Raw genomic sequence first — 115,343 nt, forward strand, 5'->3', positions numbered from 1 at the left:
TCTAAATCCTCTACCGTAAATAAATGTTCTATTTGTGGGGCGAGGGCTTTAATTTTTGCTTCGATTTCTTCAAATGAAGTACCTGTATTTCGGAGGCGAACGGCTTCTTCGACTAATAAGCCGAAACCTAGCGAAGCACATTTAGAATCGATAATAGCTAATTTAAGGGATGGATATTGCTCCTGTACTTGATTGCGAATCATGAGCGCAGTATTATAGGTGCCTGATAATTCCGATGAAAAGGCAATATAGATTCCTTCTTCATCATTTTTTGCTAGATTTTCGAAGTACTTGAGAAATAGCTCTGGTGATACTTGGGATGTTTTTGGGCGAGCACCTTGACGAATAGCATCGTAAATTTCTTTGGAATCAATCGTAATGACATCATCATATTCATTATTGTTCAATTGCACTCGAAGTGGAAGAAGTTCAATATTGTTTTCTTCGTAGTAGGACTTTGGTAAATCACATCCACTATCAGTAAAAATTTTCATCATTTGTCCCCCTAATTTAACATTCTTTTAACTCTATATGAGAAGTTTTCAAATACCTATACTACATAACAGGTGAACAAGTGTCGAGTGTTCACTTTCCACTCTATATTTCTCGAAATTACTTCCAAGTAAATGTTATATAGATATATTATCATATCGAGTTTCAGTATAATTGCAACCCAGGAATAGTAATGTATAACTTTATTCATGAAGTACCCATTGAAGGGCAAAGGATACTCCTAAATAAAGTTCATGGGATATTCATTTTGAACTTACTACTTAACTAGGTTAATTTCAAGCGTTCGATGAGTATTTTAGCGATGCCATCGTCATTATTGGTTGTAGTAATTTCGTTGGCAATATTTTTTAAAGAAGGAATACCATTGCCCATTGCTACACCGATGCCTGCATAATCGATCATTTCTAAATCGTTATCTTCATCACCGAATGCAATAATGCGCTCGCGTGGGATACCCAAATCTTTTGCTACATGAGCGATTCCTACTGCTTTATTTAAACCATGGCGAACAATCTCAATAATGTGAAGTGGCGCACCCCAACGACGATGTTCAATGACCTCTGCATGAACAGCCTGTAAATGATCACGAATAATCATCGAATTTACATCATTCGCTTGAATCAGTAAACTAGTTGGGTTATCAAGTAAATGGGTATAGAGATCCCCAAGAGTGATTTTTGGATTCCCCATATTAAAAATATTTAAAATCCGTTCATCCTCAGTATGCACATAAATATCGTCCTTAACTTCCGCAATAATATTTTCATATTCATAGCTATTAATGGAATCGACGACATCATGCACTACGCCTAAATCAATAGGAGTATGCATAGTTTGCCAAGCAGCATTTTTTGGATGGTGGACGTAAGCACCATTAAAATTCACGATGGGCGTTGTAAGGCCAAGCTCGTGATAGTAAATATCACTCGCACGATAAGGACGACCTGTAGCAATCATAACTTGATGGCCTTGTTCCTTTGCCTGCAATAATGTTTTTTTAGTTTTTGCTGAAATTTGTTGATGGTCCGTTAATAACGTACCATCTAAGTCCAAAACGATTAAATGCGGTTTCATAGCTTATTGCCCCTTTCCTATAATTTGAATAGTATCTCTTTGTAAACCATTCGTCAAAATTTTGTCACAGTGAGAAAAGTTTGCTAACATAAAGATGAGACAAAAATTGGGAGTGACAAAGATGATTGTTGAGAAAGAATTGTGGGGAAATATTCCTTTATTACATATACATACGGAAAATATGAATGAAGAAACCCCGGTAGTGATTTTTTTACATGGTTTCATGAGTGCAAAAGAACATAACTTACATTATGCATATCAATTAGTAGGAAGAGGGGTGCGTGTCCTATTACCAGATGCAAAATTACATGGCGACCGTAGTGAAGGTCTGTCTGAGATGCAAATGAGCTTACATTTTTGGGATATTGTTTTAAATTCTATTCATGAAGTTGAACAATTATATAATGAATTAAAGAATAAAAAATTATTAGTGAACGATAAAATTGGCATTGCTGGTACATCGATGGGTGGAATTGTAACATCAGGCTGTTTAAAGCGTTATGATTGGATCAAAACAGCAGCGGTATGTATGGGTGCACCAAGTTTTATTAAATTAGCGGAGTATCAATTACAGCAATTTGCTAAAAACGGTGTGAATCTGCCAATGTCTGAAGAAGAAGTAAAACAAACGAATGAGCTTCTAGCTAAATATGATGTCAGCCTAACACCAGACAAATTTGCAGGACGACCTGTACTATTTTGGCATGGGGAGTTAGATAAAACTGTACCTTTCAATGAAACGTATAATTTTTATTTAACTTTACGCAAATATTATGAAACAAATCCAGAAAACTTAAAATTTTTAGCTAATAAGAAAGCGGGTCATGCTGTGTCACGTGACGGTATGTTAGCAGCAACTGAATGGCTTGCACAGCATTTGGCATAATAAGATGCATCTGCTATGATTAAGTTAACACTGTGACGGAAGGAGAAATACAGATGGATCAAGATATGAAAGACAGCATGTTCGGTGCATTAGAAAATGTAATTGACCCTGAGCTTGGTATTGATATCGTCAACTTAGGTTTAGTATATGATGTAGAGTTAGATGAAGAAGGTGTAGCAACCGTTACAATGACGCTAACGTCTATGGGCTGCCCAATGGGACCTGTTATTGTTGATCAAGTGAATACAGCTTTAGGTGAGCTTCCAGAGGTAAAAAGTACAAATGTCAATATTGTATGGAATCCACCTTGGTCAAAAGATAGAATGTCACGCTATGCCAAAATGGCATTAGGTGTACGCTAAGTCCACTAAAGCACGATAAAAAATCCCCGCTTGCAACAGTAAGCGGGGATTTTTTCTGTTTTTGAAATACAAAATAGTTAAAGTAATCTTTGTGACTGTGGCGTGCTTTAAATGAGGAAGATTTCTGTTCCAAGCTACTCATCATAAAACAACAGAAGAAACTTATAATAATGACGCTATTGTACATCTGGTGTTGCTGACGCTTTACTATCTGAAATACAACAATTGTTGCTGTCGCTTCGCTTTCGCACAGACAAAACATTGTTGCTAAAGTTTTTTGTTGTATCACTATGAATTTTAGTAACATGCAAGAAGATACACGCTATGTGAAGTGGTTGATTGGAGTGGAGGCTGGGCGACTCCTCGGGGATCAGCGTCACAGATGAGACCCTGCAGCGCAGCGAAGCGGCTCATCGGACGCCCCCAGGAAAGCGCCCAGCCGGAACGGAAATCAACCTCCTCACTTTGCAAAAGGCGCCATACTTTATTTATTTACATAATAGAACACAAAATCCCCACTTATAACTCATAAGCGGGGATTTTGCATGTTGCTATTAATCAATACGACATATTTGTAACGGACAATTCTCACAGGCGATTTCATCCTTTAAAAATTGTAGATCGTGAATGGTTATATAACCTTTTTCGAAAGATATAATATTGTGCTTCTTTAAGTCATTCAGCATGCGATTAATCATCTCTCGACTCGTCGCACATAAATTAGCGATCTCTGTATTTGTTAACGGGAAGTCAATATAAATAGTGTCATTTTCTAAAGGCTTCCCATAAGTATTCGAAAGACGGATAAGCGTTGAAAATAAAGCGCCCTTTTTCCCATTTAAAATCAAATCACGCAAACGACTTTGATGCTTTAAATTTTCTGTTTGCAACCACTTCATATATTCCACCATTAAAATAGGTTGTTCCACTAGTAAAAGTTCCAATGATTCACGGCTTAGAACATATAAACTGGAGGGCTCTAATACTTTAGCGGTCATCGAATTATACGTAAGGTTACAAAATAATGAGCCTTCTCCAATGATACTATCAGGACCACAAATACGAATGGTTAATTCCTTCCCATTCTCCGTTTCCTGACTAATCGAGATAGTTCCTGTTTTTATATAATAAATTTCTTTCGCACGTTCGCCCTCTAAAAAGATTTTACTATCCTTATTTACTTTAATAAAAACACCGTGCTTTTGAAAAAGATCGTGAAATTTCTTTTGTATATTATCCATAATAGTCATATCTTCAACACATCTCTTTCTTTTTTCATAAAAATTGTTTAATTATTACAAAATAAGGTGAGTAATTTACTAAATATAAGAAATATACTTTTATTATAACGTAATTTTCCAGTTATAAGTGAAGAAATTTTAGGGCTAATTCTTTGCTATGGTTTGTCGAGTGTTGTAAAATAAAGTTAGTCAAAAAAGGTCAAACATTTTTTATGAAATAGAATGGCAAACGGAATTCCGCTTAACATTATTGAAAAGGAGTGCTAAATATGCAATTTCAACAAACAAATGACAAAAAACCATTAGAGCAATTTGGACGTAATTTAATTGAAGAAGTAAAAAACGGTAAAATGGACCCGGTTATCGGCCGTGATGAAGAAATTCGTAATGTCATTCGCATTTTAACACGCAAAACGAAAAATAACCCTGTCTTAATAGGTGAGCCGGGGGTTGGTAAAACAGCTATTGTAGAAGGATTAGCCCAACGTATAGTAAAGGGCGATGTTCCTGAAGGGTTAAAGGATTGCATACTGTATGAGTTGGATATGAGTGCCTTAATAGCAGGTGCTAGTTATCGTGGTCAATTTGAAGAGCGCTTAAAAGGTGTATTAAAAGAAGTAAAAGAATCAGAGGGGCGCATTATTTTATTTATCGATGAAATCCATACAATTGTTGGCGCAGGTAAAATGGATGGTGCAATGGACGCGGGAAATATGCTAAAGCCAATGCTTGCACGAGGTGAGTTACATTGTATCGGGGCTACAACATTAGATGAATACCGTATGTATATTGAAAAAGATCCTGCTTTAGAGCGCCGTTTCCAGCAGGTGCTTGTACGAGAGCCATCTATTGAAGATACAGTTTCCATTTTACGAGGCTTGAAAGAGCGTTTTGAGTTACATCATGCAGTACGTATTCATGACCGTGCAATCGTAGCGGCAGCGGAGCTTTCTAATCGCTATATTACAGAGCGTTTCCTGCCAGATAAGGCAATCGATTTAATCGATGAAGCATGTGCGATGATTCGAACAGAAATTGATTCCATGCCACAGGAATTGGATGCAGTAACGCGCCGTATTATGCAGCTCGAAATTGAGGAGCAAGCGTTGTGTAAGGAAAAAGACGAGGCAAGTAAAAAGCGTCTAGAGCAACTCAGCGAGGAATTAACAAAGCTTAAAGAATCCTCTGAGGGCATGCGTAAACAATGGGAAACCGAAAAAGAAGCGTTACATGGCATTCAGAAAAAACGTGAAAAACTTGATAAATACCGCCGTGACTTAGATGAAGCAGAAAGTAAATATGATTTAAATAAAGCAGCCGAACTACGTCATGGGAAAATTCCTACACTTGAAAAGGACATTCAAGAGATGGAAAAACAATTAGAGAATGGTACGGAATCACGGATTTTACGTGAAGAGGTAACAGCTGATGAAATCGCATCAATCGTTTCACGCTGGACAGGAATACCAGTGACGAAATTAGTAGAAGGTGAGCGTGAAAAATTATTGCGCTTAAAAGATACATTGCATGAGCGTGTAATCGGACAAGATAATGCTGTACAGCTTGTTACAGAAGCGGTATGGCGTGCTCGTGCAGGTATCAAAGACCCACATCGACCAATTGGTAGTTTTTTATTCCTAGGGCCAACAGGTGTTGGTAAAACAGAGCTTGCGAAGGCACTAGCGGCACAGTTGTTTGATTCTGAGGATCATTTTATTCGCATTGATATGAGTGAATATATGGAGAAACATAGCGTATCACGTCTTGTAGGGGCACCTCCAGGCTATGTTGGCTATGAGGAAGGTGGGCAATTAACAGAAGCTGTTCGCCGAAATCCGTATTCAGTTGTATTATTAGATGAAATTGAAAAGGCCCATCCTGATGTCGCGAATATTTTACTACAAATTTTAGATGATGGGCGCATTACTGATAGCCAAGGGCGTATGGTCAACTTTACGAACACGGTGGTCATTTTAACTTCTAATATTGGCTCAAGCTATTTAATGGAAGCAAAAGAAGACGATGCTGCTGTTGAGGATGTAGTGATGGCTGCACTGCGTCAACATTTTAAGCCAGAGCTGTTAAATCGTATGGATGATATTATTATGTTCCATGCACTATCAGATGAGCATTTTACAGCTATTGCATGGAAATATATCGAACAGCTTGTCAAACGAGTTGCAGAGCAAGACATTACTTTACAAGTAGAACAAAATGTAGTTGATTGGGTTGTAGAACAAGGAGCAGATGCTCAGTTTGGTGCAAGACCATTAAAACGCTTCGTGCAACGTTATATTGAAACGGCGGTTGCAAAAGAATTGCTTCGAGGTGAAGTATTACCAGGAGAAACATTGCACATTAGAATGCATGATGGCCAATGTGTTGTTGAAAAATAACAAAAAAAACCTGTTCCGCATTGAGCGAAACAGGTTTTTTCTAGTTGAATTAATGATTGTCTGCAGCTTCTGGAGTTGACTCGTTTGGAATAACTGCACCGATGATGAAAACAAGAATTGTAAATACAACTGATGTGACAACAGCAGTTTGGAAATCAAACGTTGTACCAAGTACAGAGCTTACTACGTAGTTTAACATTGTAACTAGTAGGAATGACCATATGAATGTTACGATATATTGCATTAATTTCACCTCAACCGAACTTTTTTATATCATAAAGTTTTACTACATATTCATTATCATATCATAACATAAATCGAAAAAAAAAGAACCTTTTCTGTGAAACATGGCGAATTTATCACGATACCATCAATTGAGAATATTTTAGATGGCAAAATATTCGATTGGTTCATATCTATTTTCGATTTCCTACTGTTTCCGGAAGTGTATCTTTTCTTAGCTTCTACATTAATGTGAAAACATGATTTTTTCATTATTGTTGGCAGGTATGATTATTATCATTGTTTTAATGATTGAAAAAGTTATAGAGAAAAAGAGTAAAGAAAAGGTTGAAGTATTGGATAAAAAATAGCATGGTTCATACACGCTCCAATATTATTTTATAGAGTAAAAGGGTTAACGTTTGGTTATCTATTATTCAAACCTAAGCTATTTCATACCGAGGTGGCTTATTTGGGTCATCTGTGCGTGGGTTATTTTAAATTTGAAACTTTTTTAAGTATCATTCGTAATATAACTAGACAATTCGAATTGATAGAACTGAAAAAAGGGAGAAATGAATTTTTGAACCATTGAATGAAACAATTACTTTTTGTGATTTACTTGATTACCATTGCGGATGCGTATTACTCAACGTTGTTTATTGAACCAAAAACACCACCGCAACACCAGACGATTAAAGCGTCAGCCATTACGTTGACACAACTACGGTAGCAAACCTAACAAAAAGAAAAGTACAACACGTCGTTTGAAACCTTCTGTGTTGCAACCCATCAAGCGATTTCTTCAGAGCGCTAAGTGTTACAAAGAAAACGTGGTCCTTAACGACCTATTAGAGAATAGATTGGACGTACGCAGATTCATGCGAGAGCCATCTCTCATCTTTTTACGATATCGACTTTTACGTTGTTGATAATATATGTTAGCAATTGTTAGGCTAAAGCTGCAGATCTATTTGCAGCTTTTTTTCATTAACCACCATTATTAAATTTTTCAGCCTCACTTATCCCCAAAAATACGCTTTTTCCTGCATCAACTCTAAAAGTTGTAGATGACATTTGTTAAATCTTATGCCATGTATATAAGTTGATTGGAGACCCTTGATACTACTAGTTTTAAGACGTTAAATTTAATTCATCTTGCACCTCTCCTTCATTATGAGTTATAATTATGACCAGTTACTAATAATTGATAGTAAGAAAGCAGAGGGGTTGCTAAATGAACGCTGGTATTATAGGAATTGGCAAATACGTTCCGGAGAAGGTCGTTACAAATTTTGATTTAGAAAAAATGATGGACACTTCGGATGAATGGATTCGAACACGCACGGGGATTGAAGAACGTCGTTTTGCCGCAGATGATCAGGATACGTCAGATTTAGCAGTAGCTGCTGCTAAGGAGGCTATTGCAAAAGCAGGTATTACGCCAGAGGAAATAGGATTAATCCTTGTTGCAACTGTAACACAAGATCAAAACTTTCCAAGTGTAGCATGTATGGTTCAGGAGCAAATCGGAGCAGTCAATGCAGCTGCGATGGATCAAGCTGCTGCTTGTGCAGGATTTATATATAGTTTAGTGACAGCAAAGCAATTTGTAGAATCAAATGCTTATAAATATGTCCTAGTAGTAGGTGTTGAAAAGCTGTCGAAAGTACTTGATTGGGAAGATCGCAATACTGCTGTATTATTCGGTGACGGTGCAAGTGCAGCGATTGTTGGTCCAGTATCAGAAGGTAGAGGTATTTTATCATTTGAGCTTGGAGCTGACGGTACAGGTGGTAAGAACTTGTATTTAACACAGCAAGATACAATCGCTATGAATGGCCGTGAAGTATTTAAGTTTGCCGTTCGTCAAATGGGTGAATCTGCAATAAACGTTTTAGAAAAAGCAGGTTTAACAAAAGACGACGTAGATTTTTTAGTGCCGCATCAGGCGAATATTCGAATTATGGAATCAGCTCGTGAGCGTTTAGAGCTACCACCGGAAAAAATGTCAAAAACGATTCACAAATATGGGAATACGTCTGCAGCATCTATTGGTATTTCCTTGGTAGATGAGCTTGAAGCAGGTAAGATAAAAGATGATGATTTATTAGTACTTGTTGGATTTGGCGGTGGCTTAACATGGGGCGCCGTTACAATAAGATGGGGAAAATAAAAACGAAAAATGCTTGAGGGGAGTAAGACAATGAGTAAACGACGAGTAGTAATTACAGGAATTGGCGCAGTTACACCACTAGGAAATAGCATCGAAGAAACATGGACTAACATTAAAGCTGGAAAATCTGGCGTTGGCGAGTTAACACGTTTAAATAAAGATCTTTTCGCAGCGAAAATTGCTGCTGAAGTGAAAGATTTTAATATAGAAAAGTATATTGAACGTAAAGAAGCACGTAAAATGGATCGCTTTACACAATATGCTTTAGCAGCATCCATCATGGCGATGGAAGATGCACAATTAACAATCGATGAAGAGCTAGCACCACGTGCAGGTGTCTGGATTGGCTCTGGAATCGGTGGGATGGAAACATATGAACAACAGTTTTTAACTTTCCAAGAGCGTGGAGCAAGACGTGTAAGTCCATTCTTTATTCCCATGATGATTCCGGATATGGCTTCAGGCCAAGTGTCGATTCACTTTGGGGCAAAGGGCATTAACTCTTGTTCAGTAACGGCTTGTGCTTCAGGAACAAACTCCATTGGGGATGCTTTTAAAGTAATTGAACGTGGCGATGCAGATGTTATGATTTCTGGTGGTGCTGAGTCGCCAATCGTTACGATGGCAGTAGCGGGCTTCTGTGCAAATACTGCTTTATCTTTAAGTACAGATCCAGAAACAGCTTGCCGTCCATTCGATAAAAATCGCGATGGTTTCATTATCGGTGAAGGTGCGGGTATTGTTATTTTGGAAGAGTATGAACATGCAAAAGCACGCGGTGCAAAAATCTACGCAGAAGTTCTTGGCTATGGTGCAACAGGAGATGCACATCATATTACAGCTCCAGCTCCAGAAGGAGAAGGTGCTTCTCGTGCAATGATGCAAGCTTTAACTGATGGTGGTGTAGAAGCTTCACAAGTTGACTATATTAACGCACATGGAACAAGTACACCATACAATGATTTATTTGAAACACAGGCAGTAAAAACTGTTTTTGGTGAACATGCCTATAAGCTTGCAATGAGTTCTACAAAATCAATGACAGGTCACTTATTAGGTGCAGCTGGTGGTGTTGAAGCTATTTTCACAGCGCTAGCACTGAAAGAAGGTATTTTACCACCGACAATTAATTTAACAGATCCAGATCCAGATTGTGATTTAGATTATGTACCGCATGAAGCTCGAACAGCAGATATTAAATATGCTATGAGTAATTCACTTGGGTTTGGTGGACACAACGCTAGTCTACTATTCAAAAAAATCGGGGAATAATAAAGTAAAACTTTAATCAGTGGGAGGTTCTTCAACTTCCACTGATTTTTAGTATTCACCAAGGCTCTTCTGCAAAACGAGTGGTTGATTTCCGTTCCAACTGGGCGCTTTGTAGCTGCCGCTTTGCTTTCGCTACAGAAAACATTTGTTGCTGACGCTTCGCTTTCGCACAGATAAAACATTTGTTGCTGACGCTTCGCTTTCGCACAGATAAAACATTTGTTGCTGACGCTTCGCTTTCGCGCAGAGCAGAGCTTCCTGGGGGCGTCCGATGAGCCGCTTCGCTGCAGGGTCTCGGGCCAACAGATGTTTTTTGCGCGAAAGCGTAGTGCTAACGTAGCGGCAGCAGCACCGATGTTGGTCACGAAGGCGTTATCACAGGACGTGATGGTTTTAGCCTTCGTTCCTCTATTGCTAATCCCCAAGGAGTCGCCCAGTCTCCACTCCAATCAACCATTCTACAGCAAAATGCTTTTATATAGCGGTAGTAACAATAGATGTACAATCAATTCACTGTTATAAGTCTATTCTGTTCGATTAGTCTTTCAACAACATAAAAAAACGTCAGCCCAATTTACGTGGCTGACGTCTTTTTTTATAGTTTTGTGAATAGATGATAATTAAGAAGAAATAGAAAGGATGCCCTTATCTTGTTCCGACTCTTTTTATTTTTAATGAGCTATGGCTTTTTGATTCTCTCCGTAGGGAATCTCATCTTGTATTTGAATTATCGGACACTCGGATATTCCTGGATAGTGGTTTTTAAGTTCATGGCACATACATCAGCGTTTTATATGGCTATTGGATCAGCCATTGTGTTATGCGCTGTTGTGTTCGATCTCGGTTATGATAAAACTTTAAATGAAAAAGAATAAGATGTAACTCTTAAATTACTCTCTTTTTGGCCAAGCTCTTACAATCATCTCTTCGTTATAACAAAAAGCTTTCTTTTTAGCGACGTGCACGACCAAGGCCCATTGCTTCTTCCATGCGTTTTAATGTAGCACTAGCAATAGCATTTGCCTTTTCAGCACCTTCATCTAAAATGATGTCTAATTCTGATGATTCTACCAAGTTATAGAATCTCTCTTGAATTGGTGTCAGGTGATCAATAACCGTTGCTGCAACACCTTGTTTGAAACCACCATAGCCAACGCCTTCGTATTTTTTCACAAGATCGTCAATAGATACGCCTGAAATGGCAGATTCGATTGTTAGTAAATTTGAAACACCAGGTTTATTTTCCACATCAAATGCCACAATACCATCAGAATCAGTAACAGCAGACTTAATTTTTTTCTCAATATCTTTCGCTGAATCTAAAAGCTTGATGGTCGCTTTTGTATTTGGATCAGATTTACTCATTTTCTTTGTAGGTTCTTGTAGTGATTTGATACGAGCTCCTGCTTTAGGTAATTGAATTTCAGGAATCGTTAAAACATCACCATAACGTTTGTTAAAGCGCTCTGCAAGATCACGAGTAAGCTCAATATGTTGCTTCTGATCATCACCGACAGGAACAATGTTTGTGTTATACAAAAGGATGTCTGCTGCCATCAATGGTGGATATGTTAAAAGAGCGGCAGATACGCTTTCCTTACCGTGAGACTTATCCTTAAATTGTGTCATACGTTCAAGCTCACCAATCGATGCAACACATTGTAACATCCAGCCTGCCTGTGCATGAGCTGGTACTTCTGATTGAATAAATAATGTAGATTTTTTAGGGTCGATGCCAGTAGCAATATACGTAGCTGCTAGGTTGCGAATATTTTGACGTAATTCTTTTGGATCTTGTGCCACTGTTATTGCATGCTGATCGACGATACAATAAACAGCATCTCCTTCATCTTGTAATGCAGGGAATTGCTTAAATGCACCTAAATAGTTCCCTAAAGTTACAATACCCGTTGGCTGTACGCCTGAAAAAATAGTTGTCATTGTCATTTCCTCCTTGAATTTCGTCCCAAAATAAAAAAACATCATGCGTCCTCATTAGTTTCTAATGAAGGGACGAATGATGTTTGAATCCGCGGTACCACCCAGCTTGCCTAAAACGGCCACTTTACTTCGTAACGTGAAGGGACGAGCTTTGCTAATAGACTTAAGTAAAAACTAAGTCGTTCACAAAGCTAACTCGGAAGTCCATTCCAAATGCTTACACGATCTGTTTGCAGCAACCACAGACTCTCTAAACGTGTAAAAGGCAAATGTACTACTCTTCGTCAGCGTTTTTTAGCTCAATAACTGTCTTCCATCTGTATAGATGAGGTGAATTCACCAAAGACAAAATTGATTTATTGCAAAAAATTATATTATAAAGGCACGGTGAAAAGCAAGTGTGTAAAGTCAGACTTTTGGCGGTGTTCTTTTTCGGAAAAAAATTATATGCTACTTTTGCTGCTTTTTTATTTTCGTGCAGCAACAAAAGTTTTCTGTGCGAAAGCGAAGCGACAGCAACAAAAGTTTTCTGTGCGAAAGCGAAAAGCATTGTAAGTTACGGATGACATTTGTTAAAACAGATTCCATATACATAAGTTGATTGGCGTGGAGGCTGGGCGACTCCTTGGGGCTCATCGAACGCCCCCGGAAAAGCACCCAGCCGGAACGAAAATCAACCACACGTTATGGTAACGATCTATTTATTTGGAAATGCAACCGATATTAGTAAATAAACGTCTATATTGTACACACAGAATTGACAATATTCTCGTTTAAATTTTTTAAATGAGAACAAAAATAATCAAGCAGTGGATGTTTAAAATGCTCAGCGATTGGGAATATTATTAGTAGTTCATTAGACACCCAGGAGTAACAACTTTGAAGTTTATGTGAAAAGACAGAAAATTTCGTGTGAAATGGTTATTCTTTTTTTATTGGAACTATATTCAAACATCTCAGAGTACTGTATAATGGTATGTAGATTTACATTACATTAATTCTAATTTAATACAATAGTTTATAGATAATGATTAAAAGGAAAGGATGTGTCAGTATGATAGTAACTTTATTTACATCACCAAGTTGTACGTCTTGCCGAAAAGCTAAAGCATGGTTAGAGGAGCATGAAATCCCATATACAGAACGTAATATATTTTCTGAACCATTAAGCATTAGTGAAATTAAAGAAATTTTGCGTATGACAGAGGATGGTACGGATGAAATTATTTCAACTCGATCAAAGATTTTCCAAAAATTGAATGTTGATGTTGAAAGCTTGCCATTACAACGTTTATATGAATTAATTCAAGAGTATCCAGGCTTATTACGTCGTCCCATTATTTTAGATGAGAAACGTTTACAGGTCGGCTACAACGAGGATGAAATTCGCCGTTTCCTACCACGTAAAGTTCGTGCTTATCAACTGCAAGAAGCACAGCGTATGGTGAACTAATATTGCCGTATTCATCATAGAATAAGTATTAGATGTTACATATGCAATCAGCATATTGTGACATCTATTTTTTTGTGTTTTACTTATGAAAAACCTTCTATATAAAGTATAATAAATAATAGGGGAAAGTCATATATATTCGGTAAAGTATGTTAAACTTGATTTAAGCTTAATAGTTTACTACAATTTCAATAATTCAAATATCTTCTGTGAAAACGGTGTATATCCTTTTCATTTTATGACAGAACAGCATACAATATAATTAGAGACAACTGTGGACATTAATTTTTGATTTCGGTTGCTCGATGGGTTTACTGTAGTGTGGTCAAAGGTTGAAAAACAAAAATGAAGTATGAGGTTAAAAACAATGAATAATAGCATACTAATGAAACAAAACTGTTTTTCGACAAATGACAGTGAAGGGAGATGAGGTCTAGTGGACATCGAACGTGTAAACGAAAATACACTCAAGCTCTTTATTACGTACAATGATATAGAGGATCGCGGCTATAGTCGTGAAGAAATTTGGTACAATCGAGCAAAGGGTGAACAACTTTTTTGGGATATGATTGATGAAGTAAACACAGAGGATTATTTTGATGTGGAAGGTCCGATTTGGATTCATATCAATGCGTCTGAAGTAGGCTTAGAGATCATTGTCACACGTGCACATATTTTAAAAGACGGTGAAACCTTAGATGGTTCTTCGCAATTTGGTGAACACAAAGATATGTTTGCTCCATTTGAGGACGTTGGAGAGGATCTTCTCAGTCAACTAACTCAATTTGGTGACATTGATGAGTCAGAATTATTTATGGATACAGACATTTATGTTTATAAATTTAAAGATATTGATGAGTTAATCCCTGTAGCTAAACGCATAACAGATGAATTAGTGGATTCCTCATTATTTAAATATGAAGATTGGTACTATTTGGTAGTTGACTTCGTGAACGCAGATGAAGAACTAAATCATCACGATCGAAATGCGGTTATCAAAGAATTTTTAATACCATCGAATTTCACAATCCATCGCTTAGAGGAATATGGCGAAAAAATTATGGAATTTGATTGCTTTGAAACAGTACGAAAATATTTTATTTAAAGCAATGAGTACTTGATTCAGTGTCTTAGACTGTAGACAAACTTGATGATTATCAAGTTTGTTTACAGTCTTTTTATATCAATTATTAAATTTCAAGAAAAAGCCGTTCTTTATTTGTCGCTATAAAAAGGCTCCTTTACTATTAGTCAAAAAGGAGATGATTTTATGCTTATGGCCTATAACGAGCAGCAGCAGATTTTTCTCCCATACCAATATTCAAGGGAAGCTTTACAACGATATAGACGGCAAATGAAATTTTTTTGTCCCCAATGCCAGCAGCCTGTCCAATTAAAGATAGGCCAATATAATATCCCTCATTTCGCTCATATTGCTACTAATAGCTGTGTACAGTTATTTGCAGAGGGTGAATCAAAACTTCATTTACAAGGAAAAGTCCAATTATTTGAATGGCTTAGAAAACTCGGGCATACAGTAAAGCTGGAGCCTTATTTACAGAAGCTTTCACAGCGGCCAGATATGCTTCTGATCAAGGAGCAAAAGCAAATTGCCATTGAATTTCAATGTAGTACAATTTCTCATGAAAAGTGGCTATTGCGTACATCTGGCTATGAGAAAAATGCTATACAGCCATTGTGGCTTTTTCAAACACCTCAAAGACAAACTACACAAGGTATTCAAAAAATTTCTATTTCTCCAATTATGCAAAAGGTGATAAATGCTACAGCACTAGGCTTGTCTTATTTAGTGACCTATGATGCAAACACATCGAGATTTATTTATTGGACGAATCTTCTTCATGTTCATGGGTATACTTTTATAGGTAAAGTACAAGAATTAACTATTCACAAGCAACGTTTTCCTTTTTATGAGCCTAAGTCAATTACGAAAGAGGAATTTCATCTTTATTGGCAGCTTTATAAAAAGCATTGTAAGCAATTCGTATACCAACGACTATTCCATAGTAAAAATGGGATACAAGATTCATTTTTACGAAGTAGTTATGAGTTGGGCTTTGCTTTAACGGAGATGCCTGATTACGTAGGCGTTCCGGTAAAAGGTGAAGAGGCGATACCGATGTTTTCTATAGAGTGGCAAATGATTTTACATCATTTTTGTCGTCGTTTACAATTAGAAACTCATGAACTGGACGAGGGAAATATTCGATCGTTTTTAATCCAACAAAATGTAGAGGTTACAACGCAAGCAGTACAAGCTATTAAAAATTACGGAATGGTGCTGGCGAAAAGTTATGAAAAAGATGATTGTTTTACGGATATTTGTGAGCAAGTGTACGCACATTTATTTGCAATTGCCGCAATATACTGAGAAAATATGAGAGTATAGGAAAAACTCACATATAAAGGGGGCTGGCACATGGCTAGTAATCAAGTTTTAGTAAGAAATGAAGTTCCAGAAGAATTAACTTGGCGCTTGGAGGATATATTTGCAACTGATACCCTATGGGAAGAAGAGTATAAAGAAGTTGCAGAACTTGCAAAAAAAGCGCCTAGCTATGCAGGTACTGTAAAAAATGGAGCAGATGAATTAGTAGCAGTTCTAACTTATCACGATGAAATTTATGAACGTACAATGAAGCTTTACACGTATGCTCATATGCGTAATGACCAAGATACGACAAATAGCTTCTACCAAGATATGAATAGTCGTATTCAAACATTAGCGACTAGTATTTCAGCTGCCCTATCATTTTTAACACCTGAGATTTTATCATTGAGTGAAGAAACGATAGAACGGTACTTAGCAGAAAACAAAGACTTACAATTGTATACGCAATCTTTAAAAGAAATAACGATGGCACGTCCGCACGTATTACCAGCAGAGCAGGAAGCATTACTTGCACAAATGTCTGAGGTTACAGGCACTGCTTCAAATACATTTAGTATGTTAAACAACGCTGATATTGTCTTCCCGAAAGTGAAGAATGAAGAAGGGGAAGAAGTACAGCTAACGCACGGTAACTATATTAAGTTTTTAGAAAGTAAAGATCGCACAGTTCGTGAAAATGCTTTTAAAGCAATGTACGAAACTTACGGTAACTTTAAAAATACGTTTTCCGCTACGTTAACGGGCAATGTGAAAAAGCATAATGTTAGTGCACGTATTCGTAATTATGATTCTGCACGTCACGCAGCAATGTCTAACAACTTCATTCCAGAAAGTGTTTATGATCAATTAGTAGAAACAATCCATAAGCATTTACCAGCTATGCAGCGCTATATTTCGTTACGTAAAAAGCTTTTAGGTGTAGACGAACTGCATATGTGGGATTTATTTGCTCCACTCGTTAAAGAAGTTGATATGAAAATCACTTATGACGACGCGAAGGATATTTTAGTAAAAGCTTTAGCGCCACTAGGTGAGGAATATCAAGGTATCGTTCAAGGTGGTCTGGATCATCGTTGGGTGGATGTCTTAGAAAACAAAGGGAAACGCAGTGGTGCGTACTCTTCAGGCGCCTATGGAACAAATCCATATATTTTAATGAACTGGCAAGACAATGTTAATAATCTATTTACACTAGCTCATGAATTTGGTCATAGTGTACACAGTTATTATTCACGTAAAAATCAGCCGTTTGTTTATGGTGATTATTCTATTTTTGTAGCTGAAGTAGCTTCAACATGTAATGAAGAGCTGTTAAATGATTATTTACTGAAAACAATTGAAGATCCACAACAGAAAATTTATTTATTAAATCACTGGCTAGACGGCTTCAGAAGTACTGTTTTCAGACAAACAATGTTTGCTGAATTTGAACACCTAATCCACCAAATGGATAAGAATGGTGAATCTTTAACAGCAGAGCGTTTAACAGAGGTTTACTATAATTTAAATAAACAATACTTCGGCGAGGATATTGTTGTAGATGAGGAAATCGGCTTAGAATGGGCTCGTATTCCACACTTCTACTATAATTACTATGTGTATCAATATGCTACAGGTAAATCAGCTGCAACCGCATTAAGTAAACAGATTTTAGAAGAGGGTACACCAGCTGTAGAACGTTATATTAATAACTTCTTAAAAGCAGGTTGCTCTGATTTCCCAATTGAGGTATTAAAGGCAGCGGGCGTTGATATGAACGTTGCAAAACCGATTGATGATGCATGTAAAGTATTTGAAGAACGTTTAAATGAGTTAGAAAAATTATTGTTGAATAATTAATTTGGAAGGCAGTAGGAATTTCCCTACTGCCTTTTTTCTATGATTAATTAAATAATAAAAATTTAAAGAATAATGATTTTTTTTGATTTCTAAATGTTTAAAAGTGCGTATCTTGAAAAAATACTGTTTGTAATCGCTTTCTATTTGACAAATTTGTGAATCTATCATCGGACTTGTTGCTATATTTACTATTCCATGATAAATTAATTCATGTGAAATAAATCACAAAAACAAACATACACCCCTTTGTTTGAACGTGAACATTTCTCCCATCCCCTTTGTGAAAAAGAGGCGTCACTATCTGTCGAGGATAGTGGCGCTTCTTTTATTTTTGCTATAAATCTCGATCAAACAGCGATGTATTCCGATAAAACTCAAAAACGTTCCGATAAATCACTAGAACATTCCGATAAATAAATAAAGTTGACATAATAGTTTTTCAACAACAAGAACAGGGACACAACATTAAACGTGTTGTGTCCCTGTTCTCTAGAATAATAGTATAATTGCATTATTTAATACGCCACAGTGTAGCGTGATCTGTCTGAATCCGTTCAATCTTTTGCTGTAGCATACGCTTCTTTAATTCACGTTCAGCATTTTGTTCTGTTGATGAGTAGATGAAAGCTACTTCATTTGTTGAAAGGGTATGGAATTTGGCAAATAACTCTTCCATTGTTGGTAATGGTTGACGCACAAGCTGCTCATTCATCATCTCTTGTAAAATATGTTCATAAACTTCATAGGAATAGTTACCACTAACTTTAAGACCCTCATCTTCAATACATTCATTGAAAAATACAATGCTAGGCACTTCATCAACTTCCATTTCACGTTTAATATATAAGTCGCATTGGAAGGCACGTGCTGCTTCCTTTGAACCAAAGTCTGCGGAAAATTCATTCATGTCTAATTGAACATCTTCCGCAATTTTTAACAGCGTAGCATAGGAATTGACATCTTGTTGGTTTAGTAATACATATTCTTGTAGTTTCGACAAATAGCGTGCTCCTGCACGTTTGCCCTGTAACTCTGCTGCTTTAATAGCGATAGATGGTAAAACAGGGTGATTAATGTCGAGTTCAATACCTGATACACAACCCTTTACACGCTTACTTAAACAATTCAAAGAGGCTAGCTCTGTGCTTAGTACAAAGCGCCATGTAAAGTAATGATTGTACTCTAGTTGTAACTTACGAAGAACGGCTTGCATATTATAAGCTTCTGGACAAAGTGGATCTACGAAAATATACAATTCAATAGGCTTATTAGCAGTAGAAATCTCAGGAGTTGGCTCTTGTAACATTTGAATATTATTCACGTAACAATTCCCCCTCATCGTCATTTGGTGTATTAATCATGTGATGAGCTGTTAATACTAAACGTTGATAATAAATTTCACGGAACTTACCTTCCATCCCAACTTCATCCATCGCTTCGGACATACATTCAAGCCAAGCTTGAGCACGATCAGGTGTAATCTGAAAATTCATATGACGTGCACGCATCATTGGATGACCATGCTCCTCAGTAAAAAGATTTGGTCCACCTAAATACTGTGTTTGAAATTGAATTTGCTTGCGGGCTGTCTCTGTTAAATCTTTCGGAAAGATTGGAATAAGATCAGGATGCTGAGCAACTCTTCTATAGAACGCATGGATTAGCTCTGAAAGCTTTTCAGCCCCCAGCTCCTCATAAGGAACAGTGTATTTTCGACTCATAAGTTAAATGCCCCTTTAATTCTTTATATCGTAAAGTATATTTTTATACTTAGTCATCTTTAAAAATGTGAATTTCTTGTGACTACCTTCATTCTATCAACGTCTTTTCGTTAACACAAACAAAGAGCTCTTTCGAAATGTTTTTCGCTATAAAAGCACAAATTTCACCACGCGGGTGAAATTTGCTGAAAGAAGTTAAACTGTGTAGTAATTCATCACTTTTTTAACATAATTCTGTGTTTCTTTGAAAGGAGGAACGCCACCATACTTTGTAACGCGTGAAGCTCCTGCGTTATAAGCAGCTAATGCTAATGTAGGATCATTATCAAATTTATCTAGCATTTGGCGTAAATATTTGGCTCCTGCCATAATGTTTTGCTCTGGATCAAAGGAATTTGTAACGCCTAAATATTGCGCTGTTTTCGGCATTAATTGCATTAATCCTTGTGCTCCAGCATGACTAACCACGTTTGAATTAAAATTAGACTCTTGCTTAATCACGGCAGCGATGAGCTTCTCAGGCACATTATATGTAGCTGCTGCCTTTTGAATAATCGAAGCGTACTGATTAGCACCTGCTAATGAATTGGCATAGGCAGTTGAACCAATTACATTATCCGAAACATAGGAATCGAGTTTTGTACTAGATTGTGTGTTTGCTAATGCTGCTTGTACAGATGAAGGTATAAAGACGCTATTAGAACCATTATAAAGTAATGATTGATACACATTCTTCTGCATGTTTTCAGATAACCCATTTAAACTACTAAACTGATTCATCAATGACGAAGCGCTTGAAACACCTCCGAGCAAACTAGATAATTTTGCATTGTTAGAAGTAGTTGAGTCGCCGAGCATTTCGCTAATCATGTCTGAAAACAGAGAATTGCTATCGGTAAGATTGTTCGACGATGAATTTTCTGAAGATCCTAGTGTTTGTAATGCTTGAATGTCAAGTAAAGTTCTGAGTGATTGGATATCCAAGGAGCTGTCACCCTTTCTTGTTATACTAGTTAAGCTATTTATTCATTTGTAATGCTTTCATAAAACGCGCAATTTTTTTATCTGTGGCCCGTTTTTCAATACCATATTGCTGTAGAAATTCGTCGAAGATTGCATTTCCTTTTATTGCATCTTTTGATTCATATTCTACCTCATAATCATCGCACTGCAAATAGAAAGAATGATCGAATACTAGAAGGCCATCCTTATAAGGGATTTCGACACGATCAGTTGTCAGTGAACCGAATATCTCCAATTCTTCCAAAGGAATGTTAAAGAGAGCTAGTCTTTTTGCTACTTCTTGGGCATAGAAACCTTCACCAACAAGCATTTTCTTAGCTTGCTCAGCAGTTATTTCGTCAGTCGTCTCTAAATGTGCATGCTCTGCATTTTTTTCTTTTAAAGTACATTCAAAATATTTGTCGATTTGTCTAATACGAAGCCCACTTTGGAGTTTCCGAATAGCTTGAGAAGGTGTGTCGAAATAATGATTTGTTTGACGATGAATAGCATTTTCGGAAATGTTGAATTCTTGCAATAAATGTTCGTATTGTTGTTTTGTTAAAAGATTTTTAAACTCTATTTCAAGTTGTTGTGCCATTATTCTCACCTTTTTATTTTAATTTTTTATGGGTGTTGATTAGGGGGAAGGTTCATCAGCATAGCGTGTGGTTGATTTCCGTTCCAGCTGGGCGCTTTGTTGTTGCTGTCGCTACGCTTTCGCACAGAGCAAGCTTCCTGGGGGCGTCGGGCCAATAGGATGTTAATCACGAATGCGTTATCACAGGACGTGATGCTTTTAGCCTTCGTTCCTCTATTGCTGATCCCCAAGGAGTCGCCCAGCTTCCACTCCAATCAACTAATATGCATGGCATACATTTTGACGAAATGTCATCCCTAATTTCCGATGAAGGACAAATGTTTTCTGTGCGAAAGCGTAGTGCAACGTAGCGTCAGCAACAAATGTTTTCTGTGCGAAAGCAAAGCGTCAGCAACAAATATTTTCTGTGCGAAAGCAAAGCGTCAGCAACAAATATTTTCTGTGCGAAAGCAAAGCGTCAGCAACAGCATGATGTTGGTCACTAAGGCGTTATCATAGGAAGTGATGGTTTTAGCCTTCGTTCCTCTATTACTGATCCCCCAAGGAGTCGCCCAGTCGGAACGGAAATCAACCACACACTATGATAAGAAGTTTCGTTCGTTATTTCATTGATTTAGTATTTACACACTGCAACTAATTACCCTCTATGCTAAAATAAGAAGAAGAGTAAGACGAAAAGGGGAACCGCATGTGCGTAAAATTTATACAATAGAAACATTGAATTTTGAAAACGAACAACTTCATTTTAGTTTAAACGACAATGAAGTAAATTTACAGTTAAAACCTGCTGCACAATTAATTGCAGATTCTGATGACTTTGCGTTTATTTATTTACTTGATGCAGGAGAGGATTATCATTACTTGCGTTTTCCGCCGAGTAGTTGGGAGCAGCTTGTACATATTTTACAAAAAAAGAAAAATCCAAAGCTACAACTAGGTGAAGAAGTTATTGAGCTTACAAATTTTTACGATGAATTGGAAATGCTCGTGTATAATATTGAAGGAAATTACAATTATGGGGCGGAATTTGTCCAAGCGGTGGAACAACACTTCGAGACAATTCTTGCTGAATAAAAAGACAAAACGAACAGACGGTGTTGGTTTTGTTCGATACCGAATGTCGGGAGGTTTTTGCGATGGGACAATGGGAAATATTTTTAAGTCCTTATAAACAAGCAGTAGATGAGTTAAAAGTAAAATTAAAGGGTATGCGTTCACAGTTCGGTATTGTTAATGCAAATTCACCAATTGAATTTGTGACAGGACGTGTAAAGCCTTTAGCAAGTATATATGATAAAACATTAGAAAAAGGACTTTCCTTTGAGCCCTCTAAACAGCTAGGTGACGAGCTGGGGGATATCGCAGGCTTACGTATTATGTGTCAATTTGTAGATGATATATCAACAGTTACGGAGCTAATACGGCAACGTAAAGATATGCGTGTAGTGGAAGAGCGTGACTATATTACACATAATAAGCCAAGTGGCTACCGCTCATACCATATGATTGTGGAATATCCTGTAGAGACGATACAGGGGAAGAAAGTGGTATTAGCTGAAATTCAAATAAGAACATTAGCCATGAATTTCTGGGCATCTATTGAGCATTCTTTAAATTATAAATATAAAGGCATGTTCCCCGAGGAAATTAAAAATCGCCTTCAAAGTGCAGCAGAGGCCGCTTTCCGATTGGATGAAGAAATGTCGTCCATTCGTAGTGAAATCCAAGAAGCGCAGGCCTATTTTAGTGAATATAAAGAAGCATCGAATCCTAATTTATTATCGGAGAAGGAGCGTGACTTAAAATGAAATTTTCCATTCAATCACGTAGAGATGCACAGTCGAACGAATTAATGGAGCTAGCCAGAACATATTTGCAAGATTTTGGGTTAACTTATGATGAAGAGGCTCCTGAAATCGTAATCTCTATTGGAGGAGATGGCACTTTACTACATGCCTTTCATCGATATGCTCATTTGCTAGATCAGGTTGCTTTCGTAGGTATTCATACGGGACATTTAGGATTTTATGCGGATTGGAAGCCATCTGAATTAGAAAAGCTTGTTTTATCCATTGCCAAAAAGGACTTTAACGTTGTGGAGTATCCACTACTAGAGGTAAAGGTGGAGCATCATAATGCGGAATCCAATACGTATTTAGCGCTAAATGAAGCAACTGTGAAATCACCTGATGTCACGCTTGTTATGGATGTGGAGTTAAATGGTAATCAGTTTGAACGTTTCCGTGGAGACGGTCTTTGTGTATCAACACCTTCTGGTAGTACAGCTTATAATAAAGCCCTCGGTGGAGCAATTATTCATCCGACTTTAGCGGCACTCCAAATTACTGAGATTGCATCTATCAATAACCGTGTCTTCCGTACAGTTGGCTCACCACTCATTTTACCAGCACACCATCACTGTGTTTTACGTCCAGTAAATGAACAAAACTTTAATATGACAGTCGATCATTTACAAGTCACGCAAGGCGATGTGAAGTCGATTGCATTTAATGTAGCAAATGAAAGAGTGCGTTTTGCACGTTTCCGTCCATTCCCATTCTGGGAACGAGTACATGAATCATTCGTGGCCAATGAGTAAAATGGATACAAGGTTTACACTGCATTTTATAGCAGAAAAAGAAGGCCAACTACTAAGGGAGGCCTTAGCAGAATGGCGCATCTCCAAGCGAGCTTTAACGGCTATTAAATTTGATGGAGGCTTTCTGACAGTAAATGATGTCGAACGCAATGTTCGACATCCTCTTCATGTCGGGGATCGAGTTGAAGTTACATTCCCTCCTGAAGAAAAAAGTGAGGGGCTCACTGTTGAACATGGTGAACTTTCTATTATTTACGAAGATGAAGCAATTTTAGTGCTAAGTAAGCCGGCACAACAAAGTACGATTCCTTCGCGTGAGCATCCAACAAATAGCGTAGCGAATCTAGTGTGTGGCCATTTTCAGCAGCAAGGTCTAGCATCAACAGCTCATATCGTCACGAGACTTGATCGTGATACTTCTGGCTTGCTATGCATTGCCAAACATGCTCATATTCATCATTTAACGGGACTTGCACAGCGCAGTGGAGAGATTTCTCGACAATATGAAGCGATTGTACATGGACATGTGGCACAAGATGTACAATCAATCATCGCTCCTATTGGACGCAAGGAGACGAGTATCATTGAGCGAGAGGTGCGTGAGGACGGTCAATTTGCGCATACAGATGTGACCATTTTAAGGCACTTTTATTTACAGGGTGAACCGATGACACATATACAACTAAAGTTGCACACTGGGCGAACACACCAAATTCGTGTGCATATGGCCTATATGGGACATCCGCTTGTTGGAGATGAACTTTATGGTGGAAGTCGCGAGCATATAAATAGACAAGCCTTACACTGTGTGTCCTTAAAGATGCTTCATCCTTTGACAGGCGAGAGGTTACAATTTGCAAGTAACGTAAATGAAGATATGCAGCGATTATTGAATGACTCCTTAATTTGAAGTTCGGCTATTATTTTTCAAAACCTATCTATGAAGAGTGAAAACTATTACTGAATATGTTATATATGTAAGGAGATGTTCGCACAAACGGGCATCTCTTTATCATTTTACTTTCTATAAAAGTAATAAGTTTTTCTTAACAGCACGTTAACAGAAAAGAAAGTGTTCGTAGGATATAGTTAAGTAGAGGGGTATTATCTGTGCGAAAGCGTAGCGACAGCAACAATTGTTTTATCTGTGCGAAAGCGTAGCGACAGCAACAATTGTTTTATCTGTGCGAAAGCGTAGCGACAGCAACAACAAAGCGCCCAGTCGGAACGGAAACCAACCACACGTTATGGTAACGGGTGAAAAATAGAAACGTTTACCAGCAGATTTATCCAATTAGATAGTGGTAATGATGTAGGTTGCTATGTAGTAAAAAAAGGGTTTGCAGAAAAGGTACAATACACTCTATTATATATAGGGTAGATTTACGGAATTGCCCGTATCAATGATTTAACTTATTTCAGCAAATGTTTTCTGTACAGAAAGCAAAGCGACAGGTACAAATGAATTTATTTTTCGGCGGTTGGTCAAATACCCGCTGAAATAGAGGAACTCAGTCTAAGAACGCTACGTCCTGTGGCAACGACTGAGTGACCAACTTCGGTGCTGCTGACGCTGCGTTAGCACTACGCTTTCGCGCAAAAAACATCTGTTGGCCTAAAGCCTCCGGCGGATGTCACTGAATCGGAAAGGAGTTCTTAGGGGATGTTAGCCTAAAATCATCGCATCCATGCGATAACGGCTAACTGACCTGCATTGGTAAAAACACCACATCCTGTGGCATTACCGAAATAACCGACATCGTGTCGGCCCTCGTGCAGACCTAAGTGCAAAGCCGATTCGGACGCAATTATGCCGAGGATGTATAATTGATTGCTCGGAAGGAGGGGACAAGCATGATAGAGGAAAGAAATGAAAAGGATGATGTGCAATTCGACGAGGTACGTTTGCGAGAAATGCTCGAAGCACATGATATTAACGCATTCCGCGATGAGTTTTTAGAGCTTCATCCATATGATCAGGCAACGTTTTATGAGAAGGTGGAGCCTGATATACGAAAGATCATCTATTCGTTCTTGTCTCCGACGGAAATGGCTGATATTTTTGAGGCAATCGAAATAGATGATGATGAATACACAGCGTATCTAGCTGAGATGGATCCGTCATATGGTGCTGAAATGCTTTCTCATATGTATGCAGATGATGCAGCAGACGTTTTAAATGAGTTGGATACAAAACAACGTGAAAGCTATTTAGGCATGATGGATGAGGAAACAGCTGAAGAGATTAATGAGCTATTAAGCTATGACGAAGATACAGCTGGTTCTATCATGACGACTGAATATGTAGCGATACCAGAAAATTCTACTGTTCGTTCAGCAATGGCAATATTACGGAAAGAAGCACCAGATGCCGAAACCATTTATTATATTTTTGTCGTGGATGAAACACATCGATTAACAGGTGTAATTTCGCTTCGTGATTTAATTATTGCTGATGAGGATACCCGTATACGTTCGATAATGAATGAACGTGTTGTGATGGTGCACGCAGGAGATGACCAAGAAGAGGTTGCTCAAATTATGAAGGACTATAACTTCTTAGCGACACCAGTTATTGACGATAAGGGTGAATTACTAGGGATTATTACAGTTGATGATATTATTGACGTTATTGATGAGGAAGCATCGGAGGATTACTCTAAATTAGCGGGTATTTCCGATATGGATAAATTCGATACAACCTCATTCCAAGCAGCCAAAAAACGTTTACCATGGCTTGTCATATTATTATTTTTAGGGATGTTGACAGCAAATTTGATGGGACAGTTTGAGGCAACGTTAGAACAGGTTGCGTTACTCGCGGTGTTTATCCCACTTATTTCAGGTACGTCTGGAAATAGTGGAACACAGGCACTAGCTGTTGCTATTCGAGGGATTGCGACAGGAGATGTTGAAGAACATAGCAAGCTAAAATTACTCCTACGTGAAGCAGGCACAGGCTTAATGTCTGGCATTGTTTGTGGAGTGATTGTGATCGGCATCATCTATGTTTGGAAACAAGAGCTTATTCTTGGAATGCTAGTAGGAGCGGCGCTTTGTGGTTCAATTTTGGTAGCAACGCTTGCAGGTTCTTTTATTCCACTGCTTATGCATCGCATGAAAATTGATCCAGCTGTTGCATCAGGACCATTTATTACAACGTTAAATGATATTACAAGTATTTTAATTTACTTAGGTTTGGCGACAGCATTTATAAGCAAAATAGGCTGAGAACCAATTTTCTTCCTTTCGCATATTGTAGGAAAAAAGGGAAGTGAGTAATGTGGGTCAAGAGCCACGCTTGTTTATAAAGTCACCATCCTATTTTCTAAATATTTCTAAGGTGCTCCATGAACTTGAATTGGATGAAAGTACGTCAGTGTATAGTAAGAACGGCTATTTCGATGAACAAATGATTGAAGAAAAAGAAGTGGTTGAAGAAGTACAAATAGATCCGTATTTACTAAAGCAACTTCAATTTTTAGAAAAGCCGTTTCGGCAAAAAGCCTATCAACCGTTAATCATATGTTTAAAGGATGGTAGAAATTTACGAGGTAGTGCATCTAATGTACAGACGGATTCATTGATGCTTACTTCTTATGAATTAAAAACACAAGAGATTATCTATTTTGAGGACATAGAGCAAGTATTATGGCGGGGTAAACAATTACCTACTTTATGAAAAAAGTGTACAGCAGAGGATGCTGTACACTTTTTTTATGTGTAGTGTGTCAAAGGAGAAAAGATTATTCACAAATCCCTAAGTCAACATCAGCAATACATTGCACAGCACAGAAGCATGATAAATCTACAGTGATACAGCTCTCAGTTGAATTCCAATCATCTACTTTACATATTTTTTTCATGTTGACACAGCAGCCATCTCGACTTAATAGATCGACTGTACTTTCACTGGAGTCAAATGAACATAAAGGCTCTAAAACACGCAAGGTAGCGCAGCACTCATCAAACATATCTTCTACACGGAAAAATACGGATGTACATATACATGGATCTGCTGTTGGAGAACTGAAAAATGCTTTAAAAGGAGTACCGTCTTTTGTAATTAACATAAATACACGTGTATCTGCATGAGAGCGTGCTGGACTTACAATGCCTCCCAGTGGTTCTAGGAAACAGTTAGCTGTACATGGTTGACATTCTTCTCTCACCGCTTGATTCTGAATGTCTAAAATAGCGCGTACTACGTCACAAACGCAGCCTGCTGAATGGATTGGTCCAATAGGATTTGTTGGCTTGCCACAACCCATATTGTCACCTCCTTTCCTTGTTACTACTTCTACAATATGTGCTTATGAAAAATGGACTCGGGCCTTTGTATATATAGTCAAATGAATAGTTTTTTTATGGTTGGAGAAACTTTAAAGAAAAGGAGGGTAAAACTTGAAGCTATTAGGAATGATGTTACCTCTATTAGTCAGTTTATCGCTTTTAAGTGGTTGCGGTGAAAAAGAAAAATTTATTGTCTACGGTTCACCGGAAAACGAAAAGGAAATTAAAACCATTTTAAAAGAACAGGACTTTGTAGACAAAACAACGGTTATCCAATATGACAATAGTATGCTTGTAGCAGCTCAAATTAAACCATGGGATAAGTGGAAAAAGGCTAAATTAGAGAAAAAGTTGCAAAAGAAATTTGATGAAAAATATCCAAACAAAGATATTTTTGTCTCAGCTGATTATAAAATTTTTTATGAAGCCAATAAAATAAAAAAGGATCAAGTTGAAGATAATAAACTGAAAGATAAAATTAAGAAATTGAAAAAGCTGGCGAAGGAGGAAACATAGTGGAAAAAGAACAATACCAACAATTAGAACAAAATGTCACGCCGAAACCGCCCTATTTTAAGAATGTTGCAAAGGCATTTTTAGTTGGTGGCCTTATTTGTACAATCGGGCAGGCCGTATCACTTTTCTATATCATTTTCTTTGATTTTACCGAAGCGACAGCCGGAAATCCAACAGTTTCAACCATGATATTTTTCGCCATGATTTTAACGGGTTTTGGCTTATATAAGAAAATTGGTCAATTTGCTGGAGCTGGATCAGCTGTGCCTGTTACAGGGTTTGGTAATGCTGTTATTTCTGCTGCCATTGAGCATAGATCTGAAGGGTTAGTACTCGGTGTTGGTGGGAATTTATTTAAGTTAGCTGGATCAGTTGTATTATTTGGTGTTGTCTCCGCCTTTTTTATTGCACTTATTAAATTCATTCTTGTGACGATAGGAGTGGTTTCATGGTAATTGTTTTTCAATCGAAGCCATCCTTAATAGCAGCAGGTGTAGTAGCAGGTCCACTAGAGAAACGCAGTATATTTAGTCAACATTTTGATGCGACATATGATGATGAACGTTGGCAAATGCAAACAAATGAACAAGGTCATCGAAAAATGGTTGAAGAGGCCTGTGAATTTGCCATGAAAAAAGCGGGTGTGAAAAATACGGACATTGATTACTTTATGGGCGGCGATTTAGTGAATCAAATGACACCGACCAATTTTGCGGCCAGAGACTTAGACATTCCTTTTATTGGACTCTTCTCAGCATGTGCCACCTCTATATCTTCAGTAATTGTTGCGAGCCTTTTAACAGAAGTAGGTGCCGCCAATTACTCGCTCGCTGGTGCATCTAGTCAACACAATGCGGTTGAACGACAATTCCGCTATCCAATCAATTATGGCTCACAAAAGCCCCAAACTGCTCAATGGACGGTAACAGCTGCAGGGTATGCTCTTGTTGGTAAGCATCATGAGGAATATCCTTCTATTGAAGCAGCAACTGTTGGAAAATCGGTTGATTATGGTATGGATGACCCCTTTCACATGGGCGCAGCGATGGCACCAGCCGCTTTTCAAACAATACAATCACATTTAGAGCAGCGAAATCAAAAAATTTACCACTATGATTTAATTTTAACAGGTGATTTAGGTCAACTTGGCATAAAACTTTTAAAAGGAATGTTTGTTGAAAGTGGCATAAAGAGTGAGGAGTTAAAATCTTTACGTGATGCAGGTGCCGAGTTTTATGGACAGGATGAGACATTCCAATCTGGTGCAAGTGGTGCTGGTTGTTCAGCAGCTGTTTTTTTTAGTTATGTGATCCAACAGATGCGAGCAGGTACTTATAAACGAGTACTTCTTGTGGCGACAGGGGCATTACTGTCTCCGCTTTCATTTCAACAGGGCGAGACAATACCATGTACGGCACATGCGATTGAAATTACAATGAAATGAGGCAAAAGCAATGGTTATGACATTTGTGTTTGCATTTTTTGTAGGAGGCATTATTTGCGCCATAGGTCAATTACTAATGGATTTTGGAAAATTAACGCCTGGACATACATTGAGTACTCTAGTCGTAGCTGGCGCGATTCTTTCCGGAATGGGTTTGTATGAACCACTTATTAATTTTGCTGGTGCCGGTGCAACTGTCCCTATTACATCTTTTGGAAATTCATTAACACAGGGTGCAATTGTTGAGGCGGAAAAACATGGGCTTGTAGGTGTGTTAACTGGGATGTTCGAGGTGACAAGCTCAGGAATCAGTGCTGCCATTGTTTTTGGCTTTATCGGAGCATTAATATTTAAACCAAAAGGAAATGTTGACTAGACGAATACCCCACCCATTTTTACAACGAAAACATATTATAGGTTGTAGAAGGGAGGGGTATTTTTATGGGATATCAAGGCTGGGGTGCGCATCCGTATGGAGGGCATGCTGATGGTTGTTACGGAGGAGATTATGGCGGCGGATATTATGGCTATGGACATGGTCATAGTTCAACTTTTGTTCTAATCGTTGTTCTATTCATTCTTCTAATCATTGTTGGTGCTACGATCATTTAACTTCTTTCAGCTGAAAAGAAGTTAAAGCCTTCGGCGGATGTCACGGAATCGGAACGGATTTCTTTGTGCTAGCACAAAGCCGATTCCGGACGCAATTATGCCGAGGCAAAATTGATTTAATTAATGTGACAGTCGATAAGAGGCTTTAGCTTTTCTTCAGAGTGCACCATTATCTGAATAAAGTTTAAAGCCTTCACTAATTTTCAAATGTTTTCATAAATTAATAATGGAAATAAATTTAAATTTTAACTGGATAGGAGGGGGAACATGAATCGCGGGTTTTTTAATTCAATTGAACAAAAAACTGGGGTATCGATGGATGAAATCTTCGCATTAGCAAATGCAATTCAACATGCTGATTTTACAAATGAAAAACAAGTAAGAAAAATCGTACGACGCGTAAGTAAGGTGTCCAATAGACAAATTACGCAAGAACTTGAAGATAAGTTAGTCCAATCTATTATCCAAGATGGTGCTTCACTAGATTTCGATAAAATTACTAAAATGATGAAATAACATGATAGGTTGGTTGAATGGATGTTCATTTATAAATCAACCTTTAAAGTTTTGTAGACAAATAAAAAAAGGGTGTTACGAGATGCCTTAGCATTTTCGTAACACCTATTTGGTCGATTATGCCCCTGCTGAAAGAAGTTAAATCGTTTTTTCCATTGCACGATGTGGGATACCAGCATCCATAAATTCGGGAGATGTTACCGCATAGCCAAGCTTTTCATAAAAAGGAATAGCATAGCTTTGTGCGTGGAGTTTTAGCTTTTTCTTATTCATTGAAATGGCGTGTTTTTCCATCTCTGTCATAATTAAAGCACCTAGTTTTTTGCCTCGCTGATCTTGTAAAATACAGACACGTTCAATTTTCGCAGCATCGTCCAAGATATTGCGTAAACGTGCAGCACCTACAGGGTCATTGTCTTCGTACATAATAAAATGCGTTGCAGATGCATCCTCAGCATCACATTCTAAATGCAGCGGCACACCTTGCTCTTCAACAAAAACCTGTTTGCGAACTGCAAACGCATCCTCATGTTCTTTTGCAGTTTCAACAATCTTAACGTTATACAAAGATTACTCAGCTCCTGACAATCGGAATGTTTCATATGTTGTCCACGAGCCGTCTTCCAATTGGTATAAAAGATGAATGCGATCAATTGTATCCTTTTCGTTAACACCAGTCATACGTAATTGCCCAAAGATGTCATCATGCTCGGAATCCGTCATTTTTTGAGCAATCGTGATATGTGGTACAAATACGTGTTTTGACTCACCAGAAGGTACTTTTTCTTCTAAAACTTGGTGAAATGCTGTTAATTGTTCAGTAGGTTCAATGCGGAAATAAATCGCATTTGTTATTGGGAAAAATGAACTTATGCGTAATGCATGAATGTTTAAAGGTGCATATTTGGCAGCAAGCTCATCTAATTGCTTTACGACAGATTGAATATCTTCATCCGTTGCATCGAAGCTGTCTTTTAATGTTATATGCGGAGTAATCTTCGCATAATGAGGATCGTAACGTTTACGATACGTATTCGCTAAATCTTGCAATTTTTTTGATGGAAATGCCACAATACCGTACTTCATAGGCCATTACCTCCCGAAAGTAAACAATTTTTTATTTAAGTATAACAGAAATTTCCGATTTCGTAATTTGATTCGTCCATATTAATTGAAATTTTCAATTAATGCGCGACGTAGATCAGGTTTCCAATATTTCCATGTATGATTGCCATTAAATTCTTCATAGAATATAGAAAATCCTTTGTTTAACATGAGATTATGCAGCTGACGATTTGGTGTTAAAAAATCTTTAATGGTTTTATCCATCGTGACAACTTTATCTTCTTCTTTTCCAACAATATGGTAAATGGAGATTGCGCCTGGATCTTTAAAATTTTCTACAGCTTGCAGAACATCTTCATCAACATACGGTGATTGTAAAATAACCTTGCCAAAAATACTTGGATATTTTATTGCAGCCATTAAGGAAGCGGTTGCAGCCATCGAGTCACCAATGACCCCACGACTCATTCCCATTTGATAGGTTGCATATTCAGCGTCTAAATAGGGCACAAGCTCATGTGCTAAAAAACGAAGATATGCTTCATGTTGCTCTCCACTTGGAATATATTTATGACGTCGATCCTTAATGTCCTTATAAGGAACGAATGCAATGATTAAATTTTCGATTTCATAGTCATCGATAAGTTCATCAGCAAGTTTTGTAATACCTCCAAGCTGGAAATAATCTTTGCCGTCTGATGCAATTAAAATATTATATTTATATAGTGGAGAATAATTTGCAGGAACATAAATATAGAGCAGTAATTCCTCCTGTAATGCTTCACTATAGAACTTTAAATCTTGTACAGTTCCCTTATCCAATGATGACACTCCTTCTCATGTTTGTAACGAAATTGTACCATATAGCCAAAGTAAAGGTATAATAGGTTGGGCTAGCACTATTCTAGCAATCAAATCGAAGTGAGGGATAGTTATGCATGATAAAAGAACTCGCATACACTCTGATGAAGTAGCGAAGGCAGCCCAAGCTGCACTCATTCGTCGTGGTGTATCGCTAGGGGATATTGCTGAAATCGTTTATGAAATGCAAAAATCCTATAATGAAGGTTTAACATTAGACCACTGTGTTCATTCTGTTGAGCGTGTATTACGTAAGCGTGAAGTTCAACATGCTTTATTAGTAGGGATTGAATTAGATGAACTTGCAGAGAAAAAGTTATTATCGGCACCGTTACAGCAAATCATAGAATCTGATGAGGGTTTATTTGGTGTGGATGAAACAATCGCACTTGGATCTGTTTTTACATATGGTAGCATAGCGGTAACAACTTTTGGTCACTTAGATAAGCAAAAAATCGGTATTATTAAGAAGTTGGATACAGAACCGGGACATCATGTAAATACGTTTTTAGATGATTTAGTTGGCAGTATCGCTGCTTCTGCCGCATCACGTATTGCGCATCGTATGCGTGATTTGGAAGAAGAGGGCGAGACCTTTGCAGATATTGAGCCCGAAGATCTAGGACCAAAACCAAAATCACATAATGAGATTTAACTTCTTTCAGCACCCGCTGAAAGAAGTTAAAGCCTCCGGCGGATGTCACGGAATCGGAAAGGAGTTCTTAAAGGATGTTAGCCCAAAATCATCGCATCCATACGATAACGGCTAACTGACCTGCATCCAGCAGGCCTAAGCACAAAGCCGATTCCAGACGCAATTATGCCGAGGCATAATTGATCAGAGTATCACTATAGATAACAGAGCCTTCTTTAAGTATGTGAAGGCTCTGTTTTTTAAGTGTTGAAAAATAAATTTGTATTTTCTCGATGTTATCAGCGATTATCGGCATTTTGGAGCGTCGAGCCGCTTTCTCCGCTAATGTTGCCGCTTTGCTTTCGCACACGTTTTCACTATAAATTAAAGTGACATGCCTGAAGAGACATGCTGTGTAAAAGTAGTTGATTGGAGTGGAGACTGAGCGACTCCTCGGGGATCAGCGGTAGGGGAACGAAGGCTAAAACCATCACGTCCTGTGATAACGCCTTCGTGACCAACATCGTGTTGGCCCGAGACCCTGGAGCGAGCAGCGCGAGTGAAGCGGCTCATCGGACGCCCCCAGGAAAGCGCTCAGTCGGAACGGAAATCAACCTCTCGTTTTGCCGAAAAGCTAAACAGAACCTCCTCAATAATATGAGGAGGTTCTGCTTTTTAGTATGCTTAGCCGATTGTTTTGTATACTCACACACTGAATTTTAATAATTAATCGTTATAGGCTTTTAAATATTCTTTTACTTTTTTACTGTCTGCTTCAAGCTTTAACCCTGTATTAACTAGTGGTGAAAGAGTGGATACAGCAGGTTTTTTATTGCCTTGATAGTAGCTAATGAATTCATTTTGATTAATAGAGTAAAGAATTGCTTTTCGTAGGTCTACTGAATCTGACACAGCGCGACCAGATGTATTCATTTGTAGATAGGATACTGCATTACTATCAGCAGTGTTTAACGTTAGTTTAGTATCTGATTTTACAATGTCTAGCTTTGTTTCTGGTACTGTCTGGAGAACATGGATTTCACCATTTCGTAATGCGGATAAAGCACTATCGATATCAGCGATAAAACGAACATTAATTTTTGCGATCTTCGGTTCATATTCACTACCTACACGGTAAGCCGGATTTTTCACAAATTGTGCTTCATAATCATTTTTCTTCACAAGAATGTAAGGGCCACTTGCATAAAGATGGTTGTTGTATGTTGCTGTGCCTTCCGTTACTGTAGCTTGATCACCATAGGCGATATCCTTATCTGGATTATAGCTTGCTACATCATATGTGTTAATGCTTGTTACTTGTTTTTCAGATACGATACCACCAGATTGGTGTGCTAAATAATTTAATACTTGTGGGAATGGTGTTGGTGTTGTAATTTTAACAACCTGGTATGCTCCAGCTGCATTATTAACAGTCCCTTTGTCTTTTGCTAATTGCGTTACAGAAGCAGGGAGGTTTTGAGATAATGCATCTAATACAGACTGGTCAGAGCCTGCAATTTTTTTCTTTTGTAATTCAGCTAAGTCCGAAACGATTTCGACTGTTTCGATATTTTCATGAAGACTATATGTGCGATGATCTGGCACTGATTTTGGATTTTTTGCACGATTTAATGAGAATACAACGTCTTCTGCTGAAACCAATTCACCTGTATCAACAGCAGCACCATCTTTTACAGCAGCGAAGTTAATATCATCACGTAAAATGAAATAATATTCTTGGTTACCTTCAGCAATAGCATGATCATAAGATAATGAACCATTAGAAACGACTTCATCTGTATCTGTTAAGTTTACAAGTCGTACATACATATTTGTATTTAATGTATTAATAGAACCGTCATTCCCTTTAATAGGATCAAGAGATGTTAACGAATCTATTGTTTGATGTAAAATCAACGGTTCAGTTGCATTTTTAGATGAATCATTAAATTCTATACTTTCCCATACTTGCGCACGGGATTTTGGTAGATGTACAGTTTTTGGGTTTACTAATTCAGAGTAAATTCCTTGATATTTATTTGAAATATATAACGGCGCAATATATGCTTGATCGAATACTAGGAGCTGTTCTAATTCTTTATATTTTGCAGTGGCTTCATCACCTGATAATGTACTTGCTTCTTCGATGAGAGCATCTAATTTTGAGTCAGATACAATACTATAGTCTCCGCCCGTTTTAAATAAACCACGCACAGCATAATCAGGGTTTCCTGTTACTGTTGTCCAGCTCGAAAGCGCTAAATCATAATTGCCAGCATCTTTTTGTGCTGAATATGAACCATAATCAGGTTGAATATTTAATTTAACATCAAAGCCATTTTTAACTAGTTGATCACGAACAATATTCATATCTTCCTCAGAAGCGGCCATGCCTAATACTTCAATTGTTTTTTTACCTTTACCTTTTGAATCTTTACTACCTTCTACTTCAGTTTTTGTTTGTACACAGCCTGCTAATGCTAATACTGCTATGAATAAGAAGACAAGTAATCTTTTCATGTAAGAACCTCCATTTATTAATTTGATTTTGGATCTAAAGCATCTCGTAACCCATCACCTAAAAAGTTAAAAGAAAGAACGAGAAGCATAATACAAAGACCTGGGAAAATAGCGACATAGGAATGTGTTTCCAGGTACGTACTACCAACTTTTAGAATATTGCCCCATTCAGGAATGTGTGGCTCAATGCCGAGCCCTAAAAAACTTAAACTACTTGTTGAAATCACAGCACCACCAATGGTTAATGTTGCTTTGACAATCATCGGTGCTAACGAGTTAGGAACAATATGCTTAAAAATGATTGCAGCATCAGATGCTCCTAATGCTCTGGCTGATTCCACGAATTCGAAATTAGAGAGCTGCATGACATTAGCGCGCATCGTACGAGCATACGTTGGAATTGCGCCAACACTTAGTGCGATGATTAAATTCATGGTATTGGCACCAAACGCTGCGATAATGGCAATAGCTAGTAAAATTCCAGGAATGGCATATAAAATATCAAGACTACGCATGATTATATTGTCAGTCGCTTTCCCATAATAACCAGAAAATGCACCAAGTGTTCCGCCGATTAATGCAGGTATAATGGTTGAAAAAAGTCCGACAATAAGCGATATTTGTGCACCGAAAACAATACGAGAAAATAAATCACGCCCGTAATTATCGGTGCCTAGTGGATATTCTAGCGTAGGAGTTTGTAACAATGCTCCATAGTTATTTTCAATAGCGAAGTCATAGTCAAATGTCCAAGAGCTTGTCACGGATAAAGAAAACATAAATACGATGAAAAATAACCCGAAAACGGACATCGTATTGCGTAAAATCTTCTCCCAAATTCTTTGCCATTTTTCAATGGTAGATGGATTCGCCTTTCGAGCTTTTTGAATAAGGCTATACCCTAGCAATGTTGCAAATAGATTGCCAGTCAAAGAGGCAAAAAGGAGCAAAATGCCAGGTAACAGCATCCATTTCGGTGCAGCCTTGGAAGTCACAAATTTAGTACATAGAATTAACATCACGATATAAAAGATTGCAAGGAGTAAGAAAAGACCCATTGCTAGTAAAAACGTATCTGTAACATACGGTTTAAATAAGTTCAGTGCTGAAATACCGATAATAAAAAGCTGAGTGATCAATGCATAAGCAGCAAAAGTATATTCGGCTGTCTTACTTTTTGATACAAGCAAAAAAGCAAAAGATGTAGAAAAAATATTGCCAGAGACGATTGTCAATAATAGAGGATACCCAAGTAATCGAGTGCTTTTTTGTATGTCATTATAGCTTGCTAAATCTTGTTTAATTCGTAAAGTTAGGAAACCAACATAAGCTGTCGTAATCGCATAAATTAAGAAAAAAATGAAGACAATTGGTCGCCAACTTTGAGTAGAAAAATTATAGCTATAGGCTAGAAATAATAAAGAAAACAGTAAGGAAAAGACAAATGTAAAATGTGAATTGACATATTCCTGTGTAATCTTCAAAAGTAGTTTGACATGTAAGCTGTTTTTCATTGGTGATCCCCCCTTTAAGACTTCTTCATTTTCGAGCGAATACGTGGATCGAAAAAGGCATACAAAATATCGATGAATAAATTAACAATCGAAATTGTGATCGCAATATAGACGACCCCACCAAGGATAGCTGGAATGTCCGGAATAAACTGCTTGTCAACAATATAACTACCGATACCATTAATATTGAAAACCTTTTCTGTAACAGATGCCCCACCTAACATTCCACCAAAGAGAAGTCCAATCACCGTAATAATCGGAATCATGGCATTGCGAATAGCATGCTTTGAAATCACTTTAAATTCATTCAAGCCTTTAGCTCTAGCTGTAATAATGTAATCTTCATGTATCACCTCAAGCATACTGGATCTGGTCATACGGGCAATGGAAGCCGTAATGGATGTTCCTAAGACAATGACAGGCATTATTAAAGATAGCCAGTTTTGAGGATTAAATGTAGCTGGGAACCATTGTAGCTTTAAGGCAAACGTTAAAATAAATATCAATCCTTGCCAAAAGCTTGGAATGGATAAGCCAATCAAGGCGATGAACATAAATGTATAATCCAAATATGAATTTGGACGAACAGCGGATATAATGCCGACTGGAATAGCAATAGCGATAGCCATTAATAGTGATAGGATAGCTATTTCAAGTGTGACAGGAAATTTGTTTACAATGCTATTTGTAATATTTTCTTTCCCTGCAAAAGAAGTACCTAAATCAAATGTGAAGAGACCAGATAATGAATTCCATAACTGAGATAAATAGGGCTGATCCAAACCATGAATATGATTAAAGTTAGTTATTTGCTCAGGCGTTGCCGTAACACCAAGTAAGTTTCTTGCTGGATCGAAAGGTGACAAATACAAAATTGTAAACACTAGTGTTGCGACACCTACAATAACAATGAAACTTTGTAGTATTCGTTCAATGGCAAATCGCAGAAATGGATTCGCAAACAATAGAAGGGCTACATAAAATAAAACAGCCGGTAAAAAAGTAAGGGCCACAAAGTTTTTATTTTTAAGTTGTTGACTAAAAAATTGTAAATAGGATGGATCTTCTAAATCATCCTTCAATAAATCTTGCTCTACTAACTGCTGAATTTTTGCTTCTGCTAATTTCGAAGCAGTTTCCTGTAATTGTTTTTCTGACACACATTCTTGAAAGAATTTAGCTTTGGCTAATTCTTGTTCAGCAAATGTAACTTGCCATTGTGTGAACAAACCCTTTTCTTTGTAGTACTGACTTCGTTGCTCAAAAGCTTGGCGGTATTGGTGTGAATATTTTCTTTTCCGATAAAATAAGTATGTAAATGGGTGTACTAAAATACTGAAAAGAAAGAGTAGCGCATTGTATGATTTATGGTGCATGAGCTTTTGATAAGCTGAAAAAAAGAATACATGTTCCTTAGTTGTAGAACGAGCTTTTGAAATAACCATGCATTTCCTCCAGACGTAAGTAAAATAATAGATTTTAAAGGTGGACAAAACAACATCAACACACGCTTAGCTGACTCATTTTTTGTAAGGTCCTATTGAACAAATAGTAGGGTGAAAGATTCAGTATTATTATATTGTATAATTCCTATTGGTATTGTAAAGTATGGGTTATACTAGTAATTAAGTCAATCACAAAATTTACAAAAGGATGGATTGAATGAGTGAAAAGCTTCTAGAAATAAGCGATCTTCGTGTATCTTTTATTACGGGAGAGACAGAGTTTGAAGCCGTTAAAGGCGTTGATTTTCATGTAAATAAAGGTGAAACACTCGGAATTGTAGGAGAGTCAGGTAGTGGGAAAAGTGTAACGGCTCGTTCAATTATGCGCCTATTGCCATCACCGCCTTCATATCTAAAGTCAGGGAATATTTTGTTTAAAGGACAAGAGCTTACTTCATTGGGCGAAAAACAAATGGAGGCAATCCGTGGACAAGATATCAGTATGATTTTTCAAGATCCAATGACATCGACAAATCCAACTATTCGTATTGGAGAACAAGTGGCTGAAAGTTTAATAAAGCATCAGTCCATGTCTAAAGCTGAGGCTTATAAGCAAACAATAGAGTTATTAAAGCTTGTAGGTATTCGAAATGCAGAAGAACGATATAAACAATATCCGCATGAGTTTTCAGGGGGAATGCGCCAACGTGTTATGATTGCTATGGCACTTGCTTGTCGTCCATCTTTACTAATTGCGGATGAACCGACTACAGCCCTTGATGTAACCATCCAAGCGCAAATCTTAAAATTAATGCGAGATATGCAAAAAAAGATGGGCACCTCAATCATATTAATTACTCATGATTTAGGTGTCGTTGCTGGCATGTGCGATCGAATTATTGTGATGAAGGAAGGAGAGATCGTTGAGCAAGGTACGACAGAGGAAATTTTTAAAAATGCTCAACATCCTTATACTAAAAAACTATTGAATGCTTTACCAAAGCTCCATGAGAAAAAGCAGCCTAAGCCAGTTACGAATGTACAGCTTGAAATAGATAAAAATAAACCATTAATCGAAGTGGCACATCTTTCAAAGGAATTCGCATTAGGTCATGGTCGAACGGTAAAGGCTGTCAATGATTTATCGTTCCATATATACCCAGGAGAAACGTTAGGTTTAGTAGGTGAATCAGGCTCAGGAAAATCTACGACAGGTCGAACAATTTTACAGCTTCATCAGCCTACGAATGGAGAAGTCTTATATCAAGGTGTACCAATGACTAGACTAACGAAAAAGCAGCTTAAAGCTATGCGTCGTCATATGCAAATTATTTTCCAAGACCCATATTCCTCGTTGAATCCTCGGAAAAAAATAGTAGATATTATTGGGGAAGCTCTAGATATTCATAAACTCGTTAAATCGAATGAAGAACGTCAACAGCGTGTGGAGGAATTACTTGAACTTGTGGGCTTAAACAAAGAACATGCCATGCGATATCCACATGAATTTTCAGGTGGGCAACGACAACGTATTGGCATCGCAAGAGCTTTAGCAGTGGAGCCGAATTTTATTGTTTGTGATGAACCACTTTCAGCACTTGATGTTTCTATTCAAAAGCAGATTGTCGACTTGTTAAAGGATTTACAGCAGCGCCTTGGATTGACATACTTATTTATTGCTCATGATTTGTCTATGGTTAAGCATATTAGCGATCGTGTGGCTGTCATGTATGGTGGGCAGATTGTAGAGCTTGCAGAAAGTGAGGAGCTGTACGCCAATCCACAGCATCCGTATACAAAAGCTTTATTACACGCAATACCAATTCCAGATCCTACGATAGAAAAGAAAAAATATAGAGATACCGAAAATAAGGACATACAAATAGACTATGAGATAGAAAATAGTCAGCTTGTTGAAGTTTCTCCAAACCATTGGGTAGCAATTGCAGCTACATAACTTGAATGTAGTAGCCTGATATTCTACAATAGAAACATCGTGAAACTTTTAAGGATTCTTTTAGAAGCTTCCTTAAAATGTAATAAAGATGAAGTTGTGAGGGACCTACTACATGAAAATGCAAGATATAAAAACGTTAATTACGAGTGGTACAATCATTCTTGCTGTTGCATTGTATATGATTTTCGGCAGATCACCAGCCCAAGAAAAGGATACAACATCGACTAACCAAGATAGTACTATTTCTATTGAACAGGTTGAAGAAAAAACAGGAAATAAACGCTTTGATGTAGAGTATATTAAAGCATATGATGGTGATACAATTCAGGCGACAATAAATGGCAAGAAACAAAAAATTCGCCTATTGATGGTAGATACACCAGAGATGAATTATAACAAAGGTGAAGCGCAGCCTTATGCTGAAGAGGCAAAGGACTATACAATTAAATTGTTAGAACACGCCAAAAAGGTTGAAGCGGTTTACGATGTTGGACCAGAAACAGATAACTACGATCGCTTATTAGCCTATGTCTTTATTGATGATGTAATGTTACAGGAATCATTATTAAAAGAAGGACTTGCAGCAGTGCGTTTTATCCATAAGCCAAACAATACGTTTGAGGATGAATTTAGAGAAATCCAGCAAGATGCAGAAAAAGAAAAATTAAATATTTGGTCACACCAAAATTACTTCCAAAAAGATGGTTTCCATCCGGAAGTATTAAAATAAAGGTTAACAAACAAGGGACTGTCCCAAAAGGCAATGAAAAATGCTTTTTGAGACAGTCCTTTCTTTATTCAAAATATATAATAGTAAATAAATGGATTCCTTTTACTTCATCAAAATTTACTTACCACGCAAGTTCTACAAAGAACATTATAAGCAGTATGAAAAAATTAACACGTTTTTTTAGTAGATTTCTCTAGCTATCTGGTATTTTCATGGGGTGGCTGAGTAGTTAACCCTTTTATAAATTATTAAACTTTATTCGAAAGCAACAGTTAAAAAAGCTTTTTCGCTGTATCTGTTTATGAAGAAAACAAGTGGTGTAGTAGATTCATTTTGGACGGTTTCACTTCAACTTATAATAGGTGGGCTATTCTTAATTGGGTCAGGTTCTATCATGGAAAGTTGGTCAAATATCATTTGGAATACCACATTAATTTGCAATCTACTATTCATTGTAATATTTGTTATAGCTTTCGGATGGCTAATTTATTTTATATTGATTGGCTCTGGAGAAGCAAGTAAAGTAGGAGCTTATACATTTATGATTCCGGTTATTTCAAATATAGTGAGTATTATGTTTTTACATGAGAAAGTCACTATGAATCTATTAGTAGGATTACTTCTTATATTTATTAGCATTGCTTTTGTTAATAGAAGACCATCGCATATAGGGGTAGAAGGAGCAACCGTGCCTCTATGAGGCAAGACGCTTACCAAGCAATTAAAGATGTAAATATTTTGGCAAAATGTATTAAAAGAAATAACTATGTTGAACAAGCATTTAAACAATATGATGCACATCGTCAAAAACGTATTCAAGATTTATATAAGCAATGCTGGCAACCAAGAGATGAACTAAGTTATCTGAAGCAATCGCCCCCTTGAAACCGAATAGGAGAGCAACATTTCAAATAATGTTCCATGATATAACTATCTATGTAATATAACTATGTTTGAACAAGGAGATGGAAGCATGAGTAAGTTAGCAGGCAAAATAGCTTTAGTTACAGGATCAAGTCGAGGAATTGGCCGCAGTATTGCATTGCGTCTGGCACAAGAGGGAGCCTTTGTCGTAGTTCATTACGGGAAAAGACGTAATGAGGCAGAAGCAGTTGTTCACCAGATCGAGCAAAGCGGAGGAAATGCTTGCGCGATTGGTGCTGACCTTAGTACTCTAGATGGCATTCAAGATTTATTTACTACTTTGGATGATACTATTCGGGAATATATGGGCGGTGACGGATTCGATATTCTTGTCAACAATGCTGGAATTGGTCAAATTATCAGTTTAGAAGAGACGACGGAAGAATCATTTGACGAGGTAATGAAGATTAATGTCAAAGCACCACTTTTTGTTACTCAACAAGCTTTGCCACGTTTAAAAGATGGAGGACGCATTATTAATATTTCATCTTTTGTGACACGTACAGCTTCTCCAAGTGTCTTCACGTACAGTATGTCCAAAGGTGCTATCGACACATTTACGCGTCTTCTAGCCAAACAACTAGGGAGCCGTAATATTACGGTAAACGCCATCCAGCCTGGAATTATTAATACAGAGATGAATGCTGAGACTTTGGAAAACCTTGATGGACAAAAATATGCGGCTGGTCTTTCAATCTTCAACAGATGGGGAGAACCCGAGGATGTGGCAGATATTGCCGCCTTTCTCGCTTCCTCAGACAGTCGTTGGGTAACTGGTCAATTGCTCGATGCAAGTGGCGGATCTCATCTATAGAACCTGTAAGATAACGAATTTATAAGGATCTTCAAATGAAGTGACCCCAAAAAGTTAGACACATATTTTAAGCAGTTACTGAGGAATGAACTCTGTATTGGACAGGGTTCATTCCTTTTTATTTTCCTTTAATTCGTTTGTTATTGTAAATAGGGGTCCTGCCGCATTGCTAGCAAGTTAAAAAATCTGTTGTTCCCCAAAACGATAAAAATAAACTTCGGTACTATAAAAACACAAAATTTCCATTTAGGGGGTACTTTAAAATCTTAGCTTGATGGGCATGTGGGCGTCCCCTATCCTTTTAGTTATAGCCCCTGAATTGAAGAATTTTCTCTACGGTTTATCGTTAGCGAATAAATAGCAGAGATTAATGCTAAAACTACCATAATACCAGCTACCCACGTGTTGATAGTTACAGAATAGTAGTCTACAAGTAAACCACCCAAACCAGAACCTAAAGCTACTCCAAGATGTAAAAATGAAGTATTTAAACCTAATTGGATATCTGAGGAATCGGGAGCAGACTCAGCTAGATAATTTTGTACAGCTGGACTAAGAGCCCAAACCATCACACCGTATAGTACGACAACGATCAATAAACTGATCATTGATCCTGTAGAATAAGGTAATAGGAACAAGGAAACTGCAAAAAGTATAAGAAATGTGAGTATAGTTTTTGCTCCGCCAAATTTATCGGATGCCCAGCCACCAATCCAACCACCTGTTATTCCAGCTATACCAAAAACAAGTAAGACCATACTAATCATATTTGTTGATAAGTCCATTGTTGTTTTAAGAAAAAGCGTGAAATAAGTATAAACTATGAAATGACCAGTTAGCTCCAAAACTGATATGAGCTGGATTGATGCGATTTTTTTACTTTTTAATGTGGCTATTTGCTTAAGTAAAGGAACGGCTGGTTGTGGTGGAACCTTAGGTAAAAACTTAATGATTCCTACCATAGAAACAATACTTAAGACTGAAACTAATACAAATGTCATCCTCCAACCAAAATTTTCACCGATAATAGTTCCTAGTGGTACACCTAACACTAATGATGCGCTTAAACCCATGAAAATTAATCCAATAGCTCTTCCTCTTAATTCCGTTGCAACAGTTTTGGCAGCCATTGTTACGGAAGTGACAACTACGATAGAGCAACTAGCTGCAAGAATAATTCTGGCTATTAATAAGGTTGTGAAATTCGGACTAACTATAGATAAAATATTACCTCCTAGAAAAGTTAACATTGCTATAAGCAGTAATTTACGTTTTTCTACTTTAGAAGTTAAAGCAATAAGTACTGGAGCCCCAAAGGCAAAAACCAATGAAAAAACTGAAACTAACTGACCGACTGCTCCTACAGAAACATGTAAATCTTCTGCAATCATGTTGATTATCCCAGCGATCACCAACTCCACTGTACCAGCAACAAATGTGGCAAGTGCTAAAACAAAAATCCCTATATTCATTAAAAATTCCTCCTAAAAACTATTAAAAAATGAATCTAGAATCAAAGATACTCCTTAGAGTGCACTATAAAGCAAGTGTGTTATAATAAAAATATGGAAAAATTATTAACTATTCAGGATATATCCTCAATCACTGGTCTTAGTTCTTACACTCTACGCTACTATGAAAATATTGGTCTTTTATGTGAGATTGAAAGAGATGAAAATGGATATCGTAAATACTCAAAGAGCGATATTTTATGTATAGACTTTCTCATTATGTTACGTAACACAGAAATGCCTGTAAGAGATATGAAAAAATTTGCAGACCTAAGACGTCAAGGTGATTCTACCGTTACTGAAAGACGAGAACTATTAGAAGCTCATCAAGAGAACGTTTTTAACCAAATTAAGCAATTAGAAAATAGTTTAATTAAGGTTAATGAAAAAATTGACTACTATAAAAATTTGGAGGAAAAAGTTAAGTAATCCAATTAAATAAGTTAAAGCCTACGGACGCAATTATGCCGAGGCATAATTGATAGAGACCTTTCTAAAAGGTCTTTTTTTTATGAAAAATGGAAAAAAATACATTTGCCTTAGAGTGCACTCTAATCGATATAATTTCATGCTGAAGAAAGATTGGAGGAGAAAAAAATGAAATATCGATCTATTGGAGATTTAAGTGTTTCATCCTTAGGATTAGGATGCATGGGCATGTCAGAATACTATGGAACTCAAAATGATGAGGAATCGATTGCTACATTGCATTACGCCTTAGAACTCGGTGTTAACTTTTTTGATACAGCTGATCAATATGGAGTGGGGAAAAACGAAGAATTAGTCGGTCAAGCATTAAAAAATGTCAGACAACAGATAAATATAGCTACCAAATTTGCTTTTGTAAGAGATGAGAGTGGGAAGGTAATTAAAGTTAACGGCAGACCGGAATATGTAAAAAAGGCCTGTGAAGCAAGTTTAAGACGGTTAAATACTGACTACATCGATCTATATTATCTACACCGTGTAGATCCCAGCGTTCCCATAGAAGAGACAGTTGGTGCTATGAAAGAATTAGTAGAAGAAGGTAAAGTACGACATATTGGGCTTTCGGAAGTATCTTCTCAAACGATAAAACGAGCACAAAAAGTACATCCTATAGCTGGATTACAAACAGAGTATTCAATATGGACTAGAGATATTGAAGAGGAAATATTGCCCCTTTGCCGTAAACTAAATATCGCTGTTGTACCATATAGTCCTCTGGGACGAGGGTTTTTATCTGGGAAAATTAAGGCGGTCGATAAATTTGTAGACAACGATTTTAGAAGGAACGCACCTCGATTTCAGGGAGGCAACTTCAATCAAAACCTTGCTTTGATTCGACAGCTAGAAGAGATAGCAAACCAACTGAATATTAGTCCTGCACAACTAGCATTAGCATGGTTAATGTCTAATGGATTAGATATCATCCCTATACCAGGGACAAAAAGGAGGTCCTACTTACAAGAAAATATTGCTGCAATAGACTTTGAATTGCCAAATGATATAAAGGATTTCATAGATAAAGCTATACCTGTAGGTTCAGCAGCTGGTGATAGATATCCTGTACATTCTATGAAACTATTAAATCAGTGAGAGAAGGTATATAATTGGAAGTTTGGAAAAAGAATACGTATATTTTGAGCATTGCACAATTTTTAGTCATGTCTGCATTTAGCTTAATAATACCTTTTATTCCAGTTTATCTTAAAAGTGATTTAGGTGTTCACTCTCAAACTGATATTCAGCTTTGGACAGGGATGATTTTTGGAGCTACTTTTTTATCGGCTTTTCTTTTTCAGCCGATATGGGGAAAGATTGCAGATCAAACGAGTAGGAAAACTATTCTAGTCCGTTCAGCAATTGGAATGGCATTTGCCACATTTTTAATGACCTATAGCACAACAGCTTGGCACTTATTAATTCTACGTTTTATCTTAGGGATTTTTGGTGGTTTTATCCCTGCATCTTCTCCATTCATCACAATGAATACGCCTAAAGAAAAAATAGGTTATGCACTCGGTATAGCCCAATCAGGTGCTTACACCGGGAATATTTTCGGACCATTAATAGGTGGAGTTTTGGGACAGTGGATAGGATTTTATAAAATCCTTTATGTATCTAGTGCTATGTTACTGATATCAGGGGCACTTATTGTATTCTTTTTAACAGAAGTTAATAAGCCTGAACCAAGTACATTGAAAGTTCCGACGCCTAAGAGAAGACGTATGCATTTCTTCTCTGAACTGCGGGAAATTATGAAAGAACCTCTAATTGGAATTTTGTTTATGGTTGGATTTCTTATTCAGTTTTCAACGATGAGTACTTCACCATTTTTGGCCACATATGTAGAAAGTATGTGGAATAATGATGTCTTTTTAACAACGATGGTAGGTTTAGCGGTTTCAATCTCGGGTTTCTCTATTACAATCTTTTCTCCCATTTTAGGAAGGAAAGCAGATCAAGTGGGTCCTGAAATTATTTTGTTAATTTCTTTGTTAGGGAATTTTATTTGTTATGTTTCCCAAGCATTGGTTTCTTCTATATGGCTATTGCTGCTCGCTAGGTTCTTAATGGGGATATTTATAGGTGGTCTTCTCCCATCGGTAATAAGTTTAATACGAAAAAATGCACCTGAAAAAATGGAAAGTTTAACATTCGGTTATTATCATAGTGCTCTATTTTTAGGAAATCTGATTGGTCCTTTACTTGGTGGATATTTAAGTGGAATAATTCACATAAAAGGGGTTATTTTTTTTGCTGGTCTTCTCTTTTTAGTAAATAGTTTAATTTTAAAATTTCATTTGTTTAGACAAGAATCCTATGTATCTTTACTTAAGAGGGTCATTTCCATCCGGAGATATTAACATAACAGAAAAAGATCCATTTACTGATTGCTCAGTGAATGGATCTTTTTCCTTAGTTACGTGTAGCGTGCATTATTTTACATCTTTAGTCCACTCTGTAACTTTATCCTCGTTGTCTTTGATCCATGTTTTTGCTGCCTCTTTAGGATCAGCGCCTTTCATAATATCAAACATAACACTCTCAATATCTTCTGGCGTCCAGTGGAAGTTTTTAAGAACACTATACGCTCCCGGATTATCTTCTTTCAATCCTTTACGTGCAAATGTACCAATATATTCTTCGGCTCCGTATATACCTTTAGGATCGTCTAAATATTTTAAATCAAAAGCGGTGAATTTCCAGTGTGGAGACCAACCTGTCACGATGATTTCTTCATTTTTCGCAATGGCTTGAGTAAGGGCTGCTGTCATTGCGCCTGCAGATGAGGTAACTACATTCCAGCCTTCTAGGTTTTTATATTCTTTATAAGCATTTTCTGTAGTTGCTGTCATATTTGCTCCTGGATCAATGCCAGTGATCGTTTTACCAGCTTCATCCGTTAAATCTTCGATAGAATTTACATCCATATAACTAGGGACAACTAAGCCGATTTTTGCGCCTGCTAGGTTTTCACCTAAATCGTCTATTTTATCCTTGTACTTCGTAACTTGTGGGGCATGTGTTTGTGGTAGCCAAGCTGACACCATGCCATCGACCTCTCCTTTGGCAAGAGCCTCCCACATAATTCCGTTATCTAGTGGTGTTAGTGTTACATTATATCCTAAATCTTTTAGCACTTGTCCTACTACGTTTGTAGAAGCAATTTCAGTATCCCACTCAACATAGGCTAAGTTCACTTCATTTTTGTCTTCATTTTTCGTGTCTTCACCATCTGAGCCACAAGCAGTTAATACTAACATGACTGCTAAAGCCAATCCTATCTTCATTAATTTACTGAATCTCATAAGATCTCCCTTTCTTTATTATAGAATGATATGTATCTAAAAATTAACAAGTAACAACTTAAAGTTATCAAAAGGTTGTTACTTTTGTCAAATCGACTTAAATAGGGTGATTATGTCAATTGTGCCTAGGCATAATTACGTCCGGAATGGGCTTTGTGCTTAGGCGCATGAGGGCCAACACGATGTCGGTCAGTTCGGTAATGCCACAGGACTTGGGTAATTTTGAATGAATATAAATTTGCAACAAAAAAGATTATCAAAATATGTTCGAAAATTAACAAATATTGATTTTAACAATTTTATCGATAATGCTATAGTTTCGATGCCGAGTTTAAAATAAAGTTATATGTTTAAGAAGATCTTTGTAGTAAATGAAAATTTAACACGCGTACAATTTACGGCGTTCATGTATAGAGCGCTTGCTTTATAAGTCTTACCAGGAAGGGGGATGTATCGTAATTTGATACATCTCTTTTTCTATTTTAATACGAACGGATGAAAGCCTTTTGCCTATTCAAGAGCTATTTGTTTAGCTCACTTCGAAAGTGCCTAGGACGTTCTAGTCTACACTTAGCTTTGTAAAAGCTTGAGGAGTTTTCGCTAGTAAAATTTCAGGGAAAAGCGTTGAGAAACACCCTCTTATGATGGAATCCGGTAGATGAGCTTGTATGAAGATGCAAAAATAGAATTTAACCCCTAAAAATAATGAATTTTAGAATTATCAAAATATGTTCAAAAACGAACAAAAAGTGATTTTGTTTGTTTGAAAATGCCTGATATAGTGTAACTAACCTTGAAAACAAGAGGCTTTTTTCACGATTGTCTAAAATGAGTGAATTTGACGAAAATAAGCAACATTTGTTGTTTAAAAGAGTATTTAATGGAAGTGAAATAATCAGTAACATCTGTTTTATTGGCAGCTTTAAGTATCTAGAGTAGTTATAAAGTATTGAAATAATGCTTTCTCATGTTTAGTGTCGTAAAAAACGGGAATAGAATGTATTGATAAGAATTAAATAAGCTTATCTAATTTCAAATAAATGGTTAATTTATATGACACAGCTAGGGTTTACTAGTGGAAGACATTGAGGTGTTTTTATGTATAATTTTTTGGATCGATTACCTTTGCAAAAGGTGAATATTTTACATCATATTTATAATGAACAGAGGCTATTTTCAAGTTTAGAGTTATCCGAAATGATGGATCTGTCTGAAAGAACAATCTTGAAAATAATAGATGAGATAGCAATTGATTTAGAGTTTATTACTGAATCTGCTGTTATCCAAAAAGAAGAACATAAGTATTTTCAATTAAATTATAAAGATAATTTTTCTATGAAGACTGTTGAAAGATATTATTTACAAAAATCATTAACCTATAAAGCTTTTAATGAGATTTTTTACAATGAATTTTATGATGTTAATGTATTTATTTTGGAAAATTTCACAAGCGTCGCATCCATGTATCGAAGAATAAAAAAAGTTAAGCCTTTGTTAGATCAGTTTCAATTGAAGTATACATCTTATGAAAAAGTCAGTCTTGAAGGGACAGAAAAGCAATTTCGTTATTTTTATTTCTTGTTCTACTGGAATTCGTGTTGGGGAGAAGAGTGGCCATTTACTCTAGTTTCAAGAGAAGAAATACTAGAATTAATGAAGGAAGTAGACATAATCTATTCCGAACAAATTTTATATTGGCTGGCCGTTTGCTTATCACGCGCAAAATTAGGTTGCCTAATCGAATATCATCCAATGTATGCAAACTTTACGAAACATCATCATAACTATGAGCAATTATCGAAAAAAATAAAGCATATATTTAGACAATTTACTGATTTATCAGATGAAGAAATTGAATTAGAAACTATGTTTTTATTTTCTATCATTAGTTGTATGCGTCGTTATCATAAAACAGATAATACGGTTAGTTTATTGATGAACTTTGCACAGCATCATAATCAGGAATTATTTGTACAAGCAACTCTATATTGGATAGAAGTGTTCATCGAGCATTTTTCAGTTACTTTAGATGTAGAAGAATATGGGGCACTCTTTATAAATTTACTGCATCTTCATTATTTTATGTTAACTTTTTCTGGTCCAGCTACTTTATTTAAAGAAGATCTTTATCAAAAGAGATTAGAAATGCATGAAACGGCTCAAATAGAAATCATGAATCAATTTTATGATCGTCTAATGGAAAATCAGGCCTTCGCCATCGTATTTGAACGCAGAGAAATATTAATTGGCCGATATCATAAATTATTAAAACAAACAATTGATTTTGTTAATAGAGATACTATTAAAATAAAAATATTTTCAATGATAAATGATGCTCCCTATCTTTTCAGTCAAATACAACGTGTTTTTATCCATGTTGAGTTATGTTCTAAAGATGAAGAGGCAGAGTTAATTATAACGGATCGCTTATACTTAAATATTAAAAAAGACATCGAAGATATATTTGTATGGAATTCAGTTCCTTCAAGAAGCGATTATGAAAGGTTATCAAAAAGACTACAAGAAATCTATTTTACTAAGTATCAACAGCCAAATAAGTTAGTATTGAAAACTTTACTAAGTGAAGTGTAAAGAAAATTAATTGATATTTTGAGGTGGAGGTTGATTCATGTTTTGGAAAAGTAAAGAGAAAGAGATAGAAAACAGCATTATATTACTGGATCGTACTATAAAAATGGATATTCAAAATGGCAGTGAAATAGAGAAACAAATAACAATGCTTCATTTTTCAATAGAAGAGCTACAAATAATTAAAAACTTACAGCCATTTGTAGAAGAAAAAATCGATGATATTGTGGATCTTTTTTACAAGAATCTCAGTTTGGAAGAATCTCTACTAACACTTATTAATAATAATAGTTCGGTAGATGCTTTGAAGAAGACTTTAAAATCGCATATTTTAGAAATGTTTTCAGGAATAATTGATGATAAATATTTTTTGAAAAGGGCCAGAATAGCACAAATACATGTGAAAATTGGTCTACAGACAAAATGGTATTTATGTGCTTTTCAAAATTTGTTTATAGCGATTATCGAGATAATCGAAAAGAATATTTCTGAAAAAGAACTTTATTATTCTAGTGTAAAAGCACTTTCAAAACTATTTAATTTAGAGCAACAAGTCGTTCTTGAAGAATACGATAAAGAGATCAGTAGAATTAAAACAAAGTTAGACGAACAGGCGGAACAGACTAAAATTCAAGTTGTGAATTCAACTGAAAATTTAGCATCAATTTCGGAGCAAACTAACGCAGCATTTCATGAATTACATATTCATTGCACAGAAATGGTGGAAATTGCGAATGATGGAAGGGAGTTATCTGCTCTAGCAGAGGAGAGAGCTGAAAATGGGAAATTTCAAATAAGTAGACAGGATAGTAATATGAAGAATGTTCATGAGGCTGTTCAAATAATTTCCAATGATATAGAAGAATTGTTAAAGATAACGAAGGAAGTTCAAGGCATTATTGATATTGTAACGAAAATAGCAGATCAAACTAATTTATTATCTTTAAACGCAGCAATTGAAGCAGCAAGGGCCGGCGAGCATGGGAAAGGATTTGCAGTTGTTGCAGACGAAGTTAAAAAATTATCAGAAGTAACGAAAAAATCAGTCTTAAATGTAGCTCATTTAATTTTATCTACTGTAACTAGGGTAGAAAAATTATCAGCTTCACTTGACTTAATTAATCAATCTGTTCAAGACGGGGAACAAATTATGAAACAAACAGACATATGTTTTGAGCAAATTTTACAATCTATGAAAGAAACACAAGAAAATAACGAACATTCACAAGAAGAGATTAATGTTTTTGCTAACGTTGTCAATGAATTAGGTAAAGCATTTGAAGAAGTTGCATTCTCGGCTGACCGACTTGCTAGTTTTGCTAATGAATTAAACAATGGATAAGGGGTCTTCTATATGTATAAAAAAATACCGAAAGAATTAACATACTATTTAAAATTAGGTGATGCTGTTGTCATCGTTGATGAAAATCAATTAATAATCGATGTTAATCAACAATACGAAGCGATCACCGGCTATAAAAGAGAATTTCTTATTGGAATACCAGTAGAGAGTTTAAAATCGAGTGTAACGCCATTTGTTATGTACAAATCATTAAAAAGTACATTAAAAAAAGGACAGCCATGGTCTGGGACAATGGTTCATGTCAACAAATCATTAGAGCTAAGATACTCATTTATAACGATTACGCCAATTGAAATAAAAGGAATTATTTATTATGTAGGAGTCATGCGCTTAGCAGAACAACTATTGATAGATGAAGTGAATCAGAAGAAAATAGAGCACAAGGAGCTATTTCAGTTGTTAGCGCTATCAAGTGAAATGCGTGATGCAAATATAGCAGAACATCTTTTGAATGTGCAAAATTTAGTGGAGGAATTGTTGCTAAGCCTCTTTGAAGATAGAACTTATAATTTATCGTTAGAGTATGTTAGTAAAATTATAGAATACAGTGTTTTACATGACATTGGAAAATCGGGAATACCAGAATCAATCCTGTATAAAACTGGGCCGCTAACAGTCTATGAAAAAAAAATTATTAAGATGCATCCTCTTATGGGGATAGATGTATTGAACAAGCTATCTAATGAAATGAATAATAAAATTTTTGATGACAAAAAAATAGCGGAAAATATTATTAAATATCATCATGAGAACTGGGATGGAACAGGATATCCAATGGGGTTAAAAGGAGAAGAAATTCCTTTTGAAGCGAGAGTGATATCTATAGTAGATGTTTACGACGCTTTAGTTAGTAATAGAGCTTATAAAAAAGCTTGGACAAGGGAAGAAGCTCTTTCTTATTTAAAAGAACAGAAGGCTATAAAGTTTGACCCTCATTTAGTTGAAGTGTTTATCGAAAAAGTTATTCAGAAAGATAGTATTTTTCTTTAAGTTCAACACGCTGAGTTATAGGGGAAATACAACGTCTGATTTCCATAATTATTTAATTATGTTAAAAGTAAGGTTCGTTATCGAAAGTTGTGGATGACTTTTGTTAAAACATCTACTATGTAAAAGCTGATCTTCGTTACGACTGGGCGACTCCTTGGGGATTAGCGTCACAGATGAAAACCTTTTGCTGCCGCTTCGCTTTCGCGCAAAAAACATCTGTTGGCCCGAGACCCTGAAACGAAGCAGGCGGGGGAAGGCTAAAAGCATCACGTCCTGTGATAAAGCCCTCGTGTTGTTGTTGGTGCTCTCGCTACGTTGCACTACGCTTTCGCGCAAAAAACATCTGTTGGCCCGAGACCCTGAAGCAAAGCGGGCGGGGGAAGGCTAAAAGCATCACGTCCTGTGATAAAGCCCTCGTGTTGTTGTTGTTGGTACTCTCGCTAAGTTGCACTACGCTTTCGCGCAAAAAACATTTGTGTTGGCCCGACGCCCTCAGGAAAGCACCCAGTCGGAACGGAAATCAACCCTAGATTATGGCGATGAACCAATTTTATTATCAATAAATTAAATGTATTTAAGGTGGAGAGATAAATGAATTTTTATAAAAACGCATCTTTGGTCGGAAAATTCGGGATATTTAATACTGTTATGCTGATTGTACTTGTCATTATAGGGCTTACTGGGATAATGGGTGTTAAAAAAACGAATGATAATGCGACGTCTTTATACCATGAAAATTTAACTTCTGTCTATTTATTAAGTAACATTTCAACTAATCAGCAAAAAATAACTAATTTAAAGTTCAAAATTTTCTTTCATTCGCAAGATATGAATGAGAAAATTCAATATTATGAAGAAATAGCAGCTATTGAAGAAGAAATTAGCCTTGCTTTTACAGATTTAACGAAAGTAAAAATGGATAGCGAAGAAAGAAAATTACTTAAGGATTTGGAACAGGTAAATCAAAGTTATGAAGATATATTAGAATCCAATTTTCAACAAGTTACCTCTGATGCAGATATAGTGGATGTTAATGTATTACTAGAACCTCTATTTGAAAAAGAAAAGCAAAGAGATGATCTGATGGAGCAATTAGAAACAACAAATATCCAAAGTGCTGAAATGAGCAACGAAAAAAATAATGCAACATATAAGAGAACATTGAGTCAAAACATCATTATTATGGTTATTGCTCTAATATTTAGCGTAGGTGTTTTAATTTATTTAAGCAGATATGTTAAAAAGGCGATCTCCAATATTAAAGATGTTGTATCTGGAGTTGAAAATGGTGATTTAACTAAACATGCCCAGGTGATATACCCTGATGACCTTGGAAAAATTACTGAAGGGTTGAACAATTCTGTTACGCATATTCAGGAACTTGTTTCTAATGTGAATAGTACTTCAACACAAATGGGAAGTTTAAGTGAAAATTTAAGTGCAACTATTGAGGAAATTACTGCTTCAATGAATGAAATTGATACAACCTCAAAGGAAGTCGCTATGGGAAGTACTACACTAAGTGCAACAACTGAGCAATTAAACGCGACTGCAATTGAAGTGCTTGATAGTACGGAAAAATTAAATGAGAAAACCGAATATAGTCTTAATTTCTCACAAAAAGTAAAAGAGAGAGCAATTGATATTAAAGAAACAGCTATTCAAGCATTTAGTACAGCTCGTACTCTATATGATGACAAACAAAAGCTAGTTTTAGAAGCGATTCAAGCCGGACAAATCGTATCTGAAGTAAAAGTAATGTCTGACACAATAGCAGATATTGCAGATCAAACGAATTTGTTAGCATTAAATGCAGCTATCGAGGCTGCCAGAGCAGGAGAACAGGGTAAAGGTTTTGCTGTTGTTGCTGACGAAGTCCGAAAATTAGCCGAACAATCATCTGAAACCGTTCAAAGAATACAAATTGTTACAAGTGACGTAGAAAAAGCATTTAAGAATGTGTCTACTAATGCTCAAGAGCTATTACACTTTATAGACGATAAAGTAACACCTGATTATGAGCTTTTCCAAAACAGTGGAATTCAATATGAAGAAGATGCTATGTACTTTAATACATTAATAACTGAAGTAACAACATTTGTTGGAACGATGAAGTATTCTATGCTAGAAATACAAAAAGCGATTGAAAATGTATCTACTGTCGCGATAGAGTCGTCTGATCATTCAAATGGGATAGCAAATAGTATTTCAGAAACATTACACGCCATACAGCATGTAGCAGAGTCATCTGTTCAAACTGCAAGTATCGCCGAAGAGATTTCTCAACAATTAAATAATTTCAAGCTATAGAATAGGAAATATTACCCACTGGAAAAGACGTTGAAAACGGTTAATCTTAAGTATCCTGCGGGTAATAGCTGAGGAAACGCGGATAATCCCATTCCCTCCGTAAGCAATTCCATTCAAAGTATGGATGAACAAAAATTTTTTCCCTTCATATCATATGTGAGAGTGGATTTTATGTTATTGAGGAGGAAAGGAATGCATTGGATAGCCATCATTCTTATTGGGATAGCTGCCAACTTAGATAATTTAGGAATTGGTCTCGCTTATGGTATTAAGCGAGTAAAAATACCCATATTATCCAATGCGGTTATAGCCCTTATTTCAATGATCGTCACATACGCTGCAGTTACAGCTGGGAGCGTAGTTATTAATTTTGTCTCTCCAGATTTCGCAAATTTAATAGGAAGTCTTTTGCTTTGTGTTATTGGGATTTGGACTTTATTATCTAGTCGCTTTTCTAAACAAGGAATATTAGAAAACCCTGAAGTATTTGATGAGGATAAAAATTATATCATTTCATTTCGCGAAGCAATGACGCTCGGCTTTGTCTTATCAGCCAACTGCTTAGCCGGAGGAATAGCACTTGGAGCTAATGGTATTTCTGCAATATGGACAGTTATTTCTATCGGTGTCTTTTCGTTCATAACAGTAGGCGCTGGTGTTCATTTTGGCGGTTTGCTGACAAAGACTTTTATTGGAAGATACTCAACTGCTATTTCAGGGTGGCTACTTATACTTATTGGGATCATTGAAATAATTTCTTGAATACACTAGATTTCTCGTTGAGATTAATGAATAGAAAGAGTGCCTTTCTATTAAAAATAGGAAATATCACATGTTTTTTATGTGATATTTTCTTTTTTTTAAGGTAATTTTGACATATTGAGGACGAATTTGGTTTAATGGTTGACATTCACTGGCATTAACACGTATTCTTGGTAATGGAAGTGCAATTGAGAATGATTTTCATTTCATGAAGAGCTTTCAATCATGTTTTTATGGAATTGAATTTTTCCATTATTTTAGAGGAGGCGTGTAACACATGAAGAAATTAATAATGTTCGTCATGCTTGTAACTTTGTGCGTATTTAATATGGCATTACCACAAGCATCTGCCCAACTAGCTGACGGTACACATTCGATAAAATATCAGGTCAATAAACCTGAAAGCAACTCTGTATCCATTGCAAATGATTATTTTTTAAAACCAGCAAAGGTCACAATGAAAAATGGGACGGCTACTGTACAAATTACATTAAAAAATAGTGCATGGATTACAAAGTTCCAACCACCAGGTGGAGCAACTGTAGTAAGTGAAGATAAAGCAGCTGATACTCGTACTGTACAATTTACAGTTAAAGATTTAACGAAACCAGTTGTAACTGCTATGAAAATTGATATTGACGACATTAATTATCACCACGAATACAGCGTCTCACTAGTATTTGATGCGGCATCTGCAGGAAGCGCAACAGTAGCAAATGCATCTGATACGAAAACTATCGATGCTCCAACGCAAGCATTTGATACGAAAACTACTAATGCTCCAACAAATTCTACTGAAAGTCATGTGCCGAATCCACAAACAAGCGATGCAACACCCTATTTATTGATCGTTGCATTAGTTGGATCAGCATTTTTACTTTATAGAAAAAAACTACAAACAAAAACGGAGGGTCAATAATGGCTAAAAAACGACAATCACGCGCAACGAAAATAGTACTAGCTTCATTGCTAGCAGCATCACTTTCAGTACCATCATTTGCATCTGCAAAGGTAGCTGAAGTAACGACTACAAATACTGAAGCAAAAGTAGAGGCCATTAAATCAGAAAATGCTGGTACTATTGTAAATTTCCAAACCTTTAAGCCTGGAACAACAGAACCACAACCTGCAATTAGCTCTCATCTTGTAACACAAGGTACAATCGTTGAAAAGGATGGTAAATTTGAGGCGAAATTAACTGTTGCAGCAAAATCTGCCCCAATGATCGCAGGTTTACAAACAAAGCAAGGTGATAAGTTTGTAGATGCTACTGAAGTGAAAAATGCAGATGGAACAATTACATATAGTTTCCCAGTTGTAGCTGGAGAAGTATTATCAGCGAAAATCCACGTTGTCGTAGCTTCAGCTAATATGGACAAGTGGTATGATTTTGATTTGAAAGCAGTAGAAAATGGTAAATCTGAAGAGGTTAAAGAAGAAGTTAAAGTAAATGAAGTGGCTGTCACTGTTTACAAAAACGGTACTTCTGAAGAATCTATTATGAAGCAATATATTCAATCAAAAGTAGACGTATCAGTAGTAGATGGTAAAAACATAGTCACTATGACGTTCCCTCAAGGTCAATATGTTAAAGGATTCAAAGTAGAGGGAAAAGAAGCAACTTTAGTAAGTAAAGACGATGCAACAAATACAAGTAAGTACTCATTTGAAGTGGCAGACTTAAAGAAGCTTGTGAATGCAAAGCTGCATATTGTTGTAAATGAGCCAGACAAAGGCGTGAACTATGACTCGAACCACCAAGTTCAATTTAGTTTTGCTGTGGAAGGCGCAGTGAAACCAGTGGTGAATCCATTTAAGGATATTAGTAATGATGCTAATAAAGATGCAATCCTAGCATTATATAGCAAGGGAATTGTTAAGGGTCAAGATTACTTTAAACCAAATGACAATATTACACGCTCTCAATTTGCGTTAATGATTGCTCGTTCGTTAAATGTATCTTCTACAAAAGATGCTGGATTTAAAGATACAGCGAAACTTGACGCAGAACGTGTACAAGCAATTAATGCTTTAACTGAAGCTGGAATTGTCATGAAAGCTGAGAACTTTAATCCGAATGGAACACTTACTCGTCAACAAGCTGCAGTGATGATTTACCGAACAGTAGCGCATGTTGCAGGAAAAGAAATGAACTATGGTGATCCAAGTTTGTCTTATTATGCTGATGGTGCAACTGTTACAAGTGAAGAAGCGAGAAAAGCCTTTGCGTTTCTATATGCAGGTAAAATCATGACTGGATCTGTAGATGCTAAAGGTAAAACTGTTATTAATGCAAGCAGTCCATTAAAACGCGCACATATGGCAAAAATTTTAAATGGCTCATTACAATACATGAATAAATAGTATGGTTACAGCAACTTCCTTTCTCACTTATCCGAGGAAGGAAGTTACTGTGTTCTTAAATAATTTGGAGGAATTTACACAGTGATTAACAATAGAAAAATATTTCGAGTATTCGTTTTGAGTGCTATTTTACTAATGTTTCTCCCTCCATTTGTATGGCTTCAGGCAAAAGCTGAAGAATCTGTATTAAAAAATGGGAGCTATCAAGTTGAACTAAGTTTTTCATCTCTAGATGGAGGGAAAGACAATATTTTTAGTGAATTGGCGACAATTGATGTAAAGAACGGTCAATATAGCTTAAATTTAACTATAAATAAGCCATTGAGTATAAGGGATATACATATCGAACAGCTTGGAAATGAGCTTTCGTCAAACGTTCAGACTGAAAATTTAGTTCAATTTGATGTCAAGGATTTACATCAGCCTATTATCATTAAAGGCGAGATGGCATTTTCATCCTCAGAGGAATATTTCTCTTTTTCCCAAGAGCTTAAATTACAGTTAACAACCCTTTCAACAATTGTACCAAAGGATGAGGAAGTTATTCCGGAAAACGAAATGAAAGAATCTCCTTTGGAAGAAATCTATGATAAGGAATGGTCAATGAATTACGTAGTATTAGTAGATGGAAAAAACGAACAATCCATTATGAATACATATGTAAACCCTGTTGCAAAAATAAAAGAAAAAAACGGCAAATATTATGCCCACATGACTATTTTAAAATCTAATTGGATAACAGGCTTAACTGTAGATCAACGAGGAAACCAAGTGGAACCAAAGCTTATTTCACTCGTAGACAATGCCAGAATAGTCGAATTTGAAATTAGTGATTTTGAAAAGCCAATACGAATGTGGGTTAAAGTTGAAATACCTGAGATTTCTTATTACCATCAATATTTCGTAAATCTAAAATTCAATCAACAGCAAGTAGCAAATTTTTTAAATAAGCCTTCTACAAATACACCATCTAAGCAAGTAGCGAGTGAAAAGCCACCTGTTAGTGTTAAAGAGGAAGTGAAAAAGGCACCTGTTATTGTTAAAGAGGAAATGAGAAAGGTACCAGTGATAACACAACATGAGACTGTGGCAAAACCGACTCAGTTGTCACGGACACTGCCATCATTTCAGCCTACATCAACTGTGCCAAAGGAAGAGCGGTTAGCATTTGATCGTACGCTTGACGCACCTATTGAGGATGAAAATGACGCCGAGAATGCTGACGTTAAAGAAGAAACTACAGAAAAAGTAGCGAAGGATTCTAAGATTGAACAGCAGCTTGCTCAGCTGAATATTGTAAAGATAGTATTGCTAGTAGTAATTTGTATTTTATCGGGCTGGTTGCTCGTTCGCCGTTTTAAAAATTCAAGAAAAGATGTGACTGAACAGAAATAAGTAGGAGATGACTTTATGCGAAAGAATTGGAAATGTTGGTTGCTCATGATGGCGCTTATGTCATTACTGTTGGTAGTTGTTGGCTGTAGTGATGGAGATAAGCAAAAAAAGACAGAGACATCTACGGAAAAAGCACAACCATCAGCTGAAGCAACTGATAAGAATGAACATCGTATTATTGCAGGAACGGTTGTTATTGCAGATATTCTAGATAAGCTAGAGTTGGACGCTATAGCAGTGCCTGAAACAGAAAAAACATTAGCAAAACGCTTCGATGGACTGCCTACTATCGGTAACGCAATGGAGCCAGATATGGAGATTGTTAAATCATTAAATCCAACAGATGTGTTATCAGTTTCAACGTTAGAGTATGATTTACAAGATAAATTCAAGCAGTTAAAAATTCCAGTACATTTTTTAAACTTTCAAAGTGTTGATGCTATGCTTTCCGAGATTAAAACACTTGGCGAACGCTATAATCGTGTAGAACAAGCCGAGAAGTTAGTGAGTGGATTACAAAAAAATATTGATGCTGTACAAACAGTTGCTGAGAACAAAGAGGGGCCTCGTGTATTAATTTTACTTGGCATTCCAGGTAGTTATTTAGTTGCGACTGAAAACTCCTATGCAGGAGACCTTGTGAAACGTGCAGGTGGTATGAATGTAATGGAGGGCCAAGACGCTGAATACTTGTCTTCGAATACTGAGTACCTGCATAACAGTAACCCCGATATTATTTTACGTCTATCGCACGGTATGCCAGATGAAGTAGTAAAAATGTTTGATGAAGAATTTAAAACGAATGATATATGGAAGCATTTTGACGCAGTAAAAAACGGTAAAGTCTATGATTTAGAGGAAGAATTGTTCGGTACTACAGCTTCATTACAAGTGCCACAGGCTTTAGGACAGCTAATGGAAATCTTCTATCGTAAATAAAAACTAGAAATGTCGCTCGTATCGCAAGCATAGCCTTGTCATAGGGCGCTTTTCTTATATTTCCTATTTAGTAGAAAACTATGTTTCAGTTCCTTAAGCAAAGTTTTGTAGATGTACATAAAACATGATGGAAATTGAAAAGAAAAAGGAAGTCCGGTATGACAAAAAAAATTGTAAGCTTTTCAATTGTAATTGTATTATTACTTGTCTCAGCAGTTTATGCAGCAACAACAGGTAGCATTAAAATGGGCTTTTTTGAATTTATAGGTGCATTATTTGATGAAGGAAATAGTCAAATGGAGGCTATCCGGGATTTGCGATTTCCACGAATCATTGTTGCATTGTTTGCTGGTGCAGCACTTTCCGTTTCAGGGGTACTATTACAATCAGTGATGCGTAACCCGTTAGCGGATGCTGGGGTTATTGGTATATCTTCAGGAGCGGCATTTGTCCAGCTCTTTATTATTTCCTTCTTTCCAGCATTATTTTTTATGACACCAGTATTAGCATTTATGGGTGGGGCATTTGCCTGCGCACTCGTTTTTGCGTTGTCATGGAAGTCAGGCTTAAGTCCGTTGAAACTTATTTTAGTCGGGATTGCTATTAATGCAATGTTCACGGGGTTAACAGAGACTTTCATTAGTTTAGGTGGCTCATTGAATACTTCAGCTTCCAGCGTTGTAGGTTCAAACTTAACGATGCGTACGTGGAAGGACGTATCAACAATTGTTACTTATGGTACTGTCGGATTAATAGCTGCCTTTGCGTTATATAGTTGGTGTAATCTCCTAGTATTACAAGACAAAACAGCAAAAAGTCTAGGCTTTCATGTAGCTCGTGCTCGTCTATTAATAGCCGCTGTTGCGGTACTATTATCAGCTGTTTCTGTTGTCGTAGCGGGAGTTATCTCGTTCGTCGGTCTGTTAGTGCCACATATCTCTCGTCGATTAGTTGGACACGATCATAAGGTGCTTATACCTTTTACAGCATTAGCTGGAGCTTTATTAATATTAGTGGCAGATACGATTGGTCGCACAATGGTTGCACCGCTTGAAATACCAGCTTCGACCATTATGGCGATTATCGGTGGACCATTCTTAATATTCCTATTACGAAAAGAGTGAGGAGACATGGAAATAAAAGATATTATCGTATCGCATGATAATACTCGAAATCATTTAGATGGTGTATCGACGATAATTCAAAAGGGCAAAATCACAACGATTATCGGTCCAAATGGCTGTGGAAAATCAACATTATTAAGTGTTATGTCCCGCAACAATATACCGATATCGGGGAATGTATCGTTAGAAAGCAAGGATTTGGTGTACTACAAGCCAAAAGAATTTGCAAAGAAACTAGCAATTGTTTATCAACAAAATGATGTACCAAAGGATTTAACAATAGAAAAATTAGTGAGTTTTGGACGTTTACCACATCATACAATGTTAAAAAGAAATGAAAAGGAAGATAGCAAAGCTATTGAATGGGCACTTGCTTGTACGAATTTACTAGAAAAACGAGAAAACGATTTAGAGGCTTTATCAGGTGGGGAACGTCAGCGAGTGTGGATTGCTATGGCTTTAGCACAGCAATCTGAAATTTTATGTTTGGATGAGCCGACAACATATTTGGATATTTATTATCAAATTGAGTTATTGGAGCTTGTAAAGGCGTTAAATGAGGAACATGGCTTAACAATCGTTATGGTGCTTCACGATATAAATCAGGCGATTCGCTATAGCGATCAAATCATTCTGATGAAAGCTGGACAAATAATAGCTGAGGGAGCACCACGTAACGTCATTACAAGGAAAGTTATTAAAGAAGTCTATGGTGTTGAAGCCATTTTCAATGAGGATGAGCAGCATGGATTTTACATGGTACCCCTTGGGATATAACTGGTGATACGATGAAAAAATGGACATCTAAGTTTTTAACATTTATATATTTAGCTATATTCTTATACTCAGGCTTTGCATTAGCCAAATACTTATACACGTACTATGAGACTTCAAAATCACTGGAAGAAGCACAAACAATTTATCAATCAACATTGGCTTCTCTAAAAGATGAAGCGGAGGAAATCTCATCAACGCCATTTACAATCCGTCCACAGTTCAATGATTTACTAACGGTAAATAAAAACATTGTTGGTTGGATTTCTGCAGACGGGACAAAGCTCAATAATCCAATTCTACAAGCTGAAAATAATGATTTTTATTTAAATCATAACTTTAAAGATCGAGAAAGTCGTGCAGGCAGTGTATTTATGGACTATCGTAATAATGTGCAGGATATAAACCAAAATACTATTTTGTACGGCCATGCCATGAAGAATAATACGATGTTTGGGAGTCTTAAAAATTACTTAAATCAGCAATATGCAAACGAACATCCTATCATTTATTTAGACACTCTGTATGAAGGTTATGATGTCGAAGTGTTTGCTGCTTATGAAACTACAATTGATTTTTATTACATTGAAACAGAATTTACGAGCAATGATGCTTTCCTAAAATTTATGGGCGAAATTCAAACACGCTCTGCCATCGAAATGAATGTAGAGATTGGACCAGAAGACAAAATTCTTACACTATCCACTTGTAAGGATTCTGTCATGAGTGACGACCATCGTTTTGTCGTCCAAGGTAAATTAGTGAAACGCTGAGATAAGGAGTTTTCCGATTTCATTGGGAAGCTTCTTTTTTATTTGAAGAAAGTAGTCGGAGTAAAATTTCTGTGCTGGAGAAATCGATCATGTTGTTGAGAGAACTGATCAGGCTGAGAGTCTGAAATGCTTGGGGCACCCCAAGAACCGCTAAGGTAGAAATAAATCTTAAAAAGCAAATCACTTAACACACACATCTCGAAGAAAAAACTTGATACCTTGAGTTTGAAAAAAATTTAAATAATAACTTGACGTAAGTAAATTATTAATATATAGTAGGTTACATAAAGTAATTGATTACTTTTCGTAACTGAGATGTACGAAAGAAGTAACTACAAATGTTTATCCCTTAAATTTTGGGGAACATAATTAATGTAGTTACTTCATATTTTAACATATATCTCGAAATCGAGATAAAAACAATTTCATTGGAGGAATTTAAAATGGCAAAATGGAATATTGATTTAGGACACTCAGCAATTAACTTTCAAGTAAAGCACATGATGGTATCAAAAGTAAAAGGTGTATTCGATACTTATTCAGCAAATATTGAAGCAGCAGATCTTGCAGATTTAACAACAGCAGACATTAGCTTTACAATTGATGCAGCTAGCATTAACACACGTAGTGAAGATCGTGATAATCACTTAAAAGCAGCAGATTTCTTCGATGCTGAAAAATATCCAACAATCACATTCAAATCAACAAACATTACAAAAAAATCAGATGATGAATATGCGATTACAGGTGATTTAACAATTAAAGACGTAACGAAATCAGTAACATTTGCTACTGAATTTAATGGGAAAGGTACAAATCCATGGGGCCAAGAAGTTTATGGCTTTGAATCTGCAACAACAATCAATCGTGAAGAATTTGGCTTAACTTGGAATGCGGCATTAGAAACTGGCGGTGTTTTAGTTGGTAAAGACATCAAAATTACAGTTGAACTGGAAGTAAACCCAGCTTAACTCAAGTGTTTTGGTAGCGAAAGCGAAGCGTCAGCTACAGAAGTCTCCCACCTCTATAGGTGATGAGATGAATGCGGTTTTAAGTCACTTTTCAGCTGGTGTCCAAAACCTGCTGAAATAGAGGAACTCAGTCTAAGAACGCCACGTCCTGTGGCAACGACTGAGTGACCAACTTCGGTGCTGCTGACGCTGCGTTAGCACTACGCTTTCGCGCAAAAAACATCTGTTGGCCTAAAGCCTCCGGCGGATTCCGGACGCAATTATGCCGAGGCATAATTGATTTTTGTAAAATGTGCTCGATATATCGGGCACATTTTTTTATATTTACACGAGAAATATTTCCAAAAAATAACACAATAAATATGTTACTTGCATAATTTTAGTAATTGCTGCATATAAAACATCATATTGTTTTTGGGGGCGATGGGATGAATGTATTAGTGACAGGTGGTTATGGTTTTATCGGTAGTGCAGTGGCAAGGCGTTTTTTTAAAGAAGGTGCAAATGTTTATATCATTGATAATTTAAGTACAGGCCATTTACGTAATGTCGACTTTGAGCATAAGTCTTATCTTTTGAATGTGGAAGATGAAGTTTGTGAGCATCTCTTTAAAGAAACAGCATTTGATGTGGTCATCCATTGTGCAGCGCAAACGAGTGTCCAAAAATCGATACAAGAACCAGTGAAGGATGTTTTATCGAATATTGTAGGGCTTAGTCAGATGCTCTTCTTATCGTCAAAATATAAGGTAAAGCATTTCGTTTTTGCCTCGTCGGCAGCTGTTTATGGAGATAGTCACTATCCTCCAATAGAAGAAACAGATGTTAGTGAGCCGATTTCGATGTATGGATTAAACAAAAGTATTGGTGAGACATATTGCGAGAAATGGCAAAAAGATTATCGTTTACCAACATTAATTTATAGATTTGCTAATGTATTTGGTCCAAGGCAATGTATGCAGGGGGAAGCGGCGGTTATTCCTTGCATGCTAAGAAGCAGTATAGAGGGAAGGCCCTTCACAATTTATGGAGATGGAGAGCAAACACGAGATTTCATATATGTAGATGATATTGCGGATGCTATTTATGCCGGTGTACAGGCTAGATTACAGGGCATTTATAATGTATCAACGAATGAAGCATGGTCGATTCATCAAGTCATTTTATTATTGCAGCATTTAAATCATCCTTTAGAAATTCAATATGCTCCTGCGAGAGAGGGAGATATTGAGCATTCGTTTTTAAATAATGAAAAGTTAGCGAAGGCAATAGGATGGAGGCCAAAAATTTCTTTTGCGGAAGGTATAGAGCGTACATTGCAAGCGTTACAAGATGAAAAGATAGTAGAAATTTAATTAAATTATAAAAATATGTACATGTTGTCAAAATGTACGTTTATCATTTAGCGTCACAGATGAGACCTGGAGCTTAGCGAAGCGGAGCGGAAATCAACCCCACGTTATAGTGATGAATTCATTATACTTTGAAGATTTATCGGAACGGATCAACCCCACGTTATGGTGATGAGCTTAAAATATGTAGATAATTAAGTGTAATCTTTGACGATTTCCCTACTATATAAAGGGGAGATCGTCTTTTTATATTTACAATTACATTTTGAGAGAGAATCTGAAATTATTAAAACTGTGAATAATAGAAGAATTTTGACTGCATTTGCACCAACAAATAATTGTGCAACATATTGTGGGGAATACACGGAGTAATAGGTGTTTTTTTACGGCTATAGTATAATTATCTTTTAAAAGGAATGTTGTGGAATTGAACGGAGGCCTGCAAATATGCTAGTAGATTTTAGAGTGAAAAATTGCCTGAGTTATAAAGACGAAACGCTATTTTCGATGGTGGCGGGAAGCCGTATTCGTAAATTAAAGGACACACATACGATGAAATTTGACTCGCTTCGCCTTGTAAAAAGCGCCTTTATTTTCGGACCAAATGGAAGTGGAAAATCGAACTTATTCACGGCTATTAAAATTTTACGTTCTTTATTGTTTAACTTTGAAAATCTTAATAATGTTAAACAACTACGTTTGCCCTACCAGCCATTTAAGTTAGGAGGTCAGCAGGAGAAACCGACAGAATTTATGATTTCATTATTCCTAGATGGGGTACTGTACGATTATGAGGTACAATATAATGCTTCGCAAGTACTTTATGAAGGCCTAACTAAAACGACAAAATCCTTGAGAGAGCAGCTCTTTAATAGACAGTGGGATGGGACAGAATATTTGTATGAAACTGCCGAAAGCACAGCGTTCGAGCTGACAAAATATACGCGTAATAATACAGCGTTCTTATCAGTATTAAATGTCTTTAATGACCCAGATGCTACGAAAATATTTGATTGGTTTTTACATAAAATCCTGTTTTTAGATGAAGCAAATCGGTTATCAAGTCATCCACTTATTCGTAAACTTGAAGAGGAGTCCTTTAAAAAAGAAGTGATGAAGTTACTAAAGATTGCAGACTTTTCTATTCAAGATGTGACGGCAAGACGCGTTGAGCGTAGAGAGAAAAATACGATTGGCTATGATTTTGACACACCAGAGGTTATTCAAGAAGTGGATATTGATTTGCACTATTTATCGTTTGATGAAGCAGGTACGCCAATCGGGACAGAGATGATCAATTGGACGATGGATTCAAAGGGAACAGTCCGTATGCTGCATTTAGCATGTGTCATTGTTGATGCATACAATAAGGGGAAGACTATTTTTATAGATGAATTTGATACAGCATTTCATGTGTCCATCTGCGAGTTTTTAATGGCCATTATGAACAGCAAGCGTAACGTGAATCAATTTGTTGTCACAAGTCATGAAATTGATTTATTAGACCAGCCATTGCGTTCCGATCAAATATGGTTTGTCAATAAAAGCTTTAAAAATGAATCCGAGTTATACTCCTTATTTGATTTTGCAGATTTGCAGAAGAAACGTGGAGATATTTCCTATGCCAAGCGTTACTTAAAAGGAGAATTTGGGGCGACACCGGTTATTAATGAATATTTATCCGAACAATATTTAACTTCTTTCAGCGGGTATCCAAACAGCCACTGAAATAAAGAAACTCAGTCTAAGAACGCCTCGCCCTGTGGCAATTTATCTGTGCGACAGCTACAATTATGCCGAGGCTTAATTGATAGGAAGTGGAGGTATCTGAGCAGTGAGAGTACGTCAACAAGGGAATCGAACACTGCGTAAAACTATTTTAATTTATTGTGAAGGTGAAACCGAACGCATTTATTTTGAGCAACTGCGTATTTTAAAGCGCTCCAAAATGGTAAGTGTCAAAATAAAAAACGTTAAACGTTCGGCTATTAAGCTTGCCCAGCATGCCTATCGAGATTCGAGTTATCAATATTTTGATGAGGTTTGGATTGTTTTTGATAAGGATGATTTAACCGAAAAGCAATTAGAGGAAGTGAATGACTTTTGTGAGGAGAATAATATTCATATTGCCTATTCAAATGAAGCGTTCGAATTATGGCTACTGTTGCATTTTGAAGAGGTCGATATGTCTGAAAAGTATCCTCGAGCAGTATTAAATGACAAGATGGAGCAGCATCTTGGAATAACACGTTATTTTCGCCATAAAGCGGATGAGTCAGTCATTGCACCTATCGCACTTCGACATGAGGTTGCTATTAAAAATTGCACAGATATGATGGCACTTCGCAAGACAGAAAGCCGTGACAATCCTTATTGCAACATACATGAAATGATACAATACATATTTTAATGCCCAAGCAGGTTTTCCGTCGCTTAATGGAGAACCTGCAATTATTAGCTCGTATCCAAAAAGTTAGGAATGAAATTTATTAAAACGTAGGTCATACATTATAAGTTGACCTTCGTTCCGACTGGGCGACTCCTTGAGGATCAGCAGTAGAGGAACGAAGGCTCAATGCGACGATGACAACTAAGATTTATTTATCCAATATCCACCATTCAAAAAGGTAGATAAATAAATTTTTGGTATTGGGGAATAAATAACACCAGAAGCCATGACAATTGAACAGTACATATGAACGTTCCAAACCTATAAATGATTGAAAAGTGCATGTTGATTTGTATTATTTAACCTATCTAACTTGCCTTTTCTTTCTAAACACATTACAATGAGGGTAAGTTAATATAAGGTTTGAGCGATTGAGAGACCATTAAAAACATATGTACATTTTGTGCATGTGCTTTTAATGGTCTCTTCTTTTTCGTTCTTAAATTAAGGAGGAATTTCATTATGAGTACGGCTTCAGCAATACAACGTCAACAAACGATTGAAGAATTACAAAGTAAAGAATACGATTTATTGGTGATTGGTGGCGGTATTACGGGTTGTGGTATCGCACTTGATGCAATTGCTCGTGGACTATCTGTAGCGGTAGTTGAAATGCAAGACTTCGCCGCTGGGACTTCTAGTCGTTCGACAAAATTAGTGCACGGTGGACTTCGTTATTTAAAACAATTTGAAATAAAAGAGGTTGCAGAATTAGGGAAAGAGCGTGCGATTGTTTATGAAAATGGACCACATGTAACAATGCCGGTTTGGATGTTACTTCCATTCCATAAAGGAGGTACATTCGGTAAATTCTCAACGAATGTTGGCTTACGTGTCTATGATTTTTTAGCAGGGGTTAAACGTTCTGAGCGTCGATATATGTTAAATCCTGCAAAAACAATGGAAAAGGAACCTTTGGTCAAAGCTGAGGAATTACGTGGCGGTGGTGTATATGTAGAATATCGTACAGATGATGCACGTCTGACAGTCGAAGTTGCCAAAGCTGCCATTGAAAAAGGTGCTACACTCATTAACTATACAAAGGCAGAAAACTTTTTATACAATGACGAAAAGAAAATTAATGGTATTGTAGCACAAGATTTAATTGCTCATAACGCATTTAATATTCGTGCAAAAAGAGTTGTAAATGCTGCTGGTCCGTGGGTAGATGAAGTTCGTACTATCGAAGGAAAACAAAATGGTAAGCATTTAATTTTATCAAAAGGTGTGCACATCGTTTTTGATGAATCTAAATTCCCACTACGTCAAGCTGTCTACTTTGATACACCAGATGGTCGTATGGTGTTTGCGATTCCTCGAAATGGGAAAACTTATGTTGGAACGACAGATACATTTTACGAAGGCGATGCGCGTGAAATGAATATCCATCAAGAAGATCGTGATTATATTATGAAGGCAATTCATTACATGTTTCCAAAAGTTAAAGTCACTGATGCAGATATCGAATCAAGCTGGGCAGGTGTCCGCCCATTAATTCATGAGGAAGGTAAAAATCCATCTGAAATTTCTCGTAAGGACGAAGTATGGGAATCACCTTCAGGTCTTGTGACAATTGCTGGCGGTAAATTAACAGGTTATCGTAAAATGGCTGAAACAGTTTTAAATAAGATTGCACAAGATTTAGAGCAACGCTTTGGTATTTCATCAAAACCATGTCATACAAAGAGTATTCAAATATCTGGTGGAGATGTTGGTGGCTCCCAAAACTTAGATGCCTTCGTGTCAAAACGAACAAAAATGGGTGTCGAAATTGGATTATCAGAAGAGGAAGCAAAACATTTAGCACATCATTACGGTTCTAATGTGGACACTGTTTTTGAATATGCCAAAGAAAAGCATCCTGTTTTACCACAAGGGCTATATGCTCAGCTACTGTATGGTATTCATCATGAAATGGTTGTTCATCCAAACGACTTTATGATTCGCCGTACAGCATATATGTTCTTTAATATCGCCCTTGTAAAACAATTTAAAGATGCGGTATTAGATGAAATGGCAAAACAATTACAGTGGTCTCCTGAACAACGTACACAATATGAAAAAGATTTAAATTTAGAAATAACAAGAGCTACAACTGCATTATAATAAAAATGAGGGTCGTCTTAATGGCGACCTGACTTTTTAACTTCTTTCAGCAGGTGTCCAAACACCCTGAAATATAGGGAATCAGTCAAAGAACACCACGTCCTGTGGCATATAAAGGGGAAATCAAATGAATTTCAATAATCAACAAATTATTCCCGCTGCACGAACAGTGAAGCAATTTGATGAAATATTAAATAGTCGATTCGAATACATTGTTCTATTAGAAGTGCATATTAGTTTGCTCATGTCGATAAAGCGAGAGGCGGATCGGAACGGTAAAAAATTAATTATTCATGCAGATTTAATTCACGGCTTAAAAACGGATAACTTTGCAGCTGATTTTTTATGCAATGATATCCGTCCGGCAGGAATAATTTCCACTCGCTCTAATATGTTAATAAAAGCAAAAGCTCGTGGGATTATTGCTATTCAGCGTGTCTTTTTAATTGATACGATCGCGCTTGAAAAAAGCTTTTCAATGATTGAATCAGCAAAACCAGATTATATTGAATTATTACCAGGTATCATTCCTTCTATGATTTCAGAAGTGCACCAGCGTACAAAAATTCCTGTTATTACAGGTGGACTAGTCCGCACGGCTGAAAGTATAGAGGAGGCTTTATCAGCTGGAGCAGTAGCGATTACGACATCAAATAAGAACTTGTGGGAAAATTTCCAAAAATATCGTTGACTATGTATACTATTTTCTCTACACTGTACATAAGTTAAAAAGCGCGTGGTTAGGAAAAGGAACCCACATTTATTCATCTGCATTATAACGTGCAGTTTGTTTAAGTGTGGGTTTATTTTTTTACTAGGTGTACTATTACAAAGGGGGCTTTTTGTATGTCAACATTTACAGCTGAACTTGTCGGCACGATGATTCTTATTTTATTCGGTGGTGGCGTTGTTGCAGGTGTATCATTGCACAAATCGAAAGGTTTTGGCGGTGGATGGGTAGTGATTACATTCGCTTGGGGTCTAGGTGTGGCTATGGCTGCATATGCTGTTGGTGGTATTAGTGGGGCTCATTTAAATCCTGCTTTAACAATCGCGCTTGCTACAATCGGTAATTTCCCATGGGAAGACGTACCTACTTACATTGCTGCACAATTGATTGGTGCATTTTTAGGTGGGGTACTCGTTTATTTCATGTATTTACCACATTGGAAAGGCACGAAAGATCCAGATGCGAAACTGGCTGTATTTTCTACAATGCCTGCTATTAAACATCCATTATCGAATTTAATCTCAGAAATGATTGGTACATTTATACTTGTTTTAGGTATTCTAGCATTAGGAACAAATACAATTACGGATGGCTTAAATCCATTTCTAGTTGGTATGCTTATTGTAGTTATCGGGATGGCATTAGGAGGTCCTACTGGTTATGCAATTAACCCTGCACGTGACTTAGGTCCACGTATTGCGCACTTTTTCTTACCAATCCCAGGTAAACGTGACTCAGGGTGGTCATACGCATGGATTCCAGTTGTAGGTCCAATTATCGGTGGTACGTTTGGTGCCCTATTTTTCCAACAAATTTTTGAGGGAGAAAATAGCATCGCCTTTTGGGTATTCGCTATTATCGTAGTAATTATTTTTATCAGTGCTCAAATGACAGTGAAAAATGTTAAAAGTGAAGAGTAATTTAAAAATTATTTGGAGGTATGTCCGATGTCAGAAAAAAAATATATTTTAGCTTTAGACCAAGGTACAACAAGCTCACGTGCTATTTTATTTGATGAAAAAGGGAGCATTCTCCACGTTGCACAACAAGAATTCCCGCAATATTTCCCACAATCCGGATGGGTTGAACATCATGCAGAAGAAATTTGGTCTTCTATTCTTTCTTGTATCGCCACAGTGCTTTCTGCAAAAAATATTGAATCAAACCAAATTGCTGGGATCGGTATTACAAACCAACGCGAAACAACGGTTGTTTGGGATAAACATTCTGGGAAACCAATTTATAATGCGATTGTCTGGCAATCACGCCAAACGAACGCTATTTGTGAGGAACTGAAAGAAAACGGTTACAATGACTTATTCCGTGATAAAACAGGTTTATTAATCGATGCATACTTCTCTGGTACAAAAGTAAAATGGATTTTAGACAATGTTGAAGGTGCTCGTGAAAAAGCTGAAGCAGGCGATTTATTATTCGGTACAATTGATACGTGGTTAATATGGAAATTAACAGGTGGTAAAGTCCATGTTACAGATTATTCAAATGCTTCTCGTACATTAATGTACAACATTTATGATTTAAAATGGGATGAAGAAATTTTAGACATTTTAGGCGTTCCTGCTTCTATGCTTCCGGAGGTTCGTCCTTCTTCAGAAGTGTATGGCTATACGGAGGAAGCTCTGTTCTTTGGCTCTGCTGTTCCAATTGCGGGGGCTGCAGGTGATCAACAAGCTGCATTATTCGGTCAGGCTTGCTTTGAAGAAGGTATGGTTAAAAACACTTACGGTACGGGCTGCTTTATGTTGATGAATACTGGTGAAAAGGCAGTAAAATCAGAGAACGGCTTATTAACTACACTTGCATGGGGCTTAAATGGCAAAGTAACTTACGCTTTAGAAGGAAGCATTTTCGTAGCTGGTTCTGCGATTCAATGGTTACGTGATGGCTTACGAATGTTCCGTTCTGCTTCAGAATCTGAGCAATATGCTGCACGTGTGGAATCAAGTGATGGCGTTTATGTAGTTCCTGCATTCGTTGGTCTAGGGACACCTTATTGGGATTCTGATGTACGAGGCGCAGTCTTCGGTTTAACGCGCGGTACTTCTAAAGAACATTTTGTACGTGCAACATTAGAATCGTTGGCGTATCAAACAAAAGACGTACTTGGTGCAATGGAAGCAGATGCCAATATTCCGTTGGCGAAATTACGTGTAGATGGTGGGGCAGTTGCAAATAATTTCTTAATGCAATTCCAATCAGATTTATTAAACGTTCCTGTTGATCGTCCAGTCGTTAATGAAACAACAGCTTTAGGTGCTGCGTATTTAGCAGGTTTAGCAGTTGGCTTCTGGAACTCGACAGATGAAATTAGTGAGTATTGGAATTTAAATCGTCAATTCACACCTAATATGGATGACTCACATCGTGAAGAAATCTATGCAGGGTGGAAAAAAGCTGTAGCAGCTGCTCAAGCATTTAAATAAAAAGATAGCTGAATAGTAATGAAAAAACCTTGATAGGCTGATTTGAAGCGGATCCAAGTTGTTAGACAAAAATCTAACTGGGGGTCACTTCATTGGCCAATCGAGGTTTTGTTTTAGGTAATGTTTAGAATATGTAGAATAAATATAAAAAACTCCAAATATCATCTCTCCCTTCTGTAAAAACACTCTGCGTTCATCATTAAATGATTCGTTAAATCCAAGTTTTTTGATTTCTGGAATAACTTTATCTAATTTGTTATAGCAGAGGAATATCTTTTTAAAAATATTTGCGAATAAATAAAAAAAAGCAAAATGAAGGTTCTATGATGTAGCGACTTTTTGTGCTGAATGGGAAGGATAGTTATTTTGTTGTAAATCAAGAAAAAATTGAGAAAGTTTTTCTGTAGCAACGCCTTGAAGCATGTTTATTCCATAAAAACATATAGTATATATTGAGAATTATGAGTATTGGAATGAAAGGGGATTGTGTGGATAAATCTAAGCCGAATCAGGGCAAAAATTTAGATGAGAATGCGAAGGATCAGCAGCTAGAGCCGTTTCGTGCCGATAATGAAGGGAAAAAGATGACGACGAATCAGGGGCTAAAAGTTTCGAATGATGAGAATTCGTTGAAGGCTGGCGTTCGTGGACCAACCATTATGGAGGATTTTCACTTTCGAGAGAAAATAACGCATTTTGATCATGAACGTATTCCAGAGCGTGTAGTCCATGCGAGAGGCTTTGCGGCACATGGAGAATTTGAGTTGTATGAATCGATGGGGGAGTATACTAAAGCAAGATTTTTACAGGACCCTAATAAGAAAACACCTGTTTTTGTCAGATTTTCAACCGTAGTTGGAAGCTTAGGATCGATGGATACTGCACGTGATGTTCGCGGCTTTGCGACGAAATTTTACACGGACGAAGGCAATTATGATTTAGTTGGTAATAATATACCGGTCTTTTTTATTCAAGATGCCATTAAGTTTCCTGATTTAATTCATGCGGTAAAGCCTGAGCCTCATAATGAAATGCCACAAGCAGCCTCGGCACACGATACGTTTTGGGATTTTGTGGCGAACAATCAGGAAATTGCACATATGATTATGTGGCATATGTCTGATCGAGCAATACCTAGAAGTTTTCGAATGATGGAAGGCTTCGGTGTTCATGCTTTCCGTTTCGTCAATGATAAAGGAAAGTCGAGATTTGTGAAATTTCATTGGAAGCCTGTGTTAGGTGTTCATTCACTCATTTGGGATGAAGCGCAAATTATTGCTGGAAAGGATCCAGATTTTCAACGACGTGATTTATGGGAATCAATTGAGATAGGTGATTATCCAGAATACGAGCTTGGTGTACAAATGCTTGAGCCAGAGGACGAATTTAAATTTGATTTTGATATTTTGGATGCAACAAAGCTTTGGCCCGAGGAGATAGTGCCAGTTAAAAAGATTGGGAAAATGACCTTGAATCGTAATGTAGATAATGTTTTCGCAGAAACAGAGCAAGTTGCCTTCCATCCAGGAAATGTTGTGCCTGGTATAGATTTTACAAATGATCCGCTGTTACAGGGCCGGCTGTTTTCTTATTTAGATACACAACTCATACGTCTAGGGGGACCAAACTTTTCTGAAATACCGATTAACCGACCCGTTTGTCCAATTCATAACAATCAGCGCAATGGCTTTAGTCGACAAACTATTAATATAGGAAAAGTGAGCTATCATAAAAATTCCTTGGCCAATAATTCACCATCAACGTCAACGGCAAGGGAAGGTGGCTTTGTTCACTATGAAGAAAAGGTTGAAGGACGTATTACACGAGCACGTAGTAAATCGTTTGATGACCATTTCTCACAGGCAAGGCTGTTTTGGAATAGTATGTCACCTCCTGAAAAACAGCATATCATTGATGCCTTTAGTTTTGAGGTAGGGAAGGTGAAAAGTAAGTCTGTTCGCCAACAGGTTGTCGATATGTTTGTCCGTGTTGATAAAGCAATGGCGACGACTGTGGCCGAGTATATTGGTGTTAATCGTCCAAAAGGAGAGCAGGTAAATGTCACGTTATCTTCACCTGCACTTAGTCAGGCTAATACAATAAAAATGCCACAAACACTTAAAGTAGGCGTGCTAATAGGTGATGGATTTGATGCAAATGAAGTTGGAGAAATACTGAAGTATTTAACAAGACAGGGGGTTCGATACAGCATTATTTCCGACAGATTAGGGGTTGTTACTAGTAGTGATGGCGTACAGTTAACAGCAAGTGACACATTTATTACTACGGATGCGGTACTATTTGATTCATTATATGTTGTAGGCGTAAGAGCAAAAAATCAGGCAAAGTTCAATTCTCATATTGTTAATTATATCAATGAAGCGTATAGACATTACAAACCAATTGGATTCGCTACATCCGGAACGACATTTTTTAATATGTCTAATGCCAATGTCGGGCCAGGCATTGTGTTGGCCACTGGCGACAAAGACTTCGCAAAAAAATTTGTCAACGCCATAGCTCAACAGCGCTTTTGGGAACGGAATATTTATTAACTTACATTATTTTGCCCACGAGAGCAGGAATTACCTGCGGGCAGAGTGAATACCCGCGGAAGCAGGGAGAATACCCGCGGGCAGAGCGAATACCCGCGGAAGCAGGGAGAATACCCGCGGAAGCAGGGAGAATACCCGCGGAAGCAGAGAGAATACCCGCGGAAGCAGGGAGAATACCCGCGGGCAGAGCGAATACCCGCGGAAGCAGGGAGAATACCCGCGGGCAGAGCGAATACCCGCGGGCAGAGAGAATACCCGCGGAAGCAGAGTGAATACCCGCGGAAGCAGGGAGAATACCCGCGGAAGCAGGGAGAATACCCGCGGAAGCAGAGAGAATACCCGCGGGCAGAGCGAATACCCGCGGGAGCAGAGCGAATACCCGCGGAAGCGAAGAAAATACCCGCGGAAGCAGAGGAAATACCCGCGGAAGCAGGGAGAATACCCGCGGAAGCAGAGAGAATACCCGCGGAAGCAGAGAGAATACCCGCGGAAGCAGAGAGAATAGCCGCGGAAGCGAAGAAAATACCCGCGGAAGCAGAGAGAATACCCGCGGGCAGAGAGAATACCCGCGGAAGCAGAGCGAATACCCGCGGGCAGAGCGAATACCCGCGGGCAGAGAGAATACCCGCGGGCAGAGAGAATACCCGCGGAAGCAGGGAGAATACCCGCGGAAGCAGAGCGAATACCCGCGGAAGCGAAGAAAATACCCGCGGGCAGAGAGAATACCCGCGGAAGCAGAGCGAATACCCGCGGAAGTAGAGAGAATACCCGCGGAAGCAGGGAGAATACCCGCGGAAGCAGAGAGAATAACCCGCGGAAGCAGAGAGAATAGCCGCGGAAGCGAAGAAAAAAATACCCGCGGAAGCAGAGGAAATACCCGCGGAAGCAGAGGAAATACCCGCGGAAGCAGAGCGAATACCCGCGGAAGCAGGGAGAATACCCGCGGAAGCGAAGAAAATACCCGCGGGCAGAGAGAATACCCGCGGAAGCAAAGAGAATACCCGCGGGCAGAGAGAATACCCGAGAAAGCACATGGAATACCGTGATGAGAATACTTACAATTAAAAATCTCTCATTGTTCTATTAAGAATAATGAGAGTATTTTTTTGCCTATTGTACGTTAAATTCAATTGTTGCTGATGGTTTGTACTCTGTTTTTTGTTCATTCGGGTCTTCTGTGTAAAAGTCAGTGCTCCCTTTTACGATATAATGTCCTTTTGGAAAATGACCTTTCATTGTTTGTTTCATAAATTCAACGAGTTTAGGTTCTGAAAATTCGTCGTACACGCCTCCGCTCGTGTAGACCTCTTCGTAGGGCACATTTCTTTCAAGAATACGTGTAATTAGTGGAGTATCCATTACACTAGGTATTTCAAAATTCCGTGTCGTCTCCTGCAAATTAAATAAAAATGGGGAGCCTCCATGGTAAATAGTTACGTTTTGAGCCTGCCCTACATATGTGAGCTTAGCCGTTATTTTTATGGATTTCCCCTCAGTGAAGGTGGGTTTGGAAATAGAGAGATCATAAAGAAAGTCTTCCTGTTGTGAAGTAGCCGTTTGTGAATAGTTCTTACTTGGTGGGGGCTTTAATGCTTCTTTTTCCTGACAGGCGGCAACTAGGAGTAGCATAGAGATTAACAGTAAAAATTTTTTTTGCATACAATCCTCCTTTACGGTAGTGGGCGTTGGGGTAGACAAAATGTTACTAAATTTCCTGTAACATTTATGACATTGCATTCAAATTTTGTAAATGCTATGGTGGTAAATGAGGTGATTTTTCGTGGAAAAATTTGATATTGCAATTATAGGCGCAGGTCCTGGGGGCTATGTGGCAGCTATTCATGCAGCAAAAAGTGGCAAGAAGGTCGCTTTAGTAGAGCGCGATAAAGTAGGAGGAGCCTGCTATAATGTCGGCTGTATTCCTTCGAAAATATTGTTGGAGCATAGTAAGCTCATTCAAGAAATACAACGTGGTAATGACTGGGGCATTGAAACTTCTACAGTCAATGTGAATTTTCCACGATTGATGAAACGTAAGGATGCTATTATTGACGAGCTTTTAACAAATATTGAGGGCTATATTTTGAGCAATCAAATTACCTTTTATCGAGGAGAAGCGGCAGTATCTAATGACTTGACTGTAACAGTTGATAATGAGAACTTTACAGCAACGGATGTTATTTTAGCAACCGGAAGTAAACCATTTGTACCACCATTTGAAGGTTTAGAAACGTCTTCCTATTATACAACGGATACATTTTTTGATCTTGAAGAACTGCCAAAGCAATTAACAATTATCGGTGGTGGTGTTATTGCAGTCGAGATGGCATTTAGCTTAGCGCCACTTGGAACAAAGGTGACGATGTTAAATCATAGTGAAGATATTTTACAGACGGAAGAGCCAGATGCGCGACCACTTATTGGTGAAAAGATGAAAAAGCTTGGTATTGAGCTTGTGACGGATTTCCAATTTGACCATTTTAATGGCAATGAGATTCATACCTCTAAAGGAATTTATACATATGAAAATCTTTTGTTTGCAACAGGTCGACGCCCAAATACTGAAATAGCTCAGCAACTTGGCCTTGCATTCGATGGTCGATTGATTGCTGTCAATGAGCATCTTGAAACGAGCCAGCCACATATTTATGCGATAGGTGACTTAGTTGGTGGTTACCAGCTAGCTCATTCAGCGAGTGCAGAAGGAATTCATGCTGTGGACCATATTTTAGGGAATAAACCGGAACTAATTGATCAAACTTTGATTCCACGCTGTGTTTATACACATCCTGAAATTGCGACATTTGGTTTATTGGAAGAGCAGGTGAAAGAACCTTATACGGTTACTCAAATGCCTTTACATACAAATCCTAAGGCATTAATGGAAGGAAATACAGTGGGCTTTATAAAGCTTATTGCGACGAAGGAGGAGGGCCGTATTTTAGGAGCTTGTGTTGTGGCTGATGGGGCAACAGAAATGTTAAATGCTATTTTAGCTACAAAAAATGCTGGTGGCACTGCTCAAACTCTCGCAAATATGATTTTCCCACATCCTACAGTATCAGAGCATATTGGGGATGGTGCCAAAGCTGTTTTTGACAAAGCCATTCACCAATAAAGGTCTCAAAAACTACATTCTTCAGCGGAAGGCTATCCTTCTCGTTGGGGGAATGTAGTTTTTTCTTTTAATTTTATGAAGTGAAAAGTATCCATAACAATACTGTTAAGCCAAATATAATTAGTCCAAATAAAAGGAGAGCGTTTTAAAAATCACAATATGCTTTTTGGGAGCGAATTTTTCTGAAATTAATAATATAACACCAAATACTAAATCAATGAAAGTGACTTCACCCGAAAAATCTTCATCTTCTTCGTGTTTTTTAAAAGCAACATAAAATGCGTTTCCAGCAATAAATAATAAAAATAATGAGCTTACAATTAGCATTAATTGACTCATACAATTACATCTCTCCTAATGAAATATCGTGTTCAGCTGCGCAATGTGAACACGCAAAGCTTTCTTGTATCATGTCATTGATTAAACGCCTCTCCAACAGAGGATGAATGTTCGACATCGCTAGCCTGAACGCTCGTTTGTACTCATTATAATAAGTATTCGCACAGGCTCCAAATAACAAAATCTACCTTTAACAGAACAATTAAAAAATTCTGTTGACTTTGCGTTTTATTATGTTATGTTAATTCTATAAGAATACTTGGTTTTAAATTCGAGTTGGCTAGAAGGCTTCTTTTTACGTAACGGATATTCTACGACCTAAAACATAGGAGCCTTTATGCTGTGAAGTTTCATAAGGACTTGAGGAGGATGGAAAATGAGATTAGGATTTTGGTTACCGATTTTCGGAGGATGGTTACGTAATGTAGAAAATGAGAATATGCCTGCGACGTTTGATTATGCAAAACAGGTGATTCAAACAGGAGAAAAACTTGGCTTTGATGCGACGCTTATTGCCGAACTATATTTAAATGATATTAAAGGTATTGATGCTGACGCACTTGAGGCGTGGTCAACCGCAGCAGCTTTAGCAGCAGTTACAGAAAAGATTGAAATATTAGCTGCAGTTCGGCCTGGCTATCATAATCCAGCGGTGATGGCAAAAGTAGCCGCAAATATTGATCAAATCGCTAATGGTCGTTTTACTTTAAATGTAGTTTCAGCTTGGTGGGAAGAAGAAGCCAAGCAATATGGTGGTTATTTTACAGAGCATGGAGAACGTTATGACCGCACAGAGGAATTCATTGATGTTTTAAAAGGTTTATGGACAGAAGAAACGTTCAGTTATGATGGTAAATATTACAAAATAGAAAATGCATATTTATCTCCTAAGCCAGTCCGAAAACCATATCCAAGACTATACGCAGGTGGGGAAAGTGAGCGCGGTAAAGAGGCAATTACAAAGTCATGTGACGCCTATGTGATGCATGGTGGAACAGTAGAGGAAGTCGGGGCTAAAATTCAGGAAATGCTTGCCCGTCGAAAAGCAATTGGAAAAGGATCGTTCGAAACTTTCGGGATGGCTGCATATGTCATTGTGCGTGATTCAGAAGAAGAAGCACTTGCTGAACTAGCCCGAATTACCAATGTAGAGGATACAGCAGGGTATGCAGGTTTTAATGATTTCACTAGTAAATCGAAGTTAGAGCAACAAATTACATTACAGGATTATTCAGTTTCAAACAGAGGGCTAAGACCGAATTTAGTAGGTACACCTCAACAAGTGGCAGAGCGCATTTTAGCCTATGAGGAAGTGGGTGTAAATCTACTGCTTCTCCAATTCTCCCCACACCTAGAGGAAATGGAACGTTTTGCAAGAGATGTTATGCCTTTAGTGAAAATAAAATCAGCCATCATACAGAAGGAGCGATACCATGACTGCAAAAATATATATTATTCATGAAAATGATGAATGGACAATTCATTTAACAAATCGTTTAGAGGAACTAAACCTACCCTATGAGGTTTGGCATTTGGCAGAGGGATTGATTGACCTATCAAAAGAGCCACCACATGGAATTTTTTATAGTCGTATGAGTGCTTCATCACATACGAGGGGGCATACATTTGCACCTGAACTAACGGAGGCAGTGCTCGCCTGGCTAGAGTATCATGGCCGTCCTGTTATTAATGGAAGCCGTGCCCTAAGATTAGAAGTAAGTAAGGTCAATCAATATTTTGCACTTGAAGCTGTTGGTATTCAAACACCTAAAACGATAGCGACAGTTGGTAAATCACAGCTAGTAGAAGCGGCAAGAACAATTGGTACAACACCGTTTATTACGAAGCATAATCGAGCAGGAAAAGGACTTGGGGTACAACTATTTCATTCAGTTGAAGCGTTAGAAGCATATGTAAATAGTGATACTTTTGAGTCACCTATAGATGGTATTACGCTTATTCAGCAATATATAAAATCACCTGATTCTTTTATAACGCGATGTGAATTTGTAGGTGGTAAATTTTTATATGCGGTTCGTGTTGATACATCTGAAGGCTTTGAACTCTGTCCTGCTGATAGCTGTCAAATAGTGGACCAATTTTGCCCAGTAGGTGAAACAGCAACTAAGAAATCAAAATTTCAAATTATAGACGTTTTTTCAGAGGAGCTTATAAAGCGTTATGAAGAATTTTTAGAGCAAAATAAGGTAAGTGTCGCAGGGATTGAGTCGATTATCGATAAAGAAGGTAATATTTTTACATATGACGTGAATACCAACACAAACTATAATGCAGAAGCTGAAAAAGCAGTAGGGAAATACGGCATGTTAGCTGTGGCGAATTATTTAGGTGCTACATTACGTCAATATGAAAAGACATTGAATTTTGCGTAGGGTATGGATTGTAGTGTAGTAACTATGTAAAGGGGCGTGGTAAATTTGATAAAAGCAGTTATTATTAATGGCAGTAATTCGAGAAATTCACGCGTGACGGCTATTCATGATAAGGTGGAAAACCACTTAAAAGCACAAGGAATAGCGGTACACACAAATTATGTACATGAACTGCCAGCCGAGGACTTAATTACGGCTAATTTTGCAAGTGAGGCTATTATTTCAGAAAATAAACAAGTTGAAGAAGCAGATATTATCGTACTTTTGACGCCTATTTATAAAGCTTCGTATTCAGGAATACTAAAAACTTATTTGGATTTGCTGCCGCAAAAAGCATTACATGGAAAGATCATCTTACCAATTGCTGTAGGTGGCTCTATTGGACATTTACTCGCATTAGAGTATGCATTAAAACCAATTTTAGCTGTATTAGGAGCTACGACTATTGCACATTCTGTCTATATTGTTGATAAACAAATTATTCGGCTTGAAGATGGAAAGTTTGCCATCGAGGAAGAAGCTATCAACCGACTTGATGAAGAATTAAAACAATTACAGCAAATTGTATTAGTAAACTGAAAGATCCATTTAAGTATGAAGTTAGCACATCATCATAACGTTTTCCATTCCGACTAGGCGCTTTCCTGCGAAGCGACAGCAACAAATGTTTTCTGTGCGAAAGCGAAGCGACAGCAACAAATGTTTTCTGTGCGAAAGCGGAGCGACAGCAACAAATGTTTTCTGTGCGAAAGCGGAGCGACAGCAACAAATGTTTTCTGTGCGAAAGCGGAGCGACAGCAACAAATGTTTTTGTGATTTTAAGTATATCTTTGCCGTATTGGCAGGGATATACTTAATTTTATTTTAGGCAAGGATATACTAAATTACTTATTAAATAATCGGTTATCTTAGATACGAACGATAGATGTATAACTTTTTTTAACAGCTGTACCTTAACCAATACATTTCCCCCTATTTCTTTGGCTTATTGCATAAGACACTCTTCCATCTTCTAGTGCCATGTTTTAATCTAATAAGATAGTAATTATCGTAAAATTTGGTACAGCTCATTAAGACTTTGTATTTCATAAGTCGGGACAATTCCAGTATGATTCGGTTTCTTTGCAGAATTAAGCCAACATGTATCTAATCCTGCTAACTGTCCTCCTTTAATATCCGCACTTAAGGAATCACCGATAATTAATCCTTTCTCCACAGAAAAATTAGAAATTCGTGCAAAAACATAATCGAAGTATTCCTTCATTGGCTTTTGATAACCCGTGTCTTCAGAAACAAAAATATCCTTAAAGAATGAATGTAATCCCGAATTACGCAGGCGTTTATCTTGCGTTTTGGAAACACCGTTTGTAACAATATATAAATCATATTCGCTTTGGAGATCTTGTATTAGTTCAAAGGCTCCATGAATAAGCTGATCTCCTTCTTCTAAATAACTACGATAATTCTGTTCAAACAAAGACCCATCAACTTCTTGGCCGTACTTCTCAAATAAAATTGAAAATCGAGTATTCACTACCTCATCTCGGTCTATTTTTCCTTCTTCAAAGGATTTCCACAGGCCTTGATTTATTGTTTTATAATGTGCTGTAATTTCATTAGTTAAAGGGATTTTTTGTTCCTCAAAGAGTAAATGTAACGCCGTTCTCTCAGCTGCTTTAAAATCTAATAATGTATCGTCTACATCAAATAGTAATGTTTGATATTTCTTCATGTTGCTTCTCTCCCTTTCCTCTATAAAAATATGCTTTTTCTTTTGTTCTCAAATAAATCGTATCACTTCTTCTTGTACAAAGAATAGGAGATATCTCATACTAAATGAGAGGTGAAAAAAAGAAAATCGAAAAAAACTGAGATGAAATTTACAATTATGTACAGCATTTCAACTTTTAAACGTTCTCTTCTTTTGATATTTTTTCATATACAGAAGTTCATTCTTTAAACGATGGAAAAGAATTACCATATCTTTATTACCTCAGCAAAAATATATATGAAAAAACTCCCCTAAAAACCTTGGGAAGTTTGGAAGACAGATTCAATGACGTAAATTATAAATAATTAAAGAAAATTTATCTGTATTGATTGACCTTACCCTCACAGGAACCTTTATATTTAAAGTATTACACAACAGGAGGCGATTGTTATGCTTTCAATTGGTGAGTTCTCTAAAATATCATATCTCTCTGAAAACGCTTCACCACTATGATGAAATTGGTCTTCTAAAGCCTGTTTGCACAGACTCTACAAGCGGATATCGTTACTATAATATTTCACAATTGGAAACAGCATTTTGATTACACGCTTAACTTAGCGTGAAGTTTGTACGGATTATTAATGTTTGAATTTATTCAATTTTTTTTAACGACTACGTTAAGGTCGATGAAGTTTCTCGCCGCACGCATAAGCAGCTCGACTTCTTGAGCATTAATGGCGGGGGCAAGAGCCGGTAAGGAGTGAAGAAAAATGAGCATATATGTTTGGTTTAAATATATCCATATCATGGCTGCAATCATCATGGTTGGTACGACGATAACCAATGGTCTTGCCAAAATGTTATCGGATCGCACCGGAAATGTACATCGAATCGCTTCAGCCATGACGTTCACCATGTATTTTAATAAAATTCTCATGTTTCCATCTTTAGTTGTTTTAGCGATTAGCGGCATCGGGTTAACCGCCATCCTTCATCGTTCTTTGTTAGAAGGGTGGATTTTCCAATCCGTGATCATGCTTATGGCTTTGTTCGCACTATTTGGGATTGGTTTGTGGTACGAGCGCCGGTTGCACCGCATCGCCTTGCATTCGGAAGAAAACAAGTGGCGCGAGATGCCAGACGATTATTGGAAATGGAGCAAAATATCGATCCCGATCGGCTTTTTGGCCATGACGGTCATTTTGCTTGCGTTATACTTGATGGTCGGGCAGAGAAGCCTTTTTTAATTTTTTTGTAGGGGAGGTTTCCATCGTGTTTTTCTAATTTATACCTATTTGGTGAAGTACAAAATAGCGCATTATAGGATATAACCTCCTATAACGCGCTATTTTTAATTAACTTCAGGTTCTTCTTTTTTCTCAATCGGTGTTGAAGAGAGATATAAGAAAGCCTCATCTTGCAATAGCAATAATTTTTCTTCACAAACACCGTGCGCTAATGGTCCAGAAAAAATAGACTCCCACCAAGTTCCTGTTGTTGTTGTCATTCATCTACGCCCCCATTTCAATTTTTCAATATGTAGTTGTAAATTTCCCGAAATCACAAAACCGTCTACAGTTCTAATTTATTCTTTACATATCCCCCATTTAAGAAAGAGGAATTTTGGTTGTCAATGTTGTATCGTATAGACAAAGATAGTTTGTTTCGAAATGAAAAAACTATGTATGCCATTTTAAAAAAAGGGGTGCTTTTATGATGAATTTTACGACGCAAGATGTAGAAAATATGATTACAGAGCAACGTCAATTTTATTTTTCTCGAGCGACGAAGAGTACAAAATTTCGAAAAGAGCAATTACTAAAACTGAAGAAAACGATTTTAAAATATGAAAAAGAAATTTTGAATGCTCTGTATTTAGATTTACGAAAGAGTGAGTTTGAGGCATATGCAACAGAAATTGGCATTGTTTTAGATAGTATTTCTTATATGGTAAAGCATATTGAAGAATGGATGAAACCTGAAGCGGTAAAAACACCGATTCAATACCAGATGGGAAAAAGCTTTATTGTCAGAGAGCCATATGGCGTAACATTAATCATTGGTCCATTCAATTATCCATTCCAACTTGTTATGGAGCCATTAATCGGTGCAATTGTGGGTGGTAATACGGCTATTGTAAAACCATCAGAAACATCTGTGCATACAGCAGCAATCGTTAAAAAAATAATTGAAGAAACATTTAATCCTTCATACGTGCGTGTTGTGGAAGGCGAGAAAGAAGAAGTGACGGCACTTATTCATGCGTCCTTTGACTATATATTTTTTACAGGGAGTGTGGCAGTCGGAAAAGTTGTTGCAAAAGCAGCAGCGGAACGATTAACACCAATTGCCCTCGAACTTGGCGGGAAAAGTCCCGCAATTGTCGATCAAACAGCCAATTTAGAAGTAGCGGCGAAAAGAATTGCATGGGGTAAATTCACAAATACTGGACAAACTTGTGTGGCACCAGATTATGTCCTTGTCCATAAAGATGTCTATGACCGATTTATGAAAATATTGAAGGAAACAATTCGTTCCTTCTATGGTAAAAATGCAATAAAAAGCCCTGACTACGGCCGTATTGTCAGTCTAAGACAATTTGATCGTTTACAACAAATTATTGTAGAAGAACGTGATGCCATTACATTTGGTGGTAGAACAGATCGTGATGATTTGTATATGGAGCCTACCATTATTGAATATGTGAAATGGTCAAGTCCTTCGATGCAGGATGAACTATTTGGTCCGATTTTACCTGTGATGATGTATGATGATTTACCGATTGCCGTTCACCAAATTCGTCAGTTACCAAAGCCTTTAGCGGCGTATTTTTTCTCCGAGCATGAGAAAGCGATCCAGTACTTTTTAGAGGAATTACCATTTGGTGGCGGATGTATTAATGATACGATTACACATGTGGGAAATTTACATTTGCCATTTGGCGGTGTCGGGTCATCAGGGGTAAAAGCATATCACGGGAAGGCCAGTTTTGAAAACTTTACACATCCCAAATCAATATTAAAAAAATCTTCTAAGTTAGAGACGAATGTTCTCTTTCCCCCTTATAAACAAAAGGTTAAGCTTGTGCGAACTATAATGAAATAGTAAAAGGAGGTGTCGAATCCCTAAAGATTCTTGACACCTCCCTTTTTTAGGTATCGCTGAAACAGAGGAACTCAGGCTAAGACCTTCACATCCTATGAAAACACCTGACCAACATCGTGTTGTTGTTGCTGACGCTACGTTGCACTACGCTTTCGCACAGAAAATATTTGTTGGCCTAAAACCTCTGAACGCAATTATGCAGAGGCATAATTGATACAAGCTCTCCGAAATATATCTGCCAACATACATGAATCAATTCCGATTGTCGATAAATGTTGATTTTTAATAAGCCAAGTTATTTTGAGCGCTCAGATTAAATATTGGAGATGCCATTTATATAAGTTGATCTTCGTTCCGGCTAGGTGACTCCTTGGGGATCAGCAATAGAGGAACGAAGGCAAAAACCATCACATCCTGTGATACGGAAATCAACTCCACGTTATGGTGAGGAGGCAAATTTCGATGAAATATTAAAGATATATTAAAATGATAGCGTTTTCATCGAAAAAACGTCTTAACAAGCATTTTCTTTATGGGCGAATAAGTAGTAAAATGAATTCAATAGAATGTGGGGGTATTCATCTTGTCATTTCTTGTCGAATAAACAGCAAATGATGAAATGAATGTAGAGATTGATTGGAGGACTATGAAATGTATGCAGAGGAATTGTTGAATGCATTACCTTTGAAAAAAATAATTGGAGTGTTACCTGACCAAGTGAGTGATATAGTAATTGATTCACGAAGTGTGCAACCAAATAGTATGTTTGTTTGTATAAAAGGTTATACGGTAGATGGTCATAATTATGCACAGAAAGCTGTTGAAGGTGGCGCAACAATTGTTGTGACAGAACGACAGTTACCATTAGGAGAAACGATTGCGCAGGTCATTGTAAAAGATACGGATCGAGCAGTCGGCTTGTTAGCTGCAAAGTTTTTTGACTATCCATCAAAAGATATGACAATGATTGGCGTAACGGGAACAAATGGGAAAACATCGGTAACAGGTATTATTCAAAACATCATGCATGGTATGGGCGAGAAATCTGCACTATCAGGGACAATTGGCTTTAATTTAAATGGTATTTTATATGAATCAGCCAATACTACAAGCGATGCATTATCGACTCAACAAATGATTTTCCGTGCAAAAATGGAAGGCTGCCGATTAATGACTATGGAGGTGTCTTCACACGGTTTAGCACTTGGACGTCTAGCTGGCGTAGATTATGATGTAGCTATTTTTACAAATCTTACACATGATCATCTTGATTTCCATGGAACGATGGAGGAATATGGCCATGCGAAGGGCTTATTATTCTCTCAACTTGGACAAGACTTAGAAAAGAATAAATTTGTCGTGTTAAATGCCGATGATGCTTGGTCAGAGCGTTATGCAGCGATGACACCATTTCCAGTATGGACATATGGTTTGGAAAATGAAATAGCTGATTTCCGAGCTATTAACTGTGAGTATCATGATTTCATGACTTCTTTTGACGTTGAAATGCCAGAGGGAATATTTCATGTGAAAATGCATTTACTTGGGGAATTTAATATATACAATGTGCTTGCTGCTATGGTTGCTTTTTATGGTCGTGGTTATTCAATAGAATCAATTATTGAGCAAATTGAGCAATTACCACCAGTAAAGGGACGCATGGAGAAAGTTTGTTCAGATTTACCAGTGCAGATGTTTATTGATTATGCACATACACCTGATGCAATTGAAAAGGCGATTTCTTCAGCTCAACCATATAAAAAAGGCAAGCTTATTTTCTTAGTTGGCACAGGCGGCAATCGTGATAAATCGAAACGTCCAACAATGGCAGAAAAGGCATCAGCCGCTGATTACGTTATATTAACGACAGATGACCCGCGCTATGAAGAATACGATAGTATTACTGGTGATCTTGCCAAAGGGATGTTACACGAAAATTATGCATGTATAGGAGACCGTGCTGAGGCTGTGCGCCATGCGATTGAGATTGCTGAACCAGGAGATATAATTATTTTTGCTGGTAAAGGCCATGAAGATTATCAAATTATTGAGAATACTAAATATCCACATAGTGATGCGGATATTGCAATAGAAGCTGGCCATTTAAAATTTGTATAATAGATGATCTCCAATAAGGATGTTAGAGCGTACGATAGTGTGAACGTAATGCATGCAATCATGCGATAAGTTCACCATACTTAGAAACCCCTTTTAGTAATAAGGGGTTTTCTTTTTGGGTTAACATGAAGGTGAAAGTCTAATGATTATCATCGGAATGTTTGAGGGAGCTATCTGCATTGGGCCTCGCCAAGTATTCAATCGAAACCTCTTTTTTGGGGAATTCATGTAAAAAGGTTGTAAGAAAGGCAAGTCTTCTTTTATTATTAGTAAGTATGAAAAAAGGAGAATGACGAGATGAATTCAAATTTAGAAAAAGATATATTATCACGTCGAACTTTTGCCATTATCAGTCACCCTGATGCTGGGAAAACGACGATTACAGAAAAGCTTTTACTATTTGGTGGTGCGATTCGTGATGCCGGTACGGTAAAAGGGAAGAAAACAGGTAAGTTTGCAACATCTGACTGGATGGAGATTGAAAAGCAACGTGGGATTTCTGTAACTTCTTCAGTTATGCAATTCGATTATAATGGATCACGTGTCAATATTTTGGATACACCAGGACACCAAGATTTCTCGGAGGATACGTATCGTACATTAATGGCGGTGGATAGTGCTGTCATGGTCGTGGATGCTGCCAAAGGTATTGAAGCACAAACTTTAAAGCTGTTCAAAGTTTGTAAAATGCGTGGTATTCCGATTTTTACGTTTATCAATAAACTTGACCGTCAAGGGAAGGAGCCACTTGAGCTGATTGAAGAGCTTGAGGAGGTACTAGGCATTAACGCTTACCCAATGAACTGGCCAATTGGTATGGGTAAAGAGTTTCTAGGTATTTATGATCGTTATAATAAACGTATCGAGCAATTCCGTTCTGATGAAGCGGAACGTTTCTTGCCAATTGATGAAAATGGGGAACTTGCAGTCGAGCATCCGATGAAGGTGACTTCTTATTATTCACAAGCAATGGACGATGTTATGTTGCTTAACGAAGCGGGTAATGAGTACTCGGAAGAAAAAATTCGTCGTGGTGAATTAACACCTGTTTTCTTTGGTTCTGCTTTAACAAATTTCGGTGTACAAACATTCCTTGAAACATATTTACAATTTGCACCGACACCACAGCCTCGCATTACTGAGAATGAACTATTTATTGATCCAGTTGAGCATGAGGAGTTTTCAGGCTTCATTTTCAAAATTCAAGCGAATATGAACCCTGCACACCGAGATCGTATTGCCTTTGTGCGTATCGTATCAGGTAAATTTGAACGTGGCATGAACATGACTTTATCTCGTACAGGTAAATCATTCAAAGTGACACAATCTACACAATTCCTTGCGGATGACCGGGAAACAGTAGATGAAGCAGTAGCTGGTGATATTATCGGTTTATATGACACAGGTACTTATCAGATTGGCGACACAGTCGTAGGTGGTAAAAAGACATTCCAATTTGAAAAATTGCCACAGTTCACTCCGGAGTTATTTGTTCGTGTTACTGCGAAAAATGTTATGAAATCTAAGCAATTCCATAAAGGGATTTTACAATTAGTGCAAGAAGGCGCCATTCAATATTATAAAACATTGCATACAGAAGAAGTTATTCTTGGAGCAGTTGGTCAATTGCAATTTGAAGTTTTTGAGCATCGTATGAAAAATGAATATAATGTTGAAGTGAGAATGGAGCCAATTGGTTCGAAAATTGCAAGATGGATTGAAAACGAAGAGGATGTTAAAGAATCAATGTCTTCAGGTCGTTCAATGCTTGTAAAAGACCGTTTTGATAATTTTGTTTTCTTATTTGAAAATGAATTTGCTATGCGTTGGTTTGCTGATAAAAACGAAAACATTAAACTGTATAGCCTTTTATAATAAAAAACACGAATCGACATGTTGCGATTCGTGTTTTTTTACAAGGAAAATTGGAACTATATGTAGAATATATACAGTATTGGGGAATATAAGCCTCATCAGCATAACGTGGGTTGATTTCCGTTCCGACTGGGCGCTTTGTTGTTGCTGTCGCTACGCTTTCGCACAGATAAAACAATTGTTGCTGCCGCTACGCTTTCGCACAGATAAAACAATTGTTGCTGTCGCTACGCTTTCGCACAGATAAAACAATTGTTGCTGTCGCTACGCTTTCGCACAGATAAAACAATTGTTGCTGTCGCTACGCTTTCGCACAGAGCAAAGCTTCCTGGGGGCATCCGATGAGCCGCTTCACTCGCGTTCCTCTATTGCTAATCCCCGAGGAGTCGCCCAGTCTCCACTCCAATCAAACGCTTCACAAAGTATGTATCTCTGGTATGTCACTCTAATTTATAGTGATAAAACGTAACTTCGCCTATTGTTTTATGCAAACGTAAGCTAAGTGATATAAGTTATTGTAGTTGCATAGTAGGAACAGAAATCAACCTAAAGTTTTGAAGATGTGCTTAATTGCACCCCATTTTTTTGACACTTTTTTCGTGAACATCTTGGAAAATATGATACACTAAAAGCTATACTAAAACACAAAAGAGAGTTGAAAATACATGGCAACTGAGCAACCATTTTTACCAGTATTACTAGGATCAGATATGAATGCATATGGTATGGCACGTGCATTTTATGAGGCATATGGTATTAAACCACTTGTATTAGGACGTTCACATTTAACAGCAACGCAAGACAGCCATATCATAAATTTCGAAGAGATTGATCGCTTAAATGAACAGGATGTATTTGCACCTGCACTTGCAAAGGTCGCAAAAAAATATTCTGATAAAAAATTACTGTTGTTAGCGTGTGGAGATGATTATGCAAAGCTTATTATCAAAAATAAGCCAGCATTGCAGGAGCATTTTACAGTACCATACATTGATGAATCCCTTATGGATGAAATTTTATTAAAAGAAAATTTCTATAAAATGTGTGATAAGTACGATTTTAAATATCCAGGTACGACGACTGTGACAGCAAACAATTATGAAAACTTTACACCACCATTTGACTACCCAATTATTTTAAAGGCATCGAACTCGGTGGAATACTGGGCATGTAAATTCCCAGGTAAGAAAAAAGTGTTCGTTGCACATGATGAAGCGGAAAAAACAGCAATTTTAAAAGCAATCTATAGCTCAACCTATCAGGATACAATGATTATTCAAGAATTCATCCCAGGTGACGATTCTTATATGCGTGTATTAAATGCATATGTAGGGAAAGACGGCAAAGTGAAGCTGATGTGTCTAGGAAATCCAATCTTGGAAGAGCATTCACCTGAGGGAATCGGTAGTTATGCAGCAATCGTTACAACATACGATAAAGAATTAATGGATCAAGTACGCTTTTTCTTAGAGGAGATCGGTTATACAGGCTTTGCTAACTTCGATATGAAATACGATATGCGCGACAAACAGTATAAGCTGTTTGAAATCAATTTGCGTAATGGCCGCTCAAGCTATTATGTTACAGCAAGTGGTCATAATTTAATGAAGTATGTAGCAGATGACCATATGTTAAATATTGAACAGGAAGTAACTTATGTTCAGGATAAGCATTTATGGATGGTTATTCCTAAAGGTGTATTATTCAAATATGCGTCAAATGAAAAGCTTAAACTAGAAGCGAAAAAATTAATTCGTGAAGGGAAATATACAAACTCTCTTTACTTTAACCAAGATATGAATGCAAAACGTTGGGTGAAGCTAACGTTAAATAATTTAAATTATTATCGAAAATATAAAAAGTACTTCAACAATAAAGGATTGACTGAGTAAAACAAAGAAGCCATCTCAAATAACTGAGATGGCTTCTTTTGTAGGGTTCTATAATTTTTGTTCGTGTATTGTTGAGTAACGTTATACTTCTGTGAGTTCTACTACAACACCTGAGCGAGCGTCAGCAGCAAATTCAAATGTTTGCATTTCACCCTCGTGTAAACGAGAGATCCCTCCACGGTATACAGGAATAGTCATAATGCCGTTTGAGAAATTGTCTGTTTTCATAAAAATCCAAGAACCGTCAATCGGTGAATCCTTTTTAAATTCCTTTTTTATGTTTTCAAGTACTTGTCCTGCAGGTACATACGGAGAAACCTTTTCACTTGCTTCTTTAACAATGACTGCGGCAGCAAGGCCAGTAGCAACACCAATTAAAAAATCACGTAATTTCATGCTTTTTTCCTCCTTTTTCTATAGCTTTATTTTAACATAGCATACAGAGTGAATGCACGTTCACACGTTAGCACTTTTTAGGAAATGTATCAATATTGCGAATTTGGGATTTAATTTCGCTTGGCGTAATTGTTACTGCCGCTACGTTTTCGTACAGAAATCATTTGTTACTGCCGATTCACTTTTGCACAGATAAATACTTCAGCAAATTTGAGATACCCTTTGAAGATGAACTACACGCGCATTTATCCCGCTATTCATTGGGAAATGGGAGTCTTCCGCTGAAAATAGATATATATGTTACAATGGACAAGGAAGAATATTCTACTTCGTGGGGAGAGAGTCAACATGAATGAGGAAACATTACAATTATTTAAAACATTAACGGAATTACCAGGTGCGCCGGGTAATGAACATGCAGTACGTGCATTCATGCGGTCTGAGTTGGAAAAGTACTCGGATGAGATCGTTCAGGATAATTTAGGGGGTATTTTCGGTGTGAAGCGGAGTGAAGTTGCTGATGCACCAAAAGTGTTGGTTGCTGGTCATATGGATGAAGTGGCATTCATGGTTACTTCTATTACCGATAACGGGATGATCCGCTTTCAAACATTAGGTGGTTGGTGGAATCAGGTAATGCTAGCGCAACGCGTTGAGGTATTTACCAAAAATGGCGCGATTCCAGGTGTGATTTCATCAATACCCCCACATTTATTAACCGATGCTGAACGTTCTAAACCGATGGATATTAAAAATATGCTTATAGATGTTGGTGCAGACAATAAAGAAGATGCTATTGCACTTGGTGTTCGTCCAGGTCAATCAATTATCCCTGTCTGCCCATTTACACCAATGGCCAATCCGAAGAAAATTATGGCCAAAGCTTGGGATAACCGCTATGGCTGTGGATTGGCAATTGAATTGATGAAAGAAGTTAAGGATGAAAAGCTAGCCTCACATTTATATTCAGGTGCGAATGTTATGGAGGAAGTTGGTTTGCGAGGTGCTCAAGTGTCCGCAAATATGATTAAACCAGATTTATTCTTCGCTCTAGATGCTTCACCTGCAAATGATATGTCAGGAGAAAAAAATCAATTTGGTCAGCTTGGAAAAGGCACATTATTACGTATTCTTGACCGTACGATGGTTACACATAGAGGCATGCGTGAATTCATCTTAGATACTGCGGAAACGAATAATATCCCTTATCAATATTTTGTATCACAAGGTGGTACGGATGCAGGACGTGTGCACACGGCAAATGACGGTGTTCCTAGTGCAGTAATTGGTGTTTGCTCACGCTATATTCATACGTCTGCGTCAATTATTCATATTGATGACTATGCAGCTGCAAAAGCTTTAATTGTGGAACTAGTGAAGAAAGCAGATCGTTCGACATTAGCAACGATTCGCGCTAATGTGTAAAGTAATTCCACAGAAATTAAAAGATGCCTTTAGGGGCATCTTTTTCTATGCGAAGAAAGAGGGATTAAGAAAATGAACATAACTATTGGTACAAAAAACAAAGCAAAAACAGAGGCAGTTGAAGTTATAGCTAGAAAATATTTTGATAAACCAAATTTCACCTACGTTAAGGCTGCTTCACAAGTATCTGATCAACCAATGACTCATGAAGAAACACGATTGGGAGCAATTAACCGTTCGCAAAACGCAATCAAAGAGACGGGTGCGCAATTATCATTTGGATTAGAGGGTGGAGTGACTGAAATTGATGGTGTAATGTACGTTTGTAACTGGGGAGCACTTACAGTATCAAATGGCAAAACTTATACAGCTGCTGGCGCACAAATTATATTACCAGAAGAAATTGCCCAGGAAATAAGAGCTGGGAAGGAACTTGGGCCAGTAATGGAGCACTATACACAACGCCGAGATATCCGACAAGGTGCGGGAGCTGTAGGTGTTTTCACACAAGGGTTAGTAAGTCGACAGATGATGTTCGAGCATATAGTCTCGCTTCTTATTGGCCAATATTTATTCACATTAGCACATGACTAGTGTCTTTTGATTAGTGATACTGGAATAGTAAAGGATAGTAAAGTTGCAACTTTAAAATAATTTTTTTAAAATAGATAATTGGATAGTTTTGAACAGAGCGGTTCACAAATATGTGAGCCGTTTTCTCTTCATTTGGCATATAGTAAGCTACAATAGAGGAACCCGGTTTATAAACGTCACGTCCGGTGACATTATTTTCGCGAAAGTGATCAATACACTGAAACTAAATTAATTTAGAAGAAAGGGTGTGAACTAGGTGAAACAAATTAAATCAGAACAACTTGTGTCCCTATTAAAACAACAATTGAATGAGGAAAAGTTTGAGTTTGAATTTGACAAAAAGCACGATAAATTACGTCTAAACCATAAAAAGATTGGTAAAGGGATGGAGCTTTCTCTACCAGGTATTTTAGCCAAATATAATGACAAGCAAGGGGCTGCGATCGATGAAGTCGTTTATACAATCGAGCAAACCTTTAATGCGATGGAGCAAGAAATGGAACAAGGATTCCAAACTACTACGCAAATTTATCCAGTTATTCGTGCGACATCCTACCCTCAAGCCTCGAAGGAGGGACATGCATTCATCACAACTGAACATACAGCCGAAACACGTATTTTTTATGCGCTTGATTTAGGAAAAACCTATCGTTTTATTGATGAATCCATGTTAGAGGCACTACAATTAACAGTAGAGAAAGTTCGTGAAATGGCACGATTCTCCGTAAAGCAGCTACCAACAGTTTATAAGAAAGATGAAGTTTCAGGAAATGTTTTCTATTTTGTTAATGCTAATGATGGCTACGATGCAAGTCGTATTTTAAATGAAAGCTTTTTGAAAGAAATGCAGACTAAAATTGAGGGCGACATGACGTTATCTGTGCCACACCAGGATGTATTAATAGTAGGTGATATTCGTAATGAAACAGGGTATGATGTATTAGCACAGATGACAATGCATTTCTTTACTGTCGGTACCGTACCGATTACGTCATTATCTTTTATTTATGAAGATGGGGAGCTAGAACCGATCTTTATATTAGCAAAAAACAGAGTTAAAAAGGAGCAAGAGAAAAAATGAATGTATTTTACAACAAAGAGCATGTAGGAGATGTACTGCTAGTACAATTAGCGACGGAATCAATCGTGAAAACAAAGGTAGAACGTGCGGGTGATATCGCTATTTTAAAGGAAGCACAAACAGGAGAAATTAAAGCATTTAATTTATTTAATGCCAGCAACTATATACAAACTGAAGCACAAGGTCTAGTTGAAGTTACTCCAGAATTAGTAGCACAGCTAGAGGCAGCTATTGCAAAAAATGGAGCTGAAATCAGCTTAGATGTAGATTTTTCCCCAAAATTTGTTATAGGCTATGTAGAAACAAAGGACAAGCATCCGAATGCTGATAAACTAAGCATTTGTTCTGTAAACGTAGGTGACGAAACATTACAAATTGTATGTGGCGCACCAAATGTGGAAGCAGGTCAAAAGGTTGTCGTAGCAAAAATCGGTGCAGTAATGCCTTCTGGAATGCTTATTAAAGAAGGTAATTTGCGAGGTGTTGAATCATACGGTATGCTATGTTCAGCACGCGAATTAGCAATTCCAAATGCACCTTCTGAAAAAGGAATTTTAGTATTACCAGAAGATGCGAAAACTGGTAGTGCGTTCGAAGCACCAACTAAATAAAGTCTCCGGAACACGGTTTAACTTTGCGAAAGCGAAGCAATAGCCCAATTAATATCAAGACCAAATTGGTTATATGTACTTAAAATCGTTATGCTACTAATATGCTAGTAACATAACGATTTTTTTGTCTAGAATGAGCCTCTAAATACAAGTTTCTATTACATTTTTATGGTATGCTTTTTGTTATAGACATTTAACTTCTTTCAGCAATTATTTTCTGTACCGAAAGCGAAGCGACAGCAACACGGTTTTAACTGTGCGAAAGCGAAGCGACAGCAACAATTATGCCGAGGCATAATTGATTTAGTTAATGCTATAAATGAAGTGTAAGAGAAATGAGTGAAACAATGTGAATTGGTTAAAAAAACAAATGGATAAATTTTTAAATAAAGATGACAATGATTACGAATATGAAGAGTTTTATGATGACTATGAAGAAGAACAATCTGAGCAACTAAACTCATTTAAAGAAACAACAGCAGCAAAGCAAAAAACTTTTCGTTTTCCGTTAATTGAGGATGAGGAATTTTCAGCTCCACCATCAACACCATCATCAAAAGAAGCATTTAATCAAATGGACGATGCATACTCGTCCGGACAAATTGAAGATTTATCGCTACCGAGGCACTTAAATAATCATATTGTGGATTCGAGTGTTTATGATATTGAGGTTTCAGGTATTCGAGATCTATTAGCAAATCGAACGAAGAGAACAGGTAGAACGACGATTACGCGAAGTCAGCCTGAACCGGAAAATCGTTCGAAAGCAAGTCTTGTTTTTCGAGATGCACAAAATGAATTACCGACTTCGCCTAAAGATACGAATTATCTATCAGAAAAAACAGATGAAAGTGATTTACCTGCTAATCGCAAACGTTTTGTACCAAGTGATGTTCCGTCACCAGTCTATGGTTTTACTAAGCCAAGCCCAATTGAACAATTATTAGAGAAGCGAAAGGAAGAGCACGACAAAAAAGAGTTAGAAATACCTACAGCATCTAAGTCTATAAAAGAAGCGACAACAAATGAGGCTATTGAAAATATACTAGAAGAAAAAGAGCCTATTAGCGCAGATCAAAAAGATGGACCTGAACAGTTAGAAATCCCTGAAACAATTGAAAAACCTGCAAAGCAACCGATTACTTTTGATGATAAATTATCAGACGAAACCAATCATCCAAATGATAATACGACGACGGAATTACCTGTTCCACTAACAACTTCTTTTGCCGTAGAATTTGAAGACCAAGTGAAAGAAGCTGTTCAGCATGAGCTGAATATTGAACAACTTCCTGTTGATCAATCCGAAATTCATGTAAAAGAAGTAGTCGTAGAACAATTACAAATCGAAAATTCTACTATCCACATTGGTGAAGTGACAGTAGTCCAGCCATCAATGAATGAAGATATTGAGCAAGAGATATTGCAAGAACAATCATTAGAAGAGCAATCTGTAGGAAAGAAAGAAAAAAGTGGCGGGGTACCATTCAATGTTTTAATGCTAAAAACGGATAAAGAGAAATGGAGAATTCGACAGCAATTAAAAAATACGAAGCCGACCCCAACAATTGTTGAAAAGGATCAAGAAGAACAAGAGCCTTCTTCTGAGCCGATTCATTTAGAGAAAGAACATCAATTGGTGCCATCCAATAAAGAACAAATCCAACGATCCATACATTTAGAGATTAGTGAGTTAGAGATGGATGATACAACAACACTACAATCGACGGAGGAAGACGAGGTTTCTATTCAAAATACTGCTCCATTCAATACTGCAACAGAGAGTGTATCAGTCATTACAATGGCACCAGTATCATCAATGTCGAGCGTTTCGACATTAGAAAAGACTGTGATTGATGTTGAGAGCTCCGACGAAATTTCAGCAACAACCGAAACGGAAATGGAAACAACTGCTGAAAAGGAAGTAGCGGTAACAACCGAAACGGAAGTGGAAACAGCTGCTGAGAAGGAAGTAGAAGTAACTACCGAACCGGAAATGGAAATAACTGCTGAGAAGGAAGTAGCGGTAACAACCGAAACGGAAATAGAAATAACTGTTGAACAGGAGTTTCCTATCGAAAAAGTAGTGATTCCCGAGGAGAATTATATTGATCTAGAAGAGTATCTAGAGCAACCTTCCATATCAGATGAAACATTAGTGGAAAATCAAGTAATGGAAATACCTCCAAAACCTGTTCATGTGTATCAAAAGCCAGAGGATGAGTTTTTAGAGCCACCTGAGGAAAAAACACAGGATACTGAGTGGATGGAGCAACAGGGAGATACGTTGGTCGAAGCTTTGTCTTATTTCCAAGTCTCAGCTCAAATAGAATCCATTATGCAAGGACCTGCCGTGACACAATTTGAAATAACAGTGAGTCATGGTACGAAGGTTAGTAAAATCCGCAATCTATCAGATGATTTGAAGCTTGCGTTGGCAGCGAAAGATATCCGCATCCAAGCTCCGATTCCTGGGAAGAGCTCAATTGGCATTGAGATACCGAACCGTGTATCTCGCGCTGTTCGATTATCAGAAGTGACAAATAGTGCTTCTTTCCTTGAGTCAGATTCACCGTTAGAAGCAGCATTGGGTCTGGATTTAACAGGGAAGCCTGTAACCATTGATTTACGAAAAATGCCGCATGGCTTAATTGCCGGAGCTACAGGTTCTGGTAAATCAGTTTGTATCAATTCAATTTTGGTTAGTTTATTATATAAAGCTGCACCACATGAATTAAAACTAATGCTTATCGATCCTAAAATGGTAGAATTAGCACCGTTTAATCATATTCCTCATTTAGTTAGCCCAGTCATCACAGATGTTAAAGCTGCTACAGCTGCACTGAAATGGGCAGTGGAGGAAATGGAACGTCGTTATCAGTTGTTTGCTCATGCGGGTGCACGTGATATTACACGTTATAATGCAATTGCGGATAAAAATAATGAACATAGCTTAAAATTACCGTATATTCTAATTGTCATTGATGAATTGGCAGATTTAATGATGATGTCTCCTACAGATGTAGAGGAGGCAATTTGTCGTATTGCGCAAAAGGCACGTGCTTGTGGTATCCATTTAATTGTTGCAACTCAAAGACCGTCTGTTGACGTTATTACAGGGCTTATTAAATCAAATATTCCTACACGTATTGCTTTTGCGGTATCTTCACAAATCGATTCACGTACAATTTTAGATGCGCAAGGTGCAGAAAGATTGCTTGGACGAGGCGATATGTTATATTTAGGTAATGGTATGTCTGCTCCGGTGCGTTTGCAGGGGACATTTGTGACAGATGATGAAATTGAAGCGATTATTGAGCATGTTCGTGAGCAAGGAGAGCCTGATTATATATTCGATCAAGAGGAACTTTTAAAGAAGACTGAGGTTTCTGCTGAGCAAGATGAACTGTTTGAGGATGTATGTCGATTTGTCTATGAGCAGGGAGGAGCTTCTACTTCCTTAATTCAGCGCAAATATCATATTGGCTATAATCGTGCTGCACGGTTAATCGATATGTTGGAATCGCATGGCTTTGTGTCTGAGGCAAGAGGCAGTAAACCACGAGAAAGTTATATTACAGAAGAAGATTTAATTGCTATGTTTGAATAAGAATTGTATTGTTTTCGTATAGATTATCTTAATTACGTCGAAATTAGTTTTTTTAGAAAAGTTACACATTTATCCTTATGCATAAATAGTGCTATAATAGACAAGATGTGTTGATTAGTACGTATTTTTTAGCACTTCCAAAGGTATTAATACCTAATAATTAGTGAGAAAATACGGTACACCTAATAGATGATAGAAGGGATATTGAATTCCCGGGGGGTTTAATTAATGACAGTTTTTCATTTCACAGGCATTAAAGGTTCTGGCATGAGTTCACTTGCACAAATCTTATTTGATGCTGGTGAACAAGTACAGGGCTCAGATATTGATAAATATTTTTTCACGGAACAGCCGTTACGTGAGCGTAATATTTCAATTTTTACATTTAATGCAGATAATATTAAAGAAGGTATGACAGTTATTGCAGGGAACGCATTTCCTGATGATCATCCCGAATTAGAGCGTGCACGTGAAATTGGTGTAGAAGTTATTCGCTACCATAAATTTTTAGGTGAATATATCGGTAATTATACGTCGATTGCTATTACGGGTGCACATGGTAAAACATCTACGACAGGCTTAATGGCTCATGTTGTAGGAGGTTATAAACCAACTTCTTATTTAATCGGTGATGGAACAGGCGCTGGGCATGAAAATGCTGACTTCTTTGTGATGGAAGCATGTGAATACCGTCGACACTTTTTAGCTTACAATCCCGATTACGCAGTAATGACTAATATTGATTTTGACCATCCTGACTATTTTGCAAACATAGAGGATGTTTATTCAGCCTTTCAATCATTAGCATTACAGGTTAAAAAAGCCATTATTGCTTGCGGTGATGATGAACATCTACAACGTATTCAAGCAAAGGTACCAGTTGTTTATTATGGATTTGGGGCTGAAAATGATTTTGAGGCTCGTAATGTTGAAAAAACAACAAAGGGTACAAAGTTTGATGTATTTGTCCGTAATGAATTTTATAGTACATTCTTTATCCCATTGTTTGGTGATCATGCGGTATTAAATACTTTAGCTGTTATTACACTTTGCCAATATGAAGGTATTTCACCAGACATCGTTCAAGAACGTTTAAACACATATAAAGGTGTGAAAAGACGTTTTACAGAAACGGATATTGGGAATAATGTTTTAATAGATGACTATGCACACCATCCAACTGAAATCCGTGCAACGGTTCAATCGGCACGACAAAAATTTCCAGATCGTGAGCTAGTAGCTATTTTCCAACCACATACATTTACACGTACACAAGCTTTTTTACAGGATTTCGCAGATAGTCTAAGTCTTGCAGATACAGCATACTTATGTGATATTTTTGGCTCTGCAAGGGAAACACAAGGCGCACTTTCAATCCAAGATTTAGCGTCTTTAATTGAAGGCAGTGCAGTGATTACCACTGAAGGAATCGATGTGTTAACAAAGCATAAAGGCGCAGTATTTTTATTTATGGGCGCTGGCGATGTTCACAAATTCCAAGATGCTTTTGAAGACGTGCTAAAGAACAACGAAACAGCTTAGTCCGCAAGGAATAAGCTGTTTTTTCTCAAAAATGAGAAGGAATTCAGTTTTTTTTGTCGAAGATAAGGATAGGATTAGTAAAGAGAATTTTTACTTGCAGGAGGTCTAGTTATGGAAATTATTTTGTATATTGCGGCAATCATCGCAGCAATCGGTTTTTTAATTTTATGTGTGAGCGTAGGAATGACATTATTTTCGCTCAAATCAATCCTTAACAGTTTAGCAGGAACATTATCGGGTATAGAAGGACAGATGGAAGGTATTACACGTGAAACGACTTCCTTACTGTCCAAAACAAATAGCTTGGCAGAGGATATTCAAGAAAAATCTGAACAGTTAAATTCTGTTGTTCATGCAGTCAAAGGAATTGGCGACTCTGTGAATGGTTTAAATACATCTGTACAGCAAATTACTTCTTCAATTTCTACAAGTGTGGAACAAAATGAAGAAAAAATTGCACAGGTTGTTCAGTGGAGCAATGTCGCAATCGGCATTGCTGATAAGTGGAAAAAACGTAAAATTACCGATCAGGCCAATGAGGTGATTCAAGATGATGTTTATCCTTTTGAATCTGAGAAAACGGAAAAATCAAAAAGAAAATGGGGCCGTAAAAAATAATTATTATTCGGTAGACGTTAATGTCAGCTGAATAAAAATAAAGTCTTAGGCATAAGTTGAAGAATGCATCCGCGAAGGCAGATGGACAACCAGTCTAGGCAAATTAGATAATAAGATGGGGAGGAATTGTTGCATGACAACTCAAAAGCCAAATTTTAATGAAGTGAAGGAACAACAACTTGAAAGTTCATTGCCGCAGCTTTATCATCCGCAAGAATCAATTTATGAAGAGGAGCGAGTGAACATGAAGGATTTCGTTATTGGCGCATTAGTTGGCGGTATAGTAGGTGCAGCTGCCGGCTTATTACTAGCTCCAAAATCAGGAAAAGATTTACTTAGCGATGTAGCAGTACAAGCTGTTAACCTAAAAGATAAGAGTGCAGATTTCTCGACAACTGCAAAAGATAAAACGGTTCAATTATCTAAACAAATTCAAGAACAATCTACACAATTAGTGGAGAAAGTAAAAACGTTAAAATCAGCAAAGGCACCAACTGTTTTTGACGATGGTACTGTTTCTTTTGAGGGTGAAGAGCCACTGGAGGATTTCATTCCTAGTGAAGAACCTAAGGCAGAGGATGCTGATGAAAAAAAGGAACAAGCTGAAGAAAAAAGTGAAGAAGTTCGCGCATAATAGATAAAAGGGATACGATACATCTTATCAACGATGTATCGTATCCCTTTTTTATTGTTAAGGAAACTATGGATTTTTTGCCTGTGGATAAACTAGGGCAAAGTCGTCGTCTAGGCTAAAACGCTACATCTCGAGGTCGCTTCGATCCCTCGGGCAAAAGTGGTGGAGCGTTTACTTTTGCTTCGGGCTCTCCAGCGCTTGTCGGATGTAAACGAGCGCTTTAGCGCATTTGTTCAGATATAGGTGCTTTTTCTAGTAAAATTTCTAGTTTATCCCCGCCGAAAATCTCCATATCGAAGCTTGCCGGTTGACCATTTCGTAAAATCGTGAAATTACCTTTAAATGTAGTAGGCAGTTGCCAATTGGAGAAGCGGAACACATCCTGGTAGATCCAACGACTTCGGTCTTTCTCTTTAAATGAAATACTGGCTCTATTTGGAACGGTTGAAAGAGGTGTTACCACTACTTGATTAACGAGAACTTCGTTAGCCATCTTTTTTAGCTCTACTACCTCGTTTTGAAAGTGTATGATAATTTTATCCTCAAGTAAAACACTCATTTGGTCAGCAATCTGTTGAACGATAGGGTATGTTTGTTGCTGAAATGTAAGTACATCACCATCTTGTACAGCATATGACATTTTAGATGGTTTACCATTCATCATTAAATGAGCTGAAAACTCTGGTAAATAAAGTGGCTTTCCGTCCACTTGAATATAAAATGACTCAAATTGTTTTAATAACTCCCAATTATTAGTGAGCTTAAATACATCCTCGACTGTTTCAGCTATTTCAAACATCACAACATCTCGATCATTTAATACACTTTCGAGTGATACTGGGGAACCATTAACCGTTATTTGTGGTTCGATGACATATTTTGTATGTTGAATTGTAACGGTTTTAATGGCAGCATCATCTACAATATCTCTTACCGTAGCAGTAGCTGGCTGGCCGTCTTGACCTTCAATTAACTGGATGGCATCGCCTGATTTAATCATCGTTTTAGTGGATGCCTGATGACCATTCACTAAAATTTCTGCCGGTTGACCGTGACCACCAGGAATGAAAATATCTTGTCCATTTACATTCAATGATAATCCATGTCCTGGTTTTCCATATAACTGTTTGGCTCGAATATTGGCTGCTAAAAATGCATCAGCGACAGTCATTTCCTTTAATTCAAAAAGGCGAACTACTTGTTCATTGACAGTTAAACTCATATATTGAATAGGCATTTTTTTTGCTGCAATGGCAATACCGATTGGAGTCACCAATTCAGGAGATGCTTTAATGTGATCTTCCTTCGTTAAGTTTTGAATGGCATCAATCCCTCGAACGGCAATGCGGTTGGCAGGTAAATTTAGTACTAGTCCAAGTTCAGTTGTAAGTTTGGGTGTTAAGCTACCTCCACCAACAAGCATTACCGCCTTAGGAGCTGACTGATTATTAAGACGTAATATTTCTTCTCCAATGGCTTTTGCCAGTTGCTTGACAGCAGGATCGATTGCTTGAAGAACTTCTTCTTTCGGATAATATTGATCAAAGCCTAAAATATCCTGAATTAATATTTCTTCTTCTGTTTGCAGTTGACGCTTCGCTTCTTCGGCAACTGGGAAGTCGAGTAAATAGTGGTCACTTAATGCCTCTGTTATTTCATCACCAGCTGTTGGTACCATGCCATATGCGACAACAGTACTTTTATCGGTAATGGCAATATCGGAAGTACCAGCGCCAATATCAACAAGCGCCACATTTAAACGACGCATTGTTGGGGGGATAAGCACATTAATAGCTGCAATAGGTTCTAATGTTAGTGCCTCCATCTCTAAATCCGCGCGTTTAAGAGCCGCAATAAGCGATTCTACGACAACTCGTGGCAAGAATGTAGCAATAACTTCAATTTGTGCTTCATCGCCTTGCTGATCGAGTAGGCTACCAATTTCTTCTCCATCTAAACGATAGTATAGAACTGAATAACCAACACAATAATAGTGGCTTATTTTAGCATCTTCTTTGTGTTGAAGGAGTTGTTGCTGTGCCTGTTGAACAGCTTGTAGTTCTAAACGACTTATATCTTCTTCTGTAAAGATAGGCCGATTACGAATATTGATTGTCACACTTGCTTGTTCTGTTTTCAATGAGCGACCAGCGGCAGCGACACTCACTTTTGTTAAAGGACCATGCTTCTCTTCAAGTTCATGTTTAATTTCATTGATTAAATCTGCCACATACATGACATTATGTATTTGACCATCTACCATGGCGCGTTCTTTATGTTCTTTTACTAAGATGTCTTCCACGTGAAAGCGGTCTTTATCTTCTGCTAATATAATTCCTACTACAGAACGTGTACCGATATCAAGTGCAAATAATTTTGAACTCAATGTACTCGCTTCCTTTCTCGTAATTTGTATGTTAATATTATTATATAATTTAGCGAGTTGAAGCGCTAAATTAAAAATGCGTGACATTCTGCGCAACATTGATTATAATGTTGCTAATATCTAAAAATGTAACATACATTTCAGAGTTCTGAAAGTGTCTGTCATGAGGAGAGGAGCAAGAAAGTATGAGCCAAAAAGATTTAGAAAGCTTACGTAGTCAAATTGACGGTTTAAACTTAGAAATTCTACGTCTAATTAATGAACGAGCAGCAGTAGTTGATGAAATCGGTAAGATTAAAGAAAAACAAGGTGTGAATCGCTATGATCCATTGCGTGAACGACACATGCTTGATCTTATTAAAGAACACAATCAAGGTCCATTAAACCAAATGACGGTTGATTATATATTTAAGCAAATCTTTAAAACAGCTTTAAAACAACTAGAAGCAGATAAGAAAAAAGAGTTACTTGTATCACGTAAGAAGAAATCAGAAGATACTGTCATTAATGTGAATGGTGAACTGATTGGCCAAGGAAAACCATCTTTCGTATTTGGACCTTGTGCTGTAGAATCATACGAGCAAGTAGCAGCCGTAGCAGCATCTATTAAAGCAAAAGGTGAAAAATTAATTCGTGGTGGTGCTTATAAGCCACGTACTTCTCCATATGACTTCCAAGGTCTTGGGTTAGAAGGACTTAAAATTTTAAAACGTGTGTCAGAGGAATTTGGTTTAGGCGTTATTACGGAAATTGTTACACCAGGTCATTTAGAGGAAGCATTAGATTACATCGATGTTATCCAAATTGGTGCACGTAATATGCAAAACTTCGAATTATTAAAAGCAGCGGGTGCAACAAATAAACCTGTCCTTTTAAAACGAGGCTTAGCAGCGACAATTGATGAATTCATCCACGCAGCAGAATACATTATGTCTAAAGGAAATGAAAACATCATTCTTTGTGAGCGTGGTATTCGTACTTACGAAAAAGCAACGCGTAACACATTAGATATTTCTGCTGTACCAATTTTAAAACAAGAAACGCATTTACCAGTATTTGTAGACGTTACACATTCAACAGGTCGTCGTGATTTACTATTACCATGTGCTAAGGCAGCAATTGCTATTGGAGCTGATGGCGTCATGGCAGAGGTACATCCAGATCCATCTGTAGCACTTTCAGATTCACAACAGCAAATGGATATTCCAACATTTGATGCTTTCTACAAAACATTACAAACTTTCATGAAGAATCATGAAATCAATGCTTAATTGTTGATAAACACCGCTTGCTCTAATCGGCAGGCGGTGTTTACTATATAGTGACAAAATAATGTCTAGAATAGTACTACTTGTACTTGGTTTTTCTTTTCATGTACATACTGCTTCTTGAAAAGAATATGAAAATTATCGTATGATAAGGCTATAAAAGGAAAAAAGGGAGGCACGTACGATGACTGTTACAATTTATGATGTTGCAAGAGAAGCAAATGTTTCTATGGCAACTGTCTCTCGTGTAGTCAATGGTAATCAAAACGTAAAACCGGCAACACGAAAAAAAGTATTAGAAGTAATTGAACGATTAGAGTATCGTCCAAACGCAGTAGCGCGAGGATTAGCAAGTAAGAAAACAACAACAGTTGGCGTGATTATCCCGGATATTGCAAACAATGTTTATGCGGAACTGGCACGTGGTGTAGAGGATATTGCAACAATGTATCGTTACAATATTATTTTAGCCAATTCAGACCAACATGAAGATAAAGAGCTTCAGCTACTGGATACAATGCTGGGAAAACAGGTTGACGGTATTGTCATGATGAGTGATGAAGTAACTGAAAAAATGCAACAAACTATGGATCATTCTCCTGTGCCAATTGTACTTGCAGGTTCAGTAGATGAATCACAAACAATTGCGACTGTTAATATAGATTATTATCAAGCAGCTTATGAGGCGATTACATTACTTATTCAAAATGGTCATAAGAGAATCGCTTTCGTAACAGGTCCGCTTTCGTATACTATTAATGGAAAATTCAAACTTGAAGCTTATAAAAAAGCCTTACAAGACGCAGGTTACCCTATAGATGAATCATTAATTGCTGCAGATGAATCGAGCTATGATATGGGCTTAGAGGCGTGGGAAACATTATCCTCACTAGAAAATCCTCCAACTGCTTATTTTGCAGGTAGTGATGAATTAGCAATTGGATTGATTCATGGTGCGCAGGATGCAGGTAAAGATGTACCTGAGGATATCGAAGTAATCAGTTTTGAAAATTCAAAATTAGCTCGCATGGTTCGTCCGCAGCTAACAAGTGTCGCATTACCGCTGTACGATATCGGAGCTGTCGCAATGCGCTTGCTGACAAAATTAATGAACAAAGAGCCTGTTGAAGACGAAGCGGTTATTTTACCGCATCGTATTGAGCATCGACAATCTGTCAAAAGTAAATAACGATACTTAACACGTAAATCTGTTCAGGATTTACGTGTTTTTTATGTAGACGGATAGATGACTAAGAGCAAACGAAAAGCCTCACGATTGTCGTGAGGCTAGTGTTAAACGCGTTTTTCATTACGAACAATATGTAGCGCTTTGGCTAGCATTTGCGCGTTTTTTTCTTCAATCTCAGCCTTTCGAGGGATTGGTTCATACAAAGGATTTGGATCCTCCCAAGTTGGAATAAAAGGCACTGGTGCTTCAGGCTGCCAACGATCTAACCATGCTTGAGGGAGGGGACCTGTTGGTAATTGCTGATCTGTCATTTCAAGCCATAGCATAGACCATGCACGAGGCACAACACGCCAAATATCGTACCCTCCACCACCGACAGCAATCCATTTGCCTCCACAATATTCATGTGCTAATTTATGTGCAAGCTTTGGAATTTCTCTATAAATATTCATTGTCCCATATAAATGTGTTAATGGATCGAAAAAATGTGCATCTGCGCCATTTTGCGTTAGCACAACATCCGGCTTGAAAAATTCAAAAACTTCTCGCATAGCTTTTTCATATATTTCTAGGAAACTCTCATCTTCTGTAAAAGCATCAATTGGAAAATTAAAAGAAGCGCCATAGCCTTTTCCATTTCCGCGTTCTGTAATATTACCAGTTCCGGGAAAAAGATAGCGCCCTGTTTCATGAATGGACAATGTACAAACATCTGGATCTTCATAAAAACTCCATTGCACCCCATCCCCATGGTGGGCATCGGTATCTACATAAAGTACACGAGCATTGTATTTTTCCTGCAAATAGCGAATGGCTACTGTACTATCGTTGTAAATACAAAAACCTGATGCACGTCCACGGAAGCCATGATGTAGCCCTCCACCTAGATTGAGGGCGTGCTCGGCTTTTCCTTCCATAACATAATCGACAGCTGTTAACGTTCCACCGACAAGCTGTGCACTTGCTTCATGCATATTTTCAAAAATAGGTGTATCTTCAGTGCCTATGCCGTAGCTTTCACATTGTGCCTCTGAAAGCTCACCGTGTCCGGCTCTTTTAACGATATCAATATATTTAGGGTCATGGGCAAGTAAAAGCTCTTCCTCTGTTGCGACACGAGCTGGAACAATATCCAAATCATTAAGAGCATCAATATTCTTTAGCAAATCCATTGTAAGTGTCAAGCGTTTATGATTGAAAGGATGAGTATCTGAAAATTTATATCCGAGTTGCTCTGGCGAGTAAACAAATACTGCTTTTTTCATTGTAACGAAACACCCGGTAAATTAGGCCATAATACATCAAAGCCTTCTTTGCGAAGATCTTCAATCATAGCTAGTGGATTCAATGTTTTTACTCGGACACTTAAAATTTTATTTTGGGTATTTTCAGAGTCAGGATAAACTAAGACGCTTTGGACATTTGCATGATGTTCATTGAAAATTTTTGTAATCTCAAATAATATTCCTGGCGTATCAGATACACGAATTTCAATTTTTGAGCCAGGTTCAGTGGCACCTGTTAACTCTATATATGTATAGAGTAAATCTGTAGTAGTTACAATCCCTACTAATTTCCCTCCAGAGACAATTGGTAAACAGCCTACTTTGGATTCATAAAAAGTAAGAGCTACTTCTTCTACGAAATCAAGTGGATGACCGACAAGTGGATTTTTAACCATAATTTCTTCTACTTTTGCATTAAAAACTGGAGAATTAGGCTCATCACGTAAAGAGGAAGGTAAAGCCTCTTTAATATCTCTTTCCGTGATAACCCCAAGAACGTGTTGTTCCTCATCTACAACTGGCAAATGACGTACTTTTTTCTCACGCATTAATTTCAGTGCTTCAAACACTGTATTTGTCGGAGCCAGCGTGTGAGGCTCATCATTCATAATTTCTTCTACGATCATATACTCATCCCCTTTGTGTTGGTTTTAATACATGAAGCGATTTCTAAAGCGAAGTCTATCAAATCTTTCCATTGTCTCAGGGGGCACGCGTTTTCCTTCACGAGCCATCAAGCAGTTAGCAGGATGTGATGTAATTTCAGGGTCATCTGTAGCAAAATATTCGAAGTTGGCGGAGCCCATCATTTTCTCCATCATTTTGCGATAATCCCAAACATTTAAACCAGTCCCTTTTAAATCCCAATGCCAATAATATTCGGTAGTGATAACAAGATAGTCTTCCATTTCATCTCCCATAAAAGACACGGCTAGTAGTGCCTTACCAGCACCTGTACCACGATATTCTGGAATAACTTCAATAGCACCTAGCTCGATCATATTATCAATTCGATCTTCCGCCCATCGTTCAAGTGGATCGGGATATAGATAAGTGACGTAGCCTACAATAATGTTTTCATTTCGAATAATAATAATTCGTCCTTCAGGAAGCCCTGCAATTTCTATAATGGCTTGCTGCTGTTGCTTTGGAGGTCTAAAAGCAACCAAGCCTTCGTGGAATGAATATGTAGCTAATTTTTCTGGAGGAACAGGTCCTTCCACATACACAGTACCATGCTTTGTTTCCTTTGTGACAGAAAAAAAAGTTCTTTTATGTTCCATGATTACACCACCTGAGTTTAATAATTTCATTATAGCTGATTTCCTGCGGAAAAACGCTATTATTTGTAAAATATACCTGCATTTTTAGAAAAATAAAAATATTAAGACATTCTTAATAGATTCGTGTAAAATATATTTATATTGCATCTGTTATTTAACAGATGAATGTTGTATGAATAAGCATTCATTAATTTTAAACTAGCTAAACTGTTGTATAACAAGTGCTGCAAAACGTATTTGTCTTTGGAGAAGGTAGCGGATTTTGAAGGGGGAAAATATGAAATAACGATTTGAAATTTGCTTACTAATGTACTAAAGCGATAGCAAAGAAAGGGGTAGTTTCATGGGGATGAAAACGATGGAGAAGTTGAATGCTTTACCAGGGCAATATAATTTGCCTAATTATGAGAGAGCTGCAGCAACACATGATTGGGCAGAGACAGAAAAGGGATTTAGTTGGTATGAAACAGGTCTTGTGAATATGGCGTATGAGGCAATTGATCGTCATACAGAAACACATCGAAAAAACAAAGTTGCACTTTATTTTAATGACGGTAAGCGTAAAGAGGCTTATTCTTTCAATGAAATGAAAAAGCTGACAAATAAAGCTGCAAATGTTTTTAAGGCAGCAACAAATTTAGAAAAAGGTGATCGATTATTTATTTTCATGCCACGTTCACCGGAGCTTTATTTTTCTTTATTAGGCGCATTGAAAATGGGTGTTATTGTAGGTCCATTATTTGAGGCATTTATGGAAGGTGCAGTTTATGACAGACTTGCAGATAGTGAAGCTAAAGTATTAGTGACAACACCAGAGTTACTTGAACGGGTACCTTTAGAAAAGCTACCACATTTGCAGCATGTCTTTTTAGTAGGAACTGATATAGAGGAAACAACACAAATTTTAGATTTTAATAGACGCTTGAAAGAAGCATCTTCTCAATTTGACATTGAATGGGTGGACAGAGAGGATGGTATGATTCTTCATTATACTTCCGGATCAACTGGAGCACCGAAGGGCGTATTGCATGTTCATAATGCAATGCTTCAACAATATCAATCGACGCAATGGGTACTAGATTTGCGTGAAGATGATATTTACTGGTGTACGGCTGATCCGGGATGGGTAACAGGAACAGCATATGGAATTTTTGGTCCATGGTTAAATGGTATCACAATGCTAATTGTTGGCGGAAGATTCTCTCCACAAGCTTGGTACCAAGCAATTGAGGATTATAGTGTAACAGTTTGGTATAGTGCACCAACCGCTTTTAGAATGTTAATGGGTGCTGGTAGCGGTATGCTTGCGAATTATGATCTATCTTCGTTACGTCACATTTTATCTGTTGGTGAGCCGTTAAATCCAGAGGTAATTCGTTGGGGGATTGATGAGCTAGAACACCGTATTCATGATACGTGGTGGATGACAGAAACGGGTGCACATATGATTTGTAACTATCCTTCTGTGGATATTAAGCCAGGGTCAATGGGAAAACCATTACCAGGTATCCATGCGACGATTGTTGATGACGCTGGTAATGAAGTACCACCTTTTACAATGGGAAATCTAGCGATTCGACGTGGTTGGCCAGCGATGATGCGTCAAATTTGGGGGAATCCAGAGCGTTATGAATCCTATTTCTTAAAAGGTGAATGGTATGTGTCTGGGGACTCCGCCTATATGGATGATGATGGTTATTTCTGGTTCCAAGGGCGTGTAGATGATGTGATTATGACAGCTGGTGAGCGGGTAGGTCCTTTCGAAGTAGAAAGTAAACTACTAGAGCATCCTGATATAGTCGAGGCAGGGGTGATTGGAAAGCCAGATCCTGTACGGGGTGAAATTATTAAAGCTTTTGTATCCTTACGTGAGGGTGTAGAACCTTCAGATGCATTGATTGAGGATATTCGCAATTTTGTTAAGAAGGGCTTATCTGCACACGCAGCACCTCGTGAAATCGAATTTAAGGATAAACTACCAAAAACACGCAGTGGTAAGATCATGCGTCGTGTGTTAAAGGCGTGGGAGTTAAATTTACCAACTGGTGATTTATCTACGATGGAGGATTAATTATAAGAAGCAGGAATTTATTCGGTCGACGAAAAATTCCTGCTTTCTTTTTTGAAAAAAGTAAAATTTCATTCAACAGAGTTTTTGCGGTTTAGTATTAGCCCTCTACAAGCGCCGTATATAATAATTGTTTACCTTCTATTTCAACAATAATCGTGTAAGTGTCATGATCATTTGTAGCGAAAATTTCAGATCCAACTGGCAATTTAGTAGCACAAAAGTCTTTGAAAAATAGAGTGGATGTCGTCGTTTTTTTTATTTCTCCGATTTTATCTTCTTTTATAAAAGCATCCTTTTTTAGAGATTCTTGATCGGCTGCTTTTATATAGATTAATTCATCAATTTGTAAAATATCTGCTTGGGCATTTTCTTTAAGAATAGTTTTTGCTGTTGGATTACCTGGTATAACAGAAGAACACCCTGTAAGTACTAATAGAAACAAAAAGGAATATACTAAAATTTTTTGCATAATAACACATCTCCTTTCAATGCCTTACTCGATAATAGAAAAATTAGTTCCCTCATTTTATACCTTCTAGGAAAAAAGCATATTGCTATTATTTAATACAATAATATAAAAAAAGATAAGTAAGGTAAGTAAAACTATTTTTATTTTTGGGCCCATTTTTTAAAAAGGAAATTATTTCAAACAATGTGATGTTGATTGGAGTGGAGGCTGGGCGACTCCTCAGGGATCAGCAATAGAGGAACGAAGGCTAAGAGCATCACATCCTGTGATAACGCCTTCGTGACCAAAATCGGTGCTGTTGCTGTCGCTACGTTGCACTACGCTCTCGCACAGACAAAAACACTTTGCTGACGCTGCGTTAGCACTACGCTTTCGCGCAAAAAATATCTAGACCCTGCAGCGAAGCGAAGCGGCTCATCGAACGCCCCCAGGAAGCTTTGCTCTGTGCGAAAGCGAAGCGGCAGCAACAATGTTTTATCTGTGCGAAAGCGAAGCGACAGCAACAATGTTTTATCTGTGCGAAAGCGAAGCGACAGCAACAATGTTTTATCTGTGCGAAAGCGAAGCGACAGCAACAAATGTTTTCTGTAGCGAAAGCAAAGCGTCAGCTACAAATGTTTTATCTGTGCGAAAGCGAAGCGTCAGCAACAAATGTTTTCTGTAGCGAAAGCAAAGCGTCAGCTACAAATGTTTTATCTGTGCGAAAGCGAAGCGTCAGCAATTGTTTTATCTGTGCGAAAGCGTAGCGACAGCAACAACAAAGCGCCCAGTCGGAACGGAAATCAGCCTCACGTTAGAGTGATGAGCATAGTTTAATACATTAAAATGCAGAAAAAAACTGAATTCTTACTAGTGAATAAGTTAACCTTTTAGGGAGTTCGTTCATTCTATTTAAGCATTCTCTTTGTTTTATAGCGTTTAGTTATTCGGATTTTACTCAAAATCAATTACTTAGTAAAGATTGCGAAAAAATTCAAATATAAATAAAAATTCAGTTGACTTAATAAATATGCAGACGTATACTAATTTTAACTTATTTCAGAGGTGAGTGCATTGAAAGTAGGAATTGTTGGTGCAACCGGATACGGTGGATTAGAGCTTATTCGATTTTTACATAATCATAAAGCGGTGGAGCGGATCGATTTATTCACATCCTCAGAAGAAGGTGTCATTTTTTCTTCTAAGTTTGGTCATCTCGTTCATATAGCCGATACACCTTTACAAAAAATTGATTATGGGGCTTTAGAGAAATTTGATGTTGTTTTTACAAGTACGCCTTCAGGGGTGACAAGTGAGCTATTACCTCCATTGGTAGGGAGAGGGCCTAAATTAATAGACTTGTCTGGTGACTTCCGTTTACAAGATCCCACGAGCTATGAAGCGTGGTACGGTAAAAAAGCGGCACCATTGGAAATCATTCAACAAAGTGTATATGGCTTAACTGAGTGGAATGCAGAAAATGTTCAACATGCTCCTCT

At 37.3% G+C, this 115,343-nt stretch carries 108 protein-coding genes, 1 pseudogene and 1 other annotated feature (2 of these 110 cut by a window edge); of the genes and pseudogenes, 78 read left to right on the forward strand and 31 right to left on the reverse strand.

Going from position 1 to position 115,343, the window contains the following annotated elements; genetic code table 11:
• On the reverse strand, positions 1 to 494 hold the 5' portion of the coding sequence (locus tag ACFCYJ_RS04765) for a DegV family protein (protein ID WP_376071666.1). Its footprint begins 364 nt before the window's first position; only the first 494 of its 858 coding nucleotides appear in the window; its start codon is at positions 492 to 494; its stop codon lies off the left edge, out of view.
• A gap of 283 nt (positions 495 to 777) precedes the next feature.
• Positions 778 to 1,587 carry a Cof-type HAD-IIB family hydrolase gene (locus ACFCYJ_RS04770; RefSeq protein WP_376071361.1) on the reverse strand — a complete coding sequence of 270 codons (810 nt, stop codon included), beginning with the start codon at positions 1,585 to 1,587 and terminating at the stop codon, positions 778 to 780.
• Positions 1,588 to 1,708: 121 nt separating this feature from the next.
• On the opposite strand from ACFCYJ_RS04770, the gene ACFCYJ_RS04775 reads away from it, so the two are divergent.
• Together ACFCYJ_RS04775 and ACFCYJ_RS04780 are read left to right on the forward strand one after the other, a co-directional pair.
• On the forward strand, positions 1,709 to 2,473 hold the full coding sequence (locus tag ACFCYJ_RS04775) for a prolyl oligopeptidase family serine peptidase (RefSeq protein ID WP_376071363.1): 765 nt from the start codon (positions 1,709 to 1,711) through the stop codon (positions 2,471 to 2,473).
• A gap of 53 nt (positions 2,474 to 2,526) precedes the next feature.
• Positions 2,527 to 2,835, forward strand: a complete 309-nt coding sequence (locus ACFCYJ_RS04780; protein ID WP_370076718.1) for a metal-sulfur cluster assembly factor — start codon at positions 2,527 to 2,529, stop codon at positions 2,833 to 2,835.
• 176 nt (positions 2,836 to 3,011) lie between these two features.
• On the opposite strand, the gene ACFCYJ_RS04785 is transcribed toward ACFCYJ_RS04780, so the two are convergent.
• Together ACFCYJ_RS04785 and ACFCYJ_RS04790 are read right to left on the reverse strand one after the other, a co-directional pair.
• Positions 3,012 to 3,146 (reverse strand): hypothetical protein, encoded by a 135-nt coding sequence (locus ACFCYJ_RS04785; RefSeq protein ID WP_376071367.1) that lies wholly within the window; start codon positions 3,144 to 3,146, stop codon positions 3,012 to 3,014.
• Positions 3,147 to 3,389: 243 nt separating this feature from the next.
• A complete protein-coding gene (locus ACFCYJ_RS04790) occupies positions 3,390 to 4,076 on the reverse strand; it encodes a Crp/Fnr family transcriptional regulator (protein WP_376071370.1) in 687 nt (228 codons plus the stop codon).
• A gap of 269 nt (positions 4,077 to 4,345) precedes the next feature.
• Here ACFCYJ_RS04790 and ACFCYJ_RS04795 point away from each other — a divergent pair, with 269 nt between their 5' ends.
• Entirely contained in the window at positions 4,346 to 6,472 is a 2,127-nt protein-coding gene (locus ACFCYJ_RS04795) for an ATP-dependent Clp protease ATP-binding subunit (protein ID WP_376071373.1), read from the forward strand.
• A 49-nt stretch (positions 6,473 to 6,521) separates the two neighbouring features.
• Here ACFCYJ_RS04795 and ACFCYJ_RS04800 read toward each other — a convergent pair whose 3' ends face one another.
• Positions 6,522 to 6,716 carry a YjzD family protein gene (locus tag ACFCYJ_RS04800; protein ID WP_376071375.1) on the reverse strand — a complete coding sequence of 65 codons (195 nt, stop codon included), beginning with the start codon at positions 6,714 to 6,716 and terminating at the stop codon, positions 6,522 to 6,524.
• Positions 6,717 to 7,931: 1,215 nt separating this feature from the next.
• Here ACFCYJ_RS04800 and ACFCYJ_RS04805 point away from each other — a divergent pair.
• The gene (locus ACFCYJ_RS04805; RefSeq protein ID WP_376071378.1) at positions 7,932 to 8,870 is read left to right on the forward strand and encodes a beta-ketoacyl-ACP synthase III; all 939 of its coding nucleotides are present in this window, start codon (positions 7,932 to 7,934) and stop codon (positions 8,868 to 8,870) included.
• 30 nt (positions 8,871 to 8,900) lie between these two features.
• On the forward strand, positions 8,901 to 10,142 hold the full coding sequence (gene fabF, locus ACFCYJ_RS04810) for a beta-ketoacyl-ACP synthase II (protein WP_376071381.1): 1,242 nt from the start codon (positions 8,901 to 8,903) through the stop codon (positions 10,140 to 10,142).
• Positions 10,143 to 10,197: 55 nt separating this feature from the next.
• Here the strand turns inward: fabF and ACFCYJ_RS04815 are convergent, their stop codons facing one another.
• On the reverse strand, positions 10,198 to 10,350 hold the full coding sequence (locus ACFCYJ_RS04815; RefSeq protein ID WP_376071383.1) for a hypothetical protein: 153 nt from the start codon (positions 10,348 to 10,350) through the stop codon (positions 10,198 to 10,200).
• 98 nt (positions 10,351 to 10,448) lie between these two features.
• Between ACFCYJ_RS04815 and ACFCYJ_RS04820 the strand changes: the two genes are divergently transcribed.
• On the forward strand, positions 10,449 to 10,664 hold the full coding sequence (locus tag ACFCYJ_RS04820) for a hypothetical protein (RefSeq protein ID WP_376071386.1): 216 nt from the start codon (positions 10,449 to 10,451) through the stop codon (positions 10,662 to 10,664).
• A gap of 429 nt (positions 10,665 to 11,093) precedes the next feature.
• Here ACFCYJ_RS04820 and trpS read toward each other — a convergent pair whose 3' ends face one another.
• The gene (trpS, locus tag ACFCYJ_RS04825) at positions 11,094 to 12,083 is read right to left on the reverse strand and encodes a tryptophan--tRNA ligase (protein ID WP_376071389.1); all 990 of its coding nucleotides are present in this window, start codon (positions 12,081 to 12,083) and stop codon (positions 11,094 to 11,096) included.
• Positions 12,084 to 12,148: 65 nt separating this feature from the next.
• Positions 12,149 to 12,380 (reverse strand) — a binding site (T-box leader).
• Between the two features lie 760 nt (positions 12,381 to 13,140).
• Between trpS and spxA the strand changes: the two genes are divergently transcribed.
• The 4 genes from spxA (at position 13,141) to pepF (ending at position 17,788) form a co-directional block, all read left to right on the forward strand.
• Positions 13,141 to 13,536, forward strand: coding sequence for a transcriptional regulator SpxA (gene spxA / locus ACFCYJ_RS04830; RefSeq protein WP_024362527.1), 396 nt, complete (start codon positions 13,141 to 13,143; stop codon positions 13,534 to 13,536).
• 436 nt (positions 13,537 to 13,972) lie between these two features.
• Entirely contained in the window at positions 13,973 to 14,641 is a 669-nt protein-coding gene (gene mecA / locus ACFCYJ_RS04835; RefSeq protein ID WP_376071391.1) for an adaptor protein MecA, read from the forward strand.
• Between the two features lie 171 nt (positions 14,642 to 14,812).
• Positions 14,813 to 15,928: a competence protein CoiA gene (locus tag ACFCYJ_RS04840; protein ID WP_376071669.1), complete on the forward strand. Its 1,116-nt coding sequence runs from the start codon at positions 14,813 to 14,815 to the stop codon at positions 15,926 to 15,928.
• Positions 15,929 to 15,976: 48 nt separating this feature from the next.
• A complete protein-coding gene (pepF, locus tag ACFCYJ_RS04845; protein ID WP_376071394.1) occupies positions 15,977 to 17,788 on the forward strand; it encodes an oligoendopeptidase F in 1,812 nt (603 codons plus the stop codon).
• A 511-nt stretch (positions 17,789 to 18,299) separates the two neighbouring features.
• Here the strand turns inward: pepF and ACFCYJ_RS04850 are convergent.
• The 4 genes from ACFCYJ_RS04850 to ACFCYJ_RS04865 all read right to left on the reverse strand — a co-directional run bounded on the left by ACFCYJ_RS04850 (position 18,300) and on the right by ACFCYJ_RS04865 (position 21,112).
• Positions 18,300 to 19,109: a DsbA family protein gene (locus ACFCYJ_RS04850; RefSeq protein WP_376071396.1), complete on the reverse strand. Its 810-nt coding sequence runs from the start codon at positions 19,107 to 19,109 to the stop codon at positions 18,300 to 18,302.
• Positions 19,102 to 19,509, reverse strand: a complete 408-nt coding sequence (locus tag ACFCYJ_RS04855; RefSeq protein ID WP_376071399.1) for a globin domain-containing protein — start codon at positions 19,507 to 19,509, stop codon at positions 19,102 to 19,104. Before ACFCYJ_RS04855 ends, ACFCYJ_RS04850 begins: the two co-directional genes overlap by 8 nt.
• 195 nt (positions 19,510 to 19,704) lie before the next feature.
• Positions 19,705 to 20,493, reverse strand: coding sequence for a lytic transglycosylase domain-containing protein (locus tag ACFCYJ_RS04860; RefSeq protein WP_376071402.1), 789 nt, complete (start codon positions 20,491 to 20,493; stop codon positions 19,705 to 19,707).
• 34 nt (positions 20,494 to 20,527) lie between these two features.
• Entirely contained in the window at positions 20,528 to 21,112 is a 585-nt protein-coding gene (locus ACFCYJ_RS04865; protein WP_376071405.1) for a CYTH domain-containing protein, read from the reverse strand.
• A gap of 690 nt (positions 21,113 to 21,802) precedes the next feature.
• Between ACFCYJ_RS04865 and ACFCYJ_RS04870 the strand changes: the two genes are divergently transcribed.
• The 7 genes from ACFCYJ_RS04870 to ACFCYJ_RS04900 all read left to right on the forward strand — a co-directional run bounded on the left by ACFCYJ_RS04870 (position 21,803) and on the right by ACFCYJ_RS04900 (position 27,393).
• Entirely contained in the window at positions 21,803 to 22,186 is a 384-nt protein-coding gene (locus tag ACFCYJ_RS04870) for a UPF0738 family protein (protein ID WP_376071407.1), read from the forward strand.
• 62 nt (positions 22,187 to 22,248) lie between these two features.
• Positions 22,249 to 22,920, forward strand: coding sequence for a GTP diphosphokinase (yjbM, locus tag ACFCYJ_RS04875; protein WP_376071409.1), 672 nt, complete (start codon positions 22,249 to 22,251; stop codon positions 22,918 to 22,920).
• The gene (locus ACFCYJ_RS04880) at positions 22,917 to 23,711 is read left to right on the forward strand and encodes an NAD kinase (protein ID WP_376071412.1); all 795 of its coding nucleotides are present in this window, start codon (positions 22,917 to 22,919) and stop codon (positions 23,709 to 23,711) included. The genes yjbM and ACFCYJ_RS04880 overlap by 4 nt, the downstream gene beginning before the upstream one ends.
• Before the next feature lies 1 nt (position 23,712).
• Complete coding sequence (locus tag ACFCYJ_RS04885; RefSeq protein WP_376071671.1) at positions 23,713 to 24,621, forward strand: RluA family pseudouridine synthase; 909 nt, start codon at positions 23,713 to 23,715, stop codon at positions 24,619 to 24,621.
• Positions 24,622 to 24,847: 226 nt separating this feature from the next.
• A complete protein-coding gene (locus ACFCYJ_RS04890; protein WP_376071415.1) occupies positions 24,848 to 24,979 on the forward strand; it encodes a hypothetical protein in 132 nt (43 codons plus the stop codon).
• Positions 24,980 to 25,565: 586 nt separating this feature from the next.
• Positions 25,566 to 26,942: a magnesium transporter gene (gene mgtE / locus ACFCYJ_RS04895; protein WP_376071417.1), complete on the forward strand. Its 1,377-nt coding sequence runs from the start codon at positions 25,566 to 25,568 to the stop codon at positions 26,940 to 26,942.
• A 43-nt stretch (positions 26,943 to 26,985) separates the two neighbouring features.
• Positions 26,986 to 27,393, forward strand: coding sequence for a hypothetical protein (locus ACFCYJ_RS04900; protein WP_376071420.1), 408 nt, complete (start codon positions 26,986 to 26,988; stop codon positions 27,391 to 27,393).
• 64 nt (positions 27,394 to 27,457) lie between these two features.
• Here ACFCYJ_RS04900 and ACFCYJ_RS04905 read toward each other — a convergent pair whose 3' ends face one another.
• Positions 27,458 to 27,982: a CotY/CotZ family spore coat protein gene (locus tag ACFCYJ_RS04905; RefSeq protein WP_079559573.1), complete on the reverse strand. Its 525-nt coding sequence runs from the start codon at positions 27,980 to 27,982 to the stop codon at positions 27,458 to 27,460.
• Between the two features lie 133 nt (positions 27,983 to 28,115).
• Between ACFCYJ_RS04905 and ACFCYJ_RS04910 the strand changes: the two genes are divergently transcribed.
• From ACFCYJ_RS04910 to ACFCYJ_RS04935, 6 genes are all read left to right on the forward strand, one after another.
• A complete protein-coding gene (locus tag ACFCYJ_RS04910) occupies positions 28,116 to 28,520 on the forward strand; it encodes a hypothetical protein (RefSeq protein ID WP_376071423.1) in 405 nt (134 codons plus the stop codon).
• Entirely contained in the window at positions 28,520 to 28,975 is a 456-nt protein-coding gene (gene spoVAC / locus ACFCYJ_RS04915; RefSeq protein WP_376071425.1) for a stage V sporulation protein AC, read from the forward strand. The genes ACFCYJ_RS04910 and spoVAC overlap by 1 nt, the downstream gene beginning before the upstream one ends.
• Complete coding sequence (locus ACFCYJ_RS04920) at positions 28,969 to 29,964, forward strand: stage V sporulation protein AD (protein ID WP_376071428.1); 996 nt, start codon at positions 28,969 to 28,971, stop codon at positions 29,962 to 29,964. Before spoVAC ends, ACFCYJ_RS04920 begins: the two co-directional genes overlap by 7 nt.
• Positions 29,965 to 29,980: 16 nt before the next feature.
• Positions 29,981 to 30,340 (forward strand): stage V sporulation protein AE, encoded by a 360-nt coding sequence (spoVAE, locus tag ACFCYJ_RS04925; protein WP_376071430.1) that lies wholly within the window; start codon positions 29,981 to 29,983, stop codon positions 30,338 to 30,340.
• A gap of 59 nt (positions 30,341 to 30,399) precedes the next feature.
• Positions 30,400 to 30,576: a YjcZ family sporulation protein gene (locus ACFCYJ_RS04930; protein WP_376071673.1), complete on the forward strand. Its 177-nt coding sequence runs from the start codon at positions 30,400 to 30,402 to the stop codon at positions 30,574 to 30,576.
• A 267-nt stretch (positions 30,577 to 30,843) separates the two neighbouring features.
• A complete protein-coding gene (locus ACFCYJ_RS04935) occupies positions 30,844 to 31,092 on the forward strand; it encodes a stage VI sporulation protein F (protein ID WP_376071433.1) in 249 nt (82 codons plus the stop codon).
• 138 nt (positions 31,093 to 31,230) lie between these two features.
• Here ACFCYJ_RS04935 and ACFCYJ_RS04940 read toward each other — a convergent pair whose 3' ends face one another.
• The 3 genes from ACFCYJ_RS04940 to ACFCYJ_RS04950 all read right to left on the reverse strand — a co-directional run bounded on the left by ACFCYJ_RS04940 (position 31,231) and on the right by ACFCYJ_RS04950 (position 32,979).
• Positions 31,231 to 31,659, reverse strand: coding sequence for a GNAT family N-acetyltransferase (locus ACFCYJ_RS04940; protein WP_376071436.1), 429 nt, complete (start codon positions 31,657 to 31,659; stop codon positions 31,231 to 31,233).
• A gap of 3 nt (positions 31,660 to 31,662) precedes the next feature.
• The gene (locus tag ACFCYJ_RS04945) at positions 31,663 to 32,178 is read right to left on the reverse strand and encodes a YjcG family protein (protein WP_376071438.1); all 516 of its coding nucleotides are present in this window, start codon (positions 32,176 to 32,178) and stop codon (positions 31,663 to 31,665) included.
• Positions 32,179 to 32,259: 81 nt separating this feature from the next.
• On the reverse strand, positions 32,260 to 32,979 hold the full coding sequence (locus tag ACFCYJ_RS04950) for an alpha/beta hydrolase (RefSeq protein WP_376071440.1): 720 nt from the start codon (positions 32,977 to 32,979) through the stop codon (positions 32,260 to 32,262).
• A gap of 112 nt (positions 32,980 to 33,091) precedes the next feature.
• Here ACFCYJ_RS04950 and ACFCYJ_RS04955 point away from each other — a divergent pair, with 112 nt between their 5' ends.
• Positions 33,092 to 33,673, forward strand: coding sequence for a phosphatidylglycerophosphatase A family protein (locus ACFCYJ_RS04955; protein ID WP_376071443.1), 582 nt, complete (start codon positions 33,092 to 33,094; stop codon positions 33,671 to 33,673).
• Between the two features lie 363 nt (positions 33,674 to 34,036).
• Here ACFCYJ_RS04955 and ACFCYJ_RS04960 read toward each other — a convergent pair whose 3' ends face one another.
• From ACFCYJ_RS04960 to ACFCYJ_RS04975, 4 genes are all read right to left on the reverse strand, one after another.
• Positions 34,037 to 34,225: a hypothetical protein gene (locus ACFCYJ_RS04960; RefSeq protein ID WP_376071445.1), complete on the reverse strand. Its 189-nt coding sequence runs from the start codon at positions 34,223 to 34,225 to the stop codon at positions 34,037 to 34,039.
• Between the two features lie 153 nt (positions 34,226 to 34,378).
• Complete coding sequence (locus ACFCYJ_RS04965; RefSeq protein WP_376071448.1) at positions 34,379 to 36,172, reverse strand: ABC transporter substrate-binding protein; 1,794 nt, start codon at positions 36,170 to 36,172, stop codon at positions 34,379 to 34,381.
• A 17-nt stretch (positions 36,173 to 36,189) separates the two neighbouring features.
• A complete protein-coding gene (locus ACFCYJ_RS04970) occupies positions 36,190 to 37,686 on the reverse strand; it encodes an ABC transporter permease (protein WP_376071451.1) in 1,497 nt (498 codons plus the stop codon).
• Between the two features lie 14 nt (positions 37,687 to 37,700).
• Positions 37,701 to 39,131, reverse strand: coding sequence for an ABC transporter permease (locus ACFCYJ_RS04975; RefSeq protein ID WP_376071454.1), 1,431 nt, complete (start codon positions 39,129 to 39,131; stop codon positions 37,701 to 37,703).
• A 217-nt stretch (positions 39,132 to 39,348) separates the two neighbouring features.
• Between ACFCYJ_RS04975 and ACFCYJ_RS04980 the strand changes: the two genes are divergently transcribed.
• From ACFCYJ_RS04980 to ACFCYJ_RS05000, 5 genes and pseudogenes are all read left to right on the forward strand, one after another.
• On the forward strand, positions 39,349 to 41,088 hold the full coding sequence (locus ACFCYJ_RS04980; RefSeq protein ID WP_376071457.1) for an ABC transporter ATP-binding protein: 1,740 nt from the start codon (positions 39,349 to 39,351) through the stop codon (positions 41,086 to 41,088).
• Between the two features lie 112 nt (positions 41,089 to 41,200).
• Positions 41,201 to 41,818, forward strand: coding sequence for a thermonuclease family protein (locus ACFCYJ_RS04985; RefSeq protein WP_376071460.1), 618 nt, complete (start codon positions 41,201 to 41,203; stop codon positions 41,816 to 41,818).
• A gap of 295 nt (positions 41,819 to 42,113) precedes the next feature.
• Positions 42,114 to 42,518: pseudogene (locus ACFCYJ_RS04990) on the forward strand (EamA family transporter); the annotation flags it as partial.
• Positions 42,515 to 42,703, forward strand: a complete 189-nt coding sequence (locus tag ACFCYJ_RS04995; RefSeq protein WP_376071462.1) for a hypothetical protein — start codon at positions 42,515 to 42,517, stop codon at positions 42,701 to 42,703. The pseudogene ACFCYJ_RS04990 and the gene ACFCYJ_RS04995, both read left to right, overlap by 4 nt.
• Positions 42,704 to 42,791: 88 nt before the next feature.
• Positions 42,792 to 43,556, forward strand: coding sequence for an SDR family oxidoreductase (locus ACFCYJ_RS05000; RefSeq protein ID WP_376071465.1), 765 nt, complete (start codon positions 42,792 to 42,794; stop codon positions 43,554 to 43,556).
• 305 nt (positions 43,557 to 43,861) lie between these two features.
• On the opposite strand, the gene ACFCYJ_RS05005 is transcribed toward ACFCYJ_RS05000, so the two are convergent.
• On the reverse strand, positions 43,862 to 45,028 hold the full coding sequence (locus ACFCYJ_RS05005) for an MFS transporter (protein ID WP_376071467.1): 1,167 nt from the start codon (positions 45,026 to 45,028) through the stop codon (positions 43,862 to 43,864).
• Positions 45,029 to 45,121: 93 nt separating this feature from the next.
• On the opposite strand from ACFCYJ_RS05005, the gene ACFCYJ_RS05010 reads away from it, so the two are divergent.
• The 3 genes from ACFCYJ_RS05010 to ACFCYJ_RS05020 all read left to right on the forward strand — a co-directional run bounded on the left by ACFCYJ_RS05010 (position 45,122) and on the right by ACFCYJ_RS05020 (position 47,916).
• Positions 45,122 to 45,496, forward strand: coding sequence for a MerR family transcriptional regulator (locus ACFCYJ_RS05010; protein ID WP_376071469.1), 375 nt, complete (start codon positions 45,122 to 45,124; stop codon positions 45,494 to 45,496).
• Between the two features lie 168 nt (positions 45,497 to 45,664).
• A complete protein-coding gene (locus tag ACFCYJ_RS05015) occupies positions 45,665 to 46,645 on the forward strand; it encodes an aldo/keto reductase (protein WP_376071471.1) in 981 nt (326 codons plus the stop codon).
• Between the two features lie 14 nt (positions 46,646 to 46,659).
• Positions 46,660 to 47,916: an MFS transporter gene (locus tag ACFCYJ_RS05020; RefSeq protein WP_376071474.1), complete on the forward strand. Its 1,257-nt coding sequence runs from the start codon at positions 46,660 to 46,662 to the stop codon at positions 47,914 to 47,916.
• A 72-nt stretch (positions 47,917 to 47,988) separates the two neighbouring features.
• Here ACFCYJ_RS05020 and ACFCYJ_RS05025 read toward each other — a convergent pair whose 3' ends face one another.
• Positions 47,989 to 48,861, reverse strand: a complete 873-nt coding sequence (locus tag ACFCYJ_RS05025; RefSeq protein WP_376071476.1) for a glycine betaine ABC transporter substrate-binding protein — start codon at positions 48,859 to 48,861, stop codon at positions 47,989 to 47,991.
• Between the two features lie 1,098 nt (positions 48,862 to 49,959).
• On the opposite strand from ACFCYJ_RS05025, the gene ACFCYJ_RS05030 reads away from it, so the two are divergent.
• The 22 genes from ACFCYJ_RS05030 (at position 49,960) to ACFCYJ_RS05135 (ending at position 77,610) form a co-directional block, all read left to right on the forward strand.
• Positions 49,960 to 51,453, forward strand: a complete 1,494-nt coding sequence (locus tag ACFCYJ_RS05030) for a helix-turn-helix domain-containing protein (RefSeq protein ID WP_376071479.1) — start codon at positions 49,960 to 49,962, stop codon at positions 51,451 to 51,453.
• 37 nt (positions 51,454 to 51,490) lie between these two features.
• Complete coding sequence (locus ACFCYJ_RS05035; protein WP_376071482.1) at positions 51,491 to 52,792, forward strand: protoglobin domain-containing protein; 1,302 nt, start codon at positions 51,491 to 51,493, stop codon at positions 52,790 to 52,792.
• Positions 52,793 to 52,804: 12 nt separating this feature from the next.
• Entirely contained in the window at positions 52,805 to 53,803 is a 999-nt protein-coding gene (locus tag ACFCYJ_RS05040) for an HD domain-containing phosphohydrolase (RefSeq protein WP_376071485.1), read from the forward strand.
• A gap of 591 nt (positions 53,804 to 54,394) precedes the next feature.
• On the forward strand, positions 54,395 to 56,113 hold the full coding sequence (locus ACFCYJ_RS05045) for a methyl-accepting chemotaxis protein (RefSeq protein WP_376071487.1): 1,719 nt from the start codon (positions 54,395 to 54,397) through the stop codon (positions 56,111 to 56,113).
• A 192-nt stretch (positions 56,114 to 56,305) separates the two neighbouring features.
• Positions 56,306 to 56,875 (forward strand): manganese efflux pump, encoded by a 570-nt coding sequence (locus ACFCYJ_RS05050; RefSeq protein WP_376071490.1) that lies wholly within the window; start codon positions 56,306 to 56,308, stop codon positions 56,873 to 56,875.
• Positions 56,876 to 57,152: 277 nt separating this feature from the next.
• Positions 57,153 to 57,794, forward strand: coding sequence for a heme uptake protein IsdC (gene isdC, locus ACFCYJ_RS05055; RefSeq protein WP_376071492.1), 642 nt, complete (start codon positions 57,153 to 57,155; stop codon positions 57,792 to 57,794).
• A complete protein-coding gene (locus ACFCYJ_RS05060) occupies positions 57,794 to 59,239 on the forward strand; it encodes an NEAT domain-containing protein (protein ID WP_376071494.1) in 1,446 nt (481 codons plus the stop codon). The genes isdC and ACFCYJ_RS05060 overlap by 1 nt, the downstream gene beginning before the upstream one ends.
• 81 nt (positions 59,240 to 59,320) lie before the next feature.
• Positions 59,321 to 60,634: an NEAT domain-containing protein gene (locus tag ACFCYJ_RS05065; protein WP_376071497.1), complete on the forward strand. Its 1,314-nt coding sequence runs from the start codon at positions 59,321 to 59,323 to the stop codon at positions 60,632 to 60,634.
• 15 nt (positions 60,635 to 60,649) lie between these two features.
• Positions 60,650 to 61,573 (forward strand): heme ABC transporter substrate-binding protein IsdE, encoded by a 924-nt coding sequence (gene isdE, locus ACFCYJ_RS05070; protein ID WP_376071499.1) that lies wholly within the window; start codon positions 60,650 to 60,652, stop codon positions 61,571 to 61,573.
• Between the two features lie 158 nt (positions 61,574 to 61,731).
• The gene (locus ACFCYJ_RS05075; RefSeq protein WP_376071502.1) at positions 61,732 to 62,697 is read left to right on the forward strand and encodes a FecCD family ABC transporter permease; all 966 of its coding nucleotides are present in this window, start codon (positions 61,732 to 61,734) and stop codon (positions 62,695 to 62,697) included.
• 6 nt (positions 62,698 to 62,703) lie between these two features.
• Positions 62,704 to 63,474, forward strand: coding sequence for an ABC transporter ATP-binding protein (locus ACFCYJ_RS05080; RefSeq protein WP_376071504.1), 771 nt, complete (start codon positions 62,704 to 62,706; stop codon positions 63,472 to 63,474).
• An 11-nt stretch (positions 63,475 to 63,485) separates the two neighbouring features.
• Positions 63,486 to 64,244 (forward strand): class B sortase, encoded by a 759-nt coding sequence (gene srtB / locus ACFCYJ_RS05085; RefSeq protein WP_376071507.1) that lies wholly within the window; start codon positions 63,486 to 63,488, stop codon positions 64,242 to 64,244.
• A gap of 443 nt (positions 64,245 to 64,687) precedes the next feature.
• Positions 64,688 to 65,215 carry a YceI family protein gene (locus tag ACFCYJ_RS05090; RefSeq protein WP_376071509.1) on the forward strand — a complete coding sequence of 176 codons (528 nt, stop codon included), beginning with the start codon at positions 64,688 to 64,690 and terminating at the stop codon, positions 65,213 to 65,215.
• 428 nt (positions 65,216 to 65,643) lie between these two features.
• A complete protein-coding gene (locus ACFCYJ_RS05095; RefSeq protein ID WP_376071512.1) occupies positions 65,644 to 66,570 on the forward strand; it encodes an NAD-dependent epimerase/dehydratase family protein in 927 nt (308 codons plus the stop codon).
• Positions 66,571 to 67,014: 444 nt separating this feature from the next.
• A complete protein-coding gene (locus ACFCYJ_RS05100) occupies positions 67,015 to 68,295 on the forward strand; it encodes an AAA family ATPase (protein ID WP_376071515.1) in 1,281 nt (426 codons plus the stop codon).
• Between the two features lie 106 nt (positions 68,296 to 68,401).
• Entirely contained in the window at positions 68,402 to 68,977 is a 576-nt protein-coding gene (locus tag ACFCYJ_RS05105; protein ID WP_376071517.1) for an RloB family protein, read from the forward strand.
• A 501-nt stretch (positions 68,978 to 69,478) separates the two neighbouring features.
• Positions 69,479 to 71,122 (forward strand): glycerol-3-phosphate dehydrogenase/oxidase, encoded by a 1,644-nt coding sequence (locus ACFCYJ_RS05110; protein ID WP_376071519.1) that lies wholly within the window; start codon positions 69,479 to 69,481, stop codon positions 71,120 to 71,122.
• Positions 71,123 to 71,249: 127 nt separating this feature from the next.
• Complete coding sequence (locus ACFCYJ_RS05115; protein WP_376071521.1) at positions 71,250 to 71,813, forward strand: glycerol-3-phosphate responsive antiterminator; 564 nt, start codon at positions 71,250 to 71,252, stop codon at positions 71,811 to 71,813.
• Positions 71,814 to 71,968: 155 nt separating this feature from the next.
• Positions 71,969 to 72,772: an MIP/aquaporin family protein gene (locus ACFCYJ_RS05120; protein ID WP_376071523.1), complete on the forward strand. Its 804-nt coding sequence runs from the start codon at positions 71,969 to 71,971 to the stop codon at positions 72,770 to 72,772.
• A gap of 27 nt (positions 72,773 to 72,799) precedes the next feature.
• Entirely contained in the window at positions 72,800 to 74,296 is a 1,497-nt protein-coding gene (gene glpK, locus ACFCYJ_RS05125; protein WP_376071525.1) for a glycerol kinase GlpK, read from the forward strand.
• A gap of 473 nt (positions 74,297 to 74,769) precedes the next feature.
• Entirely contained in the window at positions 74,770 to 76,851 is a 2,082-nt protein-coding gene (locus ACFCYJ_RS05130; RefSeq protein WP_376071528.1) for a catalase, read from the forward strand.
• Between the two features lie 45 nt (positions 76,852 to 76,896).
• Positions 76,897 to 77,610 carry a hypothetical protein gene (locus ACFCYJ_RS05135; RefSeq protein WP_376071531.1) on the forward strand — a complete coding sequence of 238 codons (714 nt, stop codon included), beginning with the start codon at positions 76,897 to 76,899 and terminating at the stop codon, positions 77,608 to 77,610.
• A gap of 351 nt (positions 77,611 to 77,961) precedes the next feature.
• Here the strand turns inward: ACFCYJ_RS05135 and ACFCYJ_RS05140 are convergent, their stop codons facing one another.
• Positions 77,962 to 78,510, reverse strand: coding sequence for a hypothetical protein (locus ACFCYJ_RS05140; RefSeq protein ID WP_376071533.1), 549 nt, complete (start codon positions 78,508 to 78,510; stop codon positions 77,962 to 77,964).
• Positions 78,511 to 78,631: 121 nt separating this feature from the next.
• Between ACFCYJ_RS05140 and lpdA the strand changes: the two genes are divergently transcribed.
• Positions 78,632 to 79,969 (forward strand): dihydrolipoyl dehydrogenase, encoded by a 1,338-nt coding sequence (gene lpdA / locus ACFCYJ_RS05145; RefSeq protein WP_376071536.1) that lies wholly within the window; start codon positions 78,632 to 78,634, stop codon positions 79,967 to 79,969.
• Positions 79,970 to 80,089: 120 nt separating this feature from the next.
• On the opposite strand, the gene ACFCYJ_RS05150 is transcribed toward lpdA, so the two are convergent.
• Complete coding sequence (locus ACFCYJ_RS05150; RefSeq protein ID WP_376071539.1) at positions 80,090 to 80,308, reverse strand: hypothetical protein; 219 nt, start codon at positions 80,306 to 80,308, stop codon at positions 80,090 to 80,092.
• Between the two features lie 376 nt (positions 80,309 to 80,684).
• Here ACFCYJ_RS05150 and ACFCYJ_RS05155 point away from each other — a divergent pair, with 376 nt between their 5' ends.
• From ACFCYJ_RS05155 to ACFCYJ_RS05170, 4 genes are all read left to right on the forward strand, one after another.
• The gene (locus tag ACFCYJ_RS05155; protein ID WP_376071541.1) at positions 80,685 to 81,770 is read left to right on the forward strand and encodes an LLM class flavin-dependent oxidoreductase; all 1,086 of its coding nucleotides are present in this window, start codon (positions 80,685 to 80,687) and stop codon (positions 81,768 to 81,770) included.
• Positions 81,742 to 82,701: an ATP-grasp domain-containing protein gene (locus ACFCYJ_RS05160; RefSeq protein WP_376071544.1), complete on the forward strand. Its 960-nt coding sequence runs from the start codon at positions 81,742 to 81,744 to the stop codon at positions 82,699 to 82,701. The genes ACFCYJ_RS05155 and ACFCYJ_RS05160 overlap by 29 nt, the downstream gene beginning before the upstream one ends.
• A gap of 45 nt (positions 82,702 to 82,746) precedes the next feature.
• Positions 82,747 to 83,280 (forward strand): NADPH-dependent FMN reductase, encoded by a 534-nt coding sequence (ssuE, locus tag ACFCYJ_RS05165; RefSeq protein ID WP_376071547.1) that lies wholly within the window; start codon positions 82,747 to 82,749, stop codon positions 83,278 to 83,280.
• 94 nt (positions 83,281 to 83,374) lie between these two features.
• Complete coding sequence (locus tag ACFCYJ_RS05170; protein ID WP_376071549.1) at positions 83,375 to 83,569, forward strand: hypothetical protein; 195 nt, start codon at positions 83,375 to 83,377, stop codon at positions 83,567 to 83,569.
• A 177-nt stretch (positions 83,570 to 83,746) separates the two neighbouring features.
• Here ACFCYJ_RS05170 and ACFCYJ_RS05175 read toward each other — a convergent pair whose 3' ends face one another.
• Complete coding sequence (locus tag ACFCYJ_RS05175) at positions 83,747 to 84,433, reverse strand: YjjG family noncanonical pyrimidine nucleotidase (protein ID WP_376071552.1); 687 nt, start codon at positions 84,431 to 84,433, stop codon at positions 83,747 to 83,749.
• 442 nt (positions 84,434 to 84,875) lie between these two features.
• Here ACFCYJ_RS05175 and ACFCYJ_RS05180 point away from each other — a divergent pair, with 442 nt between their 5' ends.
• Together ACFCYJ_RS05180 and ACFCYJ_RS05185 are read left to right on the forward strand one after the other, a co-directional pair.
• Positions 84,876 to 85,013 carry a MerR family DNA-binding transcriptional regulator gene (locus tag ACFCYJ_RS05180; RefSeq protein WP_376071555.1) on the forward strand — a complete coding sequence of 46 codons (138 nt, stop codon included), beginning with the start codon at positions 84,876 to 84,878 and terminating at the stop codon, positions 85,011 to 85,013.
• Between the two features lie 169 nt (positions 85,014 to 85,182).
• The gene (locus ACFCYJ_RS05185; protein WP_376071557.1) at positions 85,183 to 85,659 is read left to right on the forward strand and encodes a DUF2269 family protein; all 477 of its coding nucleotides are present in this window, start codon (positions 85,183 to 85,185) and stop codon (positions 85,657 to 85,659) included.
• Positions 85,660 to 85,763: 104 nt separating this feature from the next.
• Here the strand turns inward: ACFCYJ_RS05185 and ACFCYJ_RS05190 are convergent, their stop codons facing one another.
• A complete protein-coding gene (locus ACFCYJ_RS05190) occupies positions 85,764 to 85,919 on the reverse strand; it encodes a hypothetical protein (protein WP_376071560.1) in 156 nt (51 codons plus the stop codon).
• A gap of 209 nt (positions 85,920 to 86,128) precedes the next feature.
• Here ACFCYJ_RS05190 and ACFCYJ_RS05195 point away from each other — a divergent pair, with 209 nt between their 5' ends.
• From ACFCYJ_RS05195 to ACFCYJ_RS05210, 4 genes are all read left to right on the forward strand, one after another.
• Complete coding sequence (locus ACFCYJ_RS05195) at positions 86,129 to 87,517, forward strand: aldehyde dehydrogenase (RefSeq protein ID WP_376071676.1); 1,389 nt, start codon at positions 86,129 to 86,131, stop codon at positions 87,515 to 87,517.
• Positions 87,518 to 88,168: 651 nt separating this feature from the next.
• The gene (locus tag ACFCYJ_RS05200; protein ID WP_376071679.1) at positions 88,169 to 89,635 is read left to right on the forward strand and encodes a UDP-N-acetylmuramoyl-L-alanyl-D-glutamate--2,6-diaminopimelate ligase; all 1,467 of its coding nucleotides are present in this window, start codon (positions 88,169 to 88,171) and stop codon (positions 89,633 to 89,635) included.
• A gap of 297 nt (positions 89,636 to 89,932) precedes the next feature.
• Positions 89,933 to 91,510 (forward strand): peptide chain release factor 3, encoded by a 1,578-nt coding sequence (locus ACFCYJ_RS05205; protein WP_376071563.1) that lies wholly within the window; start codon positions 89,933 to 89,935, stop codon positions 91,508 to 91,510.
• A 665-nt stretch (positions 91,511 to 92,175) separates the two neighbouring features.
• Positions 92,176 to 93,402 carry a carboxylate--amine ligase gene (locus tag ACFCYJ_RS05210; protein WP_376071566.1) on the forward strand — a complete coding sequence of 409 codons (1,227 nt, stop codon included), beginning with the start codon at positions 92,176 to 92,178 and terminating at the stop codon, positions 93,400 to 93,402.
• Between the two features lie 81 nt (positions 93,403 to 93,483).
• Here ACFCYJ_RS05210 and ACFCYJ_RS05215 read toward each other — a convergent pair whose 3' ends face one another.
• Positions 93,484 to 93,798, reverse strand: a complete 315-nt coding sequence (locus ACFCYJ_RS05215; protein ID WP_376071568.1) for a hypothetical protein — start codon at positions 93,796 to 93,798, stop codon at positions 93,484 to 93,486.
• A gap of 348 nt (positions 93,799 to 94,146) precedes the next feature.
• Between ACFCYJ_RS05215 and ACFCYJ_RS05220 the strand changes: the two genes are divergently transcribed.
• The 8 genes from ACFCYJ_RS05220 to ACFCYJ_RS05255 all read left to right on the forward strand — a co-directional run bounded on the left by ACFCYJ_RS05220 (position 94,147) and on the right by ACFCYJ_RS05255 (position 103,913).
• Positions 94,147 to 95,223: a M42 family metallopeptidase gene (locus ACFCYJ_RS05220; RefSeq protein WP_370045081.1), complete on the forward strand. Its 1,077-nt coding sequence runs from the start codon at positions 94,147 to 94,149 to the stop codon at positions 95,221 to 95,223.
• A gap of 72 nt (positions 95,224 to 95,295) precedes the next feature.
• Positions 95,296 to 95,817 carry a DUF84 family protein gene (locus ACFCYJ_RS05225; protein ID WP_376071572.1) on the forward strand — a complete coding sequence of 174 codons (522 nt, stop codon included), beginning with the start codon at positions 95,296 to 95,298 and terminating at the stop codon, positions 95,815 to 95,817.
• 256 nt (positions 95,818 to 96,073) lie between these two features.
• Positions 96,074 to 96,898 carry a DUF1444 domain-containing protein gene (locus ACFCYJ_RS05230; protein WP_376071575.1) on the forward strand — a complete coding sequence of 275 codons (825 nt, stop codon included), beginning with the start codon at positions 96,074 to 96,076 and terminating at the stop codon, positions 96,896 to 96,898.
• Positions 96,895 to 97,509: a YtpR family tRNA-binding protein gene (gene ytpR / locus ACFCYJ_RS05235; protein ID WP_376071578.1), complete on the forward strand. Its 615-nt coding sequence runs from the start codon at positions 96,895 to 96,897 to the stop codon at positions 97,507 to 97,509. Before ACFCYJ_RS05230 ends, ytpR begins: the two co-directional genes overlap by 4 nt.
• Before the next feature lie 349 nt (positions 97,510 to 97,858).
• On the forward strand, positions 97,859 to 101,119 hold the full coding sequence (locus ACFCYJ_RS05240) for a DNA translocase FtsK (protein WP_376071581.1): 3,261 nt from the start codon (positions 97,859 to 97,861) through the stop codon (positions 101,117 to 101,119).
• A gap of 228 nt (positions 101,120 to 101,347) precedes the next feature.
• Positions 101,348 to 102,661, forward strand: a complete 1,314-nt coding sequence (murC, locus tag ACFCYJ_RS05245; protein WP_376071584.1) for a UDP-N-acetylmuramate--L-alanine ligase — start codon at positions 101,348 to 101,350, stop codon at positions 102,659 to 102,661.
• A gap of 111 nt (positions 102,662 to 102,772) precedes the next feature.
• Positions 102,773 to 103,279, forward strand: coding sequence for a DUF948 domain-containing protein (locus tag ACFCYJ_RS05250; RefSeq protein ID WP_376071587.1), 507 nt, complete (start codon positions 102,773 to 102,775; stop codon positions 103,277 to 103,279).
• A 133-nt stretch (positions 103,280 to 103,412) separates the two neighbouring features.
• Positions 103,413 to 103,913, forward strand: a complete 501-nt coding sequence (locus tag ACFCYJ_RS05255; RefSeq protein WP_376071590.1) for a YtxH domain-containing protein — start codon at positions 103,413 to 103,415, stop codon at positions 103,911 to 103,913.
• A 220-nt stretch (positions 103,914 to 104,133) separates the two neighbouring features.
• Here the strand turns inward: ACFCYJ_RS05255 and ACFCYJ_RS05260 are convergent, their stop codons facing one another.
• Positions 104,134 to 106,299 carry a cell division FtsA domain-containing protein gene (locus ACFCYJ_RS05260; RefSeq protein WP_376071593.1) on the reverse strand — a complete coding sequence of 722 codons (2,166 nt, stop codon included), beginning with the start codon at positions 106,297 to 106,299 and terminating at the stop codon, positions 104,134 to 104,136.
• Between the two features lie 185 nt (positions 106,300 to 106,484).
• Here ACFCYJ_RS05260 and ACFCYJ_RS05265 point away from each other — a divergent pair, with 185 nt between their 5' ends.
• Entirely contained in the window at positions 106,485 to 107,570 is a 1,086-nt protein-coding gene (locus ACFCYJ_RS05265; protein WP_376071595.1) for a bifunctional 3-deoxy-7-phosphoheptulonate synthase/chorismate mutase, read from the forward strand.
• Between the two features lie 181 nt (positions 107,571 to 107,751).
• Positions 107,752 to 108,756: a catabolite control protein A gene (gene ccpA / locus ACFCYJ_RS05270; protein ID WP_376071598.1), complete on the forward strand. Its 1,005-nt coding sequence runs from the start codon at positions 107,752 to 107,754 to the stop codon at positions 108,754 to 108,756.
• 104 nt (positions 108,757 to 108,860) lie between these two features.
• Here the strand turns inward: ccpA and ACFCYJ_RS05275 are convergent, their stop codons facing one another.
• From ACFCYJ_RS05275 to ACFCYJ_RS05285, 3 genes are read right to left on the reverse strand one after another with little or no spacing between them, the layout of a single operon-like run.
• Positions 108,861 to 110,021, reverse strand: a complete 1,161-nt coding sequence (locus tag ACFCYJ_RS05275) for an acetoin utilization protein AcuC (RefSeq protein ID WP_376071601.1) — start codon at positions 110,019 to 110,021, stop codon at positions 108,861 to 108,863.
• On the reverse strand, positions 110,018 to 110,668 hold the full coding sequence (locus tag ACFCYJ_RS05280) for an acetoin utilization AcuB family protein (protein WP_376071604.1): 651 nt from the start codon (positions 110,666 to 110,668) through the stop codon (positions 110,018 to 110,020). Before ACFCYJ_RS05280 ends, ACFCYJ_RS05275 begins: the two co-directional genes overlap by 4 nt.
• A 24-nt stretch (positions 110,669 to 110,692) precedes the next feature.
• Positions 110,693 to 111,325 (reverse strand): GNAT family N-acetyltransferase, encoded by a 633-nt coding sequence (locus ACFCYJ_RS05285; RefSeq protein ID WP_079561699.1) that lies wholly within the window; start codon positions 111,323 to 111,325, stop codon positions 110,693 to 110,695.
• Between the two features lie 343 nt (positions 111,326 to 111,668).
• On the opposite strand from ACFCYJ_RS05285, the gene acsA reads away from it, so the two are divergent.
• A complete protein-coding gene (gene acsA / locus ACFCYJ_RS05290; protein WP_376071607.1) occupies positions 111,669 to 113,396 on the forward strand; it encodes an acetate--CoA ligase in 1,728 nt (575 codons plus the stop codon).
• 97 nt (positions 113,397 to 113,493) lie between these two features.
• Here acsA and ACFCYJ_RS05295 read toward each other — a convergent pair whose 3' ends face one another.
• Positions 113,494 to 113,865 carry a hypothetical protein gene (locus ACFCYJ_RS05295; RefSeq protein ID WP_376071610.1) on the reverse strand — a complete coding sequence of 124 codons (372 nt, stop codon included), beginning with the start codon at positions 113,863 to 113,865 and terminating at the stop codon, positions 113,494 to 113,496.
• Between the two features lie 437 nt (positions 113,866 to 114,302).
• Between ACFCYJ_RS05295 and ACFCYJ_RS05300 the strand changes: the two genes are divergently transcribed.
• Positions 114,303 to 114,611, forward strand: a complete 309-nt coding sequence (locus tag ACFCYJ_RS05300) for a hypothetical protein (RefSeq protein ID WP_376071612.1) — start codon at positions 114,303 to 114,305, stop codon at positions 114,609 to 114,611.
• A gap of 307 nt (positions 114,612 to 114,918) precedes the next feature.
• Positions 114,919 to 115,343, forward strand: partial view of an N-acetyl-gamma-glutamyl-phosphate reductase gene (gene argC / locus ACFCYJ_RS05305; RefSeq protein ID WP_376071615.1) — the start only. The gene runs 610 nt beyond the window's last position; 425 of the gene's 1,035 nt are visible here — the first part of the coding sequence; its start codon is at positions 114,919 to 114,921; its stop codon lies beyond the right edge, outside the window.

This window comes from Lysinibacillus sp. NPDC056232, assembly GCF_042267565.1.
GTDB lineage: Bacteria > Bacillota > Bacilli > Bacillales_A > Planococcaceae > Lysinibacillus.

What these genes read in the sequence shown, in the direction of transcription:
- ACFCYJ_RS05130 (WP_376071528.1), top strand. Translation starts at nt 74,770, where the DNA reads ATGAAAGGGGATTGTGTGGATAAATCTAAGCCGAATCAGGGCAAAAAT.
- ACFCYJ_RS04805 (WP_376071378.1), top strand. Translation starts at nt 7,932, where the DNA reads ATGAACGCTGGTATTATAGGAATTGGCAAATACGTTCCGGAGAAGGTC.
- ACFCYJ_RS05005 (WP_376071467.1), bottom strand. Translation starts at nt 45,028, where the DNA reads ATGAATATAGGGATTTTTGTTTTAGCACTTGCCACATTTGTTGCTGGT.
- ACFCYJ_RS05040 (WP_376071485.1), top strand. Translation starts at nt 52,805, where the DNA reads ATGTATAAAAAAATACCGAAAGAATTAACATACTATTTAAAATTAGGT.
- ACFCYJ_RS05200 (WP_376071679.1), top strand. Translation starts at nt 88,169, where the DNA reads ATGTATGCAGAGGAATTGTTGAATGCATTACCTTTGAAAAAAATAATT.
- spoVAE (WP_376071430.1), top strand. Translation starts at nt 29,981, where the DNA reads ATGACATTTGTGTTTGCATTTTTTGTAGGAGGCATTATTTGCGCCATA.
- ACFCYJ_RS04970 (WP_376071451.1), bottom strand. Translation starts at nt 37,686, where the DNA reads ATGAAAAACAGCTTACATGTCAAACTACTTTTGAAGATTACACAGGAA.
- ACFCYJ_RS05075 (WP_376071502.1), top strand. Translation starts at nt 61,732, where the DNA reads ATGACAAAAAAAATTGTAAGCTTTTCAATTGTAATTGTATTATTACTT.
- ACFCYJ_RS04780 (WP_370076718.1), top strand. Translation starts at nt 2,527, where the DNA reads ATGGATCAAGATATGAAAGACAGCATGTTCGGTGCATTAGAAAATGTA.
- ACFCYJ_RS05160 (WP_376071544.1), top strand. Translation starts at nt 81,742, where the DNA reads ATGACTGCAAAAATATATATTATTCATGAAAATGATGAATGGACAATT.
- ACFCYJ_RS05195 (WP_376071676.1), top strand. Translation starts at nt 86,129, where the DNA reads ATGAATTTTACGACGCAAGATGTAGAAAATATGATTACAGAGCAACGT.
- ACFCYJ_RS05215 (WP_376071568.1), bottom strand. Translation starts at nt 93,798, where the DNA reads ATGAAATTACGTGATTTTTTAATTGGTGTTGCTACTGGCCTTGCTGCC.
- isdE (WP_376071499.1), top strand. Translation starts at nt 60,650, where the DNA reads ATGCGAAAGAATTGGAAATGTTGGTTGCTCATGATGGCGCTTATGTCA.
- ACFCYJ_RS05285 (WP_079561699.1), bottom strand. Translation starts at nt 111,325, where the DNA reads ATGGAACATAAAAGAACTTTTTTTTCTGTCACAAAGGAAACAAAGCAT.
- ACFCYJ_RS05150 (WP_376071539.1), bottom strand. Translation starts at nt 80,308, where the DNA reads ATGAGTCAATTAATGCTAATTGTAAGCTCATTATTTTTATTATTTATT.
- isdC (WP_376071492.1), top strand. Translation starts at nt 57,153, where the DNA reads ATGAAGAAATTAATAATGTTCGTCATGCTTGTAACTTTGTGCGTATTT.
- ACFCYJ_RS04820 (WP_376071386.1), top strand. Translation starts at nt 10,449, where the DNA reads ATGTTTTTTGCGCGAAAGCGTAGTGCTAACGTAGCGGCAGCAGCACCG.
- ACFCYJ_RS04955 (WP_376071443.1), top strand. Translation starts at nt 33,092, where the DNA reads ATGCATGATAAAAGAACTCGCATACACTCTGATGAAGTAGCGAAGGCA.
- ACFCYJ_RS05025 (WP_376071476.1), bottom strand. Translation starts at nt 48,861, where the DNA reads ATGAGATTCAGTAAATTAATGAAGATAGGATTGGCTTTAGCAGTCATG.
- ACFCYJ_RS05080 (WP_376071504.1), top strand. Translation starts at nt 62,704, where the DNA reads ATGGAAATAAAAGATATTATCGTATCGCATGATAATACTCGAAATCAT.
- ACFCYJ_RS04885 (WP_376071671.1), top strand. Translation starts at nt 23,713, where the DNA reads ATGGATACAAGGTTTACACTGCATTTTATAGCAGAAAAAGAAGGCCAA.
- ACFCYJ_RS05060 (WP_376071494.1), top strand. Translation starts at nt 57,794, where the DNA reads ATGGCTAAAAAACGACAATCACGCGCAACGAAAATAGTACTAGCTTCA.
- ACFCYJ_RS05280 (WP_376071604.1), bottom strand. Translation starts at nt 110,668, where the DNA reads ATGATCGTAGAAGAAATTATGAATGATGAGCCTCACACGCTGGCTCCG.
- ACFCYJ_RS05210 (WP_376071566.1), top strand. Translation starts at nt 92,176, where the DNA reads ATGGCAACTGAGCAACCATTTTTACCAGTATTACTAGGATCAGATATG.
- ACFCYJ_RS04960 (WP_376071445.1), bottom strand. Translation starts at nt 34,225, where the DNA reads ATGAGCCGCTTCACTCGCGCTGCTCGCTCCAGGGTCTCGGGCCAACAC.
- ACFCYJ_RS04920 (WP_376071428.1), top strand. Translation starts at nt 28,969, where the DNA reads ATGGTAATTGTTTTTCAATCGAAGCCATCCTTAATAGCAGCAGGTGTA.
- ACFCYJ_RS05090 (WP_376071509.1), top strand. Translation starts at nt 64,688, where the DNA reads ATGGCAAAATGGAATATTGATTTAGGACACTCAGCAATTAACTTTCAA.
- fabF (WP_376071381.1), top strand. Translation starts at nt 8,901, where the DNA reads ATGAGTAAACGACGAGTAGTAATTACAGGAATTGGCGCAGTTACACCA.
- ACFCYJ_RS04775 (WP_376071363.1), top strand. Translation starts at nt 1,709, where the DNA reads ATGATTGTTGAGAAAGAATTGTGGGGAAATATTCCTTTATTACATATA.
- ACFCYJ_RS05035 (WP_376071482.1), top strand. Translation starts at nt 51,491, where the DNA reads ATGTTTTGGAAAAGTAAAGAGAAAGAGATAGAAAACAGCATTATATTA.
- ACFCYJ_RS04995 (WP_376071462.1), top strand. Translation starts at nt 42,515, where the DNA reads ATGAGGCAAGACGCTTACCAAGCAATTAAAGATGTAAATATTTTGGCA.
- ACFCYJ_RS05120 (WP_376071523.1), top strand. Translation starts at nt 71,969, where the DNA reads ATGTCAACATTTACAGCTGAACTTGTCGGCACGATGATTCTTATTTTA.
- ACFCYJ_RS05205 (WP_376071563.1), top strand. Translation starts at nt 89,933, where the DNA reads ATGAATTCAAATTTAGAAAAAGATATATTATCACGTCGAACTTTTGCC.
- ACFCYJ_RS05015 (WP_376071471.1), top strand. Translation starts at nt 45,665, where the DNA reads ATGAAATATCGATCTATTGGAGATTTAAGTGTTTCATCCTTAGGATTA.
- ACFCYJ_RS04865 (WP_376071405.1), bottom strand. Translation starts at nt 21,112, where the DNA reads ATGGCACAACAACTTGAAATAGAGTTTAAAAATCTTTTAACAAAACAA.
- ACFCYJ_RS04965 (WP_376071448.1), bottom strand. Translation starts at nt 36,172, where the DNA reads ATGAAAAGATTACTTGTCTTCTTATTCATAGCAGTATTAGCATTAGCA.
- ACFCYJ_RS05220 (WP_370045081.1), top strand. Translation starts at nt 94,147, where the DNA reads ATGAATGAGGAAACATTACAATTATTTAAAACATTAACGGAATTACCA.
- ACFCYJ_RS04905 (WP_079559573.1), bottom strand. Translation starts at nt 27,982, where the DNA reads ATGGGTTGTGGCAAGCCAACAAATCCTATTGGACCAATCCATTCAGCA.
- ytpR (WP_376071578.1), top strand. Translation starts at nt 96,895, where the DNA reads ATGAATGTATTTTACAACAAAGAGCATGTAGGAGATGTACTGCTAGTA.
- ACFCYJ_RS05110 (WP_376071519.1), top strand. Translation starts at nt 69,479, where the DNA reads ATGAGTACGGCTTCAGCAATACAACGTCAACAAACGATTGAAGAATTA.
- ACFCYJ_RS04800 (WP_376071375.1), bottom strand. Translation starts at nt 6,716, where the DNA reads ATGCAATATATCGTAACATTCATATGGTCATTCCTACTAGTTACAATG.
- ACFCYJ_RS04790 (WP_376071370.1), bottom strand. Translation starts at nt 4,076, where the DNA reads ATGGATAATATACAAAAGAAATTTCACGATCTTTTTCAAAAGCACGGT.
- ACFCYJ_RS05140 (WP_376071533.1), bottom strand. Translation starts at nt 78,510, where the DNA reads ATGCAAAAAAAATTTTTACTGTTAATCTCTATGCTACTCCTAGTTGCC.
- ACFCYJ_RS05010 (WP_376071469.1), top strand. Translation starts at nt 45,122, where the DNA reads ATGGAAAAATTATTAACTATTCAGGATATATCCTCAATCACTGGTCTT.
- ACFCYJ_RS05250 (WP_376071587.1), top strand. Translation starts at nt 102,773, where the DNA reads ATGGAAATTATTTTGTATATTGCGGCAATCATCGCAGCAATCGGTTTT.
- ACFCYJ_RS04855 (WP_376071399.1), bottom strand. Translation starts at nt 19,509, where the DNA reads ATGAGTCGAAAATACACTGTTCCTTATGAGGAGCTGGGGGCTGAAAAG.
- ACFCYJ_RS04975 (WP_376071454.1), bottom strand. Translation starts at nt 39,131, where the DNA reads ATGGTTATTTCAAAAGCTCGTTCTACAACTAAGGAACATGTATTCTTT.
- mgtE (WP_376071417.1), top strand. Translation starts at nt 25,566, where the DNA reads ATGATAGAGGAAAGAAATGAAAAGGATGATGTGCAATTCGACGAGGTA.
- ccpA (WP_376071598.1), top strand. Translation starts at nt 107,752, where the DNA reads ATGACTGTTACAATTTATGATGTTGCAAGAGAAGCAAATGTTTCTATG.
- ACFCYJ_RS05175 (WP_376071552.1), bottom strand. Translation starts at nt 84,433, where the DNA reads ATGAAGAAATATCAAACATTACTATTTGATGTAGACGATACATTATTA.
- ACFCYJ_RS04770 (WP_376071361.1), bottom strand. Translation starts at nt 1,587, where the DNA reads ATGAAACCGCATTTAATCGTTTTGGACTTAGATGGTACGTTATTAACG.
- ACFCYJ_RS04985 (WP_376071460.1), top strand. Translation starts at nt 41,201, where the DNA reads ATGAAAATGCAAGATATAAAAACGTTAATTACGAGTGGTACAATCATT.
- ACFCYJ_RS05095 (WP_376071512.1), top strand. Translation starts at nt 65,644, where the DNA reads ATGAATGTATTAGTGACAGGTGGTTATGGTTTTATCGGTAGTGCAGTG.
- ACFCYJ_RS05295 (WP_376071610.1), bottom strand. Translation starts at nt 113,865, where the DNA reads ATGCAAAAAATTTTAGTATATTCCTTTTTGTTTCTATTAGTACTTACA.
- srtB (WP_376071507.1), top strand. Translation starts at nt 63,486, where the DNA reads ATGAAAAAATGGACATCTAAGTTTTTAACATTTATATATTTAGCTATA.
- yjbM (WP_376071409.1), top strand. Translation starts at nt 22,249, where the DNA reads ATGGGACAATGGGAAATATTTTTAAGTCCTTATAAACAAGCAGTAGAT.
- ACFCYJ_RS04935 (WP_376071433.1), top strand. Translation starts at nt 30,844, where the DNA reads ATGAATCGCGGGTTTTTTAATTCAATTGAACAAAAAACTGGGGTATCG.
- ACFCYJ_RS05225 (WP_376071572.1), top strand. Translation starts at nt 95,296, where the DNA reads ATGAACATAACTATTGGTACAAAAAACAAAGCAAAAACAGAGGCAGTT.
- glpK (WP_376071525.1), top strand. Translation starts at nt 72,800, where the DNA reads ATGTCAGAAAAAAAATATATTTTAGCTTTAGACCAAGGTACAACAAGC.
- ACFCYJ_RS04795 (WP_376071373.1), top strand. Translation starts at nt 4,346, where the DNA reads ATGCAATTTCAACAAACAAATGACAAAAAACCATTAGAGCAATTTGGA.
- ACFCYJ_RS05050 (WP_376071490.1), top strand. Translation starts at nt 56,306, where the DNA reads ATGCATTGGATAGCCATCATTCTTATTGGGATAGCTGCCAACTTAGAT.
- ACFCYJ_RS05265 (WP_376071595.1), top strand. Translation starts at nt 106,485, where the DNA reads ATGAGCCAAAAAGATTTAGAAAGCTTACGTAGTCAAATTGACGGTTTA.
- ACFCYJ_RS05045 (WP_376071487.1), top strand. Translation starts at nt 54,395, where the DNA reads ATGAATTTTTATAAAAACGCATCTTTGGTCGGAAAATTCGGGATATTT.
- ACFCYJ_RS04840 (WP_376071669.1), top strand. Translation starts at nt 14,813, where the DNA reads ATGGCCTATAACGAGCAGCAGCAGATTTTTCTCCCATACCAATATTCA.
- trpS (WP_376071389.1), bottom strand. Translation starts at nt 12,083, where the DNA reads ATGACAACTATTTTTTCAGGCGTACAGCCAACGGGTATTGTAACTTTA.
- pepF (WP_376071394.1), top strand. Translation starts at nt 15,977, where the DNA reads ATGGCTAGTAATCAAGTTTTAGTAAGAAATGAAGTTCCAGAAGAATTA.
- ACFCYJ_RS05100 (WP_376071515.1), top strand. Translation starts at nt 67,015, where the DNA reads ATGCTAGTAGATTTTAGAGTGAAAAATTGCCTGAGTTATAAAGACGAA.
- ACFCYJ_RS05275 (WP_376071601.1), bottom strand. Translation starts at nt 110,021, where the DNA reads ATGAAAAAAGCAGTATTTGTTTACTCGCCAGAGCAACTCGGATATAAA.
- ACFCYJ_RS04980 (WP_376071457.1), top strand. Translation starts at nt 39,349, where the DNA reads ATGAGTGAAAAGCTTCTAGAAATAAGCGATCTTCGTGTATCTTTTATT.
- ACFCYJ_RS05255 (WP_376071590.1), top strand. Translation starts at nt 103,413, where the DNA reads ATGACAACTCAAAAGCCAAATTTTAATGAAGTGAAGGAACAACAACTT.
- murC (WP_376071584.1), top strand. Translation starts at nt 101,348, where the DNA reads ATGACAGTTTTTCATTTCACAGGCATTAAAGGTTCTGGCATGAGTTCA.
- ACFCYJ_RS05185 (WP_376071557.1), top strand. Translation starts at nt 85,183, where the DNA reads ATGAGCATATATGTTTGGTTTAAATATATCCATATCATGGCTGCAATC.
- ACFCYJ_RS04945 (WP_376071438.1), bottom strand. Translation starts at nt 32,178, where the DNA reads ATGAAGTACGGTATTGTGGCATTTCCATCAAAAAAATTGCAAGATTTA.
- acsA (WP_376071607.1), top strand. Translation starts at nt 111,669, where the DNA reads ATGGGGATGAAAACGATGGAGAAGTTGAATGCTTTACCAGGGCAATAT.
- ACFCYJ_RS04880 (WP_376071412.1), top strand. Translation starts at nt 22,917, where the DNA reads ATGAAATTTTCCATTCAATCACGTAGAGATGCACAGTCGAACGAATTA.
- ACFCYJ_RS05155 (WP_376071541.1), top strand. Translation starts at nt 80,685, where the DNA reads ATGAGATTAGGATTTTGGTTACCGATTTTCGGAGGATGGTTACGTAAT.
- ACFCYJ_RS05000 (WP_376071465.1), top strand. Translation starts at nt 42,792, where the DNA reads ATGAGTAAGTTAGCAGGCAAAATAGCTTTAGTTACAGGATCAAGTCGA.
- ACFCYJ_RS05115 (WP_376071521.1), top strand. Translation starts at nt 71,250, where the DNA reads ATGAATTTCAATAATCAACAAATTATTCCCGCTGCACGAACAGTGAAG.
- ACFCYJ_RS05190 (WP_376071560.1), bottom strand. Translation starts at nt 85,919, where the DNA reads ATGACAACAACAACAGGAACTTGGTGGGAGTCTATTTTTTCTGGACCA.
- ACFCYJ_RS05030 (WP_376071479.1), top strand. Translation starts at nt 49,960, where the DNA reads ATGTATAATTTTTTGGATCGATTACCTTTGCAAAAGGTGAATATTTTA.